This is a genomic window from Janthinobacterium sp. PAMC25594 (assembly GCF_019443505.1).
Taxonomy (GTDB): domain Bacteria; phylum Pseudomonadota; class Gammaproteobacteria; order Burkholderiales; family Burkholderiaceae_D; genus Janthinobacterium.
In genome coordinates this window covers 2,520,855-2,630,131 of record NZ_CP080377.1, presented here as the reverse complement: position 1 = coordinate 2,630,131, position 109,277 = coordinate 2,520,855, and the positions used below count along the sequence as shown (strand labels likewise).

Below are 109,277 nucleotides of genomic sequence, written 5' to 3'. Positions count from 1 at the left end.
GCGCGACGCGATGTTTTTCTGGGTATTGCGCGCCAGATTGTTGAATAGCTCGCCGGCATCGTTTTCGATCGACAGCGAGGCGGCCATGTAGAACAGCAGGCCGACCATCAAGGACAGCGCGAAGCCGATCAGCCACTGCGGCCTTTTTTCCAGCGATAACTGTTGTTCACCGGCAGTAGAGGACATCGCCATCCGCATCAGGAGGAGGAATCGGGTGCCGCCTCGGTGGCGGTGGCTAGACTGCGTTGTACAAGCACCATCGACATTGCAAATTGCTCAATAGCTGCCTAATATACAAAATTATCGTGAATATAGTCAACAGGCAATATTTCTCTGTTGATATATGTTGCTAAGACGAAAAAAAACCGCCGCAGCGGTTTTTTTTGTGGCTCGTCCGGCGCCTTATTTTGCGGGCTGCCAGCTGTCTTTCAGGGTGACGATGCGGTTGAAGACGGGCTTGCCCGGCTGGCTGTCGACGCGGTCGGCGGCAAAATAACCGTGGCGCTCGAACTGGAAGCGCTGTTCCGGCTGAGCCAGTTCCGCGCCCGGTTCCAGCCACGCTTGCACCACTTCCTTGGCCAGCGGGTTCAGGGCCAGCTTGAAGTCCTTGCCGCCCGCGTCCGGCTGCGGGTCGGTAAACAGGCGGTCGTACAGGCGGACTTCGGCGGGAATCGCCGTCGGCGCGCTGACCCAGTGCATATTGCCCTTGACCTTGTAGGTCGAGCTGCCTTCCGTACCCGACTTGCTGTCTTCAAAGTAATTGCAATGCACGGCGATGACCTTGCCGTTTTCATCCTTGTCGTAGCCCGTGCACTCGACCACGTAGCCATAGCGCAGGCGCACGCGGCTGCCCGGCTTGTCGTCGGTGGGCGGATACAAACGGAAATAGCCTTTATTTGGCACTTCCATGAAGTCGTCTTCCTCGATCCACAGCTCGCGCGAGATGGGGAAGGTGCGCAAGCCCCGTTCCGGGAAGTGCGGGTGCACGGGCGCCGTGCATTCCACGCTGTCGTTTTCAGGGAAATTGTCGATGATCAACTTCAACGGACGCAGCACGGCCACCGTGCGCGGCGCCTTCGGGTCCAGGTCTTCGCGCAAACAGCCTTCGAGCACGCTGTAGTCGATCCAGCCGTCGGATTTCGTGACGCCGGTGCGTTCGCACATCAGTTGAATCGCTTCCGGCGTGTAGCCGCGGCGGCGCATGCCCACCAGGGTCGGCATGCGGGGGTCGTCCCAGCCGTCGACGATGTGTTCTTCCACCAGCTGGCGCAGCTTGCGCTTGCTGGTGACGATATAGGTCAGGTTCAGGCGCGAGAATTCGAACTGGCGCGGCACCGGTTGCTGGAAGAAGCCGCCCGCCGACAGGGTTTCCAGCAGCCAGTCATAGAACGGGCGGTGGTCCTGGAATTCCAGCGTGCAGATCGAATGCGTGATGTTTTCCAGCGCGTCCGAGATCGGGTGCGTGTAGTCATACATCGGATAGATGCACCAGGCGTCGCCCGTGCGGTGGTGGTGCGCATGGCGGATGCGGTAGATGGCCGGGTCGCGCAAGTTCATGTTCGGCGAACGCATGGCATCTTCGCTCATCTTCGCGCGCAGGATGTGCTCGCCATCTTTGTATTCGCCCGCCTTCATGGCGCGGAACAGGGCCAGCGATTCGTCGCGCGGACGGTCGCGGAACGGCGAATTCTTGCCGGCCTGGCCGAAATTGCCCCGGTTGGCGGCCATGTCTTCGGCGCTCTGGCTGTCCACATAGGCAAAGCCGGCCGTGATGAGGTACTCGGCCATCGCGTACAGCTGGTCGAAATAGTCGCTCGCGTAGTGCAGGTGGCTCTGGCCATCGGCAGTCTTCGGTTCCCAGTCAAAACCCAGCCATTTCACGCTGTCCATGATGGTGTCGACGTATTCCTGCTCTTCCTTCGCCGGATTGGTGTCGTCGAAGCGCAGGTTGCACTGGCCGGCGTAATCGCGCGCCAGGCCGAAGTTGACGCAGATCGACTTGGCGTGGCCCACGTGCAGGTAGCCGTTCGGCTCCGGCGGGAAACGCGTGATCACCTGGGGCAGGCCGGGACGTACGTGCGTGCCGGCAGCCAGGTCGGCTTCGATGATGTTACGCAAGAAATTGGGCGCCAGCGCTGGCGCGGCGGTATTCGGTTTATCGTTGCTCATTGATCAATGCGGAAGAGTGACAGTAAAAAGCATTTTACCGTACCGCAAGCGCTTTATAAGCACGTATTTGCCCCCATATCCCAGCATGCAAGCGACGCGGGCGCCGTTCTATAGGATAATCTGCCTTTAATTAGCAAACAAATCGTGACCCCGGAGCCATTTATGGAAAATTTATATAACGTCCTCGGTGTCGCACCCAATGCCAGCGACGATGAAATCAAGAAGGTTTACCGTTCGCTGGCCATGCGCTTCCACCCCGACCGCAACCAGGCCCCCGGCGCCGAGGCGCGCTTCAAGAGCGTCACCAAGGCGTATGAAATCCTGGCCGACCCGGCCAAGCGCGCCGAATACGACCAGAGCGTGAACCACCGCATCATCATCGATCCGGAAGCGGAAGCGTATGCCCTGTGGTGCGGCGTGTTCCGCCTGCATGGCACAGTATTACCTGCCGACTGAGAGCGCCTCACATAACCTACTGCGCGTCGTGATTTGCGGCCTGCGATGCTCACCGTACTAAAGTACGGTTGCGCTTCTTAGCCACAACTCACTTCCGCTCGCTACGGTTCTGTGAGACGCGGTATAGCCTGAATGATTTGAAAAAACAACAACAATGGTGCTTTTGCTTTATGTAACAGCGCCGCGCATCACATTGGAAAGCACAGCATGAGAAGAGTACACCCTGAATTCGCGTACCAGTCGCGCGAGCTGGAAGGCCAGATCGATGGCATCCTTGGCGACCCGCCAAACCGCAAGAACTATAAAAGCATGGTCGACGCGCTGGTGAGCGAGTACGCCAGCGGCGGCGGCATCGAAGACGTGAACATGCTGGCCTTCGCGCTGGTCGACCACATCACCTTCAGCGACCCGAAGGGCTTGCTGGCCGAAAGCGAAGACTACGAGTTCGGCGACCCGGCCCGCGTGTTTTCCATGGCCACCTGCGCCGCGCCGGAAGCGGCGAAGATGTATGCCGCCATCGAAGAAAGCTTCCCCGACCTGGCGCGCCAGGCCATCATCACGGCCTTTTTGCTCAAGAACCCGCGCCTGTGGGACGACGACGACCAGTCGCTCGACCAGCTGGCGGCCAATGACGACGGCGACGACGAGATGGATGACGACGAAGCCACCGACGATTTCGCCCAGATGTTTGACCAGGATGGAGATGACCATGGCCGATAACAAGGATGATCAAAAAAGCAACCTGCCCGCGCTGACCAAGCAGGTCATGGAACTGGTGCTGTCCGGTTCGCTGGGCCACGCCGAGCAGGCGTTTGCCGATGCGGCCGACCAGTACGGCGATCTTGCCGTGGTGGAAGTGCTCAATGCCATCCCGCCGCAAGTGACGGCCCTGCACCTGGCCGGCTTCGACGGCGGCAAGATGTCGCTGGCCACCTTGCTGGTACCGCCGAAAGCCTGGGCCGACAGCCTGGCTTTCATCGCCGCCACCTGGAGCGACGACCAGATCGAAGATGATCCTGAACGCATCGCCGAGTCGCTGTTCGCGCACATCCACGGCGTGGTGTTTTCCACCGACGACGCCGAGCGCCGCCGCGAGCTGCTGCTCGAAGCGTCCGCCACCGACTGGGGCGCCACCGCGTTCGCCATCCTGTTCTCGATGGCGCCGAAGGAAATCCTCGAAGTGGCGGGCGAAATCGTCATCAAGGGACCGTATGTGACGGGCGTGACCTCGTCCGACAACGACGTCGTGCCGCTGGCCATCGAACTGGCGCAAGCGAATGAGGACGGCTGGGACCGCTCGCTGTTCGAACTGTTCCCCGACTTCCGCCACAGCGCCGACCTGGCCGATGCCGAATACTCTGATGACCCGGACGAAGAACCGACCATGTTGCAGCGCAGTACCAAGGAATTGCTGTACCGCCTGCGCAAGCAAGTGCCGAGCACGCGCAGCGCGCCGCGTTCCAGCACGCGCCGCAGCCTGGGCACCGGTATTTTCTCGTAATGAAAGCAGGGAACGTCTAATGCTGCCAGCAATTGTTGTAGAGAATCTTCCGCGCCTGGTGCGCGCCATCAAGCTGTTGCCGAACGACCCGCGCGAGGATGCGGCGCTGGACCTGGCCGACGAGTTGACGGGCATCACGGCCATGGTGGCCGAGAAGTTCACGAATGAACGCACGGCCGACGGCATCCAGAAAGCGCTGTTCCTGACGGTGGGCGGCGTGTCCTTGGGCCTGGAACAGGCCGTCGCGCATGAAGGCGACCAGGCCGCCCTCGATTTCCTCGTCGAGCACGGCGCCGAGCACGCGTTCCAGGTGGGCTTTCGCCTGATCAAGGAATTGTCGCAGCTGCCGGAAGATGCCCTCGTCGGTGAATACGACCAGGACCCCGTCTACCTGCAGCGCCGTTTGCGCGAGCTGTTCATCGATATTTGCCAGGCCGACCCGAACCAGAACTGGGCCGGCTATGAAAAGTATGCGGTGCAGTTGCAACAGCGCAAGGAAGTGCAAGCCGTGGTGCGCCTGGCCAGCTGGCTGCGCCGCCACCACGACAACGGCCCCGTCAGCGATAGCGACCTGAATGCCGAGGGTGTGATTGCCGTGGCCATCATCTTCGCCATCGAAGGTGGCGGACGCATCATGGCGCGCACGGGGCAGAAGGAGTTTGAACGCTTCGTGCGTTCCGTGCGCAAGAACAAGCCCGACTTCGAGGAAGGCTGGGCCGCCCTGGTGGCCAAGGTGCCCGTGCAGCATCACCCGGTGTTGCTCGACCGCATAGAATCCTACCGCCGCAGCTGCACCGTCGTGCATAAGATCCTTACGCGGGCCAGCATGAAAAGCCTGTTCGAGGATCTGGAAAACTACGCGGGTTCGGAGCTGGACGCGGATTATTCGTAATCCAACGCTGTTGTCGGATTACGCGGCGTGCCGCCGCTAATCCGACCTACGACGGCGCGCGTCCCGTAGGTCGGCTTAGCTGCGGCACAGCCGCAGCGTAAGCCGACACTGCAGCCTACGCTCCCCCTTCCAGCGCCGCTGCCTCGGCCAGTTTCACGAATGCCGCCACCAGCGGCGACGTCTCATCTTCCCGTTGTGCCAGTAACAAGCTGGTGGTCGCCTGCGGGTCGGCGATGGGGCGGTAGCACACGCCATCCATGCGGATGCGGTCGAACGAGGCGGGCAGCACGGAAATACCGCAGCCGGCCGCCACCAGGCCGATGATGGTCGACGCTTCGCCCGCTTCCTGCGTCACCTGGGGCACGAAGCCGGCCGCCTTGCACAGGCGGAAGATCTGCGGATAAATCCCCGTGCCCGCATCCTTGGGGTACATCACAAAACCTTCGCCCGCCATGTCGGCAATGGCAATCGCGTCCTTGGCCGCCAGCGCGTGGGCGACGGGCAGCACGAGGAACAGCGGGTCCTGGCGCAATTCGGTGAGGCGGATGTCGTCCGGGTACGTCGTTTCCGGCGGGCGCACGAAGCCCAGGTCCATCGTCCTGCCCGAGATCGCTTCCAGCTGATGCAATGTCGCCATTTCATGCAAGGTCAGGGTGACATGCGGGAATTGCTGGCGGTAGCGGTTGATGACGGTGGCGAAATACGGCGTAAACGGCGTGGAAAAGGTAAAGCCGATGCGCAATTCGCCCGCTTCGCCCCGCTGGGCCCGGCGCGCCGTCACGGCCGCCTGCTCCGACAGGGCCAGGATGCGCCGCGCATCATCGAGGAAGAGTGCGCCCGCCTGCGTCAGGCGCACGGAGCGCTTGTTGCGCTCGAACAACTGCGCGCCCAACTCTGCTTCCAGCGCCTGGATTTGCTGGCTCAGCGGCGGTTGGCCGATGTGCAGGCGCTCGGCCGCGCGCGTGAAGTGCAGCTCTTCGGCGACGGCGACGAAGTAACGCAGGTGGCGCAGTTCCATATAAGTAATATTTTAAAAGTATGAGTTGGGCCTTGAATATATATTGGACGATATGAGTTGGCAATCCTAAGATGAAAACTCGCTTCCTTTCCGAAACACGGCCATGTCTGATTCATCGCTCGCTTATGCCTCCGTCGCCACCCCGGCGCTTTCTCCTGCCGCTCCCGCTCCCCGTTCGGCCATCGCCAAAGGGACGGCTGAATTCAAGCGCAGCAACCGCGCCCTGTTCTTCGGCGGCTTCTCCACCTTCAGCTTGCTGTATTGCATCCAGCCCCTGTTCCCGCTGTTGTCGCAGCAGTTTCATCTGACGCCCGCGCAAAGCAGCTGGTCGCTGTCCGTGTCGAGCGGCTTGCTTGCCATTTCCTTGGTGCTGCTCAGCGCCGTCTCGGACCGCATCGGCCGCAAGCCGCTGATGGTGGCGTCGATGTTTTCCGCCGCCATATTGACGATTTTTTCCGCCTTCGCCCAGGATTACGCGCAGCTGCTGGCGATTCGTGCCGCGCTGGGCGTGGCCCTGGGCGGTATGCCGGCCGTGGCCATGGCTTACCTGGGCGAGGAAATCGAGGGGCCGTCGCTGGGCCTGTCGATGGGCTTGTATATTGCCGGCAGCGCGTTTGGCGGCATGTCGGGACGCTTGATCGCTTCCATGCTCAGCGATTTCCTTTCGTGGCGCTGGGCCCTGGGCGTGCTGGGCGTGGCCGGCGTGCTGGCGGCGGCGGAATTCTGGCGCAGCCTGCCCGCATCGAAAAACTTCGTGCCCAGTACCCGTGGCTGGAATGCCTTGCCGCACGCGATAAAACAGCATTTTTCCGACCGGGGCTTGCCGTGGCTGTTCTGCCTGGCGTTCGTGCTGATGGGGTGTTTTGTCAGCCTGTATAACTACATCGGCTACCGCCTGCTGGCCGCGCCGTTCAACTTGCGCCAGAGCACGGTCGGCTTGCTGGCCTTTCTGTACCTGATCGGCATCTTCAGCTCCGTCTGGGCGGGACGCCTGGTGGACCGCCTGGGGCGCCGGGGCGTGCTGTGGATCATGCTGTCGGTGATGCTGTCCGGCATTGTATTGACCCTGTTCGATTCGCTGCCGCTGATCGTCATCGGCATGGCGCTGGCCACCTTCGGTTTCTTTGCCTCGCATTCGATCGCCAGCAGCTGGGTCAGCCGCCGTGCGCGCGCGCCGCAGGCGCTGGCTTCGGCCTTCTATCTGCTGTTCTATTACCTGGGATCGAGCCTGATCGGTTCCGCCTCGGGCATGATGTGGGGCTTCGATGGCTGGACGGGCGTCATCATCATGCTGGGCCTGTGCCTGGGCGGCGGCGTGCTGATCGCCTTGCGCTTGCGCCATCTGCAACCGCTGGGCGCGCGCGAAGCGGTGGGTTGAGCGGCTATTTGGGGCAGTTGCCGATCATCGTTTCCCCATTCCTGCCTGCGCGCGTGGTCACGCACAAGGTGCCCAGCGCGCTGGTGATCTTGTAGGTGCGGCTGCCCCTGGCCGCATTCGCGCCCACTTCCTCGATTTTCGATGCCTCATACCATTTCGGCGGCACGGCCGCGTAGGCCTCGGCAAACCCTTGCTGCATGCGCTTGAAGCCCGTGTCGTCGAATTTCTCCCCGCCCCGCTGGGGGAATTCCTTGCGCAAATCCTTGTCGATCTTACCCACGTCGCGTTTGGCTTGCGCCAGGATGTCGGCCGCGCTGGGCGCTGGCGGTGCCGTGATCGCTTCCGGCATTACAGGCGCTGGTGCCTGCTCGACGGTGGGGGCGGCGGGCAGGGGGCGGCTGACGGGCGCCGCCATTGGCTGGCGCGGCACGCGCGCGGCGGCTGGTTTGATGCTGGGCAGGGGCTTGGGCGGCGCCGGGAGCGTGTGGCGCAGCCAGCTGATGGCCGGACCTTGCGGCAGGTGCTCGTCAGTGGCAAGGCGGGGCCGCGACTGCAGGATGACATAGGCCAGCCCCGCGTGCAGCAGGACGATCAGCAGCAGGCCGGGAGCGCGGCGGGGCAGGGGTGGCAAGGAGGTCATGGAGGGCATGGTGGTTCAGGTACGCCAATGTATCCGAGGTATTTGATCATTATCTAAAATGTCACAAGCACTTACAAAAAAAGTGCCTCATGGAAATTTCAATGCCGTGGCGGGTGGTGGGGAACCCTGGATCGGCCTGACGATCCAACTCCAGATAGCATGGGAGGACACATCATGATGCAGGTAAAGGAAGTGGCACGGCGCTTTGGCGCCATCGAACACGCGATCGGCCAGGCGGCCCAGCTGTGCGGCAAGCAGCAGGGCATGCCGATGGACTTGAAGGATTGCATCAACCAGCTGGACCAGCAAAAGAGCGCCGTGCGGCAAGCCATCGACACGCAAGACGATGCGCGCATCCGCCAGGCCGTCGACCAGATGGAATCGCTGGGCGACCGCGCCAAGCGGGCCTGCGGCACGGCGACCAGCGTGACGCCGGAAATGAAGAGCGCCGTGCTCAAGGTGCACGATGAACTGTCTGACTTAAAGCACCAGTTGCATTAGCTACATCTGCCGGAACAGATGGGCATATAGCGGACTGACGCGCAGTTGCGCCGGATGCTGGCGCAGGGTCAGCGACAGCTTGCCCGCGTCGTCGCGCACGGCCGTGGCGATGGCGCTGGCGTTGACGATGGTGCCCCGGTGGATTTGCCAGAATTGTTGCGGGTCCAGCTGGGGCAGCAATTCCTTCAGGCTCGTGCGTATCAGCGCTTCGCTGTCCTGGCACACGACGTTGATGTATTTGTCCAGCGCTTCGAAATACACGACGTCGGCCAACGCGATCATGCGCACGCTGTTGCCGACGGCCGCCCGTATCATGTGCAGGCGCGGGGCCGGTGGCAGCATGGCTTGTAGCTGGCTTAGCAGGCGGGCCAGGTTGTCGTCGCTGGCGGCTGTTGTTTTCATCGCCGCCATGGGCGCCAGCGTGGCGGCTGGCGCTGGCGCTGGGGTTGCTGTTGTTGTACCGCTGTCGCACAAGCGCTGCTGCAGGCGCTCCACCGTCTTGCCCAGGCGCGCATCGTTGACGGGTTTTAGCACGTAATCGGCGGCCGCATGCTCGAAGGCGGCCAGCGCGTATTCATCGTAGGCGGTGACGAACACGATGTGCGGAAATGGAACGCCGTCCGGCCACTGCTCCGCCAGTTCTTCGGCCGCTTCCAGGCCCGTCTTGCCTGGCATCTTGATGTCGAGAAAGAGGATGTCGGGCTGCAGCGCCAGGCCTTGCCGCAAGGCTTCCACGCCGTTGGGGCAGGTGGCGACAATGTCGAGTTCCGGCCACAATCGCTGCAAGGCGTGCGCGAGGGCGGCGGCAAGGATGGGTTCGTCTTCGGCGATCAGGGCGCGCGGGGTGTGGTGGCTCATGCGAGGGGACTCGTGATGGTGGGTGGAAGGGGGAGTGTCAGGCGGGCGATCGCGCCTGCCGGATGGTTGGCGGCCAGCGACAGGCTGGCGGCATCGCCATGCATGCCGCGCAGGCGTTCGCGGATATTCGCCACGCCCAGCTGCGTGCCCTTGGTCTGGCCCGGATGATCGAGGCCCAGGCCATCGTCGGCAACCGTCAGGATCAGCACGCCGTCGTCAGTGGACGCCTGCACATGGATATGGCCGCCTTCGATCTTTGCTTCCAGGCCATGCTGGATGGCGTTTTCCACCAGCGGCTGCAGCAGCATGGGAGGCACTTTGTTATCGCGCAAGGCCTCGGGCAAGTCCAGCGTAAAGCGCAGGCGCGCGCCCATGCGGGTGGACATCAGGCCCAGGTAGGCTTGCATCAGGGAAAACTCCTGCTCCAGGGTGGTGGACCCGGCGCGCGAGGACGAGAGGGTGGCGCGCAAATACTGGATCAATTGATCGAGCAGCAGCTGGGCGCGGTCCGGATCAAAGCTGATCAGGCCCTGCAGATTGGCCAAGGTGTTGAACAGCATGTGCGGTTCGATCTGCGCCTGCAGCAGCTGCAGTTGCGCTTGCATGGCTTGGCGCGCCACGGATTCGGCGCGGGCTTTTTCCTGGGCCGCCTCCATTTGCAGGCGCGCAATCTTTTCGCGGCTGCCAAAGAACAGGATGGCCGCTCCCGCCGCCGCCAAGGTGAACACCGTCATGCCGACATTGCGTGACGACATGGAGATGGGCGCGGGAACGTCGATATTGGCGAGCCAGCCGAACAGCATGGTGCCGGCCACCTGCGCCACGGCGGCACTGACGATGACGAGGATGCTGAACGGCAGCAACGGGGCGCGCCGCTGTTCGCCCCACCATGCCAGGCGGATGCCGTCGATGAGCAGGAAGACGATGCCGCCGATGCACATCGAGGCCAGCAGGTTGAGCCAGAAGCTTTGCCCGCCGCTCAGCACGAAGGTGACGAAGAGCGCGCACAGCACATTGAGCAGCAGCGCATAACGGGCATCGGCCAGCAGGCGCCGGTAGGGAAAGCCCGTCTTGCGCGGGACGGTATCGGTGGTGTGCATGCGGGACCGCTTTCTGGTGGGCGTTTGGGTTGGCAATGCGACAATTATGGGCGGCTCTGCACGCGGGCGCAACGCGGTTGCGACGAAACCGTGCGGATGTGGCGCCAATCGCCTGATCGTGTCCTTTACACAGTGGCGCTTGCGCGCGATGATGGCACGACGTCCTCATCGACAACTTCATCATGATAAAGGAACACCATGTGGCCCTATCCACGCACCCTGGCGCACCGCGGCGGCGGCACCCTGGCGCCTGAAAACACCCTGGCCGCCCTGCGCTGCGGCCTCGCCTACGGCTACCGCGCTGTGGAATTCGACGTCATGCTGGCGTCCGACGGCGTGCCCGTCGTCGTGCACGATCCCGAACTGGGCCGCACCGTGGCCGGCAGCGGTCATGTCAGCGATTACACGGCCGCGCAGCTGGGCGCGATGGACGCGGGCGCCTGGTTCGGCCCGCAGTTTGCGGGCGAGGGCGTGCCCACGTTTGACGCCGTCGTGGCGTATTGCAAGGCGCAGCGCATCTGGATGAATATCGAAATCAAGCCGGCGCCCGGCGTTGACGTACCCACGGGTGCGGCGGTGGCGCGGGCCACGCGCGATTATTTCGTGCAGGAAATTGCTGCAGGAGAATTATTGCCACTGCTCTCGTCGTTCAGCATCGAAGCCCTGCAAGCGGCGCGCCAGGCGGCCCCGGAACTGGCGCGCGGCTGGCTGGTCGAACAACTACCGGAAGACTGGGCACGGATGGCGCGCGAGCTGGGTGTGGTGGCGATCCATTGCGACCACCAGCAACTGACGCCGGAACTGGCGCGCGAGGTCAAGGAGGCGGGATACGGGCTGTTCTGCTACACCGTCAACACGCCCGAACGGGCCAGCGAGCTGCTGGCCTGGGGCGTGGATGGGTTTTGCACGGATAGGATAGATATTATTCCATCCATGGCGTAGGTCGGATTAGCGGGGCAAAGCCCCGCGTAATCCGACAACATTGTTGACGTTACTGGTGTTGTCGGCTTACGCGCGTGCGCGCTAAGCCGACCTACGTTTCAAACAGCTTAGAAAGTCACGCGCATTCCCACAGTCAAGTTGCGCCCCATCAACGGCGCCGCGTTCTTGATGAATGAGGTGTGGCTGTATGCCAGTTCATTCGTCAGGTTGTTCGCCTTGATGTAGAACTGGGCCGGCGTGGTGCCGATGCGCGTGTCGTAGTTGGCGGACAGGTTCAGCATGTTGTAGCCCGGCGTTGCCGTTTCGAACGCGGCGACCTTGTCCTGTTTGCCCACGCGGTAGAACTCGGCCACGCCGCTCCATGCCTGCCAGTTGGCGTCAAGCTTCACGCCGACGCGCTGGGCGGGGATGCGGGGTAAATTGCCGCCGCCGTCGGCCAGCTTGGCCCGCACATAGTCGCCGAACACGCTGGCGCCGAACATGGGGTTCAGTTGCTGGCGCACTTGCCCTTCCACGCCCGTGAACGTGGCGTCGCGCTGGGCGTACTGGATCAGCTGGAAGCCTTCGTGGCTGTCCAGCGTGGAGCCGAAGATGTAGTTGTCGACCTTGTTGCGGTAGGCGCTGGCCGAGAAGGTCGTGGCGCCCGCATATTTGCGCAGGGTCAAGTCGATATTGTTCGACGTTTCCTTGCCCAGGTTTTGGTTGCCCAGCTCATACGTGGCCGTGGCCATGTGCACGCCGTGCGCATACAGTTCCTCGGCGCTGGGCAAACGGTGCGTGCGGGAAATGGTCGAACCGAGCGAGTACTGGGGCGCAAATTTCCACACGGCGCCCAGCGAGATCGAGGTGCCCTTGGCGCTGCGGTCCTGCAGGGTGGCGCTGTCGACCGCGATGTCTTGCCATTCATGGCGCAAGCCCGCTTCGAAGCGCCATTGGTCGAGCTTGTATTCCTCCACCAGGAAGGCTGCGTGTTTCTTCGTTACCGTCGGCGCCACGTATGCTTCCTCGCCCAGGGCCGAGAAATCGCGCTTCGACGTTTGCAGGCCGACCACGCCGCGCCAGCCGAAGACGGGATGGTGTTCCATTTCCAGGCGCGTATCGTGGCCCTTGTTCTTGAACGTGGTGGCGATTTCCGCACCTTCGATTTCATCGTGCTTGTAATCGGTGAACGCGGCGCGCAGGCGCAGCTTGGCGAAGCCGGGCACGGGGTCGCGCAATTCGCCGCGCACGTCCCAGCGTTCGCTTTTCAGTTTCACGTAGGGAACGCTGCCGTGCTCGTGGTCATGTTCCTCTTCAGCACCATGGTCGTGGCCGTCGTGGCCGCCGCAATGCAGGTGCGCGCCGTGCGGGTGGCAGCTTTCGAATTCATGGTTGTGGCCCGGCAAGCCGTATTCCGCATGCTGGCTGGTGAAGGCCAGGCCCAGGAAGCCGCGTTGACCCACCCACGACACGCCCACGCTGCCCGTGTCCGTCTTGTTGTAGCTGCCGGCCACCTTGGAGCCGCCTTCCCAGCCGCTGCCGACCTTGTATTCTTTCGCATCGCGCTTGACGCCTTCCGCATGGACAGCGATGTTGCCGGAGCCGCCAGTCACTTCAAAGGCACCCGCCTTTTCGCGCGCCGCCGAGTTGGCGCGCACTTCCGCGCTGCCTTCAACACCTTTCGCCGGTACGCGGGTGGGGATTTTCTTGTCGATCACGTTGACGACGCCGCCGACGGCGCCGCCGCCGTAGGCCAGCGCGGACGGGCCGCGCAAGACTTCAATCTGTTCCGACAGCATCGGTTCGGCCGCGACAGCATGGTCGGGGCTGATGGTCGACGCATCCTGCACTTCGGCGCCATCGGACAGCACCTTGACGCGCGGGCCATCCATGCCGCGGATGATGGGCCGGCTGGCGCCGGCGCCGAAATGGCTGGACGTGATGCCGGGCTGGCCCGCCAGGGTTTCGCCCAGGGTCGCAGCCCTTGCCAGCACCAGTGCTTCGCCTTCCAGTACGGTCACTGGCGTGCTCATGTCGTCGCTGCCCAAGGCCAGGGCGCTGGCCGAAACGGTGACGGCAGGCAAGGTGGCTGTTTGCTGCGCCAGGGCGCTGGCAGGGGTGGCAAAGGCCAGCATGATGGCCAGCGCGAGGGGAGTGGGTTGTTGAGGACGGACGGACATGGGCAAGAATTCCTTATTCGCTATCGGTGGTGGCGGGGTTGGGGCAGGCCATTGCCGGATGGGTTGGCTGCCAGAAGATGATAATGATAACCCATTATCATTACTGTGTGACAGTTTTTCCGGGCGGTGGATGCAGGCGGATGGTGTATTCTGTCGGCTATGGAACGCACAACACGTCAAAAAACCGCTATTCAAGCCGCCATCGAGTCGGCCCAGCGCCCCCTGTCGGCGCAGGAAATCCTCGAACAGGCCAGCTTGCAGGTGACGCAGCTGGGCATCGCCACCGTTTACCGCAATTTAAAATCGCTGGTGCTGGAAGAAAAGGTGCACGTGGTGACCTTGCCGGGCGAAAACCCGCGCTATGAGTCGAACACGGCCGCCAATCATCACCACCACCATTTCCAGTGCACCACGTGCCAGCGCGTGTTCGACGTGCATGATTGCCCGGGCGACTTAAAACGCATGGCGCCGCAAGGCTTTGTCGTCGAGCGCCACGAACTGACCCTGTACGGCCGCTGCGCCGACTGCAATGCCGCCGCCGGCGCCGCCGCTGTGGTGGACGCCGCGCCGCTGCACGCCTGCGCCAGCGGCCACGACCCGGCCTGAACGGGCAGGCTCGCATCTGTGGGCAGGCTTGCAACAATGCCCGTGCCCACCATAATTGCCGCACCCCATATCACGTATAATCTTCCCTTTAAAGCTGCCGCCACTTTTTGCCAAAAAAACATGAAATCATCTGAAATCCGCGACAAGTTCCTCAAATTTTTCGAATCCAAGGGCCATTCCATCGTCCGTTCCAGCTCCCTGGTGCCAGGCAACGATCCGACCTTGCTGTTGACGAACAGCGGCATGGTGCAATTCAAGGATGTGTTTACGGGCACGGACAGCCGCCCGTACACGCGCGCCACCTCGGTGCAGCGCTGCGTGCGCGCCGGCGGCAAGCACAACGATCTGGAAAACGTCGGCTATACGGCGCGCCACCATACTTTCTTTGAAATGCTGGGCAACTTCAGCTTTGGCGACTATTTCAAGCGCGACGCGATTCAATACGCGTGGGAACTGCTGACCAAGGTGTATGGCTTGCCGGCTGACAAGCTGACCGTCACCGTGTACATCGAGGATGACGAAGCGTACGACATCTGGGCCAAGGAAATCGGCGTCCCAACCGAGCGCATCATCCGCATCGGCGACAACAAGGGTGCGCGCTACGCGTCGGACAATTTCTGGCAGATGGCTGATACGGGCCCATGCGGTCCGTGCACGGAAATCTTTTACGACCACGGCGCCGACATTCCTGGCGGCCCGCCGGGCTCGCCTGACGAAGACGGCGACCGCTTCATTGAAATCTGGAACCTGGTGTTCATGCAGTTCAACCGCGACGAAGCGGGCGTCATGCACAAGCTGCCGAAGCCGTGCGTCGACACGGGCATGGGCATGGAGCGCCTGGCCGCCGTGCTGCAGCATGTGCATTCGAACTATGAAATCGACCTGTTCCAGCATTTGATCCGCGCCGCCGCGCGCGAAACGGGCGCCACGGACCTGGAAAACAAGTCGCTGCGCGTGATCGCCGACCACATCCGCGCCGCCGCCTTCATGATCGTCGACGGCATCATCCCGGGCAGCGAAGGCCGCTCGTATGTCTTGCGCCGCATCATTCGCCGCGCCTTGCGTCATGGCCACAAGCTGGGCCAGACGAAACCGTTCTTCTACAAGCTGGTGGCCGATCTCGCCATCGAGATGGGCGGCGCCTATCCGGAGCTGGAAGAAGCGAAAGACAACGTCGCCAACATGCTGAAAGCCGAGGAAGAGCGTTTCGGCGAAACCCTGGAAACGGGCATGAAAGTGCTGGAAGCGCAGCTGGCCAAGGATGCCACGGGCATCGACGGCGCCACCGCTTTTACCTTGTACGAAACCTACGGCTTCCCGCCGGACCTGACGGCCGACATCTGCCGCGAACGCAACATCACGTTCGACCAGGTGGGCTACGACGTGGCCCTGAAGGAAAGCCAGGAACTGTCGCGCAAGGGCGGCAAGACGCACAAGGACAGCAAGGTCGAGTACACGGGCGAGAAAAACACCTTCGTCGGCTACGATCAATTGACGTTCAGCAGCAAGGTCGTCGCGCTGTACGCGGCCGGTACGCCGGTGCAGGAACTGAAAGCCGGTGACACGGGCATCGTCGTGCTCGACACCACGCCGTTCTATGCGGAATCGGGCGGCCAGGTGGGCGACCAGGGCGTGATCGCCGCAGGCGCGGGCAGCTTTGCCGTCAGCGACACGCTGAAAATCCAGGCTGACGTGTTCGGCCACCACGGCGTGCTGGAATCGGGCGTGCTGAAAGTGGGCGACGCCGTCTCGGCGCAAGTCGACACGGCCAAGCGCGCGCGTACCATCCGCAACCACTCGGCCACGCACTTGATGCACAAGGCCTTGCGCGAAGTGCTGGGCAGCCACGTGGCGCAAAAGGGCTCGCTGGTCGATCCGGACAAAACCCGTTTCGACTTCAGCCACCATGCGCCGATGACGGCGGAACAGATCGTCGCAGTGGAAACCATCGTCAATAAAGAGATCCTGGAAAACCGCGCCACGCAAGCCCATTTGATGTCGTTTGACGATGCCGTCAAGCATGGCGCGATGGCCCTGTTCGGCGAGAAATACGGCGACGAAGTGCGCGTGCTCGACATCGGCAGCTCGAAAGAGCTGTGCGGCGGCGTCCACGTGCAGCGCACGGGCGATATCGGCCTGTTCAAGATCATCGGCGAAAGCGGCGTGGCCGCCGGCATCCGCCGCGTGGAAGCGGTGACGGGCGAGGGCGCGCTGGCGCTGGTGCAAACGATTAACCGCCGCCTGGTCGAAGCGGCGCAAGCGCTGAAGGCGCAGCCGGAAGAGCTGACTGCCCGTATCGGACAGGTGCAGGATCATGTGAAGGCGCTGGAGAAGGAACTGGCCGCGCTGAAATCGAAACTGGCGTCGGGCCAGGGCGATGAGCTGGTCACGCAAGCCGTCGATGTCAATGGCATCAAGGTGCTGGCCGCCGTGCTGGAAGGCGCCGACGTGGCCCGTCTGCGCGAAACCATGGACAAGCTCAAGGACAAGCTGAAAACGGCCGCCATCGTGCTGGCCAGCGTGGCTGATGGCAAGGTCAGCCTGATCGCCGGCGTCACGGCCGACGCCACTTCCCGGGTCAAAGCGGGCGAGCTGGTGAACTTCGTTGCACAGCAAGTGGGCGGAAAAGGCGGCGGACGCCCCGATATGGCGCAGGCGGGCGGCACCGATCCGAGCGGCCTGGCGAACGCCCTGGCCGGCGTACTGGCCTGGGTCGGCGAACGTGCCACACAGGCGTAAGCTAGAGGATATGCGGGGTTTGCACCCCATAGCCCCTTGAAAACGGCCCGCAGACGATGTTTGCGGGCCGTTTTGCCGTGTGGAATCCCGTTGTGACACCACAACAGCCGATGAACTATTTTGGTGCAGCGCGTCAATGCCCCTGATTTAGAGTAGTATGTCGAAAATCAGTACAACAAAACAATGGTGGAATATTGATGATGAGCGACACACTACTTGATACCGAGATTATGGAATTTCACAAAGAACTCGACGCGCGCGGCTTGAATTGCCCGTTGCCGATTCTGAAGGCGAAAAAGGCTTTGTCAGAGCTGCAGAGCGGGGAAGTGCTGCGCATCATGGCAACCGATCCCGGTTCCGTGCGCGACTTTCAGGCTTTCGCCAAGCAAACGGGCAATGCCCTGCTGTCGCATGTGCAGACGGGTACCGAATTCGTCTTCCTGATGCAACGCAAATAATTCTGCCAGCCGGGGCCGCCGTGGCGCGGCCTGCTTGATACCTTGCCGTACCGCGCTTTTGCGTCACTTTCGCGCCCTTTTGCTGCCCTGCAGCGTAGCGGCAGACTCCCCTGAAATCCCCGAAGCTGGACAGTTTAGATGGATTGCTCTAACAAAAAATCGCACGATCGTGCTTAAATTCGGTTCAGGATTCAAATTTCTCTTATAATCGAACGCACAATCAGCACTTGATCCGTCATTTTTATAATTTCCCAAAGGCATAGCTATGAAAGTCTTGGTACCCGTCAAACGCGTGGTCGACTATAACGTCAAAGTCCGCGTCAAGAGTGACGGCACTGGCGTCGATACCGCCAACGTCAAAATGTCGATGAACCCTTTCGATGAGATCGCGCTGGAAGAAGCGATGCGCCTGAAAGAAGCCGGCAAGGTCACGGAAGTGGTCGCCATCTCCTGCGGCGTGACGCAGTGCCAGGAAACCCTGCGCACGGCCATGGCCATCGGCGCCGACCGCGGCATCCTGGTGGAAACGACGACCGAACTGGAACCGCTGGCCGTCGCCAAGCTGGTGAAAGCCCTGGCCGAGAAAGAGCAGCCGCAACTGATCATCCTGGGCAAGCAAGCCATCGATGACGACAGCAATCAGACCGGCCAGATGCTGGCTGCCCTGCTGGGTTGGCCGCAAGCCACGTTCGCCTCGAAAGTCGTGCTGGAAGACGGCAAAGTCACCGTCACGCGCGAAGTTGACGGCGGCCTGGAAACCCTGGCATTGACCTTGCCAGCGATCATCACCACCGACCTGCGCCTGAACGAGCCACGCTATGTGACTTTGCCGAACATCATGAAGGCCAAGAAAAAGCCGCTCGAGACCGTCAAGCCGGAAGACCTGGGCGTCGATGTCGCGCCACGCCTGAAGACCCTGAAAGTCGTCGAGCCAGCCAAGCGCTCGGCCGGCATCAAGGTCCCGGACGTTGCCACCTTGGTCGCCAAGCTGCGTACCGAAGCCAAGGTTATTTAAACATACCCCAAGACAAAAACTGGGGTCAGACCTGGAAGGTCCGACCCCCGGCACTTGCACATTACTAGGAATCATCATGGTCGCATTAGTTATTGCTGAACACGACAACGCTACCTTAAAGGGCAGCACCCACCACACCGTGACCGCGGCCGCCCAGTGCGGCGGCGACGTGCACGTACTGGTCGCAGGTTCGAACGCCTCGGCTGCCGCCGCTGCCGCAGCGCAAATCGCCGGCGTGACGAAAGTCATCGTGGCCGACGCGCCATACTTCGCCGACGGCCTGGCCGAAAACGTGGCCGAGCAAGTGCTGGCCATCGCCGGCAACTACAGCCACATCCTGGCGCCAGCCACCGCTTACGGCAAGAACATTCTGCCGCGCGTCGCTGCCAAGCTGGACGTGGCGCAAATCTCTGAAATCACCAAGGTCGATTCCCCTGACACGTTCGAGCGCCCGATCTACGCCGGTAACGCCATTGCCACCGTGCAATCTGGCGACAAGGTCAAGGTCATCACCGTGCGCACCACCGGTTTCGACGCCGCCGCCGCCACCGGCGGTTCGGCTGCCACCGAAACCGTCGCCGCCGTTGGCGACAATGGCAAGTCCACTTTCGTGGGCCGCGAACTGGCCAAGTCCGACCGTCCTGAACTGACCGCCGCGAAAATCATCGTGTCCGGTGGCCGTGGCATGGGTTCGGCCGAGAACTTCCACATCCTGGAACCGCTGGCCGACAAGCTGGGCGCCGCCATGGGTGCTTCGCGCGCCGCCGTTGACGCCGGCTTCGTGCCGAACGACTGGCAAGTGGGCCAGACGGGCAAGATCGTCGCGCCATCGCTGTACATCGCCGTCGGTATCTCGGGCGCGATCCAGCATCTGGCCGGCATGAAAGACTCGAAAACCATCGTCGCCATCAACAAGGATCCGGAAGCGCCGATCTTTGCCGTGGCCGACTACGGCATCGTGGGCGATCTGTTCGAGATCGTGCCGCAACTGGTCAAAGAACTGGGTTAAGTCACACCCCTTCCGGTTTTGTTACTGACAGAGCCACGCCGGCCCGCCCCACACGGCGAGCCGTGCGTGGCTTTTTTCTTGGAGAAATAGATGAGCTATCAAGCCCCGCTGAAAGACATGTTGTTCGTGATGAACGAACTGGCCGGCCTCGCCGAAATCCACACTTTGCCTGGCTGCGAAGACGCGACGCCCGACACGGCCGAAGCCGTGCTGGAAGAGAACGCCAAATTTTGCGGCGCCGTGGTGGCCCCCCTGAACTGGCCCAGCGACAAGGAGCCGAGTTTCTGGCACGACGGCCAGGTCACGACGTCAAAGGGCTTCAAGGAAGCCTTCAAGGCGTATGGCGAAGCGGGCTGGCAGGGCGTGCAGCATCCGACGCAGTTCGGCGGCCAGGGCTTACCGAAGCTGCTGGCGACACCGTGCATCGAAATGCTCAACTCGGCCAGCATCTCGTTCGCTTTGGTCGCCCTGCTGTCGGATGGCGCCATCGAAGCGCTGCTGACGGCCGGCAGCGACGAGCAAAAGGCGCTCTACCTGGAAAACTTGGTGTCGGGCAAGTGGACGGGCACCATGAACCTGACGGAGCCGCAAGCGGGGTCCGACCTGGCGGCCGTGCGCACGCGCGCCGTGCCGCAGGGCGACGGTACCTATAAAGTCTTCGGCACGAAGATTTTTATCACCTACGGCGAGCACGACATGGCGGAAAACATCGTCCACCTGGTGCTGGCCCGCACGCCGGACGCGCCCGCCGGCGTGAAAGGCATTTCGCTGTTCATCGTGCCGAAATTTCTCGTCAACGCCGACGGCAGCCTGGGCGAGCGCAATGACGCGCACTGCGTGTCGATCGAGCACAAGCTGGGCATCAAGGCCAGTCCGACGGCGGTATTGCAGTTCGGCGACCATGGCGGCGCCATCGGCACCCTGGTGGGCGAGGAAAATCGCGGCCTCGAATACATGTTCATCATGATGAACGCCGCCCGCTTCGGCGTCGGCTTGCAAGGCATCGGCCTGGCCGAGCGCGCCTACCAGCAAGCCGTGGCTTTCGCCAAGGACCGCGTGCAGTCGCGCGACCTGGCCGGCTCGCCCGGCCCGGTGTCCATCATCCACCATCCGGACGTGCGCCGCATGCTGATGTCGATGCGCTCGCAGACGGAGGCGGCGCGCGCGCTGGCCTACGTGGGCGCGGCCATCAGCGACGTGGCGCATCACCATCCCGATGCCGAAGTGCGCGCGGAAAGCCTGGCCACCTATGAATACCTGGTGCCCGTCATCAAGGGTTGGGCCACGGAAATGTCGCAGGATGTCACGCGCGACGGCGTGCAAGTGCATGGCGGCATGGGTTTCATTGAAGAAACAGGCGCCGCCCAGCATTACCGCGACGCCAAGATTCTCACCATTTACGAAGGCACGACGGCGATCCAGGCGAACGACCTCGTGGGCCGCAAGACGGTGCGCGACGGCGGTGCCGTGGCGAAAGCCATCATCGCCCAGGTGCGCGCCACGGAAGCCCAGCTGGGCGAGCTGACCGGCGCCGATTTCCAGGCCATGCAGCGCCACCTGGCCGAAGGCAGCGCCGCGCTGGAAGCGGTGGTGGAGTATGTGGTGGCGAACATGAAGACGGACATCAAGGCCGTGTTCGCGGGCAGCGTGCCGTATCTGAAGCTGGCCGGCATTGTGCTGGGTGGCTGGCAAATGGCGCGCGCGGCCGTGGTGGCACAGCAAAGGCTGGGAGAGGGCGGCGGCGACGCCTCGTTCTACAGGGCAAAAATCGCCACGGCGCGCTTCTTTGCCGACCACATCCTGTCGCAGGCACCGGGCTTGCGCGCCACCATCATCGATGGCAGCGCCGGTGTGATGGCCTTGTCGGAAGAGCAGTTTTAAGTTGAAACCGTGCAGGTGAATGCCGGCTGAAGGCAAAAAAGCGCTGGAGATCACTCTCCAGCGCTTTTTTAACCACAAAGACAAATGCCGGGGTCAGACCCGCCGGGTCTGACCCCAGATTTACTCTGCGTTCTTAACGGCGGGCGATGCCGTTGCCGGAGTTACGTACCAGATCGCCAGCAGCCAGCCCCGGATCCTGATCAAACGCGAAGTCGGCCTTGGCGCCCGTCTCATACTGCACGGTGACGGTCCACACCTTGCTGTTTTTCATGTGGCCTTCGACTTGCTTGCCTGCATAGGCGCCGCCAGCGGCGGCGGCCAGGGTGGCCAGGTCCTTGCCGCGTCCGCCGCCCACCTGGCGGCCCAGCAGGGCGCCGGCCACGCCGCCGCCTATCATGCCCAGGGCGCCGCCTTCGCCCGCTTTTTCAGTGACGTTGACTGCCAGCACCTTGCCGCAATCGGCGCAGATCTGGTGTTGTGGCTGCTTGGAAGGCTGGCTGGCGTAGGAATTGCCCGCTTTCTGTGCGGCCTTGGCGTTGATGATGGCCTGGTCGTATTCGCTCTTGGCGTCGCGCAGGCATTGCATGCGGGCTTTTGAGCTGGTTTCTTCTGTGCACAATTTCTTGTCGTCCGCATAGCGCGTGCTGGCTTGTTTCGTATCGTAGGTGTATTGCGCCTTCGGCGACAGGTTTTGCGCGAAGGCGGAGGTGCTGAACAGGGCCGTGATGGCGACTGCGAGGATGAGTGGGCGACGAATCATGATCTTCTCCTAGGGGGTGTGGAATGTGCCAGTAATGTTGGCATTGTGAATGCAGTATAGGGGAAAATCATGATTGCTTACCAACACTTACATGTGGGCCTGATGCAAGTGATTTGATGTTGTTTTTAAACTGAAATTAACCGTAGGCGCCGCCCGTGTACAGCAAGTCGAACAGGCGCGCCATGGTGGCGATCAGCACGCCCGCGCCTAGCATCAAGGTAGCGACCAGCACCACGGCCAGGGGCCAGCCCGTGTCCGACAGGCGGCCCGAGGCGGCGTTGTAACGCGCGTCCCATTTGTCGTCCGGCATCAAGCCCAGCACCAGCGCCTCCAGGAAGCCGACCAGGGCGGACAGGGTCAGCGGCAATATCTGGTAAAACCAGTCGGCCTCGGGAAGCAGTTGGCGCAGCAGCAAGGCGGCGGGCAGGGCGGCCAGATGGAGCCAGCCCCAGCGGTCTTTGGCGCCATGCAGGTAGAAGCGGTGCGCGCCCAATATGCCCAGCAGGAAGGCCAGCAGTGTCGTGAAGGCCTTGTTCTTGTGCGACTGTTGCAAAATGGTGGCGGTGGTCATGGGACTCCAGAGTTGCTCATCGGTATAGATTGCCAGTATCGGCCATTGTCTCGCACAACGATAGCACTTTCCTGTGGCGTTTATGCAATGATTTCGCGTGATTTCAAGCCATGGCCGGCACGATAGGCGCAGACGCCTATTGCGTCTTCGGCCATGACTGGTCATAATGTTTGATTAGCCCAAATTACACGCCCGTCATCATAACGCTTGCTGCCTGGCGGTAAAGCGCGCTATAATTTGCGGCTTTTTCCGCCTCAGCACACTTTTTGGAAATATTATGGTCGTTATTCGTTTAGCTCGTGGAGGCGCCAAGAAGCGCCCGTTCTTCAACATCGTCGCTACAGATTCGCGCAATCGCCGCGATGGTCGCTTCATTGAGCGTATCGGTTTTTACAACCCGATGGCGCAAGGTGGCGAAGTTCCACTGCGTATCACCGCAGACCGTCTGGCCTACTGGCAAGGCGTTGGCGCACAATTGTCGCCAACCGTTGCTCGCCTGGTTGCCAGCAACAACAAAGCAGCAGCTTAATTAGATCACTGGTTTGACGGTCAAGACTGCATCCGGGGTGAAAGTCCCCGATGACCTGGTACAGGTAGGCTATGTCTCCGGTGCTTATGGCATTGCTGGCGGGGTCAGGATCACTCCTTTCTCCGACGACGCGGATGCATTATTAAGCGTTAAAACCTGGTGGTTTGATAAACCGACCTTGCATGATGTTGAAGTCAGGCAAGCGAAGTTACACGGCGGCGACGTCGTGGCCCAGCTGGTGGGTGTGGTCGGGCGGGATGCCGCAGAAGCGCTGAAAGGCGTTTCTGTGCAAATTCCGCGTAGCCATTTCCCGACGCTGACGGCCGATGAATTTTATTGGTCCGATCTGATCGGACTGACAGTCGAGAATTTGCAAGGCGAGTGCCTCGGCACAGTGCACGACATGATGAGCAATGGTCCGCAGTCGATCTTGCGCGTTACGCCCGTCGCCACTGCCGATGAGACCGTTGAAAAGGCGCCTGAGCGCCTGATCCCGTTTGTTGGCCAGTTTGTCATTAACGTTGACAAGACCGCCAACAAGATCACGGTCGACTGGGGCCTCGATTATTAAACCGCCTGCGCATAATTTTGCGCCGGGCAAACATTGCAGGATGGTGAACGATGCAATTTGATGTCGTGACCCTGTTCCCGGAAATGTTTGCCGCGCTGACGCAGTCGGGTGTGACCCGGCGCGCCTTCGAGCAGGGGAAATGTGGCTTGTCGCTGTGGAATCCCCGTGATTTCACCACCGACAATCACCGTACCGTGGATGACCGCCCGTATGGCGGCGGCCCCGGCATGGTGATGATGGCGCGTCCCCTCGAAGCGACAATTAATGCCGCAAAGCAACGCCAAGCCGAACTCGGACTGGCGGCGCCCCGCGTGGTGTTCATGTCGCCGCAAGGCCGTCCGTTGACGCACGAGCGCGTCACGCAGCTGAAAGCCGAACCTGGTTTGGTGATCCTGTGTGGCCGCTATGAAGCCGTGGACCAGCGTTTGCTGGACCGTTGCGTCGACGAAGAAATCAGCGTCGGCGACTTTGTCCTGTCGGGCGGCGAATTGCCCGCCATGGCGCTGATGGATGCGGTGATCCGCCTGTTGCCGGGTGTCTTGAACACCGAGGCATCGGCCATCGAGGACAGCTTCGTCAATGGCTTGCTCGATTCGCCGCATTACACGCGGCCGGAAACATATGAAGGCATGGCCGTGCCGCCCGTCTTGATGGGCGGCAATCATGCCGAGATCGTCAAGTGGCGCCGCCAGCGCATGCTGGAAGCGACCGCGACGAAGCGGCCCGACCTGCTGGTCAGTGCGCGCGCCGCCGGCTTGCTCAGCAAGACCGACGAAAAATTCTTGGCCAGCCTGTAAGCCGTCTCCGGACGGCCGGCAGGGTGACCAGTAGTGCCGGGCATGTTGCCCAAATTGTGTTACCCATCCTCTACCGGGCGGATACTTGCTATCCACAGTGCGCCGGCATGATGGTTTTCGGAGTGTTAAAAATGGACTTGATTCAACAATTAGAGCAGGAAGAAATTGCTCGTCTGGGTAAAACCATTCCTGAATTCGCACCAGGCGATACCGTTATCGTCAGCGTCAACGTAGTCGAAGGTACGCGCAAGCGCGCCCAGGCTTACGAAGGCGTCGTTATCTCCCGTCGTAACCGTGGCCTGAACTCGAACTTCATCGTTCGCAAGATCTCGTCCGGCGAAGGCGTCGAGCGTACGTTCCAACTGTACTCGCCGCTGATCGCTTCGATCGAAGTGAAACGCCGTGGTGATGTTCGCCGCGCCAAGCTGTACTATCTGCGTGAGCGTTCGGGTAAATCGGCGCGTATCAAAGAAAAATTGCCAAATCGCCGCGTTGTGGCGAAAGCAAGCGCGTAATATCAGCGTCTGCGTTGGGAAAAGGGGTGCCTCTCGGCGCCCCTTTTTTATTCTGAATTGTCTATGGGACAAGCTGCATGGCCACCATCGCATTTGATCCACAACAATTAGCCATCGATTCGATCGCCGGCGAGGCGGCGCTGGACGCCGTGCGCCTGACGCCGGACTGGCTGCGCCAGCGCCTGGCCGAGCAGCCCGACTGGCAGCCCGAGATTACCCAGGATTTCCTGTCCGCCCGCGCCGTGCCCGTGCGCGCCGCCGTGCTCATTCCACTGGTGCAGCGACCGCAGGGCTTGACCATCTTGCTGACCATGCGCACGGACCATCTGAGCAGCCATGCGGGCCAGGTCAGCTTTCCCGGCGGGCGCAGCGAAGCCTTCGATGCGTCGCCCATCGCCACGGCCCTGCGCGAAACGCAGGAAGAAGTCGGCCTGGCGCGCGAGCACATCGAAGTGTTGGGCCGCCTGCCCGACTACCTGACGGGCACCGGCTACCAGGTCACGCCCGTGGTGGGCCTGGTGACGCCGCCGTTCGAACTGCGCGCCGACCCGTCCGAGGTGGCGGAAATCTTCGAAGTGCCACTGGCTTTCCTGATGGATGGCCTCAACCACCAGCGCCTGTCGGTGGAATTGCCCGGCGGACGGCGCTCGTTCTACGCCATGCCCTACGAGCGCTTCTACATTTGGGGCGCGACGGCCGGCATGCTGCGCAATCTGTTTCACCTCTTGCGCGCGTAAAATGGTGCCGCGCACGTAATAAGTTTGATTCCAGCACGGCACTGCGCTATCGTAGCGGGCATTGCGGTATTGCTGAAAAAGACAAAAAGGACGTTTGATGACATTTCTCTCCATACTTTGCGCATTGCTGATCGAGCAGCTCAAACCTTTGCGCGCGGACAATCCGATCTACGCCGAAATCAAGAGCCTGGCAATGCGCATGGAGACCTGGTTCAATGCCGGCCACGCCAACCATGGCCGCATGGGCTGGTTCCTCATGATCGGCGTGCTGATGGTGCCGACGGCAGGCGTGTACTGGCTCTTGCGGTATTACCAACTGACACCCCTGGTCTTCGTCTGGAACGTCCTCATCGTCTATCTGACCCTGGGCTTTCGTCACTACAGCCATTACTTCACCTCGATCCAGCTGGCCCTGAGCGCCGGCGACGAGGCGTCCGCGCGTACTTTGCTGGCCGACTGGACCAAGCTCGACACGGTGGGCATGGAAACGAGTGAAATCGCCCGCATCGCCGTGGAAAAAGCCCTGATCACCACGCATCGCAATGTATTTGGCGTCTTTTTCTGGTTCCTGATGCCGCTGGGCCCTGCCTGCGCCGTGATGTACCGCGTGGCCGAATACCTGGCGCGCGCCTGGAACGAGCCCGAGCACATGCGCAATGAAGCGTTCGGCCAGTTCGCCGCGCGCGCCTTTTACTGGATCGACTGGATTCCCGTGCGCTTGACGGCCGTGGCGTTTGCCGTGGTCGGCAATTTCGAGGATGCCATCTACGCCTGGCGCAATTTCGCCCAGCGCTGGCAGGACGAGGCCATCGGCATCATCCTGACGGCCGGCGGCGGCGCCATGGGCGTGCGCCTGGGCACGCCAGCGGAAACGGCGGCCCGTGTGCTGGTGACCCCCGACATGGCCGTCGATGACAGCGACAGCGAAAGCGATATCCTGCCCGGCGAAGAGCCGGGCGCGCGCGCCTTGCAGAGCACGGTCGGCCTGGTCTGGCGCGCCTTGCTGCTGTGGATGCTGCTGCTGCTGCTGATGTCGGGCGCCGTTTTCCTCGGCTGACGCGGGCGCACACGCGCCATCCATGCGCCTTGCGCGCGGAACAAGGTTAAAATAGGGGCTGGCGCGTTACGCGTGCCGGCCCCTGTTTGCAGCGTCAGGGCAGATCGAGGTAGAACCCAAGTCTTCTATAAGATATAATACTGGCTTACCGCAGCAAACGTAGTTGAATTACCAGCCCGGCTTACCCGCCGGGGCCATTCACGCAATCCAGTCCCGACAAGCCACATGGCCGAGTTATCTCAAAAAACAGGGGAACTCTCAGACGAGTTCTTCATCCTTGGTCTCACCAGCAATGGCAAGCAATTTCGACCCAGCGATTGGGCCGAGCGCCTTTGTGGAGTGATGTCCTGTTTCAATCCCGAAGGTGGCGGGCGCAATGCGCACCTCCAGTATTCGCCCTACGTGCGCCCGACCGTCGTCAATGGCGTCAAGTCGGTGGTGGTCAACACCAAGCTGCGCGAGATCGAGCCGATGGCGTTTCACTTCGTGCGCGAATTTGCCAAGGATAACGACCTGCAAATCGTCGAAGCCTGCTTCCTGCCGCCCCCCGAAGAAAAGTAAGACCGTTTCAATTGATCTGCCGCAAACCCGCCACGGCGGGCTGGCGTAGCGTGGGCACTCTGCCTCAAACGGAGTGGCGACATGCGTATCGGCGACATCTGTACCCTGCACACCATCCATTGCCAGCGTGACACCAGCGTGCAGGACGCGGCGCTGCTGATGCGCCAGCATCATGTGGGCGACCTGATCGTGGCCGAGCAGCCGAACGGCGAGCGCGTCCCCATCGGCATCCTCACCGACCGCGACATCGTCATTTCCGTCATCGCCCTGGGCCTCGACCCCGCCAGCCTGCTGGTGGGCGACATCATGAGTGCGCAACTGCTCACCGCCAGCGAAGACGAAGACGTCTACGACATCATCGAACGCATGCGCGTCAACGGCATCCGCCGCTTGCCCGTGGTCAATAGCCTGGGCGGCCTTTCCGGCATCGTCAGCATCGACGACCTGCTGGCCTTTCTGGCCCAGGAGATGGCCGAGCTGGCACGCATCAGCGGCGGCCAGCTGGTGCACGAAAAGCGCACCAGAAAATAAGCCCGTATTGCGCAATTCCGGTCAAGCCACGGCTTGCTGAAAATGCTACAGTCGCTGCTCGTTCAACGGGAAGCGCTCATGCACTATCTGGCCAAGGCACTCTGGTATATCGAATCGCATTACGCGGACAATATCTCGCTCGGCGACATCGCCCACGTGGGCGGCGCCTCGCCGTGTCACCTGACGCGCGCGTTTGGCCTGGCCACGGGCCACTCCCTGATGCGCTATGTGCGGGCGCGCCGGCTTAGCGAGGCGGCCCGCGCGCTGGCGCAGGGCGCGCAAGACATCCTTGACGTCGCGCTGCAGGCCGGTTACAGCTCCCATGAAGCCTTTACGCGGGCTTTCCGCGAACAGTTCCACGTCACGCCGGAAAAGGTGCGGGCCCAGCGCCACGTCGCCAACCTCGCGCTGGTGGAAGCCATCAAAATGGATGTGGCGCCTGGCGTGCCTTTGGCACCACCCCGTTTCGAGCAGAGCCCCGTCATGCTGCTGGCGGGCCTCGTCGAACGTTATCGCGCGGAAACATCTGCCGGCATCCCCGCCTTGTGGCAGCGCTTCCTGCCCCATGCGGCACCCGGCCAGGTGCTGTATGGCGTGTGCTGCAACAATGACGATGCGGGTAATTTCGATTACCTGTGCGCCATGCCGGTGAGCGACTTTTCCCGGGTGCCCGAGGGCTGGACGCGGCTGCGCATCGCCCCGCGCCGCTACGCCGTATTTCACCACCACGGGCATATTTCCACCATCCGCGCCACCTGGTACACGGTGTGGAACGAATGGCTGCCCCAGTCCGGGCTGGAAGTGGCCGACGCGCCCGATTTTGAACGCTACGACCGGCAATTCGATCCCGCCAGCGGCATCGGCGGTGTGGAAATCTGGCTCCCCCTGAAAGCATGAAGATGCTCCATACCTTGTCTGCGCCCATCCTGTTTGCCGGCGGTACCGCGCTGCGCCGGCGCCTGTCGCAAATCGCCGCCGCGCTGGCGGCGGGCTTGCCGCTGTACTGGGTGCTGGGGCCGCAGCCGCTGGGCCCGCTGGCCTGGTGCGCGCCGCTGCCCGTGCTGTGGCTGGCCCTGCGCTCGTCGCGCCGCGATGCCGCCTGGATGACCTTCCTGGCTGCCTTGTTGGGCTTGTCATCGAACTTCAGCTATTTTCGCTTGCTGATGCCCTTGCCGGCCGTGCTGGCCGTGATCGTCGTCAAGGCCTTGCTGTGGCTGCTGGTGGTGCTGGCCACGCGGCGCCTCGTGCTGCGTTACCGCTCCGGCTGGATGGTGCTGGCGTATCCCGTGCTGTGGGTGGCCATCGATACCCTGATGGCTGCCTTCTTGCTCGATGGTAACTGGGGCAGCCTTGCGTATTCGCAAACCGATAACCTTGCCGTGCTGCAGGTGGCAGCGCTGGCGGGCGTGCCTGGCCTGCTGTTTTTGCTGTGCCTGCTGCCCTCGGCGCTGGCCTTGCTGCTGGCGGGCGGCCGCGCGTATGCGCCGGCGGCGGGTGCCGCCGTGTTGCTGCTGGCGGTAGCGTTCGCCGCTGGCGCCTGGCGTGTGCACGATGCGCCGGCAGCAGGCGGGCCGCTGGCGGGGTTGGTGGCCATCGATGACTTCATCGGCCCGGCCACGCCGCCGGCGCGCGCGCAAGCCATCTGGGACCAGTACGCGCGCCACGTGGCGCGGCTGGCCGGGCAGGGCGCCCGGCTGGTGCTGTTGCCGGAAAAGATAGCCGTGCTGGCGCCCGCGCAGGCGGATGCCGTGCGGCAGCGTTTCCAGGCGCTGGCGCGCGGCACGGGCGCATGGATTACGTTGGGCATTGGCGTGCAGGACGCTGCCAGCCGGCGCAACCTGGCCTGGCTGTTTTCTCCCGATGGCGCCGCGCCCGTCAGTTATCAGAAGCATCATCTGGCGCCGCCCGAGCGCGAGTTTCTTGCTGGCAGTGCGTATGCCGTGCAGCCCGTGGCGGGGCAGGCCATGGGCCTGGCCATCTGCAAGGACATGCATTTCGCGCCGCTGGGTCAGGAGTATGGCGCGGCCGGGGCGCAGGCGATGCTGGTGCCGGCCTGGGATTTCCAGCTCGATGCCTGGATGGGCGCGCGCATGACCGTCGTGCGCGGCGTGGAAAACGGTTATGCCGTGCTGCGCGCGGCGCGCGAGGGTATGTTGACGGTCAGCGATGCGTATGGACGGGTGCTGGCGGAACGGGCCAGCAGCGCCATGCCGGGCAGCACCTTGCTGGCGCCACTGCCGGCGGCGCTGCCTGTGGCAACCTGGGCCGGCTGGCTGGGGCCGCTGTTCGGCTGGCTGTGCGTGGCGCTGGGCGTGATCCTGCTGTGCGTGGGGCACCGCGCCGCGCCTTCTGCCTGAGGGAAAATGTCAGGTTTTGCTGCAATGCGCAAAACCGCATTGCACGGCCCCTTTTATATTCTCCGTACGCAGGCCCCCTAATCGCCGCCGATTAATTCACCATGCCGGTGCAATATATCGGCGCGGTGCCGGCATATATATTGCACTGCAATAAGTGGTGTTATCTGGTATTGATTAATTCGGGCGGCTGGTATTAATTGGTACTTAATTCGGCCACGAAGTCATACATATCGCCGCGGAAGTAGGAGCGGCAAAATTCCACGGCGCGGCCATCGCGCAAAAAGCCCAGTCTTTCCACCGACAAACCGGCGTCGCCTTCCTCCGCCTGCAGCAGGCTGGCCTGTTCCCCCGTCAACAACAAGGCGCTGAGGCGCTGCAAGGCGCGCACGGGCCGGTTGCCCGCCAGTTCCAGCGCGTCATACATGGACACGTCGACGGCGTCGAGCGCCGGCAGGCAACTGGCGACGATGGTCGCGTACTCCAGGCACATCGGTATCTCGTCCGCATAGCGGATGCGGTGAAAGCGGTACACGGGCGCGCCCGGCGACAGCCGCAGGCGCAAGGCCTCTTCCGGCGTGACGGTGCCCTCCGCGCGCTTGAGCCACACGCTGCGGGGCGTGCGCCCGCGCGCGCGCATGTCCTCGGAAAACGAGGTCAGCTTGGCGAAATTCTTCTCGATGCGCGTATTGATGAAATTGCCCGAGCCTGGGCGCCGCACCAGCAAGCCCTCGTTGACGAGGCCATCGATGGCCTTGCGCACGGTGATGCGCGAGACGGACAGGTCGCTGGCCAGCTGGCGCTCTGCCGGCAGGGCTTCCTCGGGGCCAAGGATGCGCTTGTCGATCGCTTCGCGCAGTGCGCGCTGCAGTTGCTGGTACAGGGGCAGGCTACTCGTCTGCCCCAGGCCTTGCATGATGTGAGCCAGGGTTGTCATACGCTGAAGGTCTCCGTTACGGCGCGTTGCAGACGCGCTCTGTATCTGTTTTGTGTCGCTGGATAATACCAAAAAAGACCGTTATAAAACCAATTTGAATTATCAGGCCGGCAATTTATGCCTGGCCTCGCTGGTATTTACCCCGCTCATACGGGCTACGGATTGATTCAGCTGAAGTGGTCTGTGTGATTCAAACAACGTTATAAAAAAAAAGTTGCAACTGGTAGTGTTCTGGTATTGGATAGTAGTATATTGGCGTTGAATTGGTTTTGTAAGTGGTTGTACCGAAGGGTCTGCAGCATGCCGGCGAGAGTGGGCGGGCTGGAAAGAAGACCTACGTTAAAAATGAAAAGGTTCCAATCCTGGAGCCTAAATCAAGGGGGAGTACATGAAACGCAATTTGACAGCTAGCGGTGTAACGCGACTGACGCCTATCGCGGCAGCCGTGGGGTTGATGGTACTGGGTGCGAGTTTTGCCGCCCAGGCGCAGGAAGCAGTACAGCCGGATTCAAGTGTTGTGGTGGTAACCGGCGTGCGCGCCGCAATGGCCCAGTCGCTCAATCAAAAGCGTAATTCCGACTCCCTGGTCGAAGTCATCACGGCTGAAGACGTGGGCAAGATGCCGGACAAGAGCGTTGCCGATTCGCTGCAGCGTATCCCTGGCGTGTCCGTCGCCACGGCGGGCGGTTCCGAAGGTGGCTTTGGCGACAATGACCGCGTCAGCCTGAAAGGCACGCCATCGAATCTGACCTTGACCACCCTCAACGGTCACACCGTGTCGAGCGGCGACTGGTATATCTCGAATATCACGGGCGGTGGCCGCAGCGTCAGCTACTCCATGTTCCCGTCCGAGCTGATCGGTCGCGTGACTGTGCACAAGAGCTCGCAAGCCGACCTGATCGAAGGCGGCGCCGCCGGCAATGTCAATATCGAAACCCGCAAGCCCTTGAGTTTCAAGAAGAATTTGACACTGATGGGTTCGATCGAAGGCGCTTACACGGAATCGTCCAAGAAAACCGACGTGCAAGTCAGCGGCTTGATCAACTGGAAAAACGAAGCCAACGACCTGGGCATCTTGCTGCAGGTGTTTGATGAGAAACGCACCTTGCGTCGTCAGGGCCAGGAATTCCTGTGGTGGGAAAAACTCGACAACTCGAATGCGAAAGCCTGGATTGCCGCCAATCCTGGCATCGAGGGCAAGTACCTGTCCCTTCTGACGGGTTCCTCGCTGTTCGAGCAAAAGCGCGAGCGCAAGGGCGGCTCGCTGGACATCGAATACAAGGTGTCGAACGACCTGAGCTTCAACGTCAACGGTTTCTATACCCGCCTCGATGCGGACAACGTCAATACCAACTTCATGCTGGCGCCGTATCAAGTCCTGACGAATAACTGGAGCAATGTGGGCGGCGCCATCCCGTCGTCGTACACGCTCAAGGGCAACACGATTACGTCGATCGCCTTCCCGTCGAAGTGCCCGGTCGCCGATTGCTCGGCCATGGGCGCTTCGGTGCAAGACATCATTGCCCGTCCAGGCTCTTACAGCGATTCGAAATTTGTCGACTTTAACTTCAAGTACCGCGCCAACGCCAATCTGAAGTTTACTGGCCAGGTTGGTACCACGCGCGGTACGGGCCATGCCCGCGACTACGCGTATGAAGGCTGGTTGGCCTATTCGGGCAGCAGTCTGACCACGCATGGCATCGATGCGCCGGCCAATGTCGTCATCGACAATGCCGCGACGTTGAATCCGCGCACCGGTGCCCCGTTCTTCTCCGGTTGGGCAACGGATGTCACCACGCGCGACAAGGAAAACTATGGCCAGGTCGACGGTGCCTACAGCACCGTATGGGATGCCGTGCCGACCATCCGTTTTGGCCTGCGCACCGCCAAGCATGACCGTTCCCTGACCTGGCTCGCAGGCGCCTATCCGGAGGCCGCCGGCCTGCTGGAAAATGTGCCGAAAGGCTTGACGAGCTATCCGACCAGTCCCTTGCCTAACGTGCTGCAGAACCCCTGGACCTTCAGCGGTTCCTCGATGAAGGAGTGGGGCGACAAGTACGCGACGTTCAGCAAGCATGCTTACCAGAGCGAATTCCAGATGACGGAAAAGGCCAATGCCGCCTACGTCATGGGTGACCTGAACTTTGCCGACGTGCAAGGTAACTTCGGCGTGCGTTATGTCAAGACCCAGATCGATGTGGCGAATGCATCGCCGAACGACGTGTGGAAACCGACCCTCAGCTCGAATACCTACAACAACTTCCTGCCGAGCGTGAACTTGCGCACGGACCTGGCGAAGAATGTCGTGCTGCGCGGCGCGGCCAGCCGCACCATGGCGCGTCCTGACTTTGGTGCCCTGGGTGCCTTGAGCCTGAACGACTTGACGATGTCCGGTTCCGGCGGCAATCCGAACCTGAAGCCGATCATGTCGAACAACGTCGATGCGGGCGTGGAATGGTACTTCATGCCGAAGTCGCTGATCGCGGTGAACCTGTATCAGATGAAACTGGGTTCGTATGTCACCTACGGTTCGTCGGTGACGAAGTTCTACAACGCAACTCTCGGTCGCGTAACCGACTACAACATGAGCGCCGCCATCAATACCAAGGCGCGCGTGCGTGGCGTGGAACTGCAGTACACCCAGGACCTGAGCAATGGTTTCGGCTTCAGCGCCAACTACACCTATGCTGACGGCAAGGAAACGCAAGCGGCGCCAAAATCGGCTTGCGCCGATGAAGGCAACTGCGATATGGTCGGCACGTCGAAGAACTCGTACAACCTGTCGGGCTTCTTTGAAAACGCCAAATGGAGTGCGCGCCTGAACTACAGCTTCCGTTCCGCCTTCCTGAATGGCCTGGATCGCAAGAGCGCCATTTACCAGGATGATGTCGGCACCGTTTCGGCTTCCATCAACTACAACATCAACGAGTTCCTGACCCTGTCGCTGGAAGGCAAGGACTTGAACGATCCGCTGTTGAAGTCGTATGCGTCGACCAAAGACCAGCCGCGCGCGTTCTACAAGAACGGCCGCCAGGTATTCTTTGGCCTGCGCGGCAAGATGTAAGACGTTTTACTTGGTTAATGCCTCCCGGCGGACACCCGGGATGGCATGACAATGGCGGAGCGCAGCTGGCTCCGCCATTTTTTTATTGCAAGATGGTTTTCTTTATAGGGTGGGATACCTCCGATGACATTACACGCAATGCTGGCTTGCTTCGCCTGCGCGCTGCCACTGGCCGCCTCTGCCGCTCCCGCCGCGCCGACCTTCGCGCCGGAAGTGGTGGCTTATTATCCCGGCTGGAAATCGGCCGATTTTCCCGTTAACGAGCACAATATTCGCGCTGGCAATGTCAGCCTGATCCAGTACGCGTTCGCCGACATTTGCTGGGATGGCGAACACGGTAACCCGGCGCCCGAGGGTGGTGGCGTGAGCGCCTGCCTCGATGCGCAGGGCCAGCCTTCCCGGCCGGCCAATGGCAGCATCGTGCTGCCGGCGCCGCAAGCCGATGCCGAGAATTTGCGCAAGCTCAATGCGCTCAAGCAAAGTCATCCACGGCTGCGCGTCCTGCTGTCGGTGGGCGGCTGGATCTGGTCGAACCGCTTTTCGGACGTGGCCGCCACGCCGGCCGCGCGCCAGGCATTCATCGCTTCCGCGCTGGAACTGGTGCGCCGGCATGGCCTCGATGGCGTCGATATCGACTGGGAACATCCGGCCACGGGGGGCATTCCCTGTATCGAAGGCAAAGTCTGTCATCGCGGCGACGACAAGGAAAACTATGTGCGCCTGGCCACCGAACTGCGCAGCGCTTTCGACCAGGCGGGCAAGCAGGCGGCTGGCCGCCATTACCTGATCACCATCGCCGCTGGCGCGCATGCCAGCCTGAGCGATGACAGCGACGCCGCGCCGGGCTGGATCGTCCGCTTGGCGGCGCAGCTGGACTGGATCAACCTGATGACGTATGACTACCGCGGCGTATGGGATGCCGAAAATGGCCAGCTGGCACCCCTGTATGCCGACCCGGCCGATCCGCAGCGCGACAAGCATCTGTATGCGGATGCCACCGTGACGCGCTTCCTGCGCGCCGGCGTGCCTGCCGCCAAGCTGGTGCTGGGCGTGCCCTTCTATGGCTATGGCTGGAAGCAGTGCGCCGCCGGTCCCCATGGCGATGGCCTGTACCAGGCGTGCCAGGGCGCGGCCAGCGGCAATGACGCCACGCCGACCTTCACTTACCGGCATCTGCTGGAGCAAGGCTACCTGGTCGATGGCAAGGGCGCACGCGGCTTCCAGCGCCATTGGAATGCCGCGTCGCAAGTACCGTATCTGTACAACCGCGACAGCGGCGTCTTCATCAGCTATGAAGATGCGCAGTCGGTGGCCCATAAAGTGCGCTATATCCGCGACAAGGGTTTGCGCGGCGGCATGTTCTGGGAATTGAGCGGCGATGCGCAGCAGGTGCTGGGCACGGCCCTGGCGCCCATCCTGAAAGGGACGCAGCCATGAACCAGCGCTACCTCGCCCTCGACGTCCTGCGCGGCCTGACCGTGGCCCTGATGATCGTCGTCAATACGCCCGGTGACTGGGGCAGCGTGTATGCGCCGTTCCTGCATGCCGAATGGCATGGTTTTACTGTGACGGACCTGGTCTTCCCCAGCTTCCTGTTTGTCGTCGGCAATGCGCTGGCCTTTGCGTTGGGCAAATATGAGCACCTGGGCCATGGCGCCGTGCTGGCCAAGCTGTGCCAGCGCAGCGCGCTGATCTTTCTGCTGGGCTTTCTGCTGTACTGGTTCCCCTTCTTCAAGCTCGACGATGCGGGACAGTTCGCCTGGTCGCCGCTGTCGCACACGCGCACCCCCGGCGTGCTGCAGCGCATCGCCGTGTGCTACCTGGCCGCCGCCCTGATCCTGCATTACTGGAAGACACGGGGCGCGCTCGTCTTTTGCGCCTGCGCCTTGCTCGGCTACTGGGCCATCCTGGCGACCTGGGGCGACTATACGCTGCACGGCAACGCGCCGGCCAAGCTCGATTTGATCCTGCTGGGCGACAATCATCTGTATCACGGCGAAGGCCTCGCCTTCGACCCGGAAGGCGTGCTCGGTACCTTGCCGGCCATCGTCAATGTGATTGCCGGCTATCTGGCGGGCAGCTTTTTGCGCCAGGCGACGCCGGCACGGCTGCGCTCCAGCTTGCTTCAACTGGCCGTGGCCGGCATCATTTGCGTGGCCGTGGCCCTGTGCTGGAACGAGGTGTTTCCGATCAACAAGAAGCTGTGGACCAGCTCTTACGTGATGCTGGGCATCGGCCTGGATTTGCTGCTGCTGGCGCTGCTGATGTTCATCATCGACGTGCGCAAGATTACGGGCTGGACGTATTTTTTTGAAGTCTTCGGCAAGAACACCCTGTTCATCTACCTGGTGTCGGAAGTGTTGGTGATCATCGCGTTTACCGTGCGCATCGGCAGCGGCAACCTGTACCAGTGGCTGTACCAGCAGTGGTTTACAGGCTGGGCGCCGGCGCGCGTGGGTTCGCTGCTGTTTGCCGTCAGCTTCATGCTGCTGTGCTGGCTGATCGCCTACGCCATGGACAAGCGCAAGATTTATATCAAGGTCTAGCGCTAGAACTTCAGCTTCAGGCCGTAACGCGTGGCCAGCGCGGTGAAGAGCAGCATCAGGGCGGTGACGGCGGCGGCATTCCACAGGCCGGCCGCCCCGCCCGTCTCCAGGTAGGGCCACCAGAAGCGCGGCAGGTGCAGCACGGCCGCCAGTTGCTGCCACAGGTCGGGCACGATGTAGGCGAACAGGGCATTGGTGCCGGCGGGCAACAGCAGCACCGCCCAGGCGCGCCAGCGCCACACATCGATGACGATGTAAAACACGAGGAACAGGGCCAGGATGAGGGCGCTGCAGACCAGGGTATACGATTCCGTCGCCGCGATCTTGTTGATGTGGTGATACGGCCGCAGCAGCAGGCCGGCCGCCAGCAGGCCCAGCGCGAACCACGCCATGAAACGGATGCGCTGCCCATGGCTCAGGGCCGCGTCGCGCAGGAACAGCTGGCCCACCAGGGTGCCGGCCAGCACGTTGGCCGCCGTCGAACCGAGCACTTGCGGCACATTGACGATGGCATTGATGCCTGCCGGCAGGAAATCGAGACTGCCCGCCGTGCCGCCCATGTACAGCACGAGCAGCAGCGCAAACATGCCCATCAGCGCCGTGCCGCTGCCCCGGCACGCCAGGTACATCAAGCTGCACAGCAGATAAGACCAGCCTATCATGCCGAGGATGCCCCACCATGACGGTTGCAGCCAGGTGCTGGAAAACTCGCTATTTAATTCACCGCGGAACGTCGCCAGCAGGAACAACATCAGCACGCCGCCGGCGGCCAGTTCCAGCTTGCCCGCGCCCTGGCGCCACAGCAGCATCATGGCCATATAAAACAGAAGCAAGTACACGGTCTGCGGCAGCAGCGCCGCCTGCGCATCGTAGCGGTAGGCATTCGCCAGCACCACGCCGGCCAGCATCAGGCTGGCGGAGCGCCACAGCAAACGCCCCAGCAAGGCTGGCGTGACGTGGCCGCAATGGCGCTGCAAGGCCAGCGGTATGGCCATGCCCACCATGAACAGAAAGCCGGGAAAGACCAGGTCGGGCACGCTGATGCCATCGGCGCGCGGCCCCGCATGTTCGAGCCAGAAGGCAATGCCTGGCATGCCGGCCAGGTAGTTGACCCAGATCATGGTGACGATCACGCAGCCGCGGAAGGCGTCCAGGCTGATCAGGCGTTCGGCGGGGGAGGTCGATGGCGGCATGGAAGGATGAGAAAAGGTCGAAAAAAAAGCAGCCCCGGCCTGAGCCGGGAACCGCTTTGCGCATGGTGCGGGAGCAGGAATTACTGCGCCGCTGCTGCCGGTGCCGCCGCTGCCGTGGCAGGACGGTTCAGCCACAGGATCCAGTAGCGGGCCAGGTCGCCCACGCCGTCGCCGCCCTTGACCGTTTCCAGGACCTTGATGGCTTCATCTTTCTTGCCGGCCATGGCGTAGGAATAGCCGAGGCGCAGTTTGGCGTCTTCAGGACGCTTCAAGCCGCCCTTGGCGATGCCTTTCTGGATCAGGTCGATACCTTTGTCGAACTGGTCCATCGTCACGAAGGCGTAACCGAGGTTGATCAAGCCCGTGCCATCCTTGCTCTTCATGGCCGAGGCTTCGCCGCTGGCGATGTTTTTCGCATCGTCGGCGGCAGCCTTGTTGGCTTGATCGCGCAGTTTCTTGTGCTTGGCGGCATTCGCACCCGTGCCCAGCACACCTTTGGCAAAGCCCGCGTCGAGGACTTTTTTCGCTTCCGTCGGGAAGGCGTTCTGCAAGGCGATTTCAGCCATGTCGCTGTAATCTTGCGGTGGCATGGTGCCCACGGCCTTGAATTGCAGGCGCAGCACGTCGAGTGCGAAGCGGTCCGAATAGCCGGCCTTGCCTTGCGTGCGGCTCAGCAAATCGCTCCAGTAGTCATCCGACGGGTAGTAGCGCACCAGATTTTCCATGGCGACCAGGTAGGTGGCCGGGTCCTTGCTCTTCGAACCCGTATTGGCCAGCAATTGCAGTTCTTCGATGGTCGGCGTCTTGCCCGCTTGCTGCTTGGCCATCAGGTCGGCCATCAGTTCCTGTTTCGCGCGCGCGAAATCATTGCTGAAGTAGTAGGCGCGAATGATGTAGGGACGCACGGTGGCCACGTCGCCTGTTTCCGTTTGGTAACGGGTGAACCACTTGATGGCGTTCGGATAATCCTTGGCGTTGTAGTGGTAGTTGGCCAGCGCCTGGATGAAGTCGCCCTGGGCTTTCTTGTCCAGCTTGCCCGATTCGATCACCGCTTCCAGTGCCGTCATGGCCATGGCCGCATTGTTGGTGGTGGAGGCCAGCGCCACGCGCAGGCGGTTCAGCACGAACAATTCGTAGGGCGTCAGGGCGGGAATGGCGGCGGCCTGGTCGATGCGGCTTTGTACGTCGGCGTAGTTTTTCGCATCCATCGATGCCTTCACGGCGTCCGGATCGAGCAGCTTGAATACTTCAGGGCGCACTGTGTCGACCGGGGCGGCGGCGGGTGCACCGGCGGCAGCGGCTGGCTTGGCATCCTGCGCGTGCGACAGGGTTGGCAGGACGTTCAGGCCGATGGCGGCCAGGATCAGGCTGAGACGGGCAAGACGGAATTGGGACATGGGTTATCCTTCAATCAATAACAAAAATACGCACCTGCAGTGGCAGCCGCAACATCGCGCAGCAGCCTCGCAAAGGGGCAGGGAAGCTCGAAAAAACACATTTCCGCCAGTCTGCCTGCATAAGACAAACAGAAGCGGCATGATACAGAGCGGCTATTGTCACATAAACGGCTGAGCGGGTGCGGCAAACGTGCGCGCCAGTGCTTGCCCTGCGGCATCGAACAGCAGGCAGCGCTGCGGCGGCAAATGCAGGCGCATGGCGTCGCCCGCCCGGCGCACGCCATCCTCGGCCGGCAGCTTGACGGCCAGCATGTCGTTTACGCCCGGCATGCTGGCGTAAACGATGGCCACGTCGCCCAGGTATTCGACATGGCTGACACTGGCATCGATCACGTTGTTGTTCTCCGTCTCCCTGTGCTGCAGGCTGACATGCTCGGCGCGCACGCCCAGGGTCAGCTGCTCGCCCGGCGCCACGGCGTCACCGTGCGCCTCGACTTCGATCACGGCGCCGCCGGGCAGGCGCACGGCCACCGAACCGGGGCCGCAGGCGACGGCCTCGCAGGCGATGAAGTTCATCTTCGGCGCGCCCAGGAAGCCGGCCACGAACAGGTTGCCGGGATGGTTATATAGCGCGTGCGGACTGCCCACCTGCTCGATGCGCCCGCCGTTGAAGACGACGATGCGCTCGCCCAGGGTCATGGCCTCGACCTGGTCGTGCGTGACGTAGATCATGGTGGTTTTGAGTTCCTGGTGCAGGCGCGAAATCTCCACGCGCATCTGCACGCGCAGCGAGGCGTCGAGGTTCGACAGCGGCTCATCGAACAGGAAGACCTTGGGTTTGCGCACGATGGCGCGGCCGATGGCCACGCGCTGGCGCTGGCCGCCCGACAGGTCCTTCGGTTTGCGTTTGAGCAAAGGTGTGATCTGCAGGATCTCGGCCGCGCGCTCGACGGCGGCGCGCACCTCCGCCTTCTTGTGTCCGGCCAGGCTGAGGGCGAACGCCATGTTCTCGTACACCGTCATGTGCGGGTACAGGGCATAGCTCTGGAAGACCATGGCCAGGCCCCGCTCGGCCGGCGCGATGTCGTTGGCCAGCTTGCCGCCGATATGCAGCTCGCCGTCCGTGATGTCTTCCAGCCCGGCGATCATGCGCAGCAGGGTCGATTTGCCGCAACCGGACGGCCCCACGAAGACGACGAATTCGCCGTCGCGGATATCGAGGTCGATGCCGTGGATGACCGGGTGCTTGTCGTCGTACAGCTTGACGATATTCTTTAAAACGATGTGTGCCATGGGGTGAGTGATTCCTAGCTGGCGCTGGCCGGCGCGGAAGTGGCGCCGGCATCAGATGGGTCGGAGGTATCCTTCGGGCCGATGCGCATGAAGCGCGACAGGATCAATACGGGCACGGCCGACACCAGCACCCACAGGAAAAAGGTCTTGTAGCCGAGCGCCGTCTGGATGTCGCCGCTGATCATCTTGAACAGCACGAAGCCCAGCTGCATCACGCCCGTGGCGAACGCATAGTGGGCCGTCTGGTACTTGCCGACGGAGACCACCTGCATCATGAACAGGATCAGGCCGACGAAGCCGAAGCCATAGCCGAACATTTCCACGCTCAGTGCGGCCGTGATCAGGGTCAGGTCGGTGGGCATGCTGTGGCTCAGGTAATAGAACACCAGGTTCGGCAAATTCATGGCCAGGATCAGGAAGAACATGGCGCGCTTCAGGCCCAGCCACGACGTGAAGTAGCCGCCGCCTATGCTGCCCAGCAAAAAGGCCACAGTGCCGGCCGTGCCGTACACGGCGCCCACTTCCGTCGTCGACAGGCCCAGGCCGCCCAGCTCGCGCGCTTCGCGCAGGAACAGCGGGCCGATGGTCTGCACTTGCGCCTCGCCGGCGCGGAACAGGATGATGAAGGCGATCATGCCCCAGATGCCGGGCTTTTTCAGGAAGTCCACCAGCACGTCCCACAGGGTGCGGCTGATGCCTGCCACGCTCTCGTCGGCCACGGCCGCATTGCGCACCTGCGGCAGCGCCCACAGGTGGTACGCGGCCAGCGACAGCATCATGGCGCCGATGATCAGGAAGATGACCGACCAGGCAGGCTTGACGCCGATATTTTTTTCCAGGTAACCGGCCAGGATCACCAGGCCGCCCAGCGAGATGAATTTGCCCGCATTGAAGAAGGCGCCCTGCCAGCCCGCGTAGGCCGCCTGCTGCTTGTCGGACAGGCTGGCGATGTACAGGCCGTCGCAGACGATGTCGTGCGTCGACGAGGCCAGCGCGGCGACGAACAGCACGGCGATGCAGGCGGCGAACCACAGCGGCGTTTGCAGCGCCAGCGCGATCAGGCCCAGGCTCAGGCCGCCAAGGAACTGGAACAGCACCACCATGGTCTTCTTGCTCGACGCCAGCTCCAGGAAGGGGCTCCACAGCGACTTGAAGACCCAGGCAAAGCCGATCAGGCCCGTCCAGCGGGCGATCTGGTCGTTCGGCACGCCCATGCTCTTGAACATCAGGCCGGCCACCAGCGCGACCGCGTAAAACGGCAGGCCCTGGGCGAAGTACAAGGTGGGCACCCACGAAATCGGGCTGCGGACGCCGCCCTGGCTACGGTTGCTGCTGCTGGTCTTGTCGTTCATGGATGCTTCCTCGGGTCGTCTTGAAAGTGCGGTTTGATTCGGTGGCAAGGGCGGCGCTCACTGGCAGCGTCGCCTGGCCTCGGCCATGATGATGCGGTCGGCCGCCTCCTGCGCGTACACGCCGCTGGCGGGCGGGTAGCGTGCGGCCATGGCCGCCAGGCGCTGCAGCCGCGCGCCCACCGCTTGCAGCGGCAGGGCGCCAGAGGCCAGCGCGGCGCCCACGTCGTCCAGCGCGGCCGGCAACTGCGCGGCATCGGCCAGCAGCGCCATGTCGGCGCCGGCGAGCAGGGCGCGCGCGCCGACGTGCGCGCCTTGCGCGTCGATGCCGGGCGTGAGCAGCACGCCGCCATAGCCCCACTGCTGGCGCAGCAAGCCATGCATCACCGCGGGCGACAGGTTGGCGGGCTGGCTTGCGTCGAGGGCTGGATAGGCCACGTGCGCGCCCATCATCGAGGCCGTCCGCGTGGCGGCCTGGCGAAACGGCACGAAATCGTGTTCTTCCAGCTGCGAGCGGGTCTTGTCAACGCTGGGGAGCTGGCCGCCGGCGCCGTGCCGCGGCAGGTACAGCCTGGCGCAGCACGCCACGCCCTCGGCCTGGCAGCCCGCCGTCCAGGCTTGCGCCATGGCGGCCGCTTGTGCCGGATCGCCGCCAAACGCCTGCGCCGCGCCGGTGTCGAGATTGATCAGGGGCGCCAGTAGCCAGTTGATGCCCAGTGCGCGCAAGCCGCGCGCCGTCGCCGCGCCCGTGCCGTTGGCCAGCTCCGCGTCGCCAAGGGCGCACAGGTCCATGGCGCCCGGTGGCTGCGGCAGCCATGCCGGATAGGCCGAAGGCACGCCGGCCGGGTCGATGGCGATCAGCGCTTGCGGACCCAGGGCGCGCCGCAAGTCCGCGCTCAGGCGCGTCAGCTGCGCCGCATCGCGCAGATTGGCCGCGCGCAGGCACACGGCGCGCACGCCGCTGGCCTGCAGCCATTGCGCCGTGGCCGCATCGAGTTCGATGCCGGGGATGCCCGTCATCAGCAGCTGCCCGGCAAGCCGGCGCAGGTCGGTGGCGATGGCGGCGCTCATTTGACGGCGCCGTCCATGCCGCGCATGAAGAAGCGCTGGGTAAACAGGAATGCCAGCAAGGTCGGCACGATGGTGATCAGGGTGCCGGCGGCGATCACGCGCGTGCTGCTGCCGAACGTGCCGCGCAAATACAGCACGCCCACCGACAGGGGGAATTCATCGGGCTTGCTCATGACGATGGAGGGCCAGATGTATTCATTCCACGATTCGACGGCCGTCAGGATGCCGACGGTGGCCAGCCATGGCGTGATCAGCGGCAGCATGATGCGGCTGAAGATGACCCACTCGGAGGCGCCGTCCACGCGTGCGGCGTCGATCAGGTCTTGCGGCACTTCCTCGAACGCCTGCTTGAGCAGCAAAATGGCCACGGCCGTCACCACGTTGGGCAGGATCACGCCCGTGTAGGTGTCGACCAGGCTCATTTGCGTGATGGTGATGAAGTTGACGAGAAAATTCACCTCCGACGGCAGCACCAGCGTGGCCAGGATCAGGCCGAACACGAGTTTGCGGCCACGGAATTTCAGGCGCGCCAGCGGATACGCGGCCAAAGAGCACAGCAGCAGTTTCCAGAACACGGTGAACACGGCGATCAGCACGGAGTTCTTGAAGAACGACCAGATGGGAATCGCATTGAACACTTCGATGAAGTTCTCAAAAGACGGCGCCTTCGGCCAGAAGGTGGGCGGGAAGGCGAAGATATTGCCTTCCGTGGAAATGGCCGTCACCAGCGTCCACCAGAACGGGAAGACGCAGACGACGGCGATCGCGCACAGCACGGCATAGTGGCCCAGTATTTGCAGGCGGGTTTTCAGGGGGCGGAAACGGGTTTTCATGGTCAGCGGTGCTTCGGTTTCAAATAGCGAAGGCACAGCAGGGCGATGCCGATGCAGAATAGCGAGACGACGAAACTGGCGGCCAGCGCGCGCGGCAGTTTCAAGTGTTTGAGGCCCTGGTCATACGCGTAGTACAGCGCCGTGAAGGTCGAGTTCATCGGGCCGCCCTGGGTCAGCACGTCAACTTCCTGGTAAGCCTTCAGGGCCGCCAGCACGGACAGGATGGAGCACAGCATGATGGTGGGGCGCAGCATCGGCACGGTGATTTTCCAGAAGCGCTGCCAGCGGTTGGCGCCATCGAGCATGGCCGCTTCCTGCATGTCCGACGGGATCGACTGCAGCGCCGCCAGGTACATCACCATGTACCAGCCCAGGCCGCGCCACAAGGTGACGAACATGACGGCGAACAGGGCCAGGCTGTCGTTCGTCAGCCAGCCCACGGGCGCGTTCACGAGTTTCAGGGTCAGCATCACGTAGTTCAAGGCGCCCTGTTCGTGGAACATGAAGCCCCACATGATGCCGACCACGGAAACGGTGGTCACCACGGGCACGTAGAAGGCGGCGCGGAACAAACGGATGCCGGGCAGGCGGTTGTTCACCAGCACGGCCAGCACGATGGCGCCCACTTGCACGAAGGGCACCATCAGCAAAAACATCAGCGAATTCTTCAGGCCCGAGACGAACATCTCGTTGTTGAAGATATAGCGGAAATTGTCGAGGCCGACGAAGCGCGTCTCGCGTATCAGGCTGTAGTCGGTGAACGCCAGCACGGAGCCGTAGCCGACGGGCCAGAAGGAAAAGGCGGCCAGCAGCAGCAGGGCCGGGGCGAGAAACAGCCAGGCTTGCAGAGTGTGGCGGTGGGCGAGTTTCATGGTGTCCTTAGTGGCGCGGCAGGGTGGCCAGCTTGCGGTTCCAGATGGCGACGGCCTGGTCCAGCGCCTGTTTCACGTCCTGCTTGCCCGTCACGCCCGCCTCGACGGCTTTTACCAGCGAGCGGCGCAATTCGTCGTAGTCGTCGATGCCGGCCACGTACAGCGTGCGCGAGTGGCCCATCGACAGGGCGCCGGCGGCGACGGCTTTCTCGGCCGCGCCCGCGTTCTGCGGCGTGGACAGAAAAAACGGGTCGGCCGCCGCCTTGATCGTGGTGGGGAAGACGCTGGCCTGCCTGGCGAATTCGAGCTGGTTGGCGTCGTTCGTCAGGAAGCGCGCGAACTTGCCGACCGATGGCAGCAGGTGCGCCGGCACGCCTTTCGGGATGGCGAAGTGCACCAGCCAGCCGCCGTCGGCGATGCCGGTGGGGCCCAGCGGCGCGGGCGCCACGTCGGTGATGGCGTAGATGTCTTTCGCATCGCCGCGGATGCGCTGCATGGCCGTCGGCGGCGCCAGCAGCATGCCCAGGCGGCCGCCCTTGTAGGCGTCGATCACGGCCGGGAAGTTATCTTCGGCGAACAGGCTTTCCTTCAGCAGGCCGCCGACCTTGTAGGTGTCGGCCAGTTTCTGCACCAGCGCCACGTGCCGCGGCGAATTGAAGACGGCGCGGTTGTCGGTGATGACGGCCAGGCCCTGCTGCATGAACAGGCCATCGATTTTAGAGAGGGCGGGGGCGATGCCGGCCTTGCCCGTGCGTTGCGCGATCTGGCGCGCGAACGCCAGCTGTTCATCGAGGCTGGCGGGGCCGCGCGTGAGGCCCGCCTGCTTGAAAATGGCGGTATTGAAGGCGATCACCGCGACATTGCTGTACATGGGGAAGCCATAGGTGCGGCCCTTGAAGCGCAAGTCTTCCAGGGCGCTGGGAATGTAGCTGGCGCGCGCTGGCGCGATCAGGCCATCGACTTGTGTGAGCAAGCCGTCGCGCGCAAATTCGTCGGCCCAGGGCACGTTCAGGCTGACCAGCGCGGGCGGCGTGCCGGCCACGATGCGCGTGACCAGCTTGGTCTGGATGACGTCCCACGGGAAGTCGATCCATTCGATTTTGACGTCGGGATTCTGCGCTTCATAGCGCGCCACCACCGCATTGAAATACGGCGTGAACTTGGGCTTCATGCTGAAGGTCCAGAATTCGATTTTCTCGGCAGCCCATGCCTGTGGCGCGAGCAGGCCCGCGCAGGCAAATGCTGCCAACAGTCTCTTGATCGTCATTTTTATCCTGGAGCGTGGCGCTCCAATGTCCATGAGTCCGCGGCGCGGGTACATGCCCTTGCCGTCGCTTATATTCTTTTCGCATACTGCGGCCGGCAGCCGCGTCCCGTGCCGGGGCGCAGTTGCCGGGTACTGCCTGTTAGTTCGTTTTGGTGACCTTGCTCAGGTGGCGCGGCGCATCCGGGTCCATGCCGCGCGCGGCCGACAGTTTCGCCGCCATCACGTAGAAGGACTGGATGGCGACGATCGGATCGAGATCTGGCGTGGCCGCCACGGGCAGGGTCAGGTCGCGCTCGGCCACGTCGGCGGGCGCCGCCAGCAGAACCTTGGCGCCACGGCCGCGCATCTCTGTTGCCAGTTGCAGCAGGCCGGCTTGCGTCGGGCCGCGCGTGGCGAAAATCAGCAGCGGGTAGCCGTCTTCGATCAGGGCCATCGGGCCGTGCTTGATTTCGGCACCGCTGAACGCTTCGGCCTGCAGGGCCGAGGTTTCCTTGAATTTCAGCGCCGCTTCCAGCGCCACGGGGAAGCTGATGCCGCGTCCCACGACCATGATGTTACGCGCCGGTGCCAGCACATCGATCGCGGGCGACCAGTCGATGCGCGTCGCTTCAAGCAGCGCTTCGGGCAACGCTTCCAGGCCCGCCTGCAGCTCGGGGTCGTTCTGCCACTGGGCCACCATGCGCGCGCCGGCGACCAGGCTGGTGATGAAGCTCTTGGTGGCGGCGACGCTTTGTTCCTTGCCGGCGCGCAGGGGCATGGCCCATTCGGCGGCGTGCGCCAGCGGCGAATCGATGTCGTTGACGAGGGCCACGGTGGTGGCGCCGCCGTCGCGGAAGTAGCGGATCGGTTCGACCACGTCCGGGCTTTGGCCCGATTGCGAAATCGAGATGGCCAGCGTATCGCGCGTCACCAGCGGCGATTTGTTCAGGGTCACCAGCGACATCGGCAGCGAGGCGACGACACGGCCCAGGCGCGCCATGATCAGGTAGGCGACGTAGTTGCAGGCGTGGTCGGAGCTGCCGCGCGCGATGGTCAGCGCGGTCGAGAACGAGGTGCTCCTCAATTTGCGGCCCAGTTCCGCGTAACGTTCCGTGTCGCTGGCCAGTTGCAGGGCGACGCATTCGGCGGCGGAAATGGCTTCTTTAAGCATCATTGAGGTCACAGATTTCTCCTTCTATATATACAGCTTTGAGTTTGAGATCGCGATCGAGTACCACCAGATCGGCGTAAGTGCCGGGGGCCAGCCGGCCGCGTTCTTCCAGGCCCAGGTAATCGGCGGCATTGGTCGACACGCGCTTGGACGCGTCGGCCAGGTCCAGTCCCAGTCCCACCAGGTTGCGCAGCGCCTGGTCCAGGGTCAGGGTGCTGCCCGCCAGCGTGCCGTCGGGCAGGCGCACGCCGCCCATGCATTTCTGCACGGCGTGGCGGCCCAGCATGTATTCGCCGTCCGGCATGCCGGTGGCGGCGGTCGAATCGGTGACGCAGTACAGGCGCGGGATGGCGCGCAGGGCCACCTTGATGGCGCCCGGGTGCACGTGCAGCAGGTCGGGGATCAGTTCCGCATATTCGGCGTGCGCCAGGGCTGCGCCGACCATGCCCGGCTCGCGGTGGTGCAGGCCGCTCATGGCGTTGAACAGGTGCGTAAAGCCCATGGCGCCATGCTCCAGCGCGGCCACGCCGTCCTCATAGGAGCCGAGCGTGTGGCCGATCTGCACGCGCACGCCGGCGTCGGCCAGGGCGCGCACCAGGTCCAGGTGGCCGGCGATTTCCGGCGCCACGGTGATGACGCGCAGTTTGGCCAGCGTTTGCAGGCGCTCGATTTCGGCCAGGGTGGCGGCGCGCGCGTAGTTCGGCTGCGCCCCGAGCTTGCCGGAATTGATGTACGGGCCTTCCAGGTGGGCGCCCAGCACGCGCGCCGTGTTCGGGCGGCGGTGGTTGGCGGCGATGCCGATGGCCGTCAGGGCCACGTCGATATCTTCCGGCGGCGCCGTCATGGTGGTGGCCAGGAGGCTGGTGGTGCCGTGGCGCGCGTGGATGGCCGCGATGGTGTAGACGGCTTCGCCGCCTTCCATGATGTCCTTGCCGGCGCCGCCGTGCACGTGCAGGTCGATAAAGCCGGGCAGAATATAATCGTCGCTGTTGCCTGACGGGTGGAGGGAATCGCCGGTGATGCTGTCGACGCGCTCGCCGAAGGCGATGGCGCCGTGGATCCAGCCGCCGGGGGTAAGGATATTGCCTTTGATAGTGCTGCTCATCTGCGCGACTCCGCTACGAATTCATAATAATCACTGCGGCAATACGAGTGGGTCAGTTCCACCGCTGCGCCGTTGTCGAGATAACTGACACGGGTGATGTGCAGCATGGCTTCACCCGTCTTGATATTGGCCAGCTTGGCCTGTTCCGCCGTGGCGTTGACGGCGCGGATATGCTGCAGCGCGCGCATCGGGATGGTGCCGCGCGACTCCAGATAGCCGTACAGCGAATCGGTGACCTGCTGCGGGTCCGGCATGTACAGCGCGGGGATGGTGGTCGTCTCGATCGCCATCACCACTTCGTCGGCCGTGCGCAGGCGGCGCAGGCGCGCCACCGGCATGTGCGGCGACAGGCCCAGCGACAGCAGTTCCAGCGGCGCCGCCACGCCGATATCGCGCTGCAGCCAGCGCGAGCCGGCCGTGAAGCCCCGCTGGCGCAATTCTTCCGAAAAGCTCGTCAGGCGCGACAGCGGCTGCTCCAGCTTGGGCGTGATGTAGGTGCCCGAGCCGCGCCTGCGCGTCAGCATGCCCCGGTCGCACAGCATGTCGATGGCCTTGCGCGCCGTGACGCGCGAGATTTCCAGGATGTCCGATAGCACGCGCTCGGAGGGCAAGGCCTGGTTGGCGCGCCAGTCGCCGCTGGCGATGCCGTCCGACAGCATGTTCGCCAGTTGCATGTAGAGCGGCGTGTCGCTGGCGGGATTCGGTTTGAAGGCGGACAGTTTGGTCAGCATGGTCATTGCTCCTGCAAGTGCTTGCTGATCAGGCGCAGGCCGCCTGCGGCCGAGTCGCCCTGTGCCGGCACGACCAGTTGCAACAGTGCCGCCGGCAGGTAGGCCGACAAGGGCGCCGCCAGGCCGCCGCACAGGGCCACGGGCAAGGTGCCGGCCGGGTCGAGCGCCCTGGCGATGAGGGCGATCTGCTGGCCCGCGTCGTTCAGGATGGTGCGCGCCACCACGTTGCTGGCCGCATGTTCGAGCACCAGCCGCGCCAGTTGCGCGAACGTGGTCTGGCTGGCGGCCGCCAGCCACACTTGCATGGCGTTGCGCTGGCCGCCGCAGGCGTCGATGACGGCCGTGGCAAAGGCGCTGCCGGGCACGCGCCCGTCGACCACCTGCTGCGCGTGGTTGATGGCGTGCATGCCGATCCAGGCGCCGCCCGCTTCGTCGCCGGAGGGAAAGCCCCAGCCGCCCACTTCGTGGCGGCTGCCGTCCGCGTGCAGCACTTCGCCTACGCTGCCGGTGCCGATGGCAACGATGACGCCGGGCTGGCCCGCGTGCGCGCCCAGCAGGGTGGTCAGGGCATCCGATTCGAGTGCCACCAAGGCATAGCCGGGATTGTGTTCGACAAAGCTGGCGGCCCACTGCTTGTTGTGCACGCCGGCCAGGCCCAGGCCGATGGCCATACGCTGCAAGGAAGGCTGTTCCAGGCCGGCGGCGCGGAAGGCCAGGGTGACGGCATGCGCCACGGACGTCCAGGCCCGTTCGATGCCCAGACCCAGGCCGGATGGGCCGCTTTGTCCCTGCGCCAGTTCCTGGCCATCGAGGCGCGCCAGGCGTACGCGGGTGCCGCTGCCCCCGCCGTCGACGCCGATTATGTATTCGATCATGTTGTGCAGTCCCGCATATGGTTGATTGCGCCTGTCTCGTTTTTTTATTTGTCGGGCGGCGAAAAAGCTGAAGGCACTATATTGTCGCCTCGATGGCTTGTCAACAGGTATTTAAGTGGTATTAACAAATGCTTTGTGCGATGCCGCGCCATGCCCGAGGTGGTGATTGCAAGTATTTGTTAATAAAGGGATTTTTGTGTTTCGTGAATGGTATTGAAATTGGCCTTGTTTAATGCCAATTTTTTCAGACTGGTCTATGTCTGGTGTTGCGCTATTGCTTGTATGCATGCTTGGCAAGGCGCGCCATGAAGAGTAAAGTCCGCCTTTTACACCTGAGTTGGAAGAGCATGATGAACGACAAGGCAGCAAAGAGCGAGTACTGGGACGACTGGCAGCAAGAGGCGCTGGCCGCCGGCGTGTCGGCGCCGCTGGCCAAGCTGGGCATGGAAATGATGCGCACGCACCGCAAGAACCGCTGGCCGAAGGATTTCCTGGGCCGCGAAAGCGATGGCCCGGTCATGATCGAAATGTGCCTGGAAGACGAGGCCGAAACGGAATTGTTCTTTATCGAGAACCTGTATCCCTACGATGCGGAGCTGATCGAAAAGACGCGCCGCCGCCTGTGCCTGCACTGATAGGGCGCTGATGCCTGACTGGAACGGCCGCCTTGTGCGGCCGTTTTGCTTTTCGGGTGGCATTTTCATGGGGGAGTGTCATAATGGCCCAGGCATTTTCGCCCAAGCATGGAGTAGATGATGAGCAAGGCACAGGACAGCAAGAAAGAAGCCAAGAAGGAACCGGCCAAGAGCATGAAGGAAAAGAAGGAAGCCAAGAAGGTCAAGAAAGAAGAGCGCAAGCGCTGATCATGCGCGTGCGCCGTGCATTGATGCGTCCCTGGCGTGCGCCGGCCCTGCTGGCGGCGTTCGCCTTGCTGGGCTTCGGTGTCCCCGTGTCCGGCGTGCTGGCGCAGGCCAAGCCGCCGCCGTCCACGTTCGGGCAAGTGGTGGGCAATGCCGTGCTGTGCATCGACCAGATCGACAACAAGGCCTTCTATGCCTATTTGCTGACGGCTTTCGGCCCCGCCTACAAGCATGAAGGGGGCGCCTACTGGTTCCGCACGGACGCCACCCTGTGGGGCGCGCCCGTGACCGACGTGATCGTCAGCGACGACACCAGCCCCCTCGTCTTCATGGGCGTGGTAGCCGATTCGACGCCGGAAAAGCTGGAACCGGCCATCCGCAGCGCCTCGGGCCTGCGTTTCAATAAACTCGACAATTCCGCCTTTCCTGTCCGTGGTTCCATGCCTGGCAGTAAAATCGTCTACTTCCGTAGCAAGGCGAAAGTGTATTGCGCCAAATACAAGCCGTTGCCGCCCGCCCGCACCCGCTGAGGGGTTCGGCTTGCCGCCGCGCATTTTGATCGTTTCATCCGCAGGGTCTCCATGTACACGCATTATTTCCAGCTCAAACAATCGCCGTTCTCGATCGCCCCCGATCCGCGCTACCTGTTCATGAGTGAACGCCACCGCGAAGCGCTGGCGCACCTGCTGTATGGCGTGGGCAGCGGCGGCGGTTTCGTGCTGCTGACGGGAGAAATCGGCGCCGGCAAAACCACCGTGTGCCGCTGCTTCATGGAACAGATTCCGGAAAACTGCCAGCTCGCGTATATCTTCAATCCGAAACTGTCCGTCGAGGAATTGCTGCTGTCGATTTGCGAGGAATTCCGCATAGCCGTGGCGCCCGGCGTGGCCAGCGTGAAAGGCTATGTCGACGCCATCAATGCGCATTTGCTGGCCAGCCATGCGCAGGGCAAGAACAATGTGCTGATCATTGACGAAGCGCAAAACCTGTCCGCCGCCGTGCTGGAGCAGCTGCGTTTGCTGACCAACCTGGAAACGAGCGAGCGCAAGTTGCTGCAGATTATCCTGATCGGCCAGCCGGAATTGCGCGCCATGCTGGCCCGGCCCGAGCTGGAGCAGCTGGCGCAGCGCGTGATCGCCCGTTATCACCTGGGGTCGCTGACGGCGGACGAGACGGCCAGCTATATCCGCCACCGCCTGGCCGTGGCGGGCAGCACGGCGCAGACGCCGTTCGCGCCGCGCCTGATGGCGCAGATCCATGCCTTGAGCAAGGGAGTGCCGCGCCGCATCAACCTGCTGTGCGAACGCGCGCTGCTGGGTGCCTATGTGGAAAACCAGCCGCAGGTGACGCGCCAGATATTGCGCCGTGCCGCCGAGGAAGTGTTTGCGGAAGAGGGCAAGCCGGCTGCCGGACGGGGCTTGCGCTGGCCGCACGTGGCCGGTGGCGTGCTGGCCGGTGCGCTGGTGACGGCCGCGCTGGCCTGGCACTTTATGCCGCGTGCCAGCGTGCCCGCCCCGGCGGCCGTCGCACCGGCCTTGGCCGCATCCGTGCCGGCCGCGTCCGCAGCGGTGGCCGCGCCTGTCCTTGCCAGCGTGCCGGACCGCAACGCCGTGCTGCGCCAGCTGGCCGCCCTGTGGGGCGAGCAGTTGCCGGCCGGCGACGCTTGCCAGGCGGGCGCCCGTGCCGGCCTGCGCTGCCTGTACAGCCGGGGCGGCATCGCCGAACTGCGCGTGCTCGATACTCCCGCCATGCTGGCGCTGCGCGACGGGGAGGGTAGGGAACAGCTGGCGCTGCTGACGCGCTTGCAGGGCGAGACGGCCACCTTGATGCTCGATGGCAAACCACAAAGCCTGCCCCTGGCCCAGCTGGCGCAGCGCAGCGATGGCAGTTTTACCACCTTCTGGCGCGCCCCGCGCGGCTGGCGCGACGAAGTGCCGCTGGGTGCCCGTGGCGCCGACGTGGATTGGCTGGCGCAGCGCCTGGCGCAGCAGCGTGGCTTGCCGGCACCGGCCGCCAACCTGCCGCTCGATGCCGAGATGCAAGGCCAGCTGCGAGCTTTCCAGCAGAGCCAGAACTTGCGGGCCGATGGCCTGGCAGGTCCGAAAACGTACATACGCCTGAGGCAACTGGGTGACAACGCGGAGCCGCGCCTGAGCAGCGCAGCTCCTGCCGTGGCAGCACCCGCTGCGACGGCGATCGTGGCGGGGAAATAAGATGTCCTACATACTTGAAGCATTGAAAAAATCGCAGGCCGAGCGCCAACTGGGCGAGTTGCCGTCGATTCACGCACCGCAAGTGCAGCTGCATGATGGCGCGGCGTCCGCTTCTGCGCGGCGCACGCCCGTGTGGCTGGCGCTGGGCGGCGTCGTCGTGGCCGTGGCTGCCGCACTGCTGCTGTGGCAGCCTTGGCAGGCGGACGCGGCGTCGCCTGCGGCCGTTGCTGTCGTGCCAGCCGTGCTGGCCCAGGCCGTGCCCGCTCCCTTGCCCGTGGCTGCCCCGCCAGCGGCGGTCGCACCCGCACCCGCGCCGCTGGCGGCCTCCGTGCCGCCAGCGGCCACCGCCGCGCCCGTGCACCATGCCAGGCCCGTGGCGGAGCCGAAGCAGGAGACGCCCGGTCAGGCCGTGTCGCCGCCCGTTGCGGCCCCGGCGCCCGCAGTGCCGCCCACGCCCGCCGCCGAGGAAACCGTACCCGGCATGCGCGACCTGCCCGAGCCGATACAGCGGCAAATTCCCGCCATTGCCATCGGCGGCTATATCTATTCGAAGAATCCGGCCGACCGTCTGTTGCTGATCGACAAGGTGCTGCGCCACGAGGGCGAAGAGCTGGCACCGGGTCTGGTGCTGGAAAAGTTGCAGCCGAAGGCGGCCATCTTCAGTTTCAAGGGTTACCGCTACCGCGTGCCGTATTGACTTGTTGCGCATCAAGGCCGGGCCGCCATAGCTGAACCATACTGACCTGGCCTGGTCGAACCAGGGTCGCTGCGCCCGTGTGCGCGGCCGGGGAGTTCCCATGATTGCTGCCGCCAGTGAAGGCGTGCTTGATGCGGATGTGCCGGAAAACCTGGCGCGCATCGAGCATATCGTCGTGCTGATGATGGAAAACCGCTCGTTCGACCACATGCTGGGCTACCTGAGCCTGGAAGGAGGGCGCACCGACATCGACGGCTTGCAGGCCAGCCATGCCAATGTGCATGCGGGCGTGACGTATCCCGTGCACCATTTGCGGCGCACGGCCTTCGGCCCGCAACAAGACCCGTCGCATACGGGCCTGTCGGTGGCGCAGCAATTGCAAAACAATAACGGCGGCTTCGTCGACGACTATGCGCAAACGCATCCGGGCGACCCCGACATCGACCTGGTGATGGGTTACTACAATGCGGCCGACTTGCCCATGTATGATTTCCTGGCGCAGCAGTTCTGCGTCTGCGACCGCTGCTACAGTTCCGTGCCGGGCGCCACCTGGCCCAACCGCCTGTATGCGATCAGCGGCAAGGCGGCCGGCAGCCGCGACAGCAAGCGCGTGCCCCTGTATGCGAACAAGTCCTTCGTGCGCCACCTGGACCGGGCCCAGGTCGGCTGGAAATTCTATTCCGCCTGGAAACCCTGGAGCCTGGCCTTCAGCGACGACCATTACCGCTCGTCCGAGTGGTATGAGCCCTTCGGCTCCAGCGGTCGCCGCTATGGCTTCATCGGCGATGCGCTGGCGGGCACCTTGCCCCCGGTCAGCTGGATCGATCCGCATTTCTTCGAGAATGACGACCACCCGCCGGCCGATATCCGCGCCGGCCAGGCGCTGGTGGCGCAGGTTTACCAGGCCCTGTCGCGCGGTCCCGCCTGGGCGCGCACCTTGCTGATCCTCAGCTATGACGAACACGGCGGCTTTTTCGACCATGTGCCGCCGCCCGCCGCCGACGACGACGACCCCGCGTTTCGCCAGTACGGCGTGCGCGTGCCCATGCTGCTGGTGTCGCCGCTGATCGCGCCGGGCAGCGTCAGCCATCAGGTGGTCGATCACACGTCGATCATCAAAACCATCCTGCAGCGCTTTTGCCGCGCCGCCGATGGCGGCTTGCCCCAGATGGGCGCGCGCGTGGCGGCCGCCAGCGGCCTGGGCGCGGCGCTGACCCTGGCGCAGCCGCGCGCGGCCCCCGTCGTGCCCTTGGCTGTGCTGGCGCAGCGGGCCGCCTGGGAAGCGGACGGGCGGGCACACGACTTCGCCCCGCTGGAGCCAGCCGGCGAGATGGCTGCCGTTGCCGCCGTGCCCGTGCAATCCGATGCCGAGGCGGGCGCGATCGCCGCCCACCGGCAATTGGCGCGCATGGCCAGGAATGCGCAGGCGGTGAATGATAAAAAAGCGGGCAAACCAGCGGGCAAGACGGCGCCGAAGTCGGCGGGCCGGCGCGCGCGGCAGGACGGCAAGCCGGTGCCGTCCGACGCCAGGAATGGCGGGAAATCCGGCAACGCTTGACCTGTGTGACGAGCTGGGCAATGTCAGGCGCTGGCGCCGGTAGGGCTGCGTATAATCACTGCTTCTCAATCAAGGAGTGATCATGCACGATGCGATGCCCGCCCACCCGGTACTGGGTGTGATCGGCCGTTCCGGTAGCGGCAAGACGACCCTGCTGGAATTTGTGGTGAAGGAACTGGCGGCGCGGGGCTTGCGCGTCAACCTGGTCAAGCACAGCCACCATGACCTGGCGCTGGAACCACCGCAAAAAGACAGCGCCCGGTTGCGCCTGGCAGGAGCGGCGGAAGTGCTGGTGGCGTCGCCGTATCGTTTTGCCATCGTACATGAACTGCGCGGCGCGCCGGAACCGAGCCTGGCGCAGCAATTGGCCCGCATGGGGCCGGCAGACCTGACCCTGGTCGAAGGTTTCAAGACGGACCCCATTCCCAAGCTGGAAGTATTTCGCCCGGAAGTGGGGCAGGCGCCCCTGTATCCGCATGACCCGCATGTGATCGCCGTTGCCTCCGACAGCCCGGCACCGGCCGACCTGCGCGAGGGCGTGCAATGGCTGGACTTGAATGCGCGCGAGCACGTGCTGGCCTGGTTGCTGCTGCAGTTGGAAAATAAGCTGGAAAAATAAGCTAAAGGTTTGCTGCGGCCATCCGTTAATACTGGTAGAACCTCATTGGAGAAACGTATGGACGTCGCAAGCATTGCTCAACTGTCAACCACGATGGCGGAGACAGGCACGCGGCAAGCCGTCGGTTTGACTGTCCTGAAAAAAGCCCAGGATATTCAAAGTTCGACCGCCACGGCCTTGCTGGAAGCGTTACCACCGGTACAGTCGGCGCCAAGCCTGCCGGCTCACCTCGGTAACCGCATCAACACGACAGCCTGAGCGCAGATCTGTAGCGCCCGTCTGGCGCTCGCACTACTTACGCCCACACCACCGCGTCATCGACGGTGGCGAGTGGGCGTTTTTGTCTGCCGTTTCGTCTTCCTTTTCGCCTTCCCTCCGTCTCCGTTCGCCATGACTCGGCCGATTCAGTAGAATGACGTCCATCACTTCGTGTTGCGCATGGCGCAGCCCGGGGCGTGCCCACTTATCGATTACATTGACTCATGCAAGAGGAATCCCCATGAACAAACGTCAAGCTCTCATCGCCGCTGCCCTCGCGGGCCTCTGTGCCGGTACCGCCGTCAACGCGGCCGCCCACGATGGTCCCGCCCCAGGCGACAAGGAAAAATGCTACGGCGTCGCCAAGGCGGGGCAGAACGATTGCGCCTCGTCCGACGGCGCGCATTCCTGCGCGGGCCAGGCGGAGGCGGACAACTTGCCCACGGAATGGACCTATGTTGCCAAGGGCACGTGCGAACAGGCAGGCGGCTCCGTCAAGCCCATCAAGGCCGGCAAGGCAGCCAAGCCAGCCACGCAGCCGTAAGCTGTCGCCGCTTGCCCATGCCGCAGCCACTTCGAGCGCTTGCCGGCGTCGGCTTGCGCGCCGCGCACTACCGCGATTTTCTGACGCGCCGGCCCAAGGTCGGCTGGCTGGAAGTACATACCGAAAATTATCTGCAGCCTTCGGGCTGGGATAGTCATGTGTTGTACGCCCTGCGCCAGGATTACCCGCTCAGCCTGCATGGCGTGGGCCTGGGCCTGGGTTCCGCGCGCGGCTTTTCCGAAGCCCATTTGCAGCGCGTGCGCGCCGTGGTTGAGCGCATCGAGCCGGCCCTCGTGTCGGAGCACCTGTGCTGGGGTGCCGTGGCGCAGCAGCAACTCAATGATCTGTTGCCGCTGGCCTTGAATGGCGCGGCCCTCGACTTGTTATGCGCAAGAGTGGGGAGGGTGCAGGAGGTGCTGAAAAGGCCGATCTTGCTGGAGAATGTCTCCACTTACCTGCGTTTTGCCGACGATGCCATGAGCGAGGCGCAATTCCTGGCGGAACTGGCGCGCCGCAGCGGCTGCGGGCTGCTGCTCGATATCAACAACTTGTATGTGAACCAGTGCAACCACGGCGAAGATGCCTTGACGGCCATGCAGGCCATCGCGCCGGGCAGCGTGGGTGAGCTGCACCTGGGCGGCCATCTGCTGACGCCGCACGCCGTGATCGACCACCATGGCGCCGCCGTGGCCGAGCCCGTCTGGGACTTGTATGCGGCCGCCTTGCTGCGCTTTGGTGCCGTGCCCACCCTGGTCGAATGGGACACGGATTTGCCGCCGCTCGCTATCCTGCTGGGCGAAGCGGACAAGGCACAAGCCATGCTGGCGCAGCACGAGCAACATTCGCCGTGGCATGGGGTGCCGGTGCCGCCACCGCCACCGCCCGCGTCACTTGACGCGCTGGCGGCCGGCCAGCAAGCATTTGCCACGGCCTTGCTCGATACTGCGGCAACGTTGCCATCGTTCGCGGGAGAGGCGGTGCCGCAGCGTTTCTCTTTGTACCGCGGCAATCTGAGTGCCACCTGGCGCCGCAGCTTGGCGCAAGCCTATCCCGTCGTGCTGGCGTTGGTGGGCGCGGATTTCTTTGGCGGCCTGGCGCGTGCGTACGGCCGCCAATATCCGTCAGATAGCGCCGATTTGAACCAGTTTGGCGCCCGTTTCGCGGATTTTATGAGCAGTTTTCCGCCTGCGGCCGAGTTGCCGTATCTGCCGGACATGGCGCGTCTGGAATGGGCCGTGCACCTGGCCCATTACGCGGCCGATGCGCAGGGCCTGGCGCCCGAGGCGCTGGCCGCCCTGCCTCCCGATCAACTCGAAGCGCGGCGTTTTATCCTGCATCCCGCTTGCGCCTTGCTGGCATCCGACTGGCAAGTGGCGGCCTTGTGGCAGGCGCATCAGGATGGTGATGGGGAGAGAAGGTTTCCGCAAGAGATGCAATTGGCCAGCTGCGCGCTGGTCTGCCGGATGCGCTGGAAGGCGCAGGTGCTGGTAGTGGATGCGGCTGCGCACGCGGCCTTGCTGGCCTTGCAGCAAGGACAAACGTTTGGCGCCGCGCTCGATGCGGCGTTCGAGCGGGACCCTGCATTCGACCTGGCGGCACACTTGCGTCAGTGGCTGGCGCATGCGGTGTTGACGGCGTGACGGTTTTTTATTCGAAGGCCCGCAGCAAGCGCGCTTCGCCCGTCTGATCGTGGTACAGGGCGTTCGCCGCCAGGGTGGCGTCCATCATGCGCGTCACTTGCTCCTCTTCAAAGCGGGCCAGTTCGGCCGTGGCCGCGACGAGGGCCAGTTCCAGCCTGGCGCGCGCGCTCTGGTACAGGCTGCTGGTGTATTTGTCTGTGTTACGCAGTAATTCTTCCGCGTTTTCTATTACCTGGCGCAAGTCGCCGATCAGGCGCTCCTGGCTGCGCGTACCTTGTTCGGGATGGTCCATGGCGCTTCCCTTCCGCAATCGATATTTATCTGACAATAACGACGTGTTGCCGCTTGACTAGGGCAGCCGGGCTGGCAGCGGTGCTGGCTGGAGCATGGGGCTGCTTTCGCGCCCCATACCGGGATCAGGCGGGAGCGACGACCGTGATACGGATATCGCCCACGCTGACGACCTGGCCGGCGCGGATCTTGGCGGTCTTGCGCAATTCCTTCTTGCCATCGACCTTCACCACGCCGCTATCGACCATGACCTTGCCTGCGCCACCGCTGTCGCACAAGCCGACCAGCTTCAACAGCTGGTTCAGCTCGACGAACTCGGATGTTAAATCAAAGCTTACTTTTTGCATTGTATCCCTTATTGCAACGATGTGTTTTCAACACTTGATGACGACCTCAACTAATCCATAGTTTACCTGAAGCCGCCAGCAATGCAGGGTGTAAGTCAGCTTTTGTTGGGCCGCGTCATCTCCAGCGGCACGATCCACGCACCGAATTGCTCTTCCGTCACATAGCCCAGGGCCAGTGCCGCTTGCTTCAGGGTCGTGCCTTCGTGCTGGGCCTGCTTGGCGATTTGCGCCGCCTTGTCGTAGCCGATGTGGGGCGCCAGCGCCGTGACCAGCATCAAGGAGCGCTCCATCAGTTCGGCGATGCGACCACGGTTCGGCGCGATGCCGTGCGCGCAATGCGCGTCGAAGCTGCGCATGCCGTCGCCCAGCAGGCGCGCGCTTTGCAGGAAGTTGTGCGCAATCAAGGGCTTGAAGACGTTCAGCTCGAAATTGCCCGAGGCGCCGCCCACGGTGATGGCGACGTCGTTGCCGAACACCTGGCAGCACAGCATGGTCAGTGCTTCGCACTGGGTGGGATTGACCTTGCCCGGCATGATGGAACTGCCCGGCTCGTTTTCAGGGATGGTGATTTCACCGAGGCCGGAACGGGGGCCGGACGCCATCCAGCGCACGTCGTTGGCGATTTTCATCAGCGCCGTGGCCAGGGTTTTTAAAGCGCCATGGGCGGCGACCAGCGCATCGTGGGCGGCCAGGGCGGCAAACTTGTTGCTGGCCGTCTCGAACGGCTGGCCCGTCAGGCGTGCCAGTTCTAGCGCGATGCGGCCGGCAAATTCCACGTGGGCATTCAAGCCCGTGCCGACGGCCGTGCCGCCGGCGGCCAGTTGCAGCAGCGGCGGCAACGCTGCAGTGATGATGTGCTCGGCAAAGTCCAGCTGCGCCACATAGCCGGAAAATTCCTGGCCCAGGGTCAAGGGCGTGGCATCCTGCAAATGCGTGCGACCGATCTTGACGATGTCGGCAAACTCCGTGGCTTTCGCGTCGAGCGTGGCGCGCAGCTGGCGCAGCGGCGGCAAGACCGTGTTGGCGACGCCCAGGGCGGCCGCCACATGGATGGCGGTGGGGAAGATGTCGTTCGAGGACTGGCCCAGGTTGACGTCGTCGTTCGGGTGCAGCAGGCGCTCTTCTCCCCGCAAGCCGCCGATCAGCTCGGAACCGCGGTTGGCCAGCACTTCATTCATGTTCATATTGCTTTGCGTGCCAGAGCCCGTCTGCCAGACGGCCAGCGGGAATTCTGCGTCATGCTTGCCGGCCAGCACTTCGTCGGCCGCCTGCGTGATGGCGATGGCTTTCTTGCCATCCAATAGGCCCAGGTCCAGATTGACGTGGGCGGCCGCGCGCTTGACGGTGGCCAGGGCGGCGATCAGTTCAGGCGGCATCTTTTCCGTGGAGATATGGAAGTGCTCAAGCGAGCGCTGCGTTTGCGCTCCCCAAAGCCGGTCGGCGGGTACGTCGATCGGGCCGAAACTGTCGCGTTCGATTCTGCTACTCATGGCATCCCTTTCATCGATGGAGGTGGATCGAGTGTACTCCAGACGTCAAAAAGACACAGGATGATGCTGTATTGCATCATTTTTGCCTTGGCCCATCTATATTTTTGCGATTTCCTGCCGTTAAAGACAGACGAGTTCCCTTTATTTATCTTGTTATCAAAGCGATCAGTCCATGCAAAGCAGCATTGTTCCCCGTTGGTCCCTGATCGCGTGCGTCGCCGCCAGCCTGGCCTTGCCGCCCGTGATGGCGGCCGAACTGGGCGAGACGGCGGTGCTGTCGCATGTGGGGCAGCCCTTGCTGGCCGAGATTGAATTGACGGCGCTGGGGCCCGAAGATGTCAGCGGCGTAAGCGTGCGCCTGGCCTCGCCCGATGTATACCGGGGCGGCGGCATCGGCATGGACCCGGCCTTGCAAACCTTGACGATCAGCCCGTTTGAGCGCGGTGGGCGCCACTATGCGCGCGTGGCCACGCGGCAAGCGATCCAGGCGGGTCATGTACATTTGTATTTGTTATTAGGCAATGGTAGCGGCGCCGTCGTGCGCCTCGCCACCTTGTGGCTGACGCCGGCACCGCCCGCCGCTGTTGCTACCGCCGCCGCTGCCAGTGTGCCGGTCCGGCCCGTCATTCCGGCACCCGTGCCCGTGCCGCTGCCGCGCGCTGCGCCCGGCGCGCCGCCGCCCGATGCCGCCGCGCTGGCGGCCCGCGCGCGCGCCGAGGGTTTGGTGCGTCCGGCGCGCGTGTTCGTGCCGCCGCCCGCCGCGCCGAAGCCGGCCACCGCCGCGTTGCGCCCGCCGCGCCGCGCCACGGCACCCGTGGCCGCCTGCGCGCCCCAGGCGGATGCTGGGCAGGCGCAAGCGTGCGCGGCGCTGGATGAGAAAAACGCGGCCCTGAATGAAAAGCTCGGTGAATTGGAAGGCAAGATCGGCGCCCTGCAAAAGGCGCTGGCGCTGCCTGCCGCCGCGGCCGTGCCACCTGCCGCAGCGCCAGCCGTGGCGGAAGCGCCCCATGCCAGGCCCAGGCCCCTGACGCCGGCGGCGGGCGACAAGGAAAAGAAAGCGGGCGGCAATGGCTTGCTGTGGCTGGGGTTTGGCACCATCGCCTTCCTGCTGTTGACGGCGCTCATCGTGTATGTCGTGCGCAAGCGCAGGCAAGCGACGGGGCCGGGCGGGCCGTCGAAATACTGGGTCCTGCTGCGCAAGCCGTTCGGCCGCAAGAAAGAGGTGCCGGTGCTGACGGAGGCGGTGGAGGAGGGGCCGGCCGCCGAGCCGGAAGCGGAGCCGTTCTCGCGTTAATGATGTTGTCAGGCCGCGCCCAGATTTGATATGAAAAAAGATATTTAAAAAATACATGAAAATGCGTGTGTATCGCGTTGCCTGTTTTTCAAAGATGGTGATATGATTAACTCAGTGGACTTGCTCTACGACAAAACAGCCCCAGCCTGTCGCAGTCACCAACGATAGTGTGGCGCGGCAAAACAGGTGTAGCGTTGCGTAAACGCCTGGGTCTGGAAGCGGTTTGCGATGCCGACGATGTGCTCGCGAACGCCGGATGCAACCGGCAGCGAGGCGACGCCAGGAGATACCTGGGGTTCGCCTTCCAAATTCCCCCTCCTTGCTTTTTGAGTGCCGCAGATGGCGCGCTCCCTGGCACGGCGGCAGACGTAAAAAAAGCACCCTCGGGTGCTTTTATCGTTTCTGGCATGGCAAGCTTGCTTATTTACATGCGGGCGCGCGATCCCGGCATGATGTTCGACAGCTGCGTCATCCACGGTTCCGTGATGGCGCGGATTTCGCGGTCATTGGCCAGGATTTGCTTGAGCAAGTCGATCTTGCGCAGGCGCGAGGCGCCGGCCTGGGCAGGCATGCTGCCCGTCATGGTCGCGCTGGCGGCGCTGGCGCACTGGTTTTCCAGGGTATTCAAGCCATCCCAGTCGCTCGAACGTGCGGCCACGACCATTTTGTTGGTCATTCCTGCAATATTTTCATACATCGAGAGAACGTCGTTGGAGGTCATGAGCACACCCGTAACTAGTGAATGGATTACCGCTTGTCCAGATTAGCGGCAGGTTCAGCGGGAACTTGAGGGTGTTTTTGAAAAAAAAGTGAAAATAATGTGCATGGTTTGGTCTGGCCGCCGGAATCGCCCGCCAAACCCGCATGGATGCTGGGATGACGATTCCGGCCGCGATCGGTTTATTTGACGAGTTCTTCCAGCCCCGCGCTCAGTTCGGCAGGCGGCGGCATCCTGTCCACCAGCACGGACGGCGGTAAACCGAGCGCTTCAGCCACTTCATTGGGGTAGCAGGCGATGATTTCTTCATTGCTCAACGCATTTTCCTCGATGCGCGCGCGCCAGGAAGCCAGGTGCACGATGGCGGCCAGGCGGTTCAACGGCGCCTTGGCCAGCGGATCGGGAAAGGCGGCGATGGCCTCGGCAAAGGCGGGCGGAAACTTCCAGCGGCGCGCCAGTTCGGCGCCCACCTGCGCATAATCGTAGCCCAGCGACACCCGTTCCGCATCGAGCCGGCGCGCATCGAGCGGCGGCGCGATCTTGTCGAGTTGCATGGCTTGCTCCGGCATGGCGGCATGGATCACCAGTTGACCGATCGCATGCATCATGCCGATGGTGAATGCCAGGTCCTGGTTGTCGCCCGTCTGCCTGGCGATCCAGCGCGCCGACACGGCGCTGTGCAGACTGTAGCGCCAGAACTGCGGCAGATTCAGGCCGGGCACGGTCTTGTAGCCGCTGACCAGGCCCGAGCTGATGACGAGCGTGCGCACGGTGACAAAACCGAGCATCAGCACGGCGTCTTCCACCGTGCCGATGCTGCGCGAGACGTGATAATAGGCCGAGTTGGCCAGCCGCAGCAGCTTGGCGCTCAGCACCGGGTCCGCTTCCAGCTGGCGCGCGATGTCCTCGGTGGCAATGGCGGGGTTATCGAAACTGCGCACCAGCTCATTGACGATCTTCGGGGCGGCAGGCAGGGCGTGGGGTTGCTGGAACAGCGCTTCCAGTTGCATGGCAATCTCCTTGGCGTACACGCGGCACGGGGTCGTGAAACTATAGGCCGATTTTTTGTCCGCATGCAAAAAAGTTTGGGGACGGTTTTTTGGCCCAAAAAAGGTATGATTTCAGGCTATGATTTTCTTGTTTTCATCGAAAGGATCGCCATGCACGGTTTGCGTTTTTCCTGGTCCCGGACGCCAGTCCAGGCTGCCATCGTCCTCGCCCTGGCCGGCGCCTCGCTGGCCGGTTTGCCGGCCCGGGCACAAGGCCAGGCCACCGGCGCCACTGCCGTTGTCCCCGTCAAAGTCTTGCCTGGTGACGATTTCTATGACTACGTGAATGGCGACTGGCTGCGCAGCACGGAGATTCCCGCCGACCGCAGCAGCTGGGGCTCGTTCGCCATGCTCGCCAATGCCACCAACGAGCGCATCATCGGCCTCGTCGAAGGTCTGGCGGCGGCGCCACAGGCGGATGCGTCCGCGCGCCAGGTCAGCGATTTTTACCGTTCCTGGATGGATGAAGCGGCTATCGAAGCGAAAGGCTGGGCGCCGATCAAGCCCTTGTTGACAAAGATCAATGGCATACGCGACCAGGCGGGACTGGCCCGCGCGTTGGGCGAGAGCTTGCGCGCCGATGTCGACCCGCTCAACGCCACCAATTTTTATACGGAAAACCTGTTCGGCCTGTGGGTGGCGCAAGACTTGAACGACACCACGCGCAATGTGGCCTACCTGCTGCAGGGCGGGCTGGGCTTGCCCGACCGCGCCTTTTACCAGGGCGACAGCGCCCGCATGCAGGGCTTGCGCGCGGGCTACCAGGCGCATATCGCCGCCATGCTCAAGCAGGCCGGCTACGGCGATGCGCCGGCCCGCGCCGCGCGCGTGTTTGCGCTGGAACAGCAAATTGCCGCCAGTCACGCCAGCCGCGAAGATTCGGCCGATGTTGCCAAGGGCAATAATGCGTGGCGCGCCGCCGACTTCGCCAGCAAGGCGCCGGGCCTGGACTGGCAAGCCTTCTTCCAGGCGGCCGGGCTGGGCCAGCAGACGGATTTCATCGTCTGGCACCCGTCGGCCATGATGGGCAGCGCCGCGCTGGTGGCGAGCGTGCCGCTGGAAACGTGGAAAGATTTTCTTGCCTTCCACGCGATCAACCATTTCAGCACCACCTTGCCGAAGGCGGCCGCCGACCAGCGCTTCGCCTTCTATGGCAGCGCCCTGAGCGGTACGCCGCAGCAGTCGCCGCGCAGCAAGCGGGCGCTGGCCGCGACGAATGCGGCCCTGAGCGACGCCGTCGGCAAGCTGTACGTGGAACGCTATTTCCCGCCGGAATCGAAAGCCCGCGTGCAAGACATGGTGACGAATATCGTCGCCGCCTTCTCGCGCCGCATCGACAAGCTGGACTGGATGGCGCCCGCCACCAAGGCGCAGGCGCAGGAAAAACTCAAGACCCTGTATGTGGGCGTGGGCTATCCGGAACGCTGGGCCAGCTATGCGGGCTTGCGCGTGGTGCGCGGCGACGCGCTGGGCAATGTGCAGCGGGCGGAACAGTTTCATTACCAGCAGGAACTGGCCAAGCTGAGCCAGTCTCCTGACCGCAAGGCCTGGGCCATGCCGGCGCAGCTGGTCAACGCCGTCAACCTGCCGCTGCAAAATGCGCTCAATTTCCCTGCCGCCATCCTGCAGCCGCCGTTTTTCGACCCGCAAGCGTCCGATGCGGCCAACTATGGCGGCATCGGCGCCACCATCGGCCACGAGATCAGCCATAGCTTCGACGACCAGGGCGCGCAATTCGATGCCCAGGGCAAGTTGCGCGACTGGTGGACGCCGGCTGACCTGGCGCATTTCCAGGCGGCATCCCAGCAGTTGGTGGCGCAGTTCGCGGCCTACAAACCGTTTCCCGACCTGGCCGTGAATGGCCAGCTGACCCTGAGCGAAAATCTGGCCGACCTGGCCGGCGTGGCGGCCGCGCATGATGCGTTCACCCTGTCGCGGCAGGGCAAGCCGGCGCAGGCGGACGCGGACCGCGAGTTCTTCATCGGCTACGGCGTCAGCTGGCGCAGCAAGGCGCGCGAAGCGGCGGCGCGCCAGCAAATCCTCACGGATGGCCATGCGCCGGCGCCATACCGCGCCGCCACCGTGCGCAACCTCGACGCCTGGTATCCGGCCTTCGACGTCCAGCCGGGGCAGCAGCTATACCTGGCGCCGGAGCAGCGCGTGCGCGTCTGGTAGTCATAAGCGGTGCCGGACGCTCAGCGCGCCGGCAGCGTAAAATGCGCCCATCGATGACAGGAGCGCCATGAAGCCGACCCCACCGCAAGACCCCATCCACGCCATCACGGGGCGCACGCTGGCCCATTACGACGCCAGCGCCGAGCAGTTTTTCGAAGGCACGCGCGACCACGACGTCAGCCAGAACATCGCCGCGCTGCTGGCCGCCATCGGCAAGCCAGCGCCCTTGGAGATTCTCGACCTCGGTTGCGGCCCGGGCCGCGACCTGAAGGCGTTCACGGCCCTGGGCCACCATGCGACGGGCGTCGATGGCTGCCCCCGCTTCGTCGAGATGGCGCGCGCCTACAGCGGCTGCACCGTGTGGCAACAGGATTTCGTCGACCTCGATTTGCCGGCCGCGCACTTCGACGGCGTATTCGCCAATGCCGTGTTGTTCCACGTGCCCAGCGCCGCCTTGCCCGGCGTGCTGCGCGCCCTGTATTCCTGCTTGAAGCCCGGTGGAGTACTGTTCAGCTCGAATCCGCGCGGGCAGAACCAGGAAGGCTGGAATGGCGCGCGCTACGGCAGCTACCACGACGAAGCGACGTGGGCCGCGTACGTGCAGGCCGCCGGTTTTACCTTGATCGAGCAGTACTACCGTCCGCCCGGCTTGCCGCGCGACCAGCAGCCGTGGCTGGCCACCGTATGGCGCAAGGATTTGACGGCCTGATTGACGATGTTGGCACTGTGTTAGGAACCGTACAGAGCCTTTGATCCCCACTGCGTATTATGGACACATCGACACGCAACAAGCAGCGTGTGAGCCGCAGTACCGGCCCTTGCGGGCTGGATAACAGATGTACCAACTACAGTGAGGATTTATCATGAACAAAGATCAAGTCGAAGGTAAACTGAAGGAAGTCGGCGGTAAAATTCAGGAAGCCGCTGGCAAAGTCGTCGGCAACGAAGAACAGCAAGCCAAGGGCCTGGCAAACCAGGTCGAAGGCAAAGTGCAGAAGAAGGTTGGCGATGTGAAAGACGCAGTCGAAACCATCACCCGCAAGCCGTAATTCTTGCTGCAGTAATGTAAAAAAAACCGCCGCCTGTCGCAAGACAGGCGGCGGTTTTTTATTGGATGCGGCGCAAGCTTACTGTGCTGGCTGCATCAGGTTCTGCTTGAAGAACATCTCGATTTTCTTGTACACATGGCGCTGGCCCGCGCGCGACGAGATACCGTGCTTGGCGCCCGGATACGTCATCAGGTCGAATTGCACGCCGCGGTTCACCAGCGCGTCGATCAGGCGCGTGCTGTTGCTGAACAAGACGTTGTCGTCGGCCATGCCGTGCACCAGCAGCAGCGGCGACTTCAAGCCGTCCAGATGGGCGAACACGGTGCTGGCCTTGTAGCCGTCCACGTTTTCCTTCGGCATGCCGAGGAATTGTTCCGTATAGTGGGTGTCGTACAGCGACCAGTCGGTCACGGGCGCCACCGACACGCCCATGGCGATCTTGTCGGACGCTGCCGACAGCAAACGCAGGGTCATGAAACCGCCGTAGCTCCAGCCGAACACGCCGATGCGTTTCGCATCGACGAAGCTTTGCTGGCCCAGCCAGGCTATGCCCACCAGTTGATCCGCCACTTCGGCTTCGCCCAGCTTGTGATAGATGGCGTCCGTGAAGGCGCGCTCGCGACGCGACGAACCCCGGTTATCGAGGCGGAAGACGACAAAACCCTGCTGCGCCATGTACTGGTCGAAATTGTTGCCCCAGCGGCGAGCCACGTGCTGCGAGTGCGGGCCGCCATACGTCGACAGGTAGACGGGATAGCGTTTGCTGGCATCGAAGTTCGACGGTTTCACCAGCGAGTAGTGCAAGGTCTGGCCATCGTTGGCTTTCAGGGTGCCGTACTGCGTCGGCAGGTGATCGGCCTTGTACTTGAAATACGGATGGCTGGCGTTCAGCGCGTTTTCTTCCAGCCAGCCCACCATGGCGCCGTCCGGGCGGTGGATGCTCACTTGCGGCGGCGTGGCCGGGTCGGAATACGTGTCGACGAAGACTTCGCCATTGCGCGAGAACGTCGTGTCGTGCCAGCCGTCCGCTTTCGTCACGCGCTGCGGCTTCTCGGCCGTGCTGCCGTCCAGGGCCAGGGCGTAGGTCTGCTTGTCGATCACGGCGTCGCGGTTCGACGACACATACACTTTGCCCGTCTTCTGGTTCACGGCCAGCACGCTGTCGATGCCCCACTCGCCGGAAGTGACGGGGTGCAGCAGCTTGCCGCCCATGTCGTACAGATACAGATGGTTGCGGCCCGTGCGTTCGGACGACCACAGGAAGGTGCCGTTCGACAGGAAGCGCAGGTCGTCATGGATGCTGACCCAGGTTGTCGACGTTTCCGTCAGCAAGGTGCGCTGCGCCAGGGTGGCTGCATCGACGGCGACCAGGTCGAGCGTCTTCTGGTCGCGCGACTGGCGCTGGTAGACGAGCGACTTGCTGTCCGCGCTCCAGTCGGCGCGCACCAGGTAGATGTCCGGGTTCGTGCCCAGGTCCACCTGGCGCTGCGCGCCCGTTTCCGGCGAGACGATCAGCAGTTGCACCAGCACGTTCGGATCGCCCGCGGCAGGGTAGCGCTGCTCGACGACGTCGGTGCGGTCGGCGAAGATTTCGAAGCGGCGCACGACGGGCACGGGCGCTTCGTCATAGCGTTTATAGGCGATGGCGGAATCGTCGGGCGCCCAGTAGTAGCCGGTGCGCTGGCCCATTTCTTCCTGCGCCACGAATTCGGCTTCGCCATTGTGGATCGTGCCCTTGCCGTCGGTGGTCAGCTGTCGTTCCTTGTCCGTCCTGAGGTCGATCACATAAATGTTTTGATCGCGCACGAACGAGACGTAGCGGCCTTTCGGCGAAATTTTCGGGTCCAGCACATTGCCCTTGGCGACCAGGCGCGCCTTGTCCGGGTGGGCCGCGTCGACCAGGTACAGATTGCCGGCCAGCGGCACCAGCAGCTGCTTGCCATCGGGCGACCAGCTGTAGCTGAGAATGCCGTTCAGGCTGGCCGTGCGCTCGCGTTCGCGGCGCGCCTGCTCTTCGGGCGAAATCGTTTCATTCGGCACCAGCGCCTTCGAGTCGACCAGGCGGTGCGTGCTCTTGTCCTTCAGCTTGAATTCCCACAGGTCGAGCTGGAACTGGTTGTCGGCGCGGCCGCGCAGGAACGTGACGCGCTCGCCGTCGGGCGAGACCTTCAGGTTGCGCACGCCGGGGCCGGCCAGCGCCGGATCGGCGTGGATGCGTTCCAGGGTCAGCTTTTCAGCCGAAGCGGGGACGCTGGCCATCGCGGCCAGAAAACAAAGAAGAAAACGCATGGATGTCTCGGTGATTGTAAAAGGATGGTCAAGCAGATGCTTGACGGCAAACGATACCAGAGCACGGCGTTTAATGCGATAGGGCCAGCCACGGAATAATCCGGCAATTGCCTTCTTTATTTTGGCGTAAAGAGTTGACTGGTGGTGCTTTGTATGGCGAAGCAGCAAGGGCGGCATGCATAAATTGCGCGCCACCCTGCGTACAATGCATTGTGTTCAATGCGCCGCGCGCAGGCGCTGCAGCGACAGGCGGTTCAAATACCAGGTCAGCAGCACGGCGGCCACCGTCAGGCCCGTGACGAGGCCTATCCAGAAGCCGGCGGCGGCCATCGGCTCGGCCGGCGACCAGATGAAGCCTTGTGGCGCCAGGCCCAGCACATAGCCGATGGGCAGCGAGAAGCCCCAGAAGGCCAGCAGCTGGATCAGCATCGGCTGGCGCGTCACCTTGTAGCCGCGGATGGCGCAGGAAGTGGCCACCTGCGTGGCGTCGGACAGCTGGAACAGGGCGGCGAACAGCAGCAGCTGCGCGCACAGTTCCTGCACCTGCGGATCGGACGTATAGGCTTGCGCGATCTGGTGGCGGAAGACGGTGATGACGGTGGCCGAGACGATGGCCGCCGTCAGCGACATGGCCACGCCCACCCACGAAATGAAACGGGCGCGGCGCAGATTGGCTTCGCCCACGGCATGGCCCACGCGCGTCACCAGCGCAATGCCGAAGGTGAGCGGCACCATGAAGACGACGGACGAAAAATTGAGGGCGATCTGGTGCGCCGACACCTGGATCACGCCGAAGCGCGCCACCAGCAGGCTGATGACGCCAAAGGCGCTCACTTCGGCAAAGTAGGTGACGCCGATGGGCAGGCCCAGGCGCAGCATGGGGCCGATGGACGACGGCTGCGGCCATTCCCAGTGCGTGAACGGATACGTGGCATGGTAGGCGGGCGCGATCCTGATCCAGGCCAGCATGGCCAGCAGCATCATCCACACGCAGCAGGTGGTGGCCACGGCGCAGCCCACGCCGCCCATCTTCGGCATGCCCCAATGGCCGTAGATCAGCAGGTAGTTGACGAGAATATTCAGCGCCAGCGCGGCCAGGGCGATGACCATCACGGGCTTGGTCTGGTTGATGCTGGTGCTGTAGCCGTACAGCGCGCGGTAGGCGGCGAACGGCGGCAGCGCGCAGCTGATGATGTGCACGAACAGCTTGGCCTTGGATGCCACGGCGGGTTCGAGCATCAGGTGGTCGAACACCAGCGCCGCCATGTTCGTCAGCAGGCAGGCCACCAGGCCCACGAGCAGCGCCTTCCACAGCGACTGGCGCACGATGTGCGGCACCTGGTCGTGGCGCGCGGCGCCGATTTCATACGCTACCAGGGTATTGATCGCCATCATGATGCCGCTCACGGTGACCAGCACGATGGACCAGATGGCCGCGCCCAGCGACACGGCCGCCAGTTCCTCGGGATTCGTATGCCCCGTCATCGCCACGTCGGCCGCGCCCATGCCGACGGTGGCCAGCTGGCCAATCAGGATGGGCCAGGCCAGCTTCCATAATGAAGACACTTCAGTGCGGACGGCGGGCAAGGTGAACGAGGTCGTGTGTGGCATGGGTGGCAAACGTGGCTAAACACGCGATTCTACTGATAATGTGCCAACTTGTCCGCGCGCCACGGGCAGCAGGATGGTGTTGCACGGGGGGCATTTTCTTTCTTTTGGTAACAATTTATTGTTTTTTTCCGTATATTTGTTACACCGTTTTTTTGTCTGGCCGCTACACTGATAACTATTGATACCGACTATATCCACGGAGACTTTCCCATGAACCGCCCGCTTACCCACGCCCTGCTATGCGCAGCCTCCCTCTTCATCCATGTAGGCGCGCAGGCCGGCGAGATCACGCTGTTCAAGGACGATAATTTCCGCGGCCCGTCGCTGACTTTGCGCGAACCGGCCGAGTATCTTGTCAACCAGGGCTTCAACGACAAGGTATCGAGCATCATCGTCCATTCCGGCACCTGGCAAGTGTGTGTCGATGGCGCCTTCCGCGGCACCTGCCGCGTGCTCGAACGCGGTGAATATCCGTCGATGCCGGGCATGAACGATGCCATTTCCTCGGTGCGCGAAGTGCCGCGTGGCAGCGGCGGCTACAACCCCGGCTATCCGGGGCGCGATCCCGGGCGCGATCCTGACCGCGATTCAGGCCGCAACCCGGGGCGCGATCCCGACCGTGGCCATGGTGGCTATGGCCGTGGTTCGACTCTGGAGATGTACACCAGCGACGGCGCCGCCGTGCGCATCAACCGCGATATCGAAGCCTTGAGCGATATCGGCTTCAATGACCGCGCCACCGGCATCTACATCGACCGCGGCTACTGGCAGCTGTGCAGCAACTGGCGCTACCAGGGCACTTGCCGCATCTTCGGGCAGGGGCGTTTTGAAAACCTGGGACGCGGGCTCGATGGCCAGGTGTCGTCGGTGCGCCAGGTCGATCCGCGCGATGCGCGCCGCCAGGAACACTTCACGGACCAGCGCGAGCCGTCGCAGGACGATTATTACCGCTGATGTACTGAGCGAGTGCCCGCACGGGCCAGTCGCGCGCAGCCGCCTGCCGGGAGTTTCCCGCCGGGCGGTTTTTACATGGGCAGGCGTGCGCTGACATTTGCTTGCCCTTTGTTACAGTCGCATCCCGCCGTCCGCACTACACTGTCCGCCATGTCATGAAATTATCAGGAGTTTGCCATGCTGTCCCCGCTGAACACCGCACTGCTGTGCACCGCCACCCTGCTGGCCCATGCCGGCGCCAGCGCCGGCGAAATGACGCTGTTCAAGGATTCCAGCTTCCGCGGGCCCGCCGTCAGCGTGCGCTCCGACGTGGTCGACCTGTCGCGCCTGGGCTTCAACGACAAGACCTCGAGCATCATCGTGCGCTCGGGCACGTGGGAAGTGTGCCAGCACGCGGGCTATCGCGGCCAATGCCGCCTGCTGCGCCCGGGCCGCTACAGCAGCATGCCGGGCATGAACGACGCCATCTCCTCGGTGCGCGAAATGAACCGGCACGGCCATGGCGGCGGACACCGTCCCGACATGAATGGCGCCGTGCTGCTGTTCCCCGATGCGGGCATGCGCGGCCGGCCCGTGCGCCTGGACCGCGAAGTGCGCGACTTGAGCCGCTATGGCTTCAACGACCGTGCCGAATCGCTCGTCGTCAATTACGGCCGCTGGGAATTCTGCGTCGATGCCAACTTCCGTGGCCGCTGCGTGGTGATGGGCCCAGGCAGCTATGGCCGCCTGCACGCTGGCCTCGACCGTCGCATTTCCTCGCTGCGCCGCGTGCGCTGATACGCCGCCGGGCAGCGTTGTATTGTGCACACGCTGTCTGCCGCCTAATTCGTGTACTCTTCCCATAGGCAGTTCAACCATGGGGAGCAAGCGCGGTGGAATACAAGGACTATTACAAGGAGCTTGGCGTCGAGAAAACGGCGACCGAGGCCGAGATCAAGAAGGCGTACCGCAAACTGGTACGCAAATACCATCCCGACGTGAGCAAGGAACCGGACGCCGACAAGCGTACCAAGGCCCTGAATGAGGCCTACGGCGTGCTGGGCGACGCGGAAAAGCGCGCCGCCTACGATGAACTGGGCCGCAACCAGGGCGCGCAGGGCCAGCCCTTCCGGCCGCCGCCGGACTGGGGTTCGGGTTACGAATCGTCGGGCGCCGACGACAGCGACTTCTTTGCCGACCTGTTTGCCCACGTAGGCGGGCGCCGCCGCGCCGGCGGCAGTTTCCAGATGCAGGGCGAAGACAGCCACGCCGCCATCACCATCGATTTGCACGACAGCTACCATGGCGCCAAGCGCCACATCGTCATGCGCGTGCCCGAAGCGGATGCGCAAGGCCACGTGGTGACGCGCGAGCGCACGCTGGAAGTGACGATACCGAAAGGCGTCACGGAAGGGCAGCAGCTGCGCATGAAGGGGCAGGGCAATCCCGGCAGCGGCGGCGCGCCCGCCGGCGATTTGTACCTGGAAATCCGCTTCCAGCCCGATGCGCGCTACAAGGTGGAAGGGCGCGACGTGTTCGAGACGGTGCCCGTCACGCCATGGGAGGCGGCGCTGGGCGGCGACATCGACGTGCCCACGCCATCGGGCACCGTGACCGTCACGGTGCCGCCCAATTCGCAGACGGGGCGCAAGCTGCGCCTGAAGGGGCGCGGTATTCCCGCCGCCCAGCCGGGCGACCTGTATCTGCTGCTGGAAGTGGTGCTGCCGCCGGCGAACGATGACAAGGCGCGCGAATTGTATGCAACCATGGCGCGCGAGATGGCTTTCAATCCGCGCCAGAAGCTGGGAGGGTAAATCATGACAAACAAGGTAATTGGCGAACTGCTCGAAGACCAGGCCCTGAGCCTGGAGGAACTGGCGCGCGCCTGCGCCGTGGAGCCGGACTGGGTGGTGCGGCATGTGCAGACGGGCGTGCTGCTGCAGGACGGCCCGCCGCCCGGCCAGCTGACGGCCTGGCGCTTCACCAGCCTGGACCTGGTGCGCGCGCGCCGCCTGCACGAAATCGAATCCGTGTTCGATGCGAACGCCGAACTGGCCGCGCTGGTGGTCGACTTGTCGGAAGAAGTGGCGCGCCTGCGGCGCCGCCTGCACGTGCTGGGCGTCGATTAGCTTTTATTTACTCAGGCTCGCCGTGCCGCTGCACGGTGATCCTGCCGATATAAAACTGCCCGTCGACGACCACCCGGTGCGGGATGCCGGCCACGTCGAAGCCGGGGCCACCGTCTTCCATCCATTCCAGCGCCACACTGTCGAACTGCTGCGGCGTCATGCGCAGCATCTGCGCCGTGATGACGAAGCGCGCGCCTGGTTTCTGTTTGTTGACGAAGTCGTCGATGCCGGCCATGGTGAATCTCTTCAAGGTTGTGTCTGAAATCGGGGTCAGACCCCCGGACACGTTGGCACTGAGCTTTGCGTTGGCGGTGTTGAGGGTCTGACCCCAGCAGTTGTTTGGGGCTTGCCCACGCATGATACCCGCCCGCGCGCGCTTCTAGAAGACCTGTTCCAGCAGCGGCAACTGCTCCGCAAACCGTTCCGTCAGCCACTTGCCCGCCTGGCCGGGCGGCGTGTCGGCGCGCTGGATCAGGTAAATCGGGTAATTTTCGCCATTGTCGACGGCCAGCGGCAGGTGCACCAGCCGTCCCTGCGTCACATCTTCGCGCACCATCGCTTCGGGCATGTTGCCCCAGCCCAGGCCCGCGCGCAGCAGCGCGTGCTTGGAACCGAGGTCGCCCAGGCGCCAGTTGCGCAATCCCAGCACGCCGAAATCCTGGCCTTGCGTCAGGTCGCTGCGGTCGCTGAGCACCAGCTGCACGTGTTCGCGCGCCACGTTGGAGGCGATCGGCCCTGCCAGCTGCGCCAGCGCGTGGCTGGGCGCGGCCACGGGAATCAGGCGCACGTGACCGACGGCCAGGCGCTCGAAGACGCTGGCTGTGGCCGTCATCCAGCCACCGAGGCCGATGTGGCAACTGCCATCCATCACCAGCTGCGCCACGGCGCCCATGGCTTCGATGCGCAGGCGCAGGGCGACCGTGGGGAACTGCGCCTGGAACGCTTCCAGAATGCGCACCAGCACGCAGGTGGGAAACATCACGTCGACCACCACCGATACTTCCGCCTCCAGCCCGCCGGCCAGCGCCTTGGCGCGCGCGCGCATGCCATCGACCTTCAGGGCCACGGCACGCGCATCGGCCAGCAGGGCCTTGCCCGCGTCCGTCAGGGTGGGCTTGCGCTTGCCGCGGTCGAGCAGCACCACATTCAGCTGTTCTTCCAGGTTGGCGATGGTGTAGCTGATCACCGACTGCGTGCGGTGCAGCTGGCGTGCAGCGTGGGCGAAGCCGCCCGCGTCGATGACGGCGACAAACACGCGCAACTGGTCGAGCGAAGGCTGGCCCGGTTCTCTCATGATAACTCCCTATCTAGAAATTCGATGCTAACCATTGATATTTATACGGTTTCATCGATGGTAGACCCGAACTATGCTGTGTGCAAGGGCTGCGATGCGGCCATTCCCGTCACCCGTTTTCCCAGGAGCACTTCATGAACAAGGTTTTATACATCAATAGCAGCGTGCGCAACAGCGGTTCCCTGTCGCGCCAGTTGTCCGGCGAATTCGTCGCCAAACTGGCCGCGCAGGGCGCCAGCGTGGTCGAACGCGACCTGGCCGCGCAACCGGTGCCGCACCTGACGGAAGAAGTGATGGGCGCCTTTTTCACGCCAGCGGAGCAGCGCAGCGCGCAGGCGGCGGCGGCCGTGCAATTGTCCGATACCCTGGTTGATGAATTGCTGGCCGCCGACGTGCTGGTGCTGGCCGCGCCCATGTACAACTTTTCCGTGCCGTCGACCCTGAAGGCGTGGATCGATCACGTGGCGCGCGCGGGCCGCACTTTCCAGTACACGGCGACGGGCCCGGTCGGCCTGGCCACGGGCAAGAAAGCGGTGATTTTCACGGCCAGCGGCGGCGTCTACAGCGCAGGCCCGGGCGCCGCGTATGACTACCTGAGCACCTATCTGCGCACGGCGCTGGGCTTCATCGGCATCACCGACATCGAGTTCGTGCAAGCCGAAGGCGTGGCCATGGGCGAGGATGCCGTCGCCAGCGCGATCGCCAAGGGCCGCGCTTCGATCGAGGCCCTGGCTGCCTGAGGTTGCTGCTATCCAGGTCCATTGGGGGTTGCCAATCTGCCATGGTTGACATAAGCTTGCCGGCGGCACGCCCCGTGCCAGCCCGGCGAGCCGTTCGCCATGAAAGTCCCCCATGCAAAAGTTGGCAAGCGCAGTACTGTTCGGATGTTCCCTGCTGGCGGCAGGCATGGCGCCAGCGCAGACTGCTCCAGTGGCGCCGCCCCATGTGGGCCGCCACGCCTCCACGCCCGAAGATATCGGCGCCATCGAAAAAGTCGTTGCCGACTTCCAGGCGGCCCTGATCGCCAAGGATGTCAAGCTGCTGTCGTCGCTGATGCTGCACACAAACATCCTGTTCGCCTCGCCGGCCGACGACGCTTTCATCAAGAAAATGCGCGACACGACGGACGTCCACTTCGATGGCGTCGCGGTGGCCGGCTATATCGGTTTCGCCAACTTCATCAAGCGCGAACCGCAGCGTACGGAAGAAAAATTCTACAACGTCAAGATCACCCAGGACCGCCATGTGGCGTGGGTCAACTTCGACTACGAATTCCTCGTCGGCGACAAATTATCCAACTATGGCGTGGAAGCGTGGCAAATGGTCAAGCGCGACGGCGAATGGAAAATCCTCAGCGTCGTCTGGTCCATGCATGCCGCCGCCGAGGCAGGAAAATAGGCGCCAGCCATGCCGCGTCAGTCGCGCGGCAGTGCGCGGATTTTCAGCGTGCCACCCGCGTTCAATACAGGGTTGCCCAGTAATAATTTTTTCGCATCGTCTATACTTTCAGCTTGCACACGTAGATAGCCCGACAAGTGTGCCTGCACCGGCCTGGCCGGTGCAAGCAGATGCTTGTGTGTCGTCATGCATGCAGATGATGTAGTCATTCATCCTTTTCTCCTGTGCCGCGTGATAAAAAGAGAGCTGAATTGAGTATCCTGAGCAATCGCGAGCGCATGGTTTTACCCTTTACCGCGTCAGTCCGTAGAGACAAGCTGTCCGGCCATGTCATTTTTGGAGCGCACATCGTGCCGATAAAGTATGTTGATTTTTATGAAGTGAATTACACGGCAGAGCGCTTGCGGGGCTGCAAACTATGGGGCGCGTACGTCGCCATCTATGCCCCCTCGGCCAACCCCATGCACCGGGTGAATCTGCTGCGCAAGCACCGGGTGTCGGCCGACCACCAGTTTACAACGGAAGCGGACGCCATGGCGGAAGCGGGCGAGGTGGCCGTCAAGCTGGTCGAGCGGCGCCGGCGCCGCTATGTCTTCCATCCCTGATGCCATTGCGCCGCATCCTGCAGCGCGCGCCAGGGCAGGATTTGCACGCGGCCCGAATGCACGGCTTCCAGTTCCACGTGCGTAACGGGCTCATCGGGCGTGGCCGCGGCGCATAGTTTGATGACGAGAAAGTGTTTTTCCTTGTTGACGGGCGTGACGGCTGTCCATTTGCTGTTCAGTAATTTGTTCGGACGCAAGTTATTGCGATTGCTAAGGTGCATGGCGGGCTCCGGATTGGCGTGATGGCGATGTTGCCATTATCATGCAAGTTCCTGCCACGCACGAGGACCGCCATGAAACGCCAGCTGCACCTGCTCGTCATCGACCCGCAAAACGACTTTTGCGACTTGCCCGCCACCTGGCTGCCGCCGGATGCCGCACCGGCCCTGGCCGTGCCCGGCGCCCACGCCGACATGCTGCGTGTGGCGCAGCTGATCCGTGAAGGGGGCGGCGGGCTGACGCAGATCAGCGTGACCCTCGACGCCCACCACCGCTACGACATCGCCCATCCCGCCTTCTGGCGCACGGGCGATGGCGGCCCCGTTGCGCCGTTTACGCAGATCAGCGCGCAGCAGGTGCGCGACCGCCTGTTCCTGCCCGCCGCCAGCGGCGCCCTGCCGCGCGCGCTGGCCTACCTCGATGCCTTGCAGCAAGCGGGACGTTACCAACTGATGGTGTGGCCCGTGCACTGCGAAATCGGCAGCTGGGGCCAGAATATCCACGCGGCCGTGCGCGCCGCCTACAACGCCTGGGAAGTGGCTAACTTGCAAGTGGTGGCCAAGCTGAGCAAGGGTTCGAATCCGTGGACCGAGCATTACTCGGCCGTCATGGCGGAAGTGCCCGATGCGCAGGATGCGGCCACCCAGCTGAACCGCGCTTTCCTCGATACCCTGCTGCCGGCGCAGCAGATTTATGTCACGGGCGAGGCGGGCAGCCACTGCGTGAAAGCCAGCACCGAACATATCGCCGATTATCTGCAAGCCCAGCAAGGCAAGCCGGCCCTGGCGCGCCTGGTGCTGCTGACGGACTGCATGAGCCCCGTCACGGGCTTCGAAGCGCAGCAGCGCGACTTCCTGGCCGCCATGCACGAGCGCGGCGCGCGGCTGGCCACGTCCGCCGAGGTCTTGCCTGAATTGCTGGCCAATGCGCTGGCCTGAGCCATTGTTGAGCGTGCCCTGCTGAAATGCTTGCGGTGGCGTACTATTCTGGCTTCAGGAAGTTGGAGAAAACACACATGACCCCGATAGTGCGCAGTTTGCTGGAAACCGATCTGTATAAATTTACAATGTGGCAAGCATTGCTGCACGGTCATCCGAATACCCATACCGAATACGAATTTGTCTGCCGCAATGCCACCGCCTTCCTCCTGGCCGAACTGAAGGTCGAGCTGGAAGAGCAGCTCGACCACCTGTGCTCGATGTCGTTTGCCGATGACGAGCTGGCCTATTTGCGCACCCTGCGCTTCATGAAGAGCGATTTCGTCGACTTTTTGACGGTGTTCCGCTTCCAGCGCAAGTTCATCGACGTCAGCACCGATGGCGACACCCTGCTGGTGCACGCGGCCGGTCCGCAGGTGCACGTGATGGGCTTCGAGATTTTCGTGCTGTACATCATCAATGAACTGTATTTCCGCCGTTTCGACCTCGATGCTGCCATGCGCGAAGGGCGTCACCGCCTGGGCTTGAAAGTGGCGGCCGTCAAGGAATTCGGCAAGCTGCCGCGGCGTAAACACCCGTTTGAATTTTCCGACTTCGGCGTGCGCCGGCGCTTTTCCGGCGCCTGGCACGACGAAGTGGTGCAACGGCTGGCGCATGAGGTGCCCGAATATTTCAAGGGCACGTCGAATGTGTACCTGGCGAAAAAGCTCGGTATCGTGCCGATCGGCACCATGGCGCATGAATACATGCAGTCGTTCCAGTCGTTCGGCGTGCGCCTGCGCGACTTTCAAAAGGCGGCCCTGGAAGACTGGGTGCAGGAATACCGTGGCGACCTGGGGATAGCCCTGACGGACGTGGTCGGCATGGACGCCTTCCTCGCCGACTTCGACCTGTATTTCGCCAAGCTGTTCGACGGCTTGCGCCACGATTCGGGCGACCCCGTCGAATGGGGAGAGAAGGCGCTGGCCCATTACGCGGCCCTGCGCATCGACGCCAATACCAAGCGCCTCGTGTTTTCCGACGGCCTGGACCTGGACAAGGCGTTCGCCCTGTACCAGCACTTTGCCGACCGCATCATGACGGGCTTTGGCATCGGCACCAATCTCACCAACGACGTGGGTTTGACGCCGCTCAACATCGTCATGAAACTGGTGCGCTGCAATGGCCAGTCGGTGGCGAAATTGTCGGATTCGCCGGGTAAAACCCTGTGCAAGGATGAAACCTTCCTCGCGTATTTGCGGCAGGTCTTCCATCATCCTGCCGTCTAAGCTGCGCCCAGGCGTCTAGTCGTGGCGTAGGTCTGATTAGCGGGGCCGCCGAGGCGCGGCAAGGCCGCGCGTAATCGGACAACTTCGCGGACAAACTCGCCGACAAGCTCGGCGGGCAGACGGTGTGCTGTGTGAAACCCCGACTTAAAACCCCGTCAGCACCGTGTTCATGTGCTCGACCTGGGGTGGGGCGGCAAAGAATTCACCGACCAGGCCACGCCAGGCCTGGAAGTCCTCGCTGCCGCGGAAATGCACGGTGTGGTCTTCCAGGGTGCTCCAGCCGACCACCAGGCGGTAGGCATCGCCGTTTTCGATCGAGCGCTCCAGGCGCATCGATTCGCAGCCGCGCGCGCGCTGGAACAGGGGCACGGCTTTCGCTACGGCCGCTTCGAAGGCGTCATGCGTGGCCGATTTGATCTGGATGTGGGCAATTTCATAAATCATGGCAAGTTCCACTGTGGAATGAAGGAAGCTTGATCTTGCCATAATTTCGCCGCGCGGGGGAGGGTGTCAGCCCGCCAGCGCTTGTGTCCCCACATGCCGGCTTGCCACATGGCTGGCTGTGCGCTGTTCGATATCGCAGCCGTTGCAGGCCTGGACGATGGCGTGCGCCCGCTCCCTTTCCTGTGCATTGCCGATGGCGACGACGAGGCGGAACATGCCGCGCCACGCCGCCTTGCCCTGTACGGGCACGGCTTCGTCGTCGACCGTGTCGAGCTGCACGGCGTGCGCGGGGAACCCGTCGTCGAGCAGGGCGCTGCGGGCCTGCTGCGCATCGCTGAAATGGTCGAAGATACGGATCAGGGCCGACGCGACAAGAGGGTTGGCAAGGGGGCTGGTGGAGGTGCTCATGGCCAGGCTTTCAAAGAGGGTCTTCTTGATTTGACCTGCGAGCCTTGAAATAATTCTGGCTCAGCCTCTAAATGCCTGCATTCAGTGGCAAAAGTTTGATAAATATCCAGTATGGCTGCCAAGTCGCGCTAAGATACGGCTTGCGGGATCAATCTTTCATAGGAGAACTAAATGGCAGCGAAGAAAATTCTGTTTTTGACCGGCGATTTTGCAGAAGATTATGAAACGATGGTGCCATTCCAGGCCCTGCTGATGCTCGGCCATACCGTGCACGCCGTTTGTCCCGGCAAGAAAAGCGGCGAGACGATCAAGACGGCCATCCACGATTTCGAGGGCGACCAGACCTACACGGAAAAACCGGGCCATTTGTTTACCCTGAACGCCAGCTTCGACGAGATCGATCCGGCCGACTATGACGCGGTGATGATCGCCGGCGGCCGCGCGCCCGAATACCTGCGCCTGAACGAGAAAGTCATCGCCGCCGTGCGCCATTTTGCCGACGCGGGCAAGCCTGTCGCCGCCGTCTGCCACGGCGCGCAATTGCTGGCCGCCGCCGATGTCATCCGCGGCAAGCGCATTTCCGCCTATCCCGCCTGCGCGCCGGAAGTCAAGCTGGCGGGTGGCACGTATGCGGACATCGCCGTCACGGACGCCGTCACCGATGGCCAGTTCGTCACGGCGCCCGCCTGGCCCGCGCATCCGGCGTGGCTGGCGCAGTTCGTCAAGCTGCTCGGTACCGAGATTCATTTGTAACCTTCACCAGCCCGGCAGGCCGCAGCGCTTGCCGGGCGCCCCACTTTTCAGATTCGAGTTCTTCATGCATGCGCCGCGCAGTCAACCTTCCCGCAAACAACTTCCAGCGTCACGCTGGCGCCAGCGCCGCCTGGCGCAAGCCACATCGGGCCTGAGCGCCGCGCAGGAACGCCAGCTGGCCACTCTGCATGAGATTTCCACCCTGCTGGCGGGCCAGCACGCCATCGATGCGCTGTGCCGTGGCTTCCTGCACCACGTGATGCAGTTCGCGCAAGCCGAAGGCGGCACCGTGCGCATCCTCGATCCGCAGCACGATACCGTGCACATCATCGTGCATGAGGGCATTTCGGACGCCATGGTGGAAGAGGAACATTGCATCCGCAATAACGATTGCCTGTGCGGCGCTGCCGTGGCGCAGGGCGTGATCCAGATCCGCGATTTCCGCCAGGTCGAAGCGCTGCAGCGCTTTCGCTGCCAGGACGAAGGTTTTGTTGCCATCGCCGTCTTTCCCATCCTCGCGCGCGACCAGGTGGTGGGTAGTTTTTCGCTGCACTTCGCGGGTCCGCAAGCGGTGCATGCGCAGCAGCAGGGCTGGCTGGAAACGCTGGGCCAGAGCCTGGGCATCGCCATCGAGAACCAGCGCCTGATCGCGCGCGAAAAGGAGTTTGCCGTCGCGCGCGAACGCAGCCTGCTGGCCGAAGGCTTGCATGACAGCATTGCGCAAAGCCTCAATTTCATCAGCCTGCAAGTACAGATGCTCGACGATTCCGTGCGCCGGGGCCAGCTCGACGAAGCGGCCGAGGTGCTGCCGCTGATGCGCATGGGCGTCGAGCAAAGCTACCAGGACGTGCGCGAATTGCTGGTCAATTTCCGCACGCGCTGGCATGGCAGCGACCTGGAAAGCAAACTGTCGGAAGTGCTGGCCAAGTTCGAGCTGCAGACCGGCGTCGCCGGCACGCTGGACATGAGCGGCAATGGCGCGCCGCTGGCGCCCGAGCAGCAGTTGCAGATCCTGTTCATCGTGCAGGAAGCGCTGTCGAATATCCGCAAGCACGCGCAGGCGAGCAACGTGGCCCTGCGCGTGGAAAACGGGCGCGATTTTTCGCTGCAGGTGCGCGACGATGGCGAAGGCTTCGCCGCCAACCTGCGCGACAAGAAAACGGAATTGCAGATCGGCTTGCGTATCATGCAGGAAAGAGCCGAGCGGCTCGGTGCGCAATTTGCCATCGACAGCAGGCCCGGCGGCGGCACGACGATCTCGCTGGCCTTGCCGGCAGCCCGGCGCCAGGCCGCGTAACAGAAGATTCATTCTTACCAGGTAAAAGATACAAATACGTGAACGCTCCAATCAAAATCCTGCTGGTCGACGACCACACCTTGCTGCGCAGCGGCGTCAAGCTGCTGCTGCAGCGCAATCCTCTATTCCAGGTGGTGGGCGAGGCTTCCAACGGGCTCGATGGCGTGCGCCTGACGGCCGAACTGCGGCCCGACGTGGTGCTGATGGATTTGAACATGCCCGGCGTAACGGGTGTCGAGGCGCTGCAGCTGATCTTGCAGGACATGCCGCAGATGGTGGTGCTGATGCTGACCGTGTCCGAAAACGCGGCCGACCTGGGCGCGGCCCTGCGCGCGGGCGCGCGCGGCTATTTGCTGAAAAATATCGAAGCCGAGCAGCTGGGCCAGGCCATCTGCCGCGCCGCCGCCGGCGAATCCGTGATTGCCGATGCCATGACGGCCAAGCTCGTGTCGCAATTTCGCGCGGGGCAGAACGCGCCCCAGGCCGACTACGACAAATTGACGCCGCGCGAACGCGAAGCCATGGCTTGCCTGGCGCAAGGGCTGAGCAACAAGGAAATCGCGCGCCAGCTGGACGTGGCCGAAAGCACGGTGAAAATCCACGTGCAAAACATCCTCAAAAAGCTTAAGCTCAGCAGCCGCGTGCAGATCGCCGTCTACGCCGTCGAGCGTGAGTTAAGCAAATAAAGATCAAACAAAGCGCAAATAATGCGCAAGGAATGCGCGATTGTTTGATCTGCATGGCGTTCCGGCCTAGACAACCCTAGTTCCTTTGACGTATGGCCTTGACGGTGCCTGCGCATTACACTCTTAGTCATTCGCTAATCTAATAAGAGAGTGTCATGCATAAGGTCAACGTCGATGGCTTGCTATCGAGCCAGGCTCTGTTCCGCCATATTTCCCCTTCGCAATTAGAGCAATTGCGCCAGGATGTCGTGCGCGTCGAAGTGGAAAAAGGCAAAGTGCTGTTCCGCAAAGGCGAAGTGCCGGAAGGCGCCTATGTGGTGGTCTTCGGCCTCGTCAAGCTGAGCGTGTTTTCCATGGAAGGTACCGACAAGGTACTGGAATTGATCCGTCCGGGCCAGAGCTTCGGCGAAGCCATGATTTTCCTCGATGAACCGTATCCGTTCTGCGCCGAAGCGCTGGAGCACTGCCTGCTGCTGCGCATCCCGCCGCACGCGCTGCTGCGCCTGCTGGACCAGTCGCCGCGCATCGCGCGCCAGATGATGAACAGCCTGTCGCACCACCTGATGGGTTTTATCCGCAACGTGGAACGCTGCTCCGTGCAAAACGCCACCCAGCGCGTGGTCGAGTACCTGCTGCAGGCGTCGGACCAGCAGCGTTCGAACGAGGTCAAGCTGGACCTGAAGAAAAGTCTGCTGGCATCGTTCCTGAACCTGGCGCCCGCCACCCTGTCGCGCGTGCTGCACCAGTTGACGGACTTGCATTTGATTAAAGTCAGCGGTTCGCTGATCCAGATCCAGCCCGATGCGCTGAAGACGTATCGCCATGGTTCCGCTACGGCGATGCTGAACTAAGTTTTTTCAGCAGGCAAGGTCAGCCGCCAGAACAGCAGGGCGAGCAAGCTGACCGCCGCGCCCAGCGCGCATACTCCATGCCAGCCCGCCAGCGCATACACGCTGGTGGCGGCAATCGCCCCGAGTCCGCTTCCCACCGCATAAAACAGCATGTAGCACGCCACCAGGCGGCTGTGCGCGTCGCTGTCGTCCTTGAAAATCAGGCTCTGGTTCGTCACGTGGATGGCCTGGCCCGCCAGGTCCAGCGCGATGATGCCGACGATCAGCGGCCACAGGGCCGCGCCGGCAAAGCCGAGCGGCAGCCACGCGGCCAGCAGCAGCAACAGGGCCGCGCCCGTCGTCCACTGCGCGCGTCCGCCGTCGGCCAGCGCCCCGGCACGCGCCGCGCCCAGCGCGCCGATCACGCCCACTAACCCGAAAGCGCCGATGGCCGCATGGCTGTAGCCTTGCGCCGTCAGGGGCAGCACCAGGGCGCTCCAGAAAATATTGAAGACGGCAAACATCAGCAGGGCCAGCATGCCGCGCACACGCAGCACCTTGTTGTGCAGCAGCATCTCCAGCATCGAAGCCAGCAGGGCGCCGTAGGCCAGCTTCTGATTGGATGCCTGCGCCGGCGGCAGCTTGCGCCACAGCAGCAGCAACAGGGCGCAGGCGATGGCGGCCGAGACGAAATACACGGCGCGCCAGTCGGCCAGGTCCGCCACCACGCCGGACAGGGTGCGCGCCAGCAGCAAGCCGATCACCACGCCGCCCTGCGCCATGCCGACGACCCTGCCCCGCTCGTGGCTGGCCGCCGCGCTGGCCGCGTAGGCGATCAAGCCCTGCGTCATGGCCGTCCCCAGCAAGCCCACCAGCAGCATGCCGCCCAGCAAGGCGGCCGTGGAACGGGCGCAGCCCAGCGCCGCCAGGGAGATGGCAAGCAAGCCCAGCTGGAACAGGGTCAGCCGGCGCCGGTTCAGCATGTCGCCCAGGGGCACGAGCAGCAGCAGGGCCAGCGCGCAGCCGAGCTGCGTGGCCGTGATGACCATGCCGCTGGCGGCGTCCGTCATGCCGAATTCCCGCGCCAGAGTGGCGAGCAAGGGCTGGGCGTAATACACATTGGCCACGCTGAGGCCGGCCGCCGTGGCAAACAGCCAGACGAGGGTGGGGGGAAGTACTGCTGTGATGGGGATGGTCGTGTCGCGCATGGTGATGTATGTGGTTTCAAATTAAAACCAGTTGGAGTCTACGGTGATTAGTTTTAAAATGCAACCACTCAATCAAGGAGAGACCCCGTGGCCAAGCGCAAGAGCCTGAAAAACGACCCCTGTCCCGTGGCGCGCGCGCTCGACGCGATCGGCGAGCGCTGGTCGCTGCTGATCGTGCGCGACGCCTTCGACGGCATGCGCAGGTTCGGCGAATTCCAGAAAAGCCTGGGCGTGGCGAAGAACATCCTGGCCGATCGCCTGCACACCTTGGTGGAAGAGGGCATTTTTACGGTCGCCCCCGCCTCGGACGGCACGGCCTACCAGGAATATGTGCTCACGCCCAAGGGGCTGGCGCTGTTTCCCGTCGTGGTCGGCTTGCGCCAGTGGAGCGAGGCGCAATTGTTTGAGCAAGGCGAGACCCATTCGACCTTGCTGCAGCGCGGTTCAGGCTTGCCCGTGCGCCGCATCGACGTGCTGGCCGAAGATGGCCGCGTCTTGCAGGCGGGCGATACCGTCGTGCACAAGGTGGAGTTCAGGACATGAAGCGCGTGGCCGTCATCGGCGGCGGCATCACGGGCGTCACCACGGCGTATGCGCTGGCGAAACGGGGCGTCGATGTCACCCTGATCGAACGCCACCGCTATGCGGCCATGGAAACGTCGTATGCGAATGGCGGGCAATTGTCCGCCTCGCACGCGGAAGTGTGGAACCACAAGGCAACGATTCTGAATGCGCTGAAATGGATGGCGCGGCGCGATGCGCCGTTGTTGCTGCATCCCTGGCCCAGCTGGCACAAGCTGAGCTGGTTTGCGGAGTTTCTCGCCGCCATGCCGGACTACGAGCGCAATACCATCGCCACGGCGCGCATGGCGATCGCCGCGCGCGCACATTTGTTTGCGTGGGCGGAAGAAGAGAAGATAGCTTTCGATCACCGCCGCGCCGGCATCCTGCACGTGTACCGCGACCGGCGCGGCTTCGAACGGGCGGCCGGCGTGTCGCGCCTGCTGGCCAAGGGCGGTCTTGAGCGGCGTGCCGTGAGCTTGCTGGAAATGCGCGCCATCGAGCCGGCCCTCACCGGCGACTTTTACGGCGGCTACTACACGGACAGCGATTCCACGGGCGACATCCACAAATTCACCAGCGGCCTGGCCGACGCCTGCGCGCGCCTGGGCGTGGCCTGCCGCTTTGGTCAGGACGTTACTGCGCTGGCGCGCGAGCACGGCAAGGTGCGCGTCAGCATCGGCGAGGGCGAGGACAGCACCCTGTTCGACGCCGTCGTCATCTGCGCGGGCACGGCCAGCCGCGCCCTGGCGGCAATGCTGGGCGACCACGTGAACGTGTATCCCGTGAAAGGCTATTCGATTACCGTGCAGCTCGACGACGCCGCCAGCCGCGCGGCCGCGCCCCAGGTCAGCCTGCTCGACGATGCGACCAAGCTGGTCAGCAGCCGCCTGGGCGAGGACCGGCTCAGAGTGGCGGGCACTGCGGAATTCAATGGCTTCAATCACGACATCCGCGCCGATCGCATCCGCCCGCTGCTGCAGTGGGTCGAGCAGTGCTTTCCTGGCGTGAGTACGCGCAAGGTCGTGCCGTGGGCGGGTTTGCGCCCCATGTTGCCGGCCATGCTGCCGAAGGTAGGGCCGGGCAAGGCCCCTGGCGTGTACTACAACACGGGCCACGGCCACCTGGGCTGGACCCTGGCGGCCGCCACGGCGGAGATGGTGGCAGAGGCGGTCGCGCCTAGTTCTTCGGCAGCAGATCGCTGAGCGCGGCACGGCCCTTGACGGTGAGGAAGGGGCCGACCTTGCTGTAAGGCAGTAAAAAATCGTTTTCGCAGCCGCTGCCGTTCGAGTCTTCCCAGAACGACACGCCTTCGGGTTTCAATGACAGGTGGAAGCGGCCGCGGCCGTCGTAATCCGTGCCCTTGCACTCGGCGTCGATTTTTACGTCCTTGAAGAGGGCCTGGCGCAGGCGGTCCGGCAATTCGGCCTTGTCGTCGCCATCGCTGGCGCTGGCGCCAAACCAGTTCCACACGTCCGTTTCCTGGCCCGTTTTCACGTCCCAGGTGCGGAACCGGATGGAAATGCCGCTGGCGCCATAGCCGGCCGCCCAGCGGTAGAACTTGATCGTCACCCAGCGCGGCGACCAGTAGGTGGGCTCCGCATACACTTCGTCTTCCGTCGTGAAACCGTTGCGGCCCAGGTATTCGCGGCGCGTGGCATAGAAATCGGCCAGGTCTTTCTTGTTCTTCGCCAGCACGGCGCGCAGTTGCGCATTGATTTTCGCCACGCCGTCACCGGGCGCCATCAATTCCACCGTGATGGTGTCGCCCACTTGCAGGTTGCGGTACTGCTTGCCTTCGAAGGTAACGGGTTTGCTGACCTTTGTGCTGGGAAAGTCTTCCAGCGCCAGGTTGTAGGCATCGCTGGCGCAGGATGGATGTTCGCGGTCGCCCGCCGCTTCCAGCAGTGTCAAGGCCAGGGGCAGGGTCTTGCCGCTTTTCGGCTCCGTCCAGGTGCCGGTGAGCTTGCCGCCCTGCGGCGCGTTGAGGCGCCACGTGCCCGTCGTATCGCCCTTGGCGTCGGATTCGCTCCAGTCGCTCTTGCCGTTCGGCATGGACAGCATGATCGGTGTCTTGTAGCGCGTGTAGTAATAATTGCCGCTGCGGTCAGACCCTTGCGTGGGGCTGGGCTGGTTGAAGCACGCGACGATATTGGCCTTGCCCAAGGTGCCTTGCCACACGCCTTGCACGGACGGCTCGGCCGCCATGGCGATATGGAAGGCGGGCAGGGTCAGGCAGGCAAACAGAAAGCGGCGCATCGGTGGTTCCTCTCATGGGCGATGACCGATTCTACATGGCCCCGCCCACGAGATGCCGCACGTTAACCTATGCGCCGGGGCGCTCCTGCGCCACCACGGCCATCGCCGCGCCCAGGTACTGCAGCATTGTCGCGTCGACGAAACTGCCTTCCATCAGGCGCGGTTCCTGCTGGTGCGCCTGGCGGAATTTCAGCTGCGTGGCCGGGTCCGTGCCCGCATACGAACGGAACAGCTCCAGCCACTGCCGCGCCAGCTGCAGCACGGCCGGGTCGGTGGGCGGCGTGCGCGCATCGATGGCGGCGCGCACGGCGGCGATCAGGGCCGGCCATTCACCCGAGCGCTTGCCGTAGTTTGCCACCAGGTGCGCGTATTCCTGCTCATCGAGGAAAGGCCGGTACAGCGCCATGCGCGAGGCGTTGAAGGCGGCGAGGATGAACTGCATCAGTTCCGCATCGATGCTGGTGGTGGCCTGCATCGATGGCTCCTGTTCGTGCATGCTGTTCAGGCGCGCGAACAGGCCCGGGTGGGCGCCCGTGTCGCGCACCAGCTTGACCATCCATTGCGTGGCCAGCGCCTGCGCCCGTGCATCGTCGGGACCTGCGCCCGCATCCCTGGCGGCGCGCACTCTCGCTACCAGTTCTTTCCATTCCTGTTCCACGGCCGCATCGGACAGCAGCGGCATCCGTTGCAGTTCTTCCTGGGTAAAATATTTGTCGTACATGGTCATCAACTCCATTGTGGTGAGCCACTCGGCCAGTTCCGGTGCCTGTCCCTGCGCCAGTTGCGCCTGCAGGGTGCGCAGGCGTACACGCAGGGTGCGCAGGCGTACACGCAGGGTGGAAGCTTGCGCGATCTGGCGCTCGAGCATGGCGATCTGCCGCGCCACGATGGAGGAGAGCGGCAGATCCGGGCCGGCGAGTGCGTGGGCGATATCGGCCAGCGACAACCCGAACTTGCGCAGCGCCATGATCCGGTGCAGCCGGTCCATGTCGCCGTGCTGGTACAGGCGGTAGCCAGCGGGCGTGCGCGCCGAAGGCGAGAGCAGGCCGATGCTGTCGTAATGGTGCAGGGTGCGGATGGTCAGGCCCGTGAGCCTGGCCAGTTCACCGATTTTCAACAGCATTGCTTGTTCCTTTCCTGGTGCGTACGGACAGCATCGCGCCTGACGTCACGTCAGGGTCAAGCGATATATTCAAACTGAGTCAACTGATTGTCAGCCGCTGCCGCAATTCCTGCAACAGGGTGCCCGTTTTCGGCGTCAGCTGGCGCGCCAGCGGCCAGGCCAGGTATAGGGGCAAGCCTGGCGTGGCCAGTTCCGGCACGATGGCCACGATGGCGCCCGTGGCCAGGTGTTCCTGCACCAGCCAGGTGGCCAGCTGCGCCACGCCCAGGCCAGCCAGCACGGCGGCCGTGCGCGCTTCCGCGTCGCCCACCGTCATGCGCGGTGACGCCAGGCGGTATTCCAGCTGGCCGCCCTTATCCTCGTCCGGGAACAGCCACGGCATGGGCGAGCCGTCGCCGCGTCCGTAGGCGATGCAGTCGTGGCCATCGAGCTGCGCGATGGATGCGGGCGTGCCGCGCCGCGCCAGGTAGGCGGGCGCCGCGCACAGGATCAGCTGTTCGTCGCCCAGGTGCATCTGCCCCAGCGCGGCGGGCCAGTGCGAGGGCGCGCCGATGCGCACGGCGATATCGATGCGCTCCTCGAACAGGTCGACGAAGCGGTCGCTGAAGGCGATGGCCGGCTGCAGGCGCGGATATTTTTCGCACAGATCGATCAGCGCCGGCATCACGCGCAGGCGGCCATACGCGGCGGGCACGCCGATGCGCACCTTGCCGGCCAGTTCCGTCGCATGTTCGGCCAGCACGTCTTCCGCGTCCGCCAGTTCCTGCAGCACGCGCTTGCAGGTGGCGTAGTAGGCGCGGCCCGCCTCGCTCAGTTTCAGCCGGCGCGTGCTGCGCTCGAACAGCAGCACGCCCAGCCGCTCTTCCAGCCGCGCCACGCTCTTGCTGACGGCCGAGCTGCTCAGGTGCAGGCGTTCGGCCGCCTTGGTAAAACTGCCCGCGTCGGCCGTGGCGAGGAAGGGCGTGAGGCCCTTTAAATGTTCCGATGAAAACATGATTCGCGAACTTTATTCATGAATAAGGTGAAATAGTATCGTGGATAAGAATTTCAGTCGCGGATATGATGGTTTTTTCTTTCGGAGGCTTCTAACATGCAAAAACACGCGCTCATCATCGGCGCCAGCGGCGTCATCGGCAGCAACCTGGCCACGCATTTGCTGGCGCAAGGCTGGCAGGTGACGGGCGTCTCGCGGGGACGCACGCCCGTGCCCGCCGGCTGCACGGCCCTGCAATTGGATGCGACGGATGGCGCCGCCGTCGCCGCCGCGCTGGCCGGCCTGGACGCCAGCCACGTCTTCTTCACGGCCTGGGCGCGCCAGGAAAACGAGCAGGAAAACATCCGCGTCAACGGCGCCATGGTGGCCAATGTGCTGGCCGCGCTGGGACCGAACGGCCACTTGCGCCACGCGGCGCTGGTGACGGGTCTCAAGCATTACCTGGGACCGTTCGACGCGTATGGCAAGGGAACAGTGCCTGTGACGCCGTTCCGCGAAGAGCAGGGCCGCCAGCCCGTGGAGAATTTTTATTACGCGCAGGAAGATCGCTTGTTCGAAGCGGCCACCCGGTACGGTTTTACGTGGAGCGTGCACCGCCCGCACACCATCATTGGCTACGCACTGGGCAATGCGATGAACATGGGCCTGACCCTGGCCGTGTATGCGAATTTGTGCAAGGCCAGCGGCGCGCCCTTCGTTTTTCCCGGTTCGCCCGCGCAGTGGCACGGTTTGTCCGACATGACGGACGCGGGCCAGATCGCGCGCCACCTGGCGTGGGCGGCGGACAGCCCTTGCGCGCGCAACGAGGATTTCAATATCGTCAATGGCGACGTGTTCCGCTGGAAGTGGCTTTGGCCGCGCCTGGCCGCGTATTTCGGCGTGGCGGCGGCGGACTTGCCCGAGACCATGGCGCCGCTGGCCGACCGCATGCAGGACGCCCCCGCGCAATGGCGCGCCATCGCGCGGCAGCATGATCTGGCGGAAGCGGACATAGCCCGCCTGGCCTCATGGTGGCATACGGATGCCGACCTGGGGCGGCCGATGGAAGTGATGACGGACATGGGCAAGAGCCGCAAGGCGGGCTTTCTTGATTACCAGGATACGCAGGATGCCTTCGTCAATCTGTTCGAGCGCCTGAAGGCGCAGCGCGTCATTCCGCGCTGACCCGGTCGCGGCCAACCATGTTGTCGGCTTACGCCGTTCCGGCTAAGCCGACATCCCGACATGCTATTCGGCCTTGCGCCGCTCCTGCGCCCGCTGCCATTCCAGGCCCGGGCGGTCGACGCGAAATTGCAGCAGGCGCCCCTGCACCACTTCCGTCACATACGCCGTGCGGCCGTCGGGACCGCCGAAGGTGATGTTGCTGGGCTTGGCGCCGGGCACGCTGATTTCGCGCAAGATGCGCCCCTGCGGCGACAATTTGACCACGCTGCCCTTGCCGTAGCGCGTCACGTACAAATTGCCATCGACATCCACGCGCATGCCATCCATGCCGAAATCGTCGAACTTGGTCAGCAAGCGCTTGCCGCTCAGGCTGCCGTCCGCGGCGATGTCGTACATCCAGATATTGCGCTGCACGCTTTCATTCACATACAAGATCTTGCCGTCGGGGCTCACTTCAATGCCGTTGGCCGTGCCCATGGTGTCGAGCGCCAGCGTCACCGTGCCGTCCTGCGCGATGCGCCACACGCGGCCCGTGTTTTCCTTCCAGTTCGGGTCGCTCGCATACAGCACGTCGTCGGCCGTGATGGCGATGTCGTTCGGCTGCGTCATGCGCGGCTCGCGCGCGTGGATGGTGAGCGCGCGCGTGGCAGGATCGACCAGGTAAATCGTGTGTTCCATGTAGTCTGCCAGATACATCTGGCCACGGCTGCCGAAGCGGATGCCGTTGGCGATGCTGGTGCCGGGCAGGGTCAGCCACACTTCGCCGCTGCCATCGGGACGCACCTTGCCGATGGTTTGCTGGCGCGCAAAGTTGACGGCGTAGATATTGCCATCCGCATCCACGGCCGGGCCTTCGATGCCCTTGGTAAAGGAATGCGGGGCGGTCAGGGTGGTGGTGAGAAACAGCGCTTCGTGCGCGGGCGGGCTGGCGCAGGCGGACAGGTTGGCCAGCGCGGTGGCCAGCACGGCGGCGCGCAGCGACGGCAGGGCGAATCGGGAATGAGGCATCAAGGTTCTCTGTATGGCAACGGTGGCGTATGTTACCCGACGCGCGCCGACCGGGGCGCCAGTCTATGCCGCCACGACCACCAGGTCGGGGAAGTCGTCTTGCCAGCCGGCCCATGCATCCTGCAGGTGCGCGTGCATGCCGACCCGGTCTTGCGCCAGATCAAACGCGTCGGCGCTGGCGAGCAGAAAATGGGCGATGGCGCGCAGGGTGGCCGGGTCGGCCTGGATGGTCACGTCGGAGCAGGGCAGCGCTTGGTCCGAAGGCGTGTCTTGCAGGTAGCAGTGCAGCGATAAATGTGGGGTCATGAGCTTCGGTGGTTGATGTAGGCGCCCAGCATGGCGTGTGCGTTCAGTGCGGCGCGGGCCGCTTCCAGTTCCCCTGGCTGCAGGTGCCAGAAAATCCAGCCGGCATGGTCTTCACAGCGGCCATGGGCTTGCATCGCGTCGCGCAGCGCTTGCCGGCGCTGGGGCGGCAGCGCATCCAGTCTGGCTTGCGTGAAACCATTGATGGGATATACATCGCGCAGGTGCGCATCTTGCAGCCCGCGCCGCTTGATGGCGGCCCAGTTATTTGCGGGGCAAGGCGTGCCAAAGGTCATCGGATGGGCCTCGTCGAGCTGCCGGTAGCCGAGTGCGTAGCCGGTGCCATAGCCCTGCGTTTCAGCGTAGCAGTACACATATTCGCAATGCTCAAACAGGCCGGGTATGGCCCGCGCACCGTCGAACAGCGGCGCCAGCGCAAGCTTGCTGGCGCGTATGGACAGAACCAGCTCCGAGCCCGATGAATACATCGCCTGCGCGTCGCAGTTGACGGCCTCGTCAGCTTCGTCGGGCGGTACGATGCGCGGCGAAAGCAGTCCGATGCTGTCGGTCTCTGGCGCGAACAGCATCTTCTCGTAATTTCGCTGTGAGAACTTGACGATCTTGCCGCGCTTGTTGCCGTAGCGCTCGACGCGCTCGCCCACGTGTTCGAACCAGGCAAACAGCTGCGTGCTGGCCGCGGCGGGAATGAAGGGACTGTTTTTTGCGAATTCGCCGACGAGGAAATGGTATTGGTCCATTGGCAATGCAAGGGAGGGTTGCGACAGGCGCATTTTTGCACGGAATGCAATATGTTGCCAATGCGCGCGCGTGACCATTCCGTCAGGCGGCCTGATGCGTATGTAGTTGATTTGCATGACATTCAAGCTGGATTGCGATTGGCATCGGCCTGACTATACTGCAATGACAGCCTTGCTTCCTGGTCATGGCGGAGCTGCTGTGATGCCCGCCCCAAGCAATGTAATGCTTTCATTTCATAAGGAAAATAGGGTATCGTGTTCGCTTGGAAAGTAATACACCGTATGCAGCAATAGAGCTGGCGTGCGCGGCGAGGTCTGAGTGAACGCCGCGGAACGAAGAGTTGTCCTTGAGGCCGGCCCCCACAGGCCGCACACCGTCACCATGCACCACACAGCACTCTCGCCGGATCCTGAGGATGCGCCAGCCCAGCCGTTGCCCTCCGAGCAAAATCTGCAGGCATTGCATCACCGCGAAGTCAAGCTGCTGCGCGAGACGATCAATCAACTGTTGATCATGGCCAAGATGCAGTTGCAGGAAAAGGATAAATCCGACGCCTTTGGCCTGTTGATCATGCAGTTGCGCGAAGCCAATCAAAACCTGGTGCTGGCGACGTTTGGCGCGCAGGATATGCAGGCGTCCGCCGAAGCGACAACCGTGCGCCAGACGGAATTTCTGGCCATGCTTGCGCATGAGTTACGCAATCCCTTGCAGCCGCTGGCGATGGCCAATGATTTGCTGGCCAAGAAGGTCGACCTCGATCCCCAGCTGGCGCACGTGCATGACGTGATCGGCCGCCAGGTGGCGCATATGGCGCGCCTGATCGACGACTTGCTCGACGCTTCGCGCGTCAGCAGCGGCAAGATCACCTTGCAGCTGGCGCCCATCCTGCTGAGCGACATCATCGCCAGTGCCGTGGAAGTCGGCCAGGCCAGCATCAGCCAGCGCCAGCAAGTGCTGAGCGTGAGCATGCCGAAGGAAGCCCTGGTGATCGAAGGGGACCTGGTGCGCTTGACGCAGGTGTTTGCCAACCTGCTCATCAATGCCAGCAAATTTACGCACGAGTTTGGCCATATCGACATCGTCGTCAGGCGTCACGATGATCTGGTGGAAATTGCCGTCAGCGACGATGGCGCCGGCATCGCCCTCGATATCCAGCCCTTCATCTTCGACTTGTTTACCCAGGGCTTCCGTTCGCTGGAACGGGCGCAGGGTGGCGTGGGCATCGGCCTGTCGCTGGTGCGCATTATTACCCAGCTGCATGGCGGCACCGTGGATGTCTTCAGCGCCGGGGTTGGCTTTGGCAGCCAGTTTGTCTTGCAGCTGCCCCTGTCGTAGCTGGCGCCGCCATCGCAGGACATGCAGGCGGCACCTGCGGCGTGCGCACTGCCACGCCGCATATTGCTGATCGAGGATAATGCCGATGCGGCGGAAATGCTGGCGCTGCTGCTGACGCAGGACGGTCACCATGTCGACGTGCGCAACGACGGCCCCAGTGGCTTGCGCGCCGCGCTCGATGCGCCCTACGATGTGATCGTGTGCGATATCGGCTTGCCGGGCATGGATGGCTTCCAGGTCATCAGCTCGGCACGCGCGGCCTTGCCGGCGCCGCTGCCGTGCTTTGTCGCCACGTCAGGGTACAGCCAGCTTGGTCAGTTCGACCGCGCTGGCCAGGCAGGGTTTGACCACTACCTGGTAAAGCCCATCAATATCGACGCTTTGTCGAAAATAATCACGGCAACGGTTCCGCGCTGATGGGCGAGGAAATCCTGATGCTTTTGTTTAACATGGTCCATGCACCGAAAACCGCAGAGAAAAGATCCGATTATGGCCACAGTCCATGAACAGCGGCAGCGCAGGATAGAGCACGCGCTGTTACGCGAACCAGGTGCGGTGGTAGACGTCAGTATTCGCCTTTGGGAGCAACTGGCCACTGAATTGAATCAGATCATAGGCGAGCGGGGCGTGGAGTCGATGTATGCCCGCAGCCTGCACCAGAGTCAGAAACAGTTCAGCTGGTTGATACCCCATCCGCCGCAAGCACTGGAAGCTGCCATGACCGCCTTGCGCGCCAGCTTGCAGGCGCAGGCGGACAGCGCCGCCTGCGCGGCAAGCACGGCGATGATGATGCACTTCATCAACACCCTTATTTTATTAATTGGCGAACTCTTAACGAATAGCATCCTCCTCAAAGCCTGGGGTGATGACGTTGTGAATAATGCTGGAACGGAGCCGAACGAATGAACAAAGTCACCATCCACCGCCTGGCTACTGGCGTGCCGGGGTTGGACGAACTGCTGGGCGGCGGAATACCGGAATTTTCCTTCAACCTGGTGGCGGGCACGCCCGGCAGCGGCAAGACGACGCTGGCGCACCAGATCATGTTTTCCCTCGCTACACCGGAGCGCAAGGCGCTGTTTTTCACAGTCCTGGGCGAACCACCGCTGAAGATGTTGCGCTATCAGCAGCAGTTTCCCTTCTTTGATGTGGAAAAGATCAACCAGTCGATCAAATTCGTCAATCTGTCGGCGGACTTGCTGGAAGGCGATTTTGACCGCGTGCTGGCGCGCATCGCCGAAGAGGTGGAAGCGTTCTCGCCCAGCCTCGTCTTCGTCGATTCCTTCCGCTCCGTGGTGCAATCGGCGAAGGCCATGGACACGGGCGCGGCCGGCTTGCAGCATTTCGTGCAGCAACTGGGCACGCAAATGACCAGCTGGCTGGCCACGACCTTCCTGATCGGCGAATACCTGGCGCCCGAGGCCGAGTCGAGCGCCGTGTTCACGGTGGCCGACGGCATCCTGTGGCTGTCGCAGCTCGTGCACCGCGATGCCATGGTGCGCAAGATTCAGGTGGTCAAGATGCGCGGCCAGGCGCAAAGCCTGGGCGTGCACACCTTCCGCATCAATGACAATGGCGTGGAAATCTTTTCCCGCGCCGTGCTGAAGGCCAGCGGCATGCAAGAGGTCAGCATTTCCGGCAATGAACGCCTGTCGCTGGGCGTGCCGGAGCTCGACGCCATGATGGGCGGCGGCTTGCCGGCCGGCTATTCGCTGCTGCTGGTGGGGCCGTCCGGCTCCGGCAAGACCGTACTGGCCACGCAATTTCTCACGGAAGGCGTGCGTTGCGGCGAGCCGGGCGTGATCGCCGCCTTCGAGAAGAGCCCGAACCAGCTGCTCAGCCATCAGCTGAATACGCTCGTCAGTTCCGGGCGGATCGGCGTCATCAACACGCGCACGCTCGACCTGTCGCTCGATGAAATCCTGCATGACCTGGTGAGCATGATCACGCGCATGAAGGCCAAGCGGGTGGTGATCGATTCGCTGTCCGGCTTTGAAATGGCGCTGGCCTCGATGTTCCGCGAGGATTTCCGCGAATCGCTGTACCGCCTGGTGGCGGCCTTGACGGACATGGGTGTGTCGGTGCTGATGACGGCCGAGCTGGAAGACCAGTACACCATGTTGCGCTTCAGCTCTTACGGCAACGCCTTCCTGGCCGACGCCATCGTCATGCAGCGTTACATCGAGCTCGAAGGCCAGTTCAAGCGCGTGGTGTCGGTGGTGAAGGTGCGCGGCAGCGGCCACAGCAAGGATATCCGCTTCTACGATATCGACGCCGAGGGCATGAAGATCGGCGCCGCCCTCAGCCAGTACCAGGGCATCCTGTCGGGCGAGCCGTACCGCGCCTAGACGCATGCGGTTGGTGACGGCTGAGTAGAGGCGTATGATGCAAGTGCGGCCATGCCGACGGCGATGGCCGTGCGCACAGGGGACCAATGCGTCTTCTGTGTTTCCGCGCTGATCATGAGGAGATATGATGGACAAACCCGAATTCATCCTGGCCGCCAAGGCCATGGAAACGCTGGAGATGTATCAAACGTTTTATGGTCACTCCAGCGAATACCAGGCGCACCAGCAGGAAGTGCTGAAACTGCTGCGCCACAAGGGCGCCTCCCTGCTGGTGTCGGAACATGGGTCGGCCAAGTTCCTGCTGGCCTTTGCCGATGCGCTGGACGCGGCCAGCTTGCCGGGCGAGTATGTACCGCTCAGCCGCAGGTAGGACGCGCCTGTCCCGGCAGAGGAGATCGTCTTCTCCGGTGGCCGCGGCTAGCCGCCGTTCGCTCCCTCGTTCCGCCACACCCTGGGCAGGCACACGGTAAATACCGTGCCCGATTCCAGGCTGGACTCGGCGCCGATGGTGCCGCCGTGCGCGCTGGCGATTTCACGCGCGATAAACAGACCCAGGCCGATACTGGTGGCGTTGGGCGCCTTGTGATCGTCGGAAATGGCCAGTTGTACCAGGGGATCGAAAATGCTCTTTAGCGAAGCCTCCGGGATCTGGCGGCCGAAATTCTTCACTTGCACCACGGCCGTATCGGCGTCGCCGCAGGCCGTGATGCTCACCGGCTGGTCGTCGCTGCGATATTGCGCGGCATTGTTGAGCAAATTGGAAAACAGCTGGGCCAGGCGGGCCGCATCGAAGTCGCCGATCATCTCGCCCGTGGTGTTCAGTTCAAATTTGCACTGCGGGTGAGCGGCCGAGGCATCCTCGACGGCTGTCTTGCAGATTTTCCCCAGGTCGCCCAGGCTGGGCGAAATGGGCATGCGTCCCCCCAGTTGCGTCCTGGCAAATTCCAGCAGATCGTTGACCATGGTTGTCATGGTGGCCGCGCTGCGGGCAACCCGTGCCCCGATCTGTAACGTGGAAGACGAGCTTGCGCTCGGTCTGCTCAGCAGCGCACCGGCCATCGTCATCGTGCTCAGCGGACTGCGCAGATCGTGGCTGAGGATGGCGAGAAAGGTGTTGCGGGTGCGGTCGCTCTGCTGCGAATAGCGTATGGTCGATTCCTGTAGCGCCTGGTCTATCGCTTCATTGAAGCGCAAGATGTCTTGCGTCGCCGTTTTCGATGTCACCGACACCTGTGCCATCCACAGGCGCAGGACGCTGGCCCGCATCGCGCGAAATTCCGCCGTCAGTTGCGGCAGCGTAAAGCCAATCTGCTGGCGCAGCGAGCCATGCGTGGCCGCTGCCGTTTCCTTGCCCGCTATTTCCGACACGCCCGTGGTTGATTTCTTTTTCCGCTGCGCCGCGTTCTCGATGACATCCATGTCGCGCACGATGGTTTCCAGCATCTGCTTTGCATGATCGCGTAATTCGGCTTTCGAGATGGCGGTGCCAGGAATGGGAAGCGACCTGGCGAAGAGTTCCCACTCTTCCAGGATCGGCTCCAGATGGCCGGTAATAAAGCGTGATAGTTTCACTGTGAACCAATGCGGTGATGGAAGAGGAGCCAGTGTACGCTGTTGAGGTGAGGGATGGGGTAATGCGCGCCTGCTCCAGGTGTCATATAGGTAATATCCGGCCTCTTCCGCGGGGGGCGGATGGAATGCGACAACTCAAGGTGCGTGACTGCATTGACTTGGTAATGCAATCGCATTACCATGCAAGTATTCCTATCTTTGACCGGAGAGCATCATGTCCGCTTCCCACGACATCGAATCCACGCTGACCGACCGTTACCAGACCACTGTGCCGGAAACCGTGCGTCGCGCCTTGCGTTTGGGCAAGCGGGACAAGATCCACTACTCCGTTCGCCCGAATGGCGAAGTGGTCATGACGCGCGCCGACGCTTCTGCAGGCAATGACCCGGTGCTGGGGCAGTTCCTGGGCTTCCTGGCACGCGACCTCGCCAGCCATCCGGAACGTCTGATGGCTGTGGATGCTACCCTCGTCCAGCGCCTGCGATCGCTGGTAGGTGATATCGAAGTCGAGCTCGATGCTGCGTTGCCGGCAGACGATGAATGAGCACAGGCCAGACTGCGCCGCTGGTCATTCACGGATGGACAGTCTTTGTCCATCCTCTATTCCTTGCGCAGATTGAGGCGCTGGTTCTGCAGGTCGAGTCGCTCAAGCAGAAGGATCCGGTTGGCTACGTGAAGAAGAACGCCAGCAAGCGGCTGGCCGCTATCACCAAGTTGGCGTTCGATGTCATTCCACAAGATCCCACACGCCCCGAGTATCGGCAAGGCGGTACTCTCGGCGATGCGCATAAACACTGGTTCCGGGCCAAGTTTTTCCAGCAATACAGACTGTTCTTCCGCTATCACGCAGCTGCCAGGGTACTCGTGTTTGCATGGGTTAATGACGACGACAGCAAGCGTGCCTATGAGAGCAGCGACGACGCTTACCGGGTGTTCCGCAAGATGCTGGAGGGAGGGCGCCCGCCCGATGATTGGAATATGCTGCTGGCGGAAGCCAGGGTGGAGGGCGCGCGCCTGCGGAGCCTGTTTGCACTCACTGGGGATTAGTGCAGGATTGGCTGAGCTAAGGCCCCGGTCACCCCAGGCGATCTAGCAAATCGATCCCGCAATGCTTTTGCCACTGCGCAGGTTAAATCCGAAGTGGCACCTATAGCCGTCATGATCCCGGACGCAGGAAACATTTTCCTTGTCGCGCTGCCGATAGCCTTTCTCCAAACTGCAGCGCTCTTTCGAGTCCGGCCCCATGGAGTCAAACATGTCCTTGGCCACGGTCCCCGTGACCATGAAAGAAATCTTGCGGTCATGCGGTGTGGGCGGCTGTTGCTCGCCCAAGGTATTTGAATACATCAGATAAGAACCCTTGAAAGGTTTGTATTCGCCCCAGTCGCTGTCGCTAGCCGCATAAGCCAGTGAAAACAGGGTGAAGGCGCCCCACGCCAGAGCCCACTGTTTTTTCATGTCAAGCTCTCAGTTCCAGATGAAAGTGATGGTCGTGATTTTTGAATGGCGTCACGAATGGAATGCCGGTATCGTTAAACAGCACCCGGCGTACACTGGCATGGGCGCGAAAAAGTGCGATGAGCTTTGCCGTCGCGGCTTGATCGTAGTCTTTGTCATACCAATAAACAGGGAGTTGAAGGCCGTCCTTGCGCAGTGGACGAATGTCTACCTCCAAGCCGGATTTGTGCGTTGAGTGTTCCCCATACGCAGTGCCGTTAGCCAGACTGATGTTGCCGATGCCAAATTTTCGTGTATCGATCGCTTGCCATTCGCGCTCCACATACAGCAGTGCCATCATCATGTTTGGATGCGCGTACTGGCCCGCCCCCCTGCCGGGAGTGCCATAGACGTAATACCCGGCACCTTCCGGAGCCTGGGGCAGGATAAAAAAACCGCGCTTATCCCTGGGCTGAACTTCAAGCATGGTCGACTCCGCTAGGCGCAACGGTGTGGGAGCTGGCATTGTTTCGCATTCCGTTCCATCTGGGATTGCGCTTCCGCAAACAATTGCGGGCTGGAACAGGATTCACCGCCGCCATGGCGGGAAGAACACGTTGCCCGGCCAGTGTCGCGGTAGCTTTTTTATATCTTTTGTGACGATGTGTGAATATGTCGCTGCCTATTTGGTGCACACTTCACTGGATATCAAACCGGGAGTTAATCCATGACCAGGTCACGCAGCTTGCCGTCACGCCTGTTGGGAGCTGGCTACCGGGAATTCTCCTTGTTGCCGCTGGCCATCTCATTTGTCGTGCTGGTGTGCCTGTCGTTGCTGGCGCTCCAGTTATGGATGACCTTGCGCGCACGGGAAGTGCAGCTCAATGAAGCTGCCCGTGAAAGCGCCAATCTGGCGCAATCCGTTGCGCAGCATGCCTATGACACCATCAAGGAGGCCGATACGGTGCTGGTCGGACTGGTGGAGCGGGTGGAGACAGATGGTGTCTCCGACCTTGAACTGGACCGTATCCATAAATTGCTGGTCACCCGTGTCGGCGAGCTGCCCCAGTTACACGGCATCTTCATTTATGCCAAGGATGGCAGCTGGCGGGTGAACTCCCAGAAAACGCTGTTGAGCAATCTGAATAATTCCGATCGAGATTATTTCAAATACCATCGAACGCATGATGACCGGGGGCCTTATGTCGGCCCCCCCCGTGCGCAGCAAATCAACGGGGCACTGGATCGTCACGGTATCGCGGCGTATCAATATGCCTGACGGCAGTTTCGGCGGCGTGGTGCTGGCGACCATCAACATGAATTATTTCAGGCAGTTTTACGAACGTTTTTCGATAGGGGAAAAAGGCGCCATTTTCATTGCGAATGGAGCGGGCATTCTTTTATTGCGGCGGCCGTTCGATGAGAGCTTGCTGGGACGCGATATCTCGCAATTCCCGGTATTTCATGATTATTTGCCCAAAAGCCCGGTTGGCACGGCCGTGATCAAGTCGCGGGTCGATGGCGTGACGCGTATCAATAGCTACCGCAGAATCGAGGAATACCCGCTGGTGGTCTCTGCCGCGTTGTCACAGGATGAAGTGCTTGCTGCGTGGCGCCTCGATACGGTGATGCAAAATGCCGTGGGCGGCGTACTGGTATTGCTGATTGCCTTCATCGGCTACCGCGTGGTGCGGCAAATCGATTTGCGGGTCAAGAGCGAGGCGGGGCTGGTCGCGGCGCGTAATGAGCTGGAATTGATCAATGAAACCCTGGCCCGCCTTGCCAGTCAGGATGGATTGACGGGGCTGGCGAACCGGCGCCATTTCGATCAGTCGCTGCTTGCCGAGTTCAGCCGTGGACAGCGTGAAAAAAGCGCTCTGGGACTGGTCTTGATCGATGTCGACTTCTTCAAGCAATACAACGATATCTATGGCCATGTGGCCGGTGACGAGTGCTTGAGAAAAATTGGCAGTGTGGTGGCCTATAGCATGCGCAGACCGGGCGACCTTGCTGCGCGCTACGGTGGCGAGGAGCTGGTCATTTTATTGCCCGGTACGGATCTGCCTGGCGCCTTGGCGGTGGCGGAAGGCGTTCGCCATGCCGTGCAGTCGCTGGGAATCGAGCATCGGGGCAATCCTCTTGGCGTGGTGACGGTCAGCGTCGGCGTGGCGGCGTTTACGCCAGTGCATCTGGAAAATCAGGCAGTGGAATTGATTGAGCTCGCTGATAAGGCCTTGTACAAGGCCAAGGCAGCCGGGAGAAATCAGGTCTGTTATGAGTCTGCATGCGAAAGTGCCGAGCAGCTTGCGGCTGTTTTTGCGTTTCGATAGCGATTTTTGAATGCTGAGGGCCATCGTCAGCTTGGTGCTGCGTCCTGAGTGGCGCGTGCGCCAGCCTCGTCCATGTAGAATCGGCAAGATCCGGATCGACGTATCCGCCCCTTCATTGCGGAGTACGCTTGAGCGTGACACAAACATTGCAAACCTGGCTGCTGGCCTGGCGGGAAGCTTTCACGTGCATTGGCCTGGGACTGCGCGATGCGCGTCATGCGGGCTTGTGGTGGCGCTCCGCGCTGTGGTGCATGGCGGTCGTGGCGCTGTGGCTGGGACTGTATGGCTGCTTCGGTCGTTTTTTTGTCGAGCTGAGCGCCATGCTGGCGCTGGTGTCCGTCACGGGCTTGCTGGGTCTGGGCGTGATGGATGGCGTCGGGACACTCGCCAACGGGCCTGCCACGCTCTCGCAGATGGGCAATATCGCCGGTAGCCTGGGCAGCGCCGCCAAGGCCCTGCTGTCGATCGGCCAGATCGCCCTGGCGCTGCTGGCGCTGGCTGCTTTTTTCTATGTGATGGTCTTTATCGTCGGCGCCATCGGCACGGCGCGCTTGCCGCTGCGCTGGTTGTTGCTGGAGCGCGCCAAGGCTGTGGCGGCGCGCCGCTATGTTGCGTGGCAAGCGCCGGCCGGCCTGGATGCATCCACCGCGCGCCCCGCCTGGCGGCGGCGCCTGTTGCTGCTGCTTTCCCTGTTAATTCCCGTGTGTGCGATGTGCGTGCTGATCTCGTACTTGCTGGCCTGGAATGTGCAAATGATCTACGGCGCGGCGGCCGCAGAGGTGCTCAGCATGGAACAAGAAACGGCGTTGCGCCGCGAGCAGCGCCCGGCGATCCTTGCGCTGGGTCTGCTGTTGTGTTTGCTGATGCTCATACCGGTCCTCAACTTATTGTTGCCAGCCGTGCTGTGCAGCAGCGTCTGTCACTTGCAGCGCCGTGGCTGGCGCGCAACGGGCACATCAATCCAAGTGGAGTGAACAAGGAGTGAACATGAGTGAACCCGCAAGACGCGCCACCCTGGAGCGCGCGATTGAAATCGCCTCCGCCACCCATGCCGGCCAGACGGACAAGGGCGGCGCGCCGTACATACTCCACCCCTTGCGCGTCATGCTGCGCGTCGCTCCCGGCGTCCAGCAGATTGTCGCCGTGCTGCATGACGTGGTGGAAGACAGCGACGGCAAAGTCACCTTCGACGACCTGGTGCGCGAAGGATTTTCCCAGGAAGTCATCGACGGTGTGCGCGCCGTGACCAAGGTCGAGGGCGAGTCGTATGAGGATTTCATCGCCCGCGCGGCCCTCGATCCGGTGGGCAAGGCCGTCAAGCTGGCGGATCTGGCGGAAAACAGCGACTTGTCGAGGATAGGGGCGCCGACGCAGAAGGATCTGGAGAGGATAGAGAAATATCGGAGGGCGATCAAGCAACTGATATCGCAGCAATAATTCTTGCGTGCGGAATTGTGTATGAATGGCAGGCTTGCCCCCGGGGTCACCGGCTACGATCAAGTGCCTTACGGATGGCCTGCTAGACGGGACGGTCTATCAGCGCCAGGATGATGACCACGACAGCGGTAACAATCAGTCCCTCCAGTAAATCAGGACCGGGGAAAAGTTGCTGATTGGCGATGGCCTCAGGCACGGTTGCACGCTTCCAGAGAAGGAGCACCAGGGCGGTGCCGGCGGCGAGCAGCATCGCCGCTCGACGCTGCTGCAAGCGGGCCATCTGCCCCATCAGCAGCAGCGCGATACCCCATGCAAAAGGATGGAAGCCGTGGTCGAACAAGATCATGTGCTCATCGTAGTAGGCGCCGGTGTACCAGGCAAAACGGGAGAAGCCGAAAAGGCCATAAGCGACGAGGGCCACGGCCAGAACGAGGAAACTGGAGGAGAGGAGGCGGGCAATTTTCATGGTGAGGGTTTCTGTGGCAATACATTCAGATCGCGCCGCCATGGCTTGTCGGTCACCCTTGCGCATGATTTCACCGGCCGTGAAAGGTCAGGTTTCCGCAATTAATAAATATAGCATATTTACTAATTTCCATATTGGTTTGGTGCCCGGCCACAGGAAAAACCGCCTGCGGCGCAAGAGCTGGCCGGAGGAATCGGGGAGGGTTGCGACCACCGATTGAATCCGCAGCCACAAGCGCTTACTCACTCACTCGTGCGTGCGTGCAAGAAAAATGGAAGATAAAATAATGCTCTTGTGGAAGATTCAATCAGCTATTCAGCAGATTCAGCCTCTGGCAGCGAAAGGCTGGCCGCCTGGACAATCTATCCTGCGACAACCAGGTTGGTGCGAAGGATTTGTGTCCGGATGTCCTTGCGACCCAGCGCCAGGGCCGCTGTCCATGGGATTGATTGCCACTCGTGAACTCGACATGCACGGCGACAAGGCCGATCTCGCATTGTTGATCAACGATATCCAGGACGCTGTGAATTCACTTCATTGATCCGCCTACTTCGGTAGTTCTATGACCGCTTCGGGGCGTAAGCGGACGGGGCCGATTACCGCTCTGAATCGCCATCAGTAGCTTAAGATCGCGATTCTCAGCGCGGGAATTTATACCGTACCAGCAGGGTAGGTCCTTTGCCGCCGGATGGCGCCAGCAGTATCTCATCACCCGGCTGCATCTCCTCATACATCACCGTGCAACAGGTCGGCATCGAGTGGCCGCGCGCGGGATAAACGCCAACGTCGGTGTGCAGGGTCGCAGCGCGTACGTCCACGTCGGTCTTGCCGGCCTTTCCTGCTTCCTGCAGCAGCTTGCGCAGTGCGGTGACGAAGTCCCCTTTGCTGAGTCTGGCAGGTGCCTGGTTTGCTTGCGGGCGAGCGGTTGCGTCGTTTTTCATGGTGGTTTCTTTCAGTGTATACATTCCCGCCACTATATCATTGGCCCTTGATGGAGCGAGGGAGCGAGGGTCAGGTCCGGCATTTGCATACAGCCTGAGCCGCTAAGCTTGTCGTTAGGAAAAGCCGCCGGCGGCGCAAAACTTGGCTAGAAGAATCGGAGGGGGGTGCGCTTGCAAGCGCAACCCGGTTTTGCGGCGCCGAGCTGCGCTCGCCGAAGGCCCCGCAAAACCCCCCCGTCCGTACCGGACGCGGATGCGCTGCCCGCGTTCTGCATGCATGGAATAAATAAAAAGGGCCTCCCCGCCAAAACGGGGAAGCCCTTTTATTTATTCAGTGGTGGAGACGGCGGGAATCGAACCCGCGTCCGCAAGCACTCCACAGACAGTTCTACATACTTAGCACTATCATTTAATTTAACTCAGCCAGCACGGATGTGCACGTTATGGGCAAGCGAGTTACCTATTATTTAGTCGGACGCTAAGTAACCCAGCATCAGACGAGTCCCTGTAAATGACTCTAGAGCTTTTAACGGCCCACCCCAGGGACGAGGTGTTCTAGAGCTAACAGCAATTAAGCTGCCAGTGCGTACGAGTTATCGTTTGCAGTTAAGTTTTTTCAGGTTGTATTTACGAGGTAGCCCGCCCTCGGTATGCCCTGCGCTGCTTTGCAACCCACGTCGAAACCAGGTCGTCCCCACAGAACCTTCATTGTAGCGCAATCTTCACACTCTTGCATGATGCATTCGTTTGTTGGCGCGCCAGATCAAGAGGAGGCCGATTTATGCCGCCAACTGCCGCGCCTGCGCCGCCTTCACCACGCCAGTCACCAGTTCGAGCAGGGCCAGCGGCGTGTCCAGCAGGTGGTCGGCCTTCCAGTGTTGTGGCTCGACGGGGCCGCAGTAGCCCCAGGCGCAGGCGACCGTGCGCATGCCGGCGGCGCGGCCGGCCTGGATGTCGCGCAGGTCGTCGCCCACGTACCAGCAGTCTTGCGGCGCCAGCTCCAGGCGGCGCGCCGCTTCCAGCAGGGGGGCGGGGTGCGGTTTCGGGTGCGCCATGGTGTCGCCCGAGATCACGCAGCCGGCGCCGCCCAGGCCGATCTGGCCCACCAGCGGGTCGGTGAAGCGGGCCGCCTTGTTGGTGACCACGCCCCAGGCCAGGCCCAGTGCTTGCAGGCCATCGAGCAGGGTGGGGATGCCGTCGAATAAACGGCTTTCCACGGCCAGGGCCGCTTCGTAATTGTTCAGGAAGCCGTCTTTCAGGGCTTCGTAGCCGCTTTCGCCAGGTTGCACGCCATACGACGCGCCTATCATGCCGCGCGCGCCGGCCGAGGCGGTGGGGCGCAGGATGTCATACGGGGTCGGCGCCAGGCCGGCGCGCGCGCGCAGCAGATTGATGGCCGCCGCCAGGTCGGGCGCGGTGTCGGCCAGGGTGCCGTCGAGGTCGAACAGGATGGCGCGCGGGGCTGGCAGATGGTCTGTGATCATGGCGGGCAAAAGGTGTCAAGTAAGAATGAAAAATGGCGGCCGCAGCCGCCTTGTATTGTGCGTGATGGTTACAGCGGCCGGGTGCAGGCCACCAGATAATTGACGCTGGTATCGCTATTAAGTGAGTAAATCTTGGTCAGCGGATTGTAGCCCATGCCGCGCATGCTGTTGACGTCCAGGCCGGCGTTGCGCGCGTATTGCGACAGTTCGGATGGGGTGATGAATTTGTCATAGTCGTGCGTGCCTTTCGGCAGCAGGCGCAGCAGGTACTCGGCGCCCAGGATGGCGAACAGGTACGCTTTCGGGTTGCGGTTCAGGGTCGACAGGAAGATGTGGCCGCCCGGCTTGACCAGCGTGGCGCAGGCTTTCACGATGGCGGCGGGGTCCGGCACGTGCTCGAGCATTTCCATGCAGGTCACGACGTCGTACTGGCCCGGCTCTTCCTCGGCCATGGCTTCGGCGGCGATCAGCTTGTAGCGTACCTTGGCGCCCGATTCCAGGCTGTGCAGGTCGGCCACTTTCAGGGCCTTGTCGGACAGGTCGATGCCCGTCACGTCGGCGCCCTTGCGGGCCATCGATTCGGCCAGGATGCCGCCGCCGCAGCCGATGTCGATCACGCGCTTGCCGGCCAGCGGCACTTTCGCGTTGATCCATTCCAGGCGCAGGGGGTTAATTTCGTGCAAGGGACGAAACTCGGAAGTGGGGTCCCACCAGCGGTGGGCCAGCTCACTGAATTTTTGGATTTCGAGAGGGTCGGCGTTCATAGGTCGAATAATAGCGGCAATTTTACAATCGGGCAGCCACGGACGAAAAAAAACCCCGCCTTGGCGGGGTTTTTCATGCTGTCCTTGACTTGCGCGATGACTTGCGGCAAGTCCAGGGGCTCAGCTATTACTTGTTGCGGGTACCAACAACTTCGATTTCCACGCGACGGTTTTTCGCACGGCCTTCGGCAGTTTTGTTATCAGCAACAGGTTGTTTCTCGCCTTTGCCTTCGGTGTACACGCGGTTGCTTTCAACGCCTTTGGTGACCAGGTAGGCTTTGACAGCATCAGCACGACGTACCGACAGTTTTTGGTTGTAAGCATCGGTGCCGACGGAGTCAGTGTGACCCACAGCGATGATGACTTCCAGGTTGATGCCGCCCAGTTGTGCGGTCAGCTCGTCCAGCTTGGCTTTGCCTTCTGGCTTCAGCGTAGCTTTGTCGAAATCGAAGAATGCATCAGCAGCGAAGCTGACTTTTTCCGAGGTAGGAGCCACAACGACTGGTACTGGTACGACAACGACTGGTGCCGGTGCTGGTACGACTGGCGCTGGTGGAGCCACGCATTTGCCGTCTTGCAGGGTTTCTGGCTCTACGCACAGTGGCACGTCGCAACCTGGCACTGCGTCAGCAGGTGTCCAGTAGCCGGTGCGCCAGCACAGACCGAATGGATCGCGCACGATCACGCCGCGGGCATCTTGCACGTAAGCGCTTTTCGGGCTTGGTGCTTTGATGTCAGTGGTAACTGGCGCGAATGGTGGGGAGGTTGGGGTTTGGGCCGAAGCCGAGCCAGCAATCACTGCGGATGCAGCGAAAAACAGCGTTACAAATTTATTCATTCTTTTTTCCTTTCGGGGGGTGATATCCGCAGAACAACACTGCGCTACTGGTGCTACGTGCCAAGATTTTATCATGTAGACCATATGCGCTCGTTTCAGATTGCGAAACTAGCAATTAACTTCCCAGTCATTTTGCCACACGCATCAGGGGCACACGACGGTGGTTAAATCAAAGCTTGCCCGATTTTAGACCGCGCGTTGTTTTTGCGCAACGAAAATGCCCATTTGTAACGCATCTGTAACAATTGATCGTTTTTTTTGCCACTTTGAAGGGCAGGCGTATTGAACTGATATTGCCATTGTGCATTATCGGCCGGCCGGCGTGCGCGGCCCTGGTGCAATCTGACAATATTGTCGGCATGGCCAATTTGTACAGGTAGCTGGGCGCGCATGCTAAAATCGTGTGCTTGACTGTCAAGAGTGTCGAGCAAATGCCCACGGCGGCACTGCATGGCCAGGACGTACCCCTGCGGTACGCGTACTGACCGTGCCGCCAGCCCGCCGATTTGCTCGGGCACTCTGCGACATGGAAGCCGGGCCGGGCCAGCAGCGCGCGGTGCGGCGTCCACGACGACAGCCACCCAGGATATGCAGTATTGCGTCATACATTGCGTAACAGATAAGTTAACCACAGCCTGAGATCAGTCGAACCGCCAATGGATCAATTCGCAAAAGAAACAATTCCTATTTCCCTCGAAGAAGAGATGCGCAAGAGCTACCTCGATTACGCCATGAGCGTGATCGTCGGTCGCGCCTTGCCCGATGCGCGTGATGGCTTGAAGCCAGTGCACCGCCGCGTCTTGTTCGCGATGCATGAAATGAATAACGTGTGGAACCGCCCTTACGTCAAGTGCGCCCGCGTGGTCGGCGAAACCATGGGTAAGTACCATCCCCACGGCGATGCCTCGATCTACGACACACTGGTGCGCATGGCGCAAGATTTTTCGCTGCGCTACATGCTCGTCGATGGCCAGGGCAACTTCGGTTCCGTCGACGGCGATGGCGCCGCGGCGATGCGTTACACCGAGTGCCGCCTGGACAAGATCGCCGGCGA

General features: G+C 62.7%; 120 protein-coding genes and 1 other RNA gene (2 of these 121 cut by a window edge). 68 read left to right on the top strand and 53 right to left on the bottom strand.

The window, feature by feature from the left end; translation table 11 throughout:
• Window positions 1-186: the 5' portion of a CHASE domain-containing protein gene (locus KY494_RS11920; protein WP_258194812.1), read on the bottom strand. The gene continues 1,677 nt to the left of window position 1, outside the view; only the first 186 of its 1,863 coding nucleotides appear in the window; its start codon is at window positions 184-186; the stop codon falls past the left edge of the window.
• 216 nt (window positions 187-402) lie between these two features.
• Window positions 403-2,169 carry a glutamine--tRNA ligase/YqeY domain fusion protein gene (locus tag KY494_RS11915; protein WP_219891065.1) on the bottom strand — a complete coding sequence of 589 codons (1,767 nt, stop codon included), beginning with the start codon at window positions 2,167-2,169 and terminating at the stop codon, window positions 403-405.
• A 162-nt stretch (window positions 2,170-2,331) separates the two neighbouring features.
• On the opposite strand from KY494_RS11915, the gene KY494_RS11910 reads away from it, so the two are divergent.
• From KY494_RS11910 to KY494_RS11895, 4 genes are all read left to right on the top strand, one after another.
• Window positions 2,332-2,625 (top strand): DnaJ domain-containing protein, encoded by a 294-nt coding sequence (locus tag KY494_RS11910; RefSeq protein ID WP_010395442.1) that lies wholly within the window; start codon window positions 2,332-2,334, stop codon window positions 2,623-2,625.
• Window positions 2,626-2,832: 207 nt separating this feature from the next.
• Window positions 2,833-3,345, top strand: a complete 513-nt coding sequence (locus tag KY494_RS11905) for a hypothetical protein (RefSeq protein WP_219891064.1) — start codon at window positions 2,833-2,835, stop codon at window positions 3,343-3,345.
• Window positions 3,335-4,126, top strand: coding sequence for a hypothetical protein (locus tag KY494_RS11900; RefSeq protein ID WP_099760374.1), 792 nt, complete (start codon window positions 3,335-3,337; stop codon window positions 4,124-4,126). Before KY494_RS11905 ends, KY494_RS11900 begins: the two co-directional genes overlap by 11 nt.
• A gap of 19 nt (window positions 4,127-4,145) precedes the next feature.
• The gene (locus tag KY494_RS11895; protein ID WP_219133179.1) at window positions 4,146-5,018 is read left to right on the top strand and encodes a hypothetical protein; all 873 of its coding nucleotides are present in this window, start codon (window positions 4,146-4,148) and stop codon (window positions 5,016-5,018) included.
• A gap of 115 nt (window positions 5,019-5,133) precedes the next feature.
• Here the strand turns inward: KY494_RS11895 and KY494_RS11890 are convergent, their stop codons facing one another.
• Complete coding sequence (locus KY494_RS11890) at window positions 5,134-6,036, bottom strand: LysR substrate-binding domain-containing protein (RefSeq protein WP_219891063.1); 903 nt, start codon at window positions 6,034-6,036, stop codon at window positions 5,134-5,136.
• Window positions 6,037-6,139: 103 nt separating this feature from the next.
• Here KY494_RS11890 and KY494_RS11885 point away from each other — a divergent pair, with 103 nt between their 5' ends.
• On the top strand, window positions 6,140-7,414 hold the full coding sequence (locus KY494_RS11885; protein WP_258194811.1) for an MFS transporter: 1,275 nt from the start codon (window positions 6,140-6,142) through the stop codon (window positions 7,412-7,414).
• A gap of 4 nt (window positions 7,415-7,418) precedes the next feature.
• Here the strand turns inward: KY494_RS11885 and KY494_RS30025 are convergent, their stop codons facing one another.
• Complete coding sequence (locus tag KY494_RS30025; RefSeq protein ID WP_219891062.1) at window positions 7,419-8,063, bottom strand: hypothetical protein; 645 nt, start codon at window positions 8,061-8,063, stop codon at window positions 7,419-7,421.
• A gap of 165 nt (window positions 8,064-8,228) precedes the next feature.
• Here KY494_RS30025 and KY494_RS11875 point away from each other — a divergent pair, with 165 nt between their 5' ends.
• Entirely contained in the window at window positions 8,229-8,555 is a 327-nt protein-coding gene (locus KY494_RS11875) for a hypothetical protein (RefSeq protein WP_070221866.1), read from the top strand.
• On the opposite strand, the gene KY494_RS11870 is transcribed toward KY494_RS11875, so the two are convergent.
• Entirely contained in the window at window positions 8,556-9,413 is an 858-nt protein-coding gene (locus KY494_RS11870) for a LytTR family DNA-binding domain-containing protein (RefSeq protein ID WP_219891061.1), read from the bottom strand.
• Window positions 9,410-10,513 (bottom strand): sensor histidine kinase, encoded by a 1,104-nt coding sequence (locus tag KY494_RS11865; RefSeq protein WP_219891060.1) that lies wholly within the window; start codon window positions 10,511-10,513, stop codon window positions 9,410-9,412. Before KY494_RS11865 ends, KY494_RS11870 begins: the two co-directional genes overlap by 4 nt.
• 198 nt (window positions 10,514-10,711) lie before the next feature.
• Here KY494_RS11865 and ugpQ point away from each other — a divergent pair, with 198 nt between their 5' ends.
• A complete protein-coding gene (ugpQ, locus tag KY494_RS11860) occupies window positions 10,712-11,455 on the top strand; it encodes a glycerophosphodiester phosphodiesterase (RefSeq protein WP_219891059.1) in 744 nt (247 codons plus the stop codon).
• Window positions 11,456-11,562: 107 nt separating this feature from the next.
• On the opposite strand, the gene KY494_RS11855 is transcribed toward ugpQ, so the two are convergent.
• On the bottom strand, window positions 11,563-13,614 hold the full coding sequence (locus KY494_RS11855; protein ID WP_219891058.1) for a TonB-dependent receptor domain-containing protein: 2,052 nt from the start codon (window positions 13,612-13,614) through the stop codon (window positions 11,563-11,565).
• 159 nt (window positions 13,615-13,773) lie between these two features.
• Here KY494_RS11855 and KY494_RS11850 point away from each other — a divergent pair, with 159 nt between their 5' ends.
• The 6 genes from KY494_RS11850 to KY494_RS11825 all read left to right on the top strand — a co-directional run bounded on the left by KY494_RS11850 (window position 13,774) and on the right by KY494_RS11825 (window position 21,322).
• Window positions 13,774-14,220, top strand: coding sequence for a transcriptional repressor (locus KY494_RS11850; protein ID WP_219891057.1), 447 nt, complete (start codon window positions 13,774-13,776; stop codon window positions 14,218-14,220).
• Window positions 14,221-14,340: 120 nt separating this feature from the next.
• Window positions 14,341-16,959, top strand: a complete 2,619-nt coding sequence (gene alaS / locus KY494_RS11845; RefSeq protein ID WP_219891056.1) for an alanine--tRNA ligase — start codon at window positions 14,341-14,343, stop codon at window positions 16,957-16,959.
• A gap of 200 nt (window positions 16,960-17,159) precedes the next feature.
• On the top strand, window positions 17,160-17,417 hold the full coding sequence (locus KY494_RS11840; protein WP_225317265.1) for a sulfurtransferase TusA family protein: 258 nt from the start codon (window positions 17,160-17,162) through the stop codon (window positions 17,415-17,417).
• A 265-nt stretch (window positions 17,418-17,682) separates the two neighbouring features.
• Window positions 17,683-18,432: an electron transfer flavoprotein subunit beta/FixA family protein gene (locus KY494_RS11835; protein WP_099379460.1), complete on the top strand. Its 750-nt coding sequence runs from the start codon at window positions 17,683-17,685 to the stop codon at window positions 18,430-18,432.
• A gap of 76 nt (window positions 18,433-18,508) precedes the next feature.
• On the top strand, window positions 18,509-19,441 hold the full coding sequence (locus tag KY494_RS11830) for an electron transfer flavoprotein subunit alpha/FixB family protein (protein ID WP_131688382.1): 933 nt from the start codon (window positions 18,509-18,511) through the stop codon (window positions 19,439-19,441).
• Window positions 19,442-19,531: 90 nt separating this feature from the next.
• The gene (locus KY494_RS11825; RefSeq protein ID WP_219891055.1) at window positions 19,532-21,322 is read left to right on the top strand and encodes an acyl-CoA dehydrogenase; all 1,791 of its coding nucleotides are present in this window, start codon (window positions 19,532-19,534) and stop codon (window positions 21,320-21,322) included.
• Between the two features lie 133 nt (window positions 21,323-21,455).
• Here the strand turns inward: KY494_RS11825 and KY494_RS11820 are convergent, their stop codons facing one another.
• Both KY494_RS11820 and KY494_RS11815 read right to left on the bottom strand, forming a co-directional pair.
• The gene (locus KY494_RS11820) at window positions 21,456-22,082 is read right to left on the bottom strand and encodes a hypothetical protein (RefSeq protein WP_219891054.1); all 627 of its coding nucleotides are present in this window, start codon (window positions 22,080-22,082) and stop codon (window positions 21,456-21,458) included.
• A gap of 136 nt (window positions 22,083-22,218) precedes the next feature.
• A complete protein-coding gene (locus tag KY494_RS11815; protein ID WP_219891053.1) occupies window positions 22,219-22,653 on the bottom strand; it encodes an NINE protein in 435 nt (144 codons plus the stop codon).
• Window positions 22,654-22,930: 277 nt separating this feature from the next.
• Between KY494_RS11815 and rpsP the strand changes: the two genes are divergently transcribed.
• The 10 genes from rpsP to KY494_RS11765 all read left to right on the top strand — a co-directional run bounded on the left by rpsP (window position 22,931) and on the right by KY494_RS11765 (window position 30,308).
• A complete protein-coding gene (gene rpsP, locus KY494_RS11810; protein WP_010395524.1) occupies window positions 22,931-23,182 on the top strand; it encodes a 30S ribosomal protein S16 in 252 nt (83 codons plus the stop codon).
• A 13-nt stretch (window positions 23,183-23,195) separates the two neighbouring features.
• Complete coding sequence (gene rimM, locus KY494_RS11805; RefSeq protein WP_257571985.1) at window positions 23,196-23,753, top strand: ribosome maturation factor RimM; 558 nt, start codon at window positions 23,196-23,198, stop codon at window positions 23,751-23,753.
• A 50-nt stretch (window positions 23,754-23,803) separates the two neighbouring features.
• Window positions 23,804-24,550, top strand: coding sequence for a tRNA (guanosine(37)-N1)-methyltransferase TrmD (gene trmD, locus KY494_RS11800; RefSeq protein ID WP_219891052.1), 747 nt, complete (start codon window positions 23,804-23,806; stop codon window positions 24,548-24,550).
• Between the two features lie 131 nt (window positions 24,551-24,681).
• A complete protein-coding gene (gene rplS, locus KY494_RS11795) occupies window positions 24,682-25,065 on the top strand; it encodes a 50S ribosomal protein L19 (RefSeq protein ID WP_010395528.1) in 384 nt (127 codons plus the stop codon).
• Between the two features lie 77 nt (window positions 25,066-25,142).
• Window positions 25,143-25,802 carry a CoA pyrophosphatase gene (locus tag KY494_RS11790; protein ID WP_219133194.1) on the top strand — a complete coding sequence of 220 codons (660 nt, stop codon included), beginning with the start codon at window positions 25,143-25,145 and terminating at the stop codon, window positions 25,800-25,802.
• Between the two features lie 97 nt (window positions 25,803-25,899).
• Window positions 25,900-26,859, top strand: coding sequence for a CobD/CbiB family protein (locus tag KY494_RS11785; protein WP_219133195.1), 960 nt, complete (start codon window positions 25,900-25,902; stop codon window positions 26,857-26,859).
• A gap of 225 nt (window positions 26,860-27,084) precedes the next feature.
• Window positions 27,085-27,420, top strand: coding sequence for a DUF3579 domain-containing protein (locus KY494_RS11780; RefSeq protein ID WP_029496213.1), 336 nt, complete (start codon window positions 27,085-27,087; stop codon window positions 27,418-27,420).
• 81 nt (window positions 27,421-27,501) lie between these two features.
• Window positions 27,502-27,951 carry a CBS domain-containing protein gene (locus KY494_RS11775; RefSeq protein WP_219891051.1) on the top strand — a complete coding sequence of 150 codons (450 nt, stop codon included), beginning with the start codon at window positions 27,502-27,504 and terminating at the stop codon, window positions 27,949-27,951.
• A 78-nt stretch (window positions 27,952-28,029) separates the two neighbouring features.
• Window positions 28,030-28,848 carry an AraC family transcriptional regulator gene (locus KY494_RS11770; RefSeq protein WP_219891050.1) on the top strand — a complete coding sequence of 273 codons (819 nt, stop codon included), beginning with the start codon at window positions 28,030-28,032 and terminating at the stop codon, window positions 28,846-28,848.
• Window positions 28,845-30,308 carry a carbon-nitrogen hydrolase family protein gene (locus KY494_RS11765; protein ID WP_219891049.1) on the top strand — a complete coding sequence of 488 codons (1,464 nt, stop codon included), beginning with the start codon at window positions 28,845-28,847 and terminating at the stop codon, window positions 30,306-30,308. The genes KY494_RS11770 and KY494_RS11765 overlap by 4 nt, the downstream gene beginning before the upstream one ends.
• Before the next feature lie 193 nt (window positions 30,309-30,501).
• Here KY494_RS11765 and KY494_RS11760 read toward each other — a convergent pair whose 3' ends face one another.
• The gene (locus tag KY494_RS11760) at window positions 30,502-31,242 is read right to left on the bottom strand and encodes a GntR family transcriptional regulator (RefSeq protein ID WP_219133198.1); all 741 of its coding nucleotides are present in this window, start codon (window positions 31,240-31,242) and stop codon (window positions 30,502-30,504) included.
• A 532-nt stretch (window positions 31,243-31,774) separates the two neighbouring features.
• Here KY494_RS11760 and KY494_RS11755 point away from each other — a divergent pair.
• From KY494_RS11755 to KY494_RS11745, 3 genes are all read left to right on the top strand, one after another.
• On the top strand, window positions 31,775-34,306 hold the full coding sequence (locus tag KY494_RS11755) for a TonB-dependent receptor (protein WP_219133199.1): 2,532 nt from the start codon (window positions 31,775-31,777) through the stop codon (window positions 34,304-34,306).
• A 123-nt stretch (window positions 34,307-34,429) separates the two neighbouring features.
• Window positions 34,430-35,743: a glycoside hydrolase family 18 protein gene (locus tag KY494_RS11750; RefSeq protein WP_219891048.1), complete on the top strand. Its 1,314-nt coding sequence runs from the start codon at window positions 34,430-34,432 to the stop codon at window positions 35,741-35,743.
• Window positions 35,740-36,852 (top strand): acyltransferase family protein, encoded by a 1,113-nt coding sequence (locus tag KY494_RS11745; protein WP_219891047.1) that lies wholly within the window; start codon window positions 35,740-35,742, stop codon window positions 36,850-36,852. The genes KY494_RS11750 and KY494_RS11745 overlap by 4 nt, the downstream gene beginning before the upstream one ends.
• A 2-nt stretch (window positions 36,853-36,854) precedes the next feature.
• Here KY494_RS11745 and KY494_RS11740 read toward each other — a convergent pair whose 3' ends face one another.
• The 12 genes from KY494_RS11740 to KY494_RS11685 form a co-directional block, all read right to left on the bottom strand.
• Window positions 36,855-38,045, bottom strand: a complete 1,191-nt coding sequence (locus KY494_RS11740) for a DUF5009 domain-containing protein (RefSeq protein ID WP_219891046.1) — start codon at window positions 38,043-38,045, stop codon at window positions 36,855-36,857.
• Window positions 38,046-38,125: 80 nt separating this feature from the next.
• Window positions 38,126-39,442 (bottom strand): M48 family metallopeptidase, encoded by a 1,317-nt coding sequence (locus KY494_RS11735; protein WP_219891045.1) that lies wholly within the window; start codon window positions 39,440-39,442, stop codon window positions 38,126-38,128.
• 159 nt (window positions 39,443-39,601) lie between these two features.
• Complete coding sequence (locus tag KY494_RS11730) at window positions 39,602-40,735, bottom strand: ABC transporter ATP-binding protein (protein ID WP_219133204.1); 1,134 nt, start codon at window positions 40,733-40,735, stop codon at window positions 39,602-39,604.
• 14 nt (window positions 40,736-40,749) lie between these two features.
• Window positions 40,750-42,087: an MFS transporter gene (locus KY494_RS11725; protein ID WP_219891044.1), complete on the bottom strand. Its 1,338-nt coding sequence runs from the start codon at window positions 42,085-42,087 to the stop codon at window positions 40,750-40,752.
• Between the two features lie 57 nt (window positions 42,088-42,144).
• Window positions 42,145-43,155 (bottom strand): glycoside hydrolase family 3 N-terminal domain-containing protein, encoded by a 1,011-nt coding sequence (locus tag KY494_RS11720; protein ID WP_219891043.1) that lies wholly within the window; start codon window positions 43,153-43,155, stop codon window positions 42,145-42,147.
• Complete coding sequence (locus KY494_RS11715; protein ID WP_219891042.1) at window positions 43,152-43,988, bottom strand: carbohydrate ABC transporter permease; 837 nt, start codon at window positions 43,986-43,988, stop codon at window positions 43,152-43,154. The genes KY494_RS11720 and KY494_RS11715 overlap by 4 nt, the downstream gene beginning before the upstream one ends.
• 2 nt (window positions 43,989-43,990) lie before the next feature.
• On the bottom strand, window positions 43,991-44,860 hold the full coding sequence (locus tag KY494_RS11710) for a carbohydrate ABC transporter permease (protein ID WP_219133208.1): 870 nt from the start codon (window positions 44,858-44,860) through the stop codon (window positions 43,991-43,993).
• Window positions 44,861-44,867: 7 nt separating this feature from the next.
• On the bottom strand, window positions 44,868-46,127 hold the full coding sequence (locus KY494_RS11705) for an ABC transporter substrate-binding protein (RefSeq protein ID WP_219891041.1): 1,260 nt from the start codon (window positions 46,125-46,127) through the stop codon (window positions 44,868-44,870).
• A 139-nt stretch (window positions 46,128-46,266) separates the two neighbouring features.
• On the bottom strand, window positions 46,267-47,280 hold the full coding sequence (locus KY494_RS11700; RefSeq protein WP_096234196.1) for an SIS domain-containing protein: 1,014 nt from the start codon (window positions 47,278-47,280) through the stop codon (window positions 46,267-46,269).
• Complete coding sequence (gene nagA / locus KY494_RS11695; protein WP_219133210.1) at window positions 47,270-48,382, bottom strand: N-acetylglucosamine-6-phosphate deacetylase; 1,113 nt, start codon at window positions 48,380-48,382, stop codon at window positions 47,270-47,272. The genes KY494_RS11700 and nagA overlap by 11 nt, the downstream gene beginning before the upstream one ends.
• On the bottom strand, window positions 48,379-49,113 hold the full coding sequence (locus tag KY494_RS11690) for a GntR family transcriptional regulator (RefSeq protein ID WP_219133211.1): 735 nt from the start codon (window positions 49,111-49,113) through the stop codon (window positions 48,379-48,381). Before KY494_RS11690 ends, nagA begins: the two co-directional genes overlap by 4 nt.
• A 2-nt stretch (window positions 49,114-49,115) precedes the next feature.
• Entirely contained in the window at window positions 49,116-49,988 is an 873-nt protein-coding gene (locus KY494_RS11685; protein ID WP_219891040.1) for a BadF/BadG/BcrA/BcrD ATPase family protein, read from the bottom strand.
• 347 nt (window positions 49,989-50,335) lie between these two features.
• Between KY494_RS11685 and KY494_RS11680 the strand changes: the two genes are divergently transcribed.
• From KY494_RS11680 to KY494_RS11640, 9 genes are all read left to right on the top strand, one after another.
• Window positions 50,336-50,623, top strand: coding sequence for a hypothetical protein (locus KY494_RS11680; RefSeq protein ID WP_225243407.1), 288 nt, complete (start codon window positions 50,336-50,338; stop codon window positions 50,621-50,623).
• Between the two features lie 230 nt (window positions 50,624-50,853).
• A complete protein-coding gene (locus KY494_RS11675; protein WP_219133213.1) occupies window positions 50,854-51,378 on the top strand; it encodes a hypothetical protein in 525 nt (174 codons plus the stop codon).
• Between the two features lie 51 nt (window positions 51,379-51,429).
• Window positions 51,430-53,061 carry an AAA family ATPase gene (locus tag KY494_RS11670; RefSeq protein ID WP_219891039.1) on the top strand — a complete coding sequence of 544 codons (1,632 nt, stop codon included), beginning with the start codon at window positions 51,430-51,432 and terminating at the stop codon, window positions 53,059-53,061.
• Between the two features lies 1 nt (window position 53,062).
• Entirely contained in the window at window positions 53,063-53,758 is a 696-nt protein-coding gene (locus KY494_RS11665; RefSeq protein ID WP_219891038.1) for a general secretion pathway protein GspB, read from the top strand.
• Between the two features lie 100 nt (window positions 53,759-53,858).
• Window positions 53,859-55,316 carry an alkaline phosphatase family protein gene (locus tag KY494_RS11660; protein ID WP_219891037.1) on the top strand — a complete coding sequence of 486 codons (1,458 nt, stop codon included), beginning with the start codon at window positions 53,859-53,861 and terminating at the stop codon, window positions 55,314-55,316.
• 82 nt (window positions 55,317-55,398) lie between these two features.
• The gene (gene mobB, locus KY494_RS11655; RefSeq protein ID WP_116743428.1) at window positions 55,399-55,935 is read left to right on the top strand and encodes a molybdopterin-guanine dinucleotide biosynthesis protein B; all 537 of its coding nucleotides are present in this window, start codon (window positions 55,399-55,401) and stop codon (window positions 55,933-55,935) included.
• A 57-nt stretch (window positions 55,936-55,992) separates the two neighbouring features.
• Window positions 55,993-56,193, top strand: coding sequence for a YjfB family protein (locus tag KY494_RS11650; protein WP_219133217.1), 201 nt, complete (start codon window positions 55,993-55,995; stop codon window positions 56,191-56,193).
• A 241-nt stretch (window positions 56,194-56,434) separates the two neighbouring features.
• Entirely contained in the window at window positions 56,435-56,737 is a 303-nt protein-coding gene (locus KY494_RS11645) for a DUF2282 domain-containing protein (protein WP_219891036.1), read from the top strand.
• 17 nt (window positions 56,738-56,754) lie between these two features.
• Window positions 56,755-58,377: a DUF692 family multinuclear iron-containing protein gene (locus tag KY494_RS11640; protein WP_219891035.1), complete on the top strand. Its 1,623-nt coding sequence runs from the start codon at window positions 56,755-56,757 to the stop codon at window positions 58,375-58,377.
• Between the two features lie 7 nt (window positions 58,378-58,384).
• On the opposite strand, the gene KY494_RS11635 is transcribed toward KY494_RS11640, so the two are convergent.
• The 3 genes from KY494_RS11635 to fumC form a co-directional block, all read right to left on the bottom strand.
• Window positions 58,385-58,669: a hypothetical protein gene (locus tag KY494_RS11635; RefSeq protein ID WP_219891034.1), complete on the bottom strand. Its 285-nt coding sequence runs from the start codon at window positions 58,667-58,669 to the stop codon at window positions 58,385-58,387.
• A gap of 124 nt (window positions 58,670-58,793) precedes the next feature.
• Window positions 58,794-59,015, bottom strand: a complete 222-nt coding sequence (locus KY494_RS11630) for an RNA-binding S4 domain-containing protein (RefSeq protein ID WP_071079051.1) — start codon at window positions 59,013-59,015, stop codon at window positions 58,794-58,796.
• A 95-nt stretch (window positions 59,016-59,110) separates the two neighbouring features.
• On the bottom strand, window positions 59,111-60,505 hold the full coding sequence (gene fumC / locus KY494_RS11625; RefSeq protein WP_219133220.1) for a class II fumarate hydratase: 1,395 nt from the start codon (window positions 60,503-60,505) through the stop codon (window positions 59,111-59,113).
• Between the two features lie 172 nt (window positions 60,506-60,677).
• Between fumC and KY494_RS11620 the strand changes: the two genes are divergently transcribed.
• On the top strand, window positions 60,678-61,799 hold the full coding sequence (locus KY494_RS11620) for a FimV family protein (protein WP_219891033.1): 1,122 nt from the start codon (window positions 60,678-60,680) through the stop codon (window positions 61,797-61,799).
• 155 nt (window positions 61,800-61,954) lie between these two features.
• Here the strand turns inward: KY494_RS11620 and KY494_RS11615 are convergent, their stop codons facing one another.
• From KY494_RS11615 to KY494_RS11605, 3 genes are all read right to left on the bottom strand, one after another.
• Complete coding sequence (locus KY494_RS11615; protein ID WP_219891032.1) at window positions 61,955-62,107, bottom strand: hypothetical protein; 153 nt, start codon at window positions 62,105-62,107, stop codon at window positions 61,955-61,957.
• A 116-nt stretch (window positions 62,108-62,223) separates the two neighbouring features.
• Window positions 62,224-62,475 carry a flagellar protein FliT gene (locus KY494_RS11610; protein WP_306823178.1) on the bottom strand — a complete coding sequence of 84 codons (252 nt, stop codon included), beginning with the start codon at window positions 62,473-62,475 and terminating at the stop codon, window positions 62,224-62,226.
• Between the two features lie 224 nt (window positions 62,476-62,699).
• Complete coding sequence (locus tag KY494_RS11605) at window positions 62,700-63,527, bottom strand: HDOD domain-containing protein (protein WP_219891031.1); 828 nt, start codon at window positions 63,525-63,527, stop codon at window positions 62,700-62,702.
• A gap of 150 nt (window positions 63,528-63,677) precedes the next feature.
• Between KY494_RS11605 and KY494_RS11600 the strand changes: the two genes are divergently transcribed.
• The 3 genes from KY494_RS11600 to KY494_RS11590 all read left to right on the top strand — a co-directional run bounded on the left by KY494_RS11600 (window position 63,678) and on the right by KY494_RS11590 (window position 66,790).
• Entirely contained in the window at window positions 63,678-65,741 is a 2,064-nt protein-coding gene (locus KY494_RS11600) for a M13 family metallopeptidase (RefSeq protein ID WP_219891030.1), read from the top strand.
• Between the two features lie 67 nt (window positions 65,742-65,808).
• Window positions 65,809-66,450 carry a bifunctional 2-polyprenyl-6-hydroxyphenol methylase/3-demethylubiquinol 3-O-methyltransferase UbiG gene (locus tag KY494_RS11595; protein ID WP_219891029.1) on the top strand — a complete coding sequence of 214 codons (642 nt, stop codon included), beginning with the start codon at window positions 65,809-65,811 and terminating at the stop codon, window positions 66,448-66,450.
• Window positions 66,451-66,604: 154 nt separating this feature from the next.
• On the top strand, window positions 66,605-66,790 hold the full coding sequence (locus KY494_RS11590) for a CsbD family protein (protein ID WP_071079044.1): 186 nt from the start codon (window positions 66,605-66,607) through the stop codon (window positions 66,788-66,790).
• Between the two features lie 78 nt (window positions 66,791-66,868).
• Here the strand turns inward: KY494_RS11590 and KY494_RS11585 are convergent, their stop codons facing one another.
• Both KY494_RS11585 and KY494_RS11580 read right to left on the bottom strand, forming a co-directional pair.
• Complete coding sequence (locus KY494_RS11585) at window positions 66,869-69,079, bottom strand: S9 family peptidase (RefSeq protein WP_219891028.1); 2,211 nt, start codon at window positions 69,077-69,079, stop codon at window positions 66,869-66,871.
• A 216-nt stretch (window positions 69,080-69,295) separates the two neighbouring features.
• Window positions 69,296-70,690 carry an MATE family efflux transporter gene (locus tag KY494_RS11580; RefSeq protein WP_219891027.1) on the bottom strand — a complete coding sequence of 465 codons (1,395 nt, stop codon included), beginning with the start codon at window positions 70,688-70,690 and terminating at the stop codon, window positions 69,296-69,298.
• A gap of 210 nt (window positions 70,691-70,900) precedes the next feature.
• Between KY494_RS11580 and KY494_RS11575 the strand changes: the two genes are divergently transcribed.
• From KY494_RS11575 to KY494_RS11560, 4 genes are all read left to right on the top strand, one after another.
• The gene (locus KY494_RS11575) at window positions 70,901-71,644 is read left to right on the top strand and encodes a beta/gamma crystallin-related protein (RefSeq protein ID WP_219891026.1); all 744 of its coding nucleotides are present in this window, start codon (window positions 70,901-70,903) and stop codon (window positions 71,642-71,644) included.
• A 177-nt stretch (window positions 71,645-71,821) separates the two neighbouring features.
• Complete coding sequence (locus KY494_RS11570) at window positions 71,822-72,421, top strand: beta/gamma crystallin-related protein (protein WP_219891025.1); 600 nt, start codon at window positions 71,822-71,824, stop codon at window positions 72,419-72,421.
• A gap of 95 nt (window positions 72,422-72,516) precedes the next feature.
• Window positions 72,517-73,437, top strand: a complete 921-nt coding sequence (locus KY494_RS11565) for a DnaJ C-terminal domain-containing protein (protein WP_219891024.1) — start codon at window positions 72,517-72,519, stop codon at window positions 73,435-73,437.
• 3 nt (window positions 73,438-73,440) lie between these two features.
• On the top strand, window positions 73,441-73,752 hold the full coding sequence (locus tag KY494_RS11560; protein ID WP_219891023.1) for a chaperone modulator CbpM: 312 nt from the start codon (window positions 73,441-73,443) through the stop codon (window positions 73,750-73,752).
• A gap of 7 nt (window positions 73,753-73,759) precedes the next feature.
• Here the strand turns inward: KY494_RS11560 and KY494_RS11555 are convergent, their stop codons facing one another.
• Window positions 73,760-73,987, bottom strand: coding sequence for a hypothetical protein (locus KY494_RS11555; RefSeq protein WP_219891570.1), 228 nt, complete (start codon window positions 73,985-73,987; stop codon window positions 73,760-73,762).
• A 144-nt stretch (window positions 73,988-74,131) separates the two neighbouring features.
• Entirely contained in the window at window positions 74,132-75,046 is a 915-nt protein-coding gene (locus KY494_RS11550) for a LysR family transcriptional regulator (protein ID WP_219891022.1), read from the bottom strand.
• A 134-nt stretch (window positions 75,047-75,180) separates the two neighbouring features.
• Here KY494_RS11550 and KY494_RS11545 point away from each other — a divergent pair, with 134 nt between their 5' ends.
• Window positions 75,181-75,786 (top strand): FMN-dependent NADH-azoreductase, encoded by a 606-nt coding sequence (locus tag KY494_RS11545; RefSeq protein ID WP_219891021.1) that lies wholly within the window; start codon window positions 75,181-75,183, stop codon window positions 75,784-75,786.
• Window positions 75,787-75,898: 112 nt separating this feature from the next.
• Window positions 75,899-76,444, top strand: coding sequence for a nuclear transport factor 2 family protein (locus KY494_RS11540; RefSeq protein WP_219891020.1), 546 nt, complete (start codon window positions 75,899-75,901; stop codon window positions 76,442-76,444).
• A 17-nt stretch (window positions 76,445-76,461) separates the two neighbouring features.
• Here the strand turns inward: KY494_RS11540 and KY494_RS11535 are convergent, their stop codons facing one another.
• Window positions 76,462-76,653, bottom strand: a complete 192-nt coding sequence (locus tag KY494_RS11535; RefSeq protein WP_219891019.1) for a hypothetical protein — start codon at window positions 76,651-76,653, stop codon at window positions 76,462-76,464.
• Window positions 76,654-76,794: 141 nt separating this feature from the next.
• On the opposite strand from KY494_RS11535, the gene KY494_RS11530 reads away from it, so the two are divergent.
• Window positions 76,795-77,049 carry a hypothetical protein gene (locus tag KY494_RS11530; protein ID WP_219133233.1) on the top strand — a complete coding sequence of 85 codons (255 nt, stop codon included), beginning with the start codon at window positions 76,795-76,797 and terminating at the stop codon, window positions 77,047-77,049.
• Here KY494_RS11530 and KY494_RS11525 read toward each other — a convergent pair.
• Complete coding sequence (locus KY494_RS11525) at window positions 77,031-77,270, bottom strand: TIGR02450 family Trp-rich protein (RefSeq protein WP_219891018.1); 240 nt, start codon at window positions 77,268-77,270, stop codon at window positions 77,031-77,033. The genes KY494_RS11530 and KY494_RS11525 overlap by 19 nt on opposite strands.
• Before the next feature lie 72 nt (window positions 77,271-77,342).
• Here KY494_RS11525 and KY494_RS11520 point away from each other — a divergent pair, with 72 nt between their 5' ends.
• A complete protein-coding gene (locus KY494_RS11520; protein WP_219891017.1) occupies window positions 77,343-78,206 on the top strand; it encodes a cysteine hydrolase in 864 nt (287 codons plus the stop codon).
• 77 nt (window positions 78,207-78,283) lie between these two features.
• The gene (pncB, locus tag KY494_RS11515) at window positions 78,284-79,474 is read left to right on the top strand and encodes a nicotinate phosphoribosyltransferase (RefSeq protein WP_219891016.1); all 1,191 of its coding nucleotides are present in this window, start codon (window positions 78,284-78,286) and stop codon (window positions 79,472-79,474) included.
• A 144-nt stretch (window positions 79,475-79,618) separates the two neighbouring features.
• Here pncB and KY494_RS11510 read toward each other — a convergent pair whose 3' ends face one another.
• Entirely contained in the window at window positions 79,619-79,918 is a 300-nt protein-coding gene (locus KY494_RS11510; protein ID WP_219133236.1) for an antibiotic biosynthesis monooxygenase, read from the bottom strand.
• Between the two features lie 66 nt (window positions 79,919-79,984).
• On the bottom strand, window positions 79,985-80,326 hold the full coding sequence (locus tag KY494_RS11505) for a hypothetical protein (protein ID WP_219133237.1): 342 nt from the start codon (window positions 80,324-80,326) through the stop codon (window positions 79,985-79,987).
• Window positions 80,327-80,497: 171 nt separating this feature from the next.
• Here KY494_RS11505 and KY494_RS11500 point away from each other — a divergent pair, with 171 nt between their 5' ends.
• The 4 genes from KY494_RS11500 (at window position 80,498) to KY494_RS11485 (ending at window position 83,913) form a co-directional block, all read left to right on the top strand.
• On the top strand, window positions 80,498-81,079 hold the full coding sequence (locus KY494_RS11500; protein ID WP_219133238.1) for a DJ-1/PfpI family protein: 582 nt from the start codon (window positions 80,498-80,500) through the stop codon (window positions 81,077-81,079).
• 64 nt (window positions 81,080-81,143) lie between these two features.
• The gene (locus KY494_RS11495) at window positions 81,144-82,376 is read left to right on the top strand and encodes an ATP-binding protein (protein WP_219891015.1); all 1,233 of its coding nucleotides are present in this window, start codon (window positions 81,144-81,146) and stop codon (window positions 82,374-82,376) included.
• Between the two features lie 38 nt (window positions 82,377-82,414).
• Window positions 82,415-83,062, top strand: coding sequence for a response regulator (locus KY494_RS11490; protein ID WP_219133240.1), 648 nt, complete (start codon window positions 82,415-82,417; stop codon window positions 83,060-83,062).
• 155 nt (window positions 83,063-83,217) lie between these two features.
• Entirely contained in the window at window positions 83,218-83,913 is a 696-nt protein-coding gene (locus KY494_RS11485; protein ID WP_071079024.1) for a Crp/Fnr family transcriptional regulator, read from the top strand.
• On the opposite strand, the gene KY494_RS11480 is transcribed toward KY494_RS11485, so the two are convergent.
• On the bottom strand, window positions 83,910-85,100 hold the full coding sequence (locus KY494_RS11480; RefSeq protein WP_219891014.1) for an MFS transporter: 1,191 nt from the start codon (window positions 85,098-85,100) through the stop codon (window positions 83,910-83,912). The genes KY494_RS11485 and KY494_RS11480 overlap by 4 nt on opposite strands.
• Before the next feature lie 87 nt (window positions 85,101-85,187).
• Between KY494_RS11480 and KY494_RS11475 the strand changes: the two genes are divergently transcribed.
• Entirely contained in the window at window positions 85,188-85,643 is a 456-nt protein-coding gene (locus KY494_RS11475) for a helix-turn-helix domain-containing protein (RefSeq protein ID WP_219891013.1), read from the top strand.
• On the top strand, window positions 85,640-86,866 hold the full coding sequence (locus tag KY494_RS11470) for a D-amino acid dehydrogenase (protein ID WP_219891012.1): 1,227 nt from the start codon (window positions 85,640-85,642) through the stop codon (window positions 86,864-86,866). Before KY494_RS11475 ends, KY494_RS11470 begins: the two co-directional genes overlap by 4 nt.
• Here the strand turns inward: KY494_RS11470 and KY494_RS11465 are convergent.
• The 3 genes from KY494_RS11465 to KY494_RS11455 all read right to left on the bottom strand — a co-directional run bounded on the left by KY494_RS11465 (window position 86,841) and on the right by KY494_RS11455 (window position 90,037).
• The gene (locus tag KY494_RS11465) at window positions 86,841-87,920 is read right to left on the bottom strand and encodes a hypothetical protein (RefSeq protein ID WP_219891011.1); all 1,080 of its coding nucleotides are present in this window, start codon (window positions 87,918-87,920) and stop codon (window positions 86,841-86,843) included. The genes KY494_RS11470 and KY494_RS11465 overlap by 26 nt on opposite strands.
• Window positions 87,921-87,987: 67 nt before the next feature.
• Window positions 87,988-89,043: a MerR family transcriptional regulator gene (locus tag KY494_RS11460; protein WP_219891010.1), complete on the bottom strand. Its 1,056-nt coding sequence runs from the start codon at window positions 89,041-89,043 to the stop codon at window positions 87,988-87,990.
• Between the two features lie 79 nt (window positions 89,044-89,122).
• Complete coding sequence (locus KY494_RS11455; RefSeq protein WP_219133247.1) at window positions 89,123-90,037, bottom strand: LysR family transcriptional regulator; 915 nt, start codon at window positions 90,035-90,037, stop codon at window positions 89,123-89,125.
• A 96-nt stretch (window positions 90,038-90,133) separates the two neighbouring features.
• Between KY494_RS11455 and KY494_RS11450 the strand changes: the two genes are divergently transcribed.
• Window positions 90,134-91,201 carry an SDR family oxidoreductase gene (locus KY494_RS11450; protein ID WP_219891009.1) on the top strand — a complete coding sequence of 356 codons (1,068 nt, stop codon included), beginning with the start codon at window positions 90,134-90,136 and terminating at the stop codon, window positions 91,199-91,201.
• Window positions 91,202-91,264: 63 nt separating this feature from the next.
• Here KY494_RS11450 and KY494_RS11445 read toward each other — a convergent pair whose 3' ends face one another.
• From KY494_RS11445 to KY494_RS11435, 3 genes are all read right to left on the bottom strand, one after another.
• Window positions 91,265-92,209 (bottom strand): SMP-30/gluconolactonase/LRE family protein, encoded by a 945-nt coding sequence (locus KY494_RS11445; RefSeq protein WP_219891008.1) that lies wholly within the window; start codon window positions 92,207-92,209, stop codon window positions 91,265-91,267.
• Between the two features lie 63 nt (window positions 92,210-92,272).
• The gene (locus KY494_RS11440; RefSeq protein WP_219891007.1) at window positions 92,273-92,515 is read right to left on the bottom strand and encodes a hypothetical protein; all 243 of its coding nucleotides are present in this window, start codon (window positions 92,513-92,515) and stop codon (window positions 92,273-92,275) included.
• Entirely contained in the window at window positions 92,512-93,387 is an 876-nt protein-coding gene (locus KY494_RS11435) for a hypothetical protein (protein WP_219891006.1), read from the bottom strand. The genes KY494_RS11440 and KY494_RS11435 overlap by 4 nt, the downstream gene beginning before the upstream one ends.
• A 265-nt stretch (window positions 93,388-93,652) precedes the next feature.
• On the opposite strand from KY494_RS11435, the gene KY494_RS11430 reads away from it, so the two are divergent.
• The 5 genes from KY494_RS11430 (at window position 93,653) to KY494_RS11415 (ending at window position 97,324) form a co-directional block, all read left to right on the top strand.
• The gene (locus tag KY494_RS11430) at window positions 93,653-94,606 is read left to right on the top strand and encodes a sensor histidine kinase KdpD (protein WP_258194808.1); all 954 of its coding nucleotides are present in this window, start codon (window positions 93,653-93,655) and stop codon (window positions 94,604-94,606) included.
• 21 nt (window positions 94,607-94,627) lie between these two features.
• Window positions 94,628-95,023, top strand: a complete 396-nt coding sequence (locus KY494_RS29720) for a response regulator (protein WP_258194807.1) — start codon at window positions 94,628-94,630, stop codon at window positions 95,021-95,023.
• Window positions 95,024-95,095: 72 nt separating this feature from the next.
• Window positions 95,096-95,512 carry a hypothetical protein gene (locus KY494_RS11425; RefSeq protein ID WP_219891005.1) on the top strand — a complete coding sequence of 139 codons (417 nt, stop codon included), beginning with the start codon at window positions 95,096-95,098 and terminating at the stop codon, window positions 95,510-95,512.
• Window positions 95,509-96,954 (top strand): ATPase domain-containing protein, encoded by a 1,446-nt coding sequence (locus KY494_RS11420; RefSeq protein WP_219891004.1) that lies wholly within the window; start codon window positions 95,509-95,511, stop codon window positions 96,952-96,954. The genes KY494_RS11425 and KY494_RS11420 overlap by 4 nt, the downstream gene beginning before the upstream one ends.
• 127 nt (window positions 96,955-97,081) lie before the next feature.
• Complete coding sequence (locus tag KY494_RS11415) at window positions 97,082-97,324, top strand: hypothetical protein (protein ID WP_219891003.1); 243 nt, start codon at window positions 97,082-97,084, stop codon at window positions 97,322-97,324.
• Window positions 97,325-97,371: 47 nt separating this feature from the next.
• Here KY494_RS11415 and KY494_RS11410 read toward each other — a convergent pair whose 3' ends face one another.
• Window positions 97,372-98,526, bottom strand: a complete 1,155-nt coding sequence (locus KY494_RS11410; protein WP_219891002.1) for a sensor histidine kinase KdpD — start codon at window positions 98,524-98,526, stop codon at window positions 97,372-97,374.
• 214 nt (window positions 98,527-98,740) lie between these two features.
• Between KY494_RS11410 and KY494_RS11405 the strand changes: the two genes are divergently transcribed.
• Together KY494_RS11405 and KY494_RS11400 are read left to right on the top strand one after the other, a co-directional pair.
• The gene (locus tag KY494_RS11405) at window positions 98,741-99,070 is read left to right on the top strand and encodes a type II toxin-antitoxin system PrlF family antitoxin (protein ID WP_219891001.1); all 330 of its coding nucleotides are present in this window, start codon (window positions 98,741-98,743) and stop codon (window positions 99,068-99,070) included.
• Window positions 99,067-99,573: a type II toxin-antitoxin system YhaV family toxin gene (locus KY494_RS11400; protein WP_219891000.1), complete on the top strand. Its 507-nt coding sequence runs from the start codon at window positions 99,067-99,069 to the stop codon at window positions 99,571-99,573. The genes KY494_RS11405 and KY494_RS11400 overlap by 4 nt, the downstream gene beginning before the upstream one ends.
• A gap of 42 nt (window positions 99,574-99,615) precedes the next feature.
• Here the strand turns inward: KY494_RS11400 and KY494_RS11395 are convergent, their stop codons facing one another.
• The gene (locus tag KY494_RS11395; protein ID WP_219133255.1) at window positions 99,616-99,984 is read right to left on the bottom strand and encodes a hypothetical protein; all 369 of its coding nucleotides are present in this window, start codon (window positions 99,982-99,984) and stop codon (window positions 99,616-99,618) included.
• A gap of 1 nt (window position 99,985) precedes the next feature.
• On the bottom strand, window positions 99,986-100,450 hold the full coding sequence (locus tag KY494_RS11390; RefSeq protein ID WP_219890999.1) for a penicillin-insensitive murein endopeptidase: 465 nt from the start codon (window positions 100,448-100,450) through the stop codon (window positions 99,986-99,988).
• 240 nt (window positions 100,451-100,690) lie between these two features.
• Here KY494_RS11390 and KY494_RS30020 point away from each other — a divergent pair, with 240 nt between their 5' ends.
• From KY494_RS30020 to KY494_RS11375, 4 genes are all read left to right on the top strand, one after another.
• Window positions 100,691-101,242 carry a hypothetical protein gene (locus KY494_RS30020; RefSeq protein ID WP_308836434.1) on the top strand — a complete coding sequence of 184 codons (552 nt, stop codon included), beginning with the start codon at window positions 100,691-100,693 and terminating at the stop codon, window positions 101,240-101,242.
• Window positions 101,235-102,293 carry a diguanylate cyclase gene (locus tag KY494_RS11385; RefSeq protein ID WP_375143472.1) on the top strand — a complete coding sequence of 353 codons (1,059 nt, stop codon included), beginning with the start codon at window positions 101,235-101,237 and terminating at the stop codon, window positions 102,291-102,293. The genes KY494_RS30020 and KY494_RS11385 overlap by 8 nt, the downstream gene beginning before the upstream one ends.
• Before the next feature lie 128 nt (window positions 102,294-102,421).
• Window positions 102,422-103,267: a hypothetical protein gene (locus KY494_RS11380; protein ID WP_219890998.1), complete on the top strand. Its 846-nt coding sequence runs from the start codon at window positions 102,422-102,424 to the stop codon at window positions 103,265-103,267.
• Between the two features lie 13 nt (window positions 103,268-103,280).
• Entirely contained in the window at window positions 103,281-103,730 is a 450-nt protein-coding gene (locus tag KY494_RS11375) for a GTP pyrophosphokinase (protein WP_219890997.1), read from the top strand.
• Between the two features lie 82 nt (window positions 103,731-103,812).
• On the opposite strand, the gene KY494_RS11370 is transcribed toward KY494_RS11375, so the two are convergent.
• Window positions 103,813-104,262, bottom strand: a complete 450-nt coding sequence (locus KY494_RS11370; protein ID WP_258194805.1) for a hypothetical protein — start codon at window positions 104,260-104,262, stop codon at window positions 103,813-103,815.
• A 205-nt stretch (window positions 104,263-104,467) separates the two neighbouring features.
• Here KY494_RS11370 and KY494_RS11365 point away from each other — a divergent pair, with 205 nt between their 5' ends.
• Window positions 104,468-104,737 carry a hypothetical protein gene (locus KY494_RS11365; RefSeq protein ID WP_219890996.1) on the top strand — a complete coding sequence of 90 codons (270 nt, stop codon included), beginning with the start codon at window positions 104,468-104,470 and terminating at the stop codon, window positions 104,735-104,737.
• A 97-nt stretch (window positions 104,738-104,834) separates the two neighbouring features.
• Here KY494_RS11365 and KY494_RS11360 read toward each other — a convergent pair whose 3' ends face one another.
• From KY494_RS11360 to KY494_RS11335, 6 genes are all read right to left on the bottom strand, one after another.
• Window positions 104,835-105,137, bottom strand: coding sequence for an HNH endonuclease (locus KY494_RS11360; RefSeq protein WP_219133262.1), 303 nt, complete (start codon window positions 105,135-105,137; stop codon window positions 104,835-104,837).
• 335 nt (window positions 105,138-105,472) lie between these two features.
• Window positions 105,473-105,833: a transfer-messenger RNA gene (ssrA, locus tag KY494_RS11355) on the bottom strand.
• An 83-nt stretch (window positions 105,834-105,916) separates the two neighbouring features.
• Window positions 105,917-106,621, bottom strand: a complete 705-nt coding sequence (locus KY494_RS11350) for an HAD family hydrolase (protein WP_219890995.1) — start codon at window positions 106,619-106,621, stop codon at window positions 105,917-105,919.
• 68 nt (window positions 106,622-106,689) lie between these two features.
• Window positions 106,690-107,385 carry a bifunctional 2-polyprenyl-6-hydroxyphenol methylase/3-demethylubiquinol 3-O-methyltransferase UbiG gene (gene ubiG, locus KY494_RS11345; protein ID WP_219133264.1) on the bottom strand — a complete coding sequence of 232 codons (696 nt, stop codon included), beginning with the start codon at window positions 107,383-107,385 and terminating at the stop codon, window positions 106,690-106,692.
• 127 nt (window positions 107,386-107,512) lie between these two features.
• Window positions 107,513-108,223: an outer membrane protein OmpA gene (ompA, locus tag KY494_RS11340; RefSeq protein ID WP_219133265.1), complete on the bottom strand. Its 711-nt coding sequence runs from the start codon at window positions 108,221-108,223 to the stop codon at window positions 107,513-107,515.
• Window positions 108,224-108,387: 164 nt separating this feature from the next.
• On the bottom strand, window positions 108,388-108,615 hold the full coding sequence (locus KY494_RS11335) for a hypothetical protein (RefSeq protein ID WP_219890994.1): 228 nt from the start codon (window positions 108,613-108,615) through the stop codon (window positions 108,388-108,390).
• 264 nt (window positions 108,616-108,879) lie between these two features.
• Between KY494_RS11335 and gyrA the strand changes: the two genes are divergently transcribed.
• Window positions 108,880-109,277, top strand: partial view of a DNA gyrase subunit A gene (gyrA, locus tag KY494_RS11330; RefSeq protein WP_219133267.1) — the 5' portion only. It continues 2,281 nt past the right edge of the window; 398 of the gene's 2,679 nt are visible here — the first part of the coding sequence; its start codon is at window positions 108,880-108,882; its stop codon lies beyond the right edge, outside the window.

Bases quoted from the DNA above. Each gene is read 5' to 3' on its own strand.
- KY494_RS11645 (WP_219891036.1), top strand. From the start codon at position 56,435: ATGAACAAACGTCAAGCTCTCATCGCCGCTGCCCTCGCGGGCCTCTGT.
- KY494_RS11460 (WP_219891010.1), bottom strand. From the start codon at position 89,043: ATGCTGTTGAAAATCGGTGAACTGGCCAGGCTCACGGGCCTGACCATC.
- KY494_RS11590 (WP_071079044.1), top strand. From the start codon at position 66,605: ATGAACAAAGATCAAGTCGAAGGTAAACTGAAGGAAGTCGGCGGTAAA.
- KY494_RS11780 (WP_029496213.1), top strand. From the start codon at position 27,085: ATGGCCGAGTTATCTCAAAAAACAGGGGAACTCTCAGACGAGTTCTTC.
- KY494_RS11415 (WP_219891003.1), top strand. From the start codon at position 97,082: ATGGACAAACCCGAATTCATCCTGGCCGCCAAGGCCATGGAAACGCTG.
- KY494_RS11825 (WP_219891055.1), top strand. From the start codon at position 19,532: ATGAGCTATCAAGCCCCGCTGAAAGACATGTTGTTCGTGATGAACGAA.
- KY494_RS11470 (WP_219891012.1), top strand. From the start codon at position 85,640: ATGAAGCGCGTGGCCGTCATCGGCGGCGGCATCACGGGCGTCACCACG.
- KY494_RS11430 (WP_258194808.1), top strand. From the start codon at position 93,653: ATGCACCACACAGCACTCTCGCCGGATCCTGAGGATGCGCCAGCCCAG.
- KY494_RS11520 (WP_219891017.1), top strand. From the start codon at position 77,343: ATGAAACGCCAGCTGCACCTGCTCGTCATCGACCCGCAAAACGACTTT.
- KY494_RS11465 (WP_219891011.1), bottom strand. From the start codon at position 87,920: ATGCGCCGCTTTCTGTTTGCCTGCCTGACCCTGCCCGCCTTCCATATC.
- KY494_RS11535 (WP_219891019.1), bottom strand. From the start codon at position 76,653: ATGACTACATCATCTGCATGCATGACGACACACAAGCATCTGCTTGCA.
- KY494_RS11435 (WP_219891006.1), bottom strand. From the start codon at position 93,387: ATGCAAATCAACTACATACGCATCAGGCCGCCTGACGGAATGGTCACG.
- rplS (WP_010395528.1), top strand. From the start codon at position 24,682: ATGGACTTGATTCAACAATTAGAGCAGGAAGAAATTGCTCGTCTGGGT.
- KY494_RS11555 (WP_219891570.1), bottom strand. From the start codon at position 73,987: ATGGCCGGCATCGACGACTTCGTCAACAAACAGAAACCAGGCGCGCGC.
- KY494_RS11765 (WP_219891049.1), top strand. From the start codon at position 28,845: ATGAAGATGCTCCATACCTTGTCTGCGCCCATCCTGTTTGCCGGCGGT.
- KY494_RS11830 (WP_131688382.1), top strand. From the start codon at position 18,509: ATGGTCGCATTAGTTATTGCTGAACACGACAACGCTACCTTAAAGGGC.
- KY494_RS11680 (WP_225243407.1), top strand. From the start codon at position 50,336: ATGATGAACGACAAGGCAGCAAAGAGCGAGTACTGGGACGACTGGCAG.
- KY494_RS11775 (WP_219891051.1), top strand. From the start codon at position 27,502: ATGCGTATCGGCGACATCTGTACCCTGCACACCATCCATTGCCAGCGT.
- KY494_RS11575 (WP_219891026.1), top strand. From the start codon at position 70,901: ATGAACCGCCCGCTTACCCACGCCCTGCTATGCGCAGCCTCCCTCTTC.
- KY494_RS11635 (WP_219891034.1), bottom strand. From the start codon at position 58,669: ATGGACCATCCCGAACAAGGTACGCGCAGCCAGGAGCGCCTGATCGGC.
- KY494_RS11705 (WP_219891041.1), bottom strand. From the start codon at position 46,127: ATGACGATCAAGAGACTGTTGGCAGCATTTGCCTGCGCGGGCCTGCTC.
- KY494_RS11740 (WP_219891046.1), bottom strand. From the start codon at position 38,045: ATGCCGCCATCGACCTCCCCCGCCGAACGCCTGATCAGCCTGGACGCC.
- KY494_RS11440 (WP_219891007.1), bottom strand. From the start codon at position 92,515: ATGACCCCACATTTATCGCTGCACTGCTACCTGCAAGACACGCCTTCG.
- KY494_RS11885 (WP_258194811.1), top strand. From the start codon at position 6,140: ATGTCTGATTCATCGCTCGCTTATGCCTCCGTCGCCACCCCGGCGCTT.
- KY494_RS11610 (WP_306823178.1), bottom strand. From the start codon at position 62,475: ATGACCAACAAAATGGTCGTGGCCGCACGTTCGAGCGACTGGGATGGC.
- KY494_RS11660 (WP_219891037.1), top strand. From the start codon at position 53,859: ATGATTGCTGCCGCCAGTGAAGGCGTGCTTGATGCGGATGTGCCGGAA.
- KY494_RS11665 (WP_219891038.1), top strand. From the start codon at position 53,063: ATGTCCTACATACTTGAAGCATTGAAAAAATCGCAGGCCGAGCGCCAA.
- KY494_RS30020 (WP_308836434.1), top strand. From the start codon at position 100,691: ATGACCAGGTCACGCAGCTTGCCGTCACGCCTGTTGGGAGCTGGCTAC.
- KY494_RS11605 (WP_219891031.1), bottom strand. From the start codon at position 63,527: ATGCAACTGGAAGCGCTGTTCCAGCAACCCCACGCCCTGCCTGCCGCC.
- KY494_RS11525 (WP_219891018.1), bottom strand. From the start codon at position 77,270: ATGCACCTTAGCAATCGCAATAACTTGCGTCCGAACAAATTACTGAAC.
- KY494_RS11585 (WP_219891028.1), bottom strand. From the start codon at position 69,079: ATGCGTTTTCTTCTTTGTTTTCTGGCCGCGATGGCCAGCGTCCCCGCT.
- KY494_RS11670 (WP_219891039.1), top strand. From the start codon at position 51,430: ATGTACACGCATTATTTCCAGCTCAAACAATCGCCGTTCTCGATCGCC.
- fumC (WP_219133220.1), bottom strand. From the start codon at position 60,505: ATGAGTAGCAGAATCGAACGCGACAGTTTCGGCCCGATCGACGTACCC.
- KY494_RS11650 (WP_219133217.1), top strand. From the start codon at position 55,993: ATGGACGTCGCAAGCATTGCTCAACTGTCAACCACGATGGCGGAGACA.
- KY494_RS11480 (WP_219891014.1), bottom strand. From the start codon at position 85,100: ATGCGCGACACGACCATCCCCATCACAGCAGTACTTCCCCCCACCCTC.
- nagA (WP_219133210.1), bottom strand. From the start codon at position 48,382: ATGAGCAGCACTATCAAAGGCAATATCCTTACCCCCGGCGGCTGGATC.
- KY494_RS11485 (WP_071079024.1), top strand. From the start codon at position 83,218: ATGCATAAGGTCAACGTCGATGGCTTGCTATCGAGCCAGGCTCTGTTC.
- rpsP (WP_010395524.1), top strand. From the start codon at position 22,931: ATGGTCGTTATTCGTTTAGCTCGTGGAGGCGCCAAGAAGCGCCCGTTC.
- KY494_RS11840 (WP_225317265.1), top strand. From the start codon at position 17,160: ATGAGCGACACACTACTTGATACCGAGATTATGGAATTTCACAAAGAA.
- KY494_RS11900 (WP_099760374.1), top strand. From the start codon at position 3,335: ATGGCCGATAACAAGGATGATCAAAAAAGCAACCTGCCCGCGCTGACC.
- KY494_RS11620 (WP_219891033.1), top strand. From the start codon at position 60,678: ATGCAAAGCAGCATTGTTCCCCGTTGGTCCCTGATCGCGTGCGTCGCC.
- KY494_RS11570 (WP_219891025.1), top strand. From the start codon at position 71,822: ATGCTGTCCCCGCTGAACACCGCACTGCTGTGCACCGCCACCCTGCTG.
- KY494_RS11640 (WP_219891035.1), top strand. From the start codon at position 56,755: ATGCCGCAGCCACTTCGAGCGCTTGCCGGCGTCGGCTTGCGCGCCGCG.
- KY494_RS11560 (WP_219891023.1), top strand. From the start codon at position 73,441: ATGACAAACAAGGTAATTGGCGAACTGCTCGAAGACCAGGCCCTGAGC.
- KY494_RS11600 (WP_219891030.1), top strand. From the start codon at position 63,678: ATGCACGGTTTGCGTTTTTCCTGGTCCCGGACGCCAGTCCAGGCTGCC.
- ompA (WP_219133265.1), bottom strand. From the start codon at position 108,223: ATGAATAAATTTGTAACGCTGTTTTTCGCTGCATCCGCAGTGATTGCT.
- KY494_RS11455 (WP_219133247.1), bottom strand. From the start codon at position 90,037: ATGTTTTCATCGGAACATTTAAAGGGCCTCACGCCCTTCCTCGCCACG.
- KY494_RS29720 (WP_258194807.1), top strand. From the start codon at position 94,628: ATGCAGGCGGCACCTGCGGCGTGCGCACTGCCACGCCGCATATTGCTG.
- KY494_RS11450 (WP_219891009.1), top strand. From the start codon at position 90,134: ATGCAAAAACACGCGCTCATCATCGGCGCCAGCGGCGTCATCGGCAGC.
- KY494_RS11365 (WP_219890996.1), top strand. From the start codon at position 104,468: ATGGAAGATAAAATAATGCTCTTGTGGAAGATTCAATCAGCTATTCAG.
- KY494_RS11875 (WP_070221866.1), top strand. From the start codon at position 8,229: ATGATGCAGGTAAAGGAAGTGGCACGGCGCTTTGGCGCCATCGAACAC.
- KY494_RS11745 (WP_219891047.1), top strand. From the start codon at position 35,740: ATGAACCAGCGCTACCTCGCCCTCGACGTCCTGCGCGGCCTGACCGTG.
- KY494_RS11870 (WP_219891061.1), bottom strand. From the start codon at position 9,413: ATGAGCCACCACACCCCGCGCGCCCTGATCGCCGAAGACGAACCCATC.
- ubiG (WP_219133264.1), bottom strand. From the start codon at position 107,385: ATGAACGCCGACCCTCTCGAAATCCAAAAATTCAGTGAGCTGGCCCAC.
- KY494_RS11425 (WP_219891005.1), top strand. From the start codon at position 95,096: ATGGCCACAGTCCATGAACAGCGGCAGCGCAGGATAGAGCACGCGCTG.
- KY494_RS11865 (WP_219891060.1), bottom strand. From the start codon at position 10,513: ATGCACACCACCGATACCGTCCCGCGCAAGACGGGCTTTCCCTACCGG.
- KY494_RS11770 (WP_219891050.1), top strand. From the start codon at position 28,030: ATGCACTATCTGGCCAAGGCACTCTGGTATATCGAATCGCATTACGCG.
- KY494_RS11595 (WP_219891029.1), top strand. From the start codon at position 65,809: ATGAAGCCGACCCCACCGCAAGACCCCATCCACGCCATCACGGGGCGC.
- KY494_RS11915 (WP_219891065.1), bottom strand. From the start codon at position 2,169: ATGAGCAACGATAAACCGAATACCGCCGCGCCAGCGCTGGCGCCCAAT.
- KY494_RS11385 (WP_375143472.1), top strand. From the start codon at position 101,235: ATGCCTGACGGCAGTTTCGGCGGCGTGGTGCTGGCGACCATCAACATG.
- KY494_RS11835 (WP_099379460.1), top strand. From the start codon at position 17,683: ATGAAAGTCTTGGTACCCGTCAAACGCGTGGTCGACTATAACGTCAAA.
- KY494_RS11395 (WP_219133255.1), bottom strand. From the start codon at position 99,984: ATGAAAAAACAGTGGGCTCTGGCGTGGGGCGCCTTCACCCTGTTTTCA.
- KY494_RS11405 (WP_219891001.1), top strand. From the start codon at position 98,741: ATGTCCGCTTCCCACGACATCGAATCCACGCTGACCGACCGTTACCAG.
- KY494_RS11820 (WP_219891054.1), bottom strand. From the start codon at position 22,082: ATGATTCGTCGCCCACTCATCCTCGCAGTCGCCATCACGGCCCTGTTC.
- KY494_RS11710 (WP_219133208.1), bottom strand. From the start codon at position 44,860: ATGAAACTCGCCCACCGCCACACTCTGCAAGCCTGGCTGTTTCTCGCC.
- KY494_RS11905 (WP_219891064.1), top strand. From the start codon at position 2,833: ATGAGAAGAGTACACCCTGAATTCGCGTACCAGTCGCGCGAGCTGGAA.
- mobB (WP_116743428.1), top strand. From the start codon at position 55,399: ATGCACGATGCGATGCCCGCCCACCCGGTACTGGGTGTGATCGGCCGT.
- KY494_RS11540 (WP_219891020.1), top strand. From the start codon at position 75,899: ATGCAAAAGTTGGCAAGCGCAGTACTGTTCGGATGTTCCCTGCTGGCG.
- KY494_RS11400 (WP_219891000.1), top strand. From the start codon at position 99,067: ATGAGCACAGGCCAGACTGCGCCGCTGGTCATTCACGGATGGACAGTC.
- KY494_RS11855 (WP_219891058.1), bottom strand. From the start codon at position 13,614: ATGTCCGTCCGTCCTCAACAACCCACTCCCCTCGCGCTGGCCATCATG.
- KY494_RS11420 (WP_219891004.1), top strand. From the start codon at position 95,509: ATGAACAAAGTCACCATCCACCGCCTGGCTACTGGCGTGCCGGGGTTG.
- pncB (WP_219891016.1), top strand. From the start codon at position 78,284: ATGACCCCGATAGTGCGCAGTTTGCTGGAAACCGATCTGTATAAATTT.
- KY494_RS11550 (WP_219891022.1), bottom strand. From the start codon at position 75,046: ATGAGAGAACCGGGCCAGCCTTCGCTCGACCAGTTGCGCGTGTTTGTC.
- KY494_RS11700 (WP_096234196.1), bottom strand. From the start codon at position 47,280: ATGATGCTTAAAGAAGCCATTTCCGCCGCCGAATGCGTCGCCCTGCAA.
- KY494_RS11815 (WP_219891053.1), bottom strand. From the start codon at position 22,653: ATGACCACCGCCACCATTTTGCAACAGTCGCACAAGAACAAGGCCTTC.
- KY494_RS11685 (WP_219891040.1), bottom strand. From the start codon at position 49,988: ATGATCGAATACATAATCGGCGTCGACGGCGGGGGCAGCGGCACCCGC.
- KY494_RS11445 (WP_219891008.1), bottom strand. From the start codon at position 92,209: ATGCCTCATTCCCGATTCGCCCTGCCGTCGCTGCGCGCCGCCGTGCTG.
- KY494_RS11760 (WP_219133198.1), bottom strand. From the start codon at position 31,242: ATGACAACCCTGGCTCACATCATGCAAGGCCTGGGGCAGACGAGTAGC.
- ugpQ (WP_219891059.1), top strand. From the start codon at position 10,712: ATGTGGCCCTATCCACGCACCCTGGCGCACCGCGGCGGCGGCACCCTG.
- KY494_RS11495 (WP_219891015.1), top strand. From the start codon at position 81,144: ATGCATGCGCCGCGCAGTCAACCTTCCCGCAAACAACTTCCAGCGTCA.
- KY494_RS11510 (WP_219133236.1), bottom strand. From the start codon at position 79,918: ATGATTTATGAAATTGCCCACATCCAGATCAAATCGGCCACGCATGAC.
- KY494_RS11360 (WP_219133262.1), bottom strand. From the start codon at position 105,137: ATGAAAAACGACGCAACCGCTCGCCCGCAAGCAAACCAGGCACCTGCC.
- KY494_RS11730 (WP_219133204.1), bottom strand. From the start codon at position 40,735: ATGGCACACATCGTTTTAAAGAATATCGTCAAGCTGTACGACGACAAG.
- KY494_RS11370 (WP_258194805.1), bottom strand. From the start codon at position 104,262: ATGCGCAAGGGTGACCGACAAGCCATGGCGGCGCGATCTGAATGTATT.
- KY494_RS11350 (WP_219890995.1), bottom strand. From the start codon at position 106,621: ATGATCACAGACCATCTGCCAGCCCCGCGCGCCATCCTGTTCGACCTC.
- KY494_RS11545 (WP_219891021.1), top strand. From the start codon at position 75,181: ATGAACAAGGTTTTATACATCAATAGCAGCGTGCGCAACAGCGGTTCC.
- KY494_RS11750 (WP_219891048.1), top strand. From the start codon at position 34,430: ATGACATTACACGCAATGCTGGCTTGCTTCGCCTGCGCGCTGCCACTG.
- KY494_RS30025 (WP_219891062.1), bottom strand. From the start codon at position 8,063: ATGCCCTCCATGACCTCCTTGCCACCCCTGCCCCGCCGCGCTCCCGGC.
- trmD (WP_219891052.1), top strand. From the start codon at position 23,804: ATGCAATTTGATGTCGTGACCCTGTTCCCGGAAATGTTTGCCGCGCTG.
- KY494_RS11375 (WP_219890997.1), top strand. From the start codon at position 103,281: ATGAGTGAACCCGCAAGACGCGCCACCCTGGAGCGCGCGATTGAAATC.
- KY494_RS11720 (WP_219891043.1), bottom strand. From the start codon at position 43,155: ATGAGCGCCGCCATCGCCACCGACCTGCGCCGGCTTGCCGGGCAGCTG.
- KY494_RS11790 (WP_219133194.1), top strand. From the start codon at position 25,143: ATGGCCACCATCGCATTTGATCCACAACAATTAGCCATCGATTCGATC.
- KY494_RS11505 (WP_219133237.1), bottom strand. From the start codon at position 80,326: ATGAGCACCTCCACCAGCCCCCTTGCCAACCCTCTTGTCGCGTCGGCC.
- KY494_RS11580 (WP_219891027.1), bottom strand. From the start codon at position 70,690: ATGCCACACACGACCTCGTTCACCTTGCCCGCCGTCCGCACTGAAGTG.
- KY494_RS11335 (WP_219890994.1), bottom strand. From the start codon at position 108,615: ATGCGCGCCCAGCTACCTGTACAAATTGGCCATGCCGACAATATTGTC.
- KY494_RS11715 (WP_219891042.1), bottom strand. From the start codon at position 43,988: ATGAAAACCCGTTTCCGCCCCCTGAAAACCCGCCTGCAAATACTGGGC.
- KY494_RS11735 (WP_219891045.1), bottom strand. From the start codon at position 39,442: ATGTCCCAATTCCGTCTTGCCCGTCTCAGCCTGATCCTGGCCGCCATC.
- KY494_RS11630 (WP_071079051.1), bottom strand. From the start codon at position 59,015: ATGCAAAAAGTAAGCTTTGATTTAACATCCGAGTTCGTCGAGCTGAAC.
- KY494_RS11850 (WP_219891057.1), top strand. From the start codon at position 13,774: ATGGAACGCACAACACGTCAAAAAACCGCTATTCAAGCCGCCATCGAG.
- KY494_RS11910 (WP_010395442.1), top strand. From the start codon at position 2,332: ATGGAAAATTTATATAACGTCCTCGGTGTCGCACCCAATGCCAGCGAC.
- KY494_RS11675 (WP_219133213.1), top strand. From the start codon at position 50,854: ATGCGCGTGCGCCGTGCATTGATGCGTCCCTGGCGTGCGCCGGCCCTG.
- KY494_RS11890 (WP_219891063.1), bottom strand. From the start codon at position 6,036: ATGGAACTGCGCCACCTGCGTTACTTCGTCGCCGTCGCCGAAGAGCTG.
- KY494_RS11785 (WP_219133195.1), top strand. From the start codon at position 25,900: ATGACATTTCTCTCCATACTTTGCGCATTGCTGATCGAGCAGCTCAAA.
- KY494_RS11690 (WP_219133211.1), bottom strand. From the start codon at position 49,113: ATGCTGACCAAACTGTCCGCCTTCAAACCGAATCCCGCCAGCGACACG.
- KY494_RS11895 (WP_219133179.1), top strand. From the start codon at position 4,146: ATGCTGCCAGCAATTGTTGTAGAGAATCTTCCGCGCCTGGTGCGCGCC.
- KY494_RS11500 (WP_219133238.1), top strand. From the start codon at position 80,498: ATGGCAGCGAAGAAAATTCTGTTTTTGACCGGCGATTTTGCAGAAGAT.
- KY494_RS11725 (WP_219891044.1), bottom strand. From the start codon at position 42,087: ATGAACGACAAGACCAGCAGCAGCAACCGTAGCCAGGGCGGCGTCCGC.
- KY494_RS11390 (WP_219890999.1), bottom strand. From the start codon at position 100,450: ATGCTTGAAGTTCAGCCCAGGGATAAGCGCGGTTTTTTTATCCTGCCC.
- alaS (WP_219891056.1), top strand. From the start codon at position 14,341: ATGAAATCATCTGAAATCCGCGACAAGTTCCTCAAATTTTTCGAATCC.